The organism is uncultured Paraglaciecola sp. (assembly GCF_943787955.1).
In the GTDB taxonomy this organism is placed as follows: Bacteria; Pseudomonadota; Gammaproteobacteria; order Enterobacterales; family Alteromonadaceae; genus Paraglaciecola.
The window spans coordinates 1-91,372 of record NZ_CALSOK010000024.1 but is presented as its reverse complement, the minus strand read 5'-3'; the positions used below and the strand labels follow the sequence as shown (position 1 = coordinate 91,372).

Below are 91,372 nucleotides of genomic sequence, written 5' to 3'. Positions count from 1 at the left end.
GCAATCGCATGACCACTTCATGCAGCCATCAAAGGGTAAGGAAACGAGTTCACTCATTTCAGTTCTTTTGATAAAATCATCAAGGGGAGATTTAACTAAGGGCACTGAGTGTGTATGGCTTTATAAAATTATGCCAAACAACGACTTAAGTTCCATTCAGATAATTTTATTTATCTATCTATTTATCTATTTATCTATTTATCTATCTATGAATAATAGAATGGCTTGAATGAAGGCATTAATAAATTCTAGCCAATTTTCCAGTCAACAGTTTGTCCTGCGAAAAATGGCACTATCGCTTCGCCATTTGGCAAGGTAAGAGATTCCGGTACCGTCCAGCTTTGCCTTACCAAAGTCACCGAATTTGAGTTCCTGGGGAGACCATAAAAATCAGCTCCGTGGAAACTCGCAAATCCCTCTAACTTATCCAGTGCATTGAGCTCATCAAAGACCTGAGTATAAAGTTCTAAGGCGCTCCATGCACTATAACAACCCGCGCAACCACAAGCGTTTTCTTTGGCATGTTTGGCATGAGGTGCAGAGTCGGTACCTAAGAAAAACTTATTCGACCCACTAGCCACTACTTCGCGCAGAGCCCGCTGATGAGTGCTGCGCTTTAATACAGGTAGACAATAGTTGTGAGGTTTAACGCCACCTACTAATAAATCATTTCGATTTAACAATAAATGTTGCGGGGTAATAGTGGCAGCTACATTACTGGCACTACTGAGAACAAAGTCAGCCGCATCACTGGTAGTAATATGTTCAAACACCACTTTCAATTCAGGGAAGGCTTGCACGATTTTCGCCATATATTGATCGATAAATACCTTCTCACGATCAAAAATGTCCACATGACTTTCAGTGACTTCACCGTGCACCAATAATAATAAACCTTGTATTTGCATCTCTTCAAACACGGGGTATAACGCTTCAATACCGCTGACTGCTTGAGCGGAATTGGTAGTCGCTCCAGCAGGATATAATTTGGCAGCTATTATACCCGAATTTTTGGCATCGATGATATCTTGCTTAGACGTTTGATTCGTCAGATACAATGTCATCAAAGGTTCAAAATGACTACCTTGTGGGCGAGCAGCTAAAATACGCGCCTTATATTCATTGGCCAACTTTGCATTCACCACAGGAGGCACTAGATTTGGCATGACTATCGCTCGGGCAAAGCACCTAGCTGTAGCAGGTACTGTTTCGCTGAGCATATCGCCATCTCTAAAATGTAAATGCCAATCGTCTGGTGTGGTGATAGTAATCTGTTGCATCTTCGTCCTGCTTGTATTTTAAAAAAACGAATGAGAATAAAGTTTTTATTATGCCTTAAATCTAACAGCAAACGTCAAACAGTTAAAAAATTGTTGTTTTAAAAACAGAATACTTTGTAATAAGTTAATAATTGGCCGAATTTAGTGGCAAATTAAAGCATGATTAGTGACATAAATTATTCGTCTTTCTTGTGGTACTGTTTTATGCATACAGCAATAAGCCTGCTAAATGTTGCCCCTGATAATAAAAAAGAATTGGTTTACCAAACTTATCTTCACATCATCAGACCGTATCCAAGTTATTAAAAAGATAGACAACTTATACCGTGAAAATAACCTTCACTATTTAGACAACATAACCTTATAAAACGCCTACTAGATGTCGCTGAATATTTACATATCAGGCTTAGAAGCGTTACACGCTAATTCCTAAAACGGGTCCTTTTGTTATCGCTAGTAAACACGCACCCAGAGGTTGCCGACTTTGCCAAGCAACATGGACTCACAAAACATGCCAGCGCATTGCTTAAAGGGTTATAAGCAGTCGTAAAAGACGGAGCAACATTATAATAAGCAACTAATAGAGTGTTAATTTTTGTTGTGAATGTTCATTAGTCGATACCTATTAAGTCTTCATAAACCCAATCCATGATTGCGAAAATGTCAGCCCTGGTCCCAGCCTGTGATTGTGCATACACCTCCTCATAGATTAGTTTTCACTTCGTTATTTTTTGTAAAAGTGTTGCCCTTCAAAGTGCCAGCGTTATACCTTCTTAACAAACTCCGACTTCAATTTCATGGCGCCCATACCATCAATTTTACAATCGATATCGTGATCCCCCTCCACCAAACGAATATTCTTCACTTTAGTGCCCACTTTTACCACAGCAGAAGACCCTTTTACTTTGAGATCTTTGATGACGGTAATAGTGTCTCCATCGCTTAACACATTGCCAGTTTGAGTCTTTGATTATCTTTTCGTCTTCGTTTACTTCACCGGATTGTGGCCACTCATGGGCACATTCTGGGCACACGAACATATCTCGATCTTCATAGGTGAAGGTGGAGTCGCACTGTGGACATTGGGGTAAATTACTCATGGAAAAATCCTTACTGCAAACACTTGGGATAATAATAAAAAATAATTATCTACGCTTTATAAGGCAATTACCAGCTTCAAACGCCCCTATTTAAAGAGGCTTATAATTAGCAGAGCGAGTAATGGATTGGATAAACACCTTAAAATAATTGGGTGGATATAACTGCGAGACTAAGTTGGTTAAGTTGGTTAAGAAGTCCCAAGCTAATCATGTTGGGAGTATAAACGTCGTAATTTTTAAAGCAGATAATGGGGGCATTAAGAGAACTGTGGCATGCTGCAAATCGTGCGTGAGTGGTTAATAAAATAACAACGGTTATTGAAAATAAATAGTTTTCATATTTTACTTTTCTAGCTTAGTAATAAATGGATTTTTAATCATTATCTGACGGTAGATAGTCTAAGCGAAATGGTCATCACATCCAAAACCCTCCGCATATAGGAAAATTTTGAATAGCCACTTCAGGCATCTACATTACATTTATTGGTGGCATATAAATAAAAAGCTAAGGGATGATCTGGTAATTCAGAAGTTCTGAGACAATAATAGTATTTACTGAATAGTTAAAAGAGAATTTCATGAAAAAAGGACTAGGAATTTTTGCTCTGGTAGCGCTGCTGATTGTTGGCGGTGTTTGGTATATGTTAAGTGGTGCGGGCGATTTTATACGTTCGCAAATAGAACAACAGGGAAGTAAGTATCTTGCTACAACGGTTTCAGTCTTAAAAGTAGACTTGGCATTAACTGATGGACGAATGACCATCAGTGATCTGGATATAAAAAATCCCCAAGGATTCAGTAATCAAGACGCGTTCAGTGTTGATGCGATCACTCTGGATTTAGGCGAAGTGATCGATGAGCCTTATGTGATACAGACAATTAGCATCAATGCACCAGAGATTCTTTATGAAGTAAACAAAGATGGTATGGGCAACCTGATCGTGTTGAAAAACAATTTGGCTGCTAATCTGCCAAAAACGAAAAATGAACCTGCACCCACATCACAAGACTTAGCCAATCCTTTAGTTATTGTTGAAAATATCACAGTCAATAACGTTCGTCTTAAGTTAAATTTCGAAAAACTACCTACTGGCGAACTTAATATAGAGACGAAAGCCTATGAGATTAGCTTACCTACTTTTAATGCGGGCTCTATTGGCCAGCCAAATGGCTTGCCAGCAGATCAACTGGGAGTGGCTGTGGTTCAAGTCATGCTTGATAACGTGATTACTGCAGCTAAATCTGAAGCAAAAAAACGCTTGGAAGACGAAGCTAAGAAAAAAGTCAAAGCAGAACTCAAAAAGCAAAAGGATAAGTTGTTAGAAAAAACGAAAGATAAACTCAAAGGTTTATTCAATTGAGGTTAATACCCATCACTGAAGGTGGCTATAACTTAAAATGTAGTGACTCTATGGCAGCCACAGTGCAACGACTGGCTAATGCACTTAAGTTGCCCGAGTCTGGCGGCAAATATGAGACCACTGGATCCATGATCAGCCTCAGCACGCAAAATCACTCAGATAACAGTCTAATTCGCCAGCAAGTATTCGCTTAAACCCTAGCATTATGGCATCACCTTTCCTGGCCGCTATTAAATAATTACTTGGCTCATGGCTTGCTAGTAGCCAGCGTCTAAAAAGTTTAAGGGGATATATCGCAACTTTTAGCCAGACTTTTAATCATAGTCTGTTCTATGGCATTCGCAGCAGCTGAATTATGTTACCTACCAAGTGGGTCGTAACAGGTAAGTCGCGCTGACATATCGCCAATCACACCGCAACGCTGCGACCCATCTTGTGCAGACTCTTCGGGGTTCAGAAGAGGGGACCTAGCAATTGCCAATAACACAACCAGCGACAATCTGACTGGCTTGAAAAATGTTTACTTCTCTTTTATATACCCCACCTTCCTATAGCTCGGCTATGTAACGGCACCAGATATGATTTGAATGTATTCCACTTTCGCAGTTTCCATTGCATTAACTATGCAATCAGCGACAGGCTTTACTTGGGCTGCAATAATTTTTGACCAAGGGGGAGTGATGTATTTCACTCCTTTATTACTATTTTTATAACAGTAACCGTTATTGCACTTGTCATCACATTCTTGATGCCTTTTTAGCAAAAATCTTTAAGTAAATTGGACTATTGGTGTTTTAAGATTCGATTAAAAACACAATCCATCATGACAGTTCATCCTGTATTTAAGATAATTGATAATAAAAAGACTTAGCACCTAGATTTTACTCGGTGTTTAGATAGATGATAGGCACTAAGAAAATTACTGGCTAAGGTATGTGCTGTAATGGAAAATATTACTGTTTGGTTCTTCAAGGTAACGAGCATTCGATTCATAATTGGCATGTGCGTGGTTTATCTAGTATTTCCGCTTTATCTTCTACCTAATATTATTAACAGCGGCAGTGTTGGGCCGCTAGATTTACTCTTTTGGTATAACCAAGACACGCTTTATCAAATGTTGATGAATTATGGTGAAGCCATTCGTGCCAGATACATCATTGGTTTGTTAACTGTGGATTTAGTCTACCCCATTTTTTATGGCACATTATTAACCATGCTCCTAGCCTTGGTCATAAAAAAGTTATCTATCCCATTCCCTAAAAAAATCATCTTTACACCTTATATCGTGGTACTTTTTGACTTAATCGAAAACTCTTTTTTTGTTTACCTACTCAGTACTTATCCTGCTAGACATGTCTTAGCAGCAGATACTGCTGGTTTTGTCACAGCTACAAAGTGGAGTGGCTTTGTCATCATAATTATGATGTTAGTCTATTTAGTGACTTACGACGTACGGATTACGCAACAGAAAAACTAACAAAGACAATGCCTAAGGAACCATAATGAAACTTATTCATTTAAGATTATAGAATGACTTTCCTTGTATTGGTCTGCATCTGATTTTCCCAACAAGTAATAGGGGATCCAATCGAATACTTTTTGTTACAGAGAAATATTAACAACCCCTCCTTATTTTCAAACGCCGTTCGAGTTGATGAATTAACTTACCTCACAATCATCAGCCCAAGTAATCTGTCATAAAGCTGTCACCTGCGCTTCATATAAGTGTCACCGTTGTTTCATATCCTGATATGAAATATCACATACATTTAAGGAAGTAGAGATGAAAAAAGTTGCACAGTTATGTACTAAGACCACTTTGGCTTTAGCCATTAGTTTATCATTAACAGGTTGTTTTTTAGAAGGTGATAACGGAGAAGTAGGCGCAATCGGAATCCAAGGAGTAGCAGGTACGGATGGCGCAAGCGGCACAGAGGGTGCTAATGGGATAGATGCCAATGCATCAATTACTCTGGGTCTTGTTGGTCGTATTCAACTCAACTCAGATGATCCAGAAGGTGCCGCTGAGATTGTTCAGTTTCACAGTGCATCTAGTACCATTTATGCAATAAATAGTGCCGCGGATGAACCAACCATCGAAATAATTGATGCCTCGACCTTAACAAGTGATGTATTGGCAAATCCCCTTTCCAGTGAAAACCTAACTTCTATCACATTAGTCTTACCCACAGAGCAAAACTCAGTGCAATTAGCTGGCCCCACAAGTCTTGCAGTGTCTGGAAACTGGATGGCTGTAGCCATGCCCGCAGCCGATAAAGCAACAAATGGTATGGTATTGTTTTATAACGGGCTTGATACGTCATCCCCAACTTTTGTAAAAGCGGTAGAAGTAGGCAACTTACCCGATATGGTCACCTTCACACCGGATGCCAGCAAAGTATTGACTGCCAATGAAGGCGAACCTAGTGGTGACTACACTATTGATCCAGAGGGTTCGATATCGATCATCTCGATTGTAGATGGAACGCCCAGTGACACATCAATAAATATCAGCTTCTCTGGCTATAACGGTAAACAAGCTGATCTGGAAAAACAGGGCATGCACTTCCCTAATCCTTCTGGGCGCACTATTAATGGATCATTGATTAGCACAACAGTGGCGCAAGATTTAGAGCCAGAATACATCACCACTACTAATGAAGTTGCTTACATAACACTTCAGGAAAACAACGGTTTAGCCGTTGTTGATTTAAGTGACAACAGTGTAAAAGTGATTGGCCTTGGCTTTAAAGATTGGAGTGAGTTTCAGATAGATGGCATGGAAGATGGTACTGTGAGTTTTGGTCAATATGACAATCTGTACGGTATGTATATGCCTGATACCATTGCATCATTTCAATGGAAAGACGCCAACTTTTTAGTGACCGCAAATGAAGGTGACGCTAGGGAGTACTTCTTCGATACATTAAATACTGACGGCGTACAAGATGAAGACTTATGTAATTCTGCAGGTGGCCAAGACTTTGATGAGGATGATGGTTGTTTATCTTATACCGAAGAAACGCAAGGGCGTCGATTGGATTATTCGCCAGGCTCAAACTTAGAGACTATAGCCGGTGACGATCCAAGAGACTTTGACTTCACTGCTTTTCCACTAGGGCGCTTAACAGTGACCAATGTATTAGGTGACAGTGACAATAATGGTGAATATGAAGCACTTTATGCCTACGGTGCACGTTCATTCACTATCTGGGACACTAATGGCCTAGTTGTATTTGATTCAGGCGATGACTTTGAACGCATTACTGCTTCTATCCACGGTAACGCCTTCAATAATAACAACGATGAAAATGCGGGTGACTCGCGCTCTGCCAACAAAGGTCCTGAGCCCGAAGCATTAACCGTTGGCCAAGTTGGGGACAAAACCTATGCCTTTATTGGTATGGAGCGTTTGGGTGGCATTTTTGTTTATGATGTGACCAACCCTTACGACGCTATGTTTGTCGACTATGTGATTAATCGAGATCTTACAGAAGGCGGTGACTTAATCGGTGACAGCGTCCCTGAAGGCATGGTATTTGTTGATGCAACCAATAGCCCAACAGGTAATACTTTGATCATTATTGGTAATGAAGTTAGTGGTACAGTGTCAGTTTGGCAGATTACTGAAAAATAAAAATATTGAACTACAGAAAATAACGAGTATTTCGGGCGTAAAAAAAAGAAAAATACTGAATTTTTATCTTTTTTTGCGCCCCTAATTATTCTCTTTGAACATCATGATTTTTGCTTCGACTTCATCACTCTTAGTAGCTTTTATGCCGCATATTTGTCTTTCATCAAATAGGCAAAAGCGGTGTTGAAGGCGACTTCTTGAAACATCTTTAAGCCTGTGTCGGGCATAGGCACAACTACAGGGTTACGCTTTAATGATTCTTTGATAGCTGTCGGAGACAACGCTATCACGTCAACATCATCGAGTAGCTCTAATGCCGCTTCTAATTTAAAGCCTATAGCACCACCAGCAAACTTTCCTTTCATCGGACGTTGGCGAATGACAATTTGGTCTATTTTATAATCTTGTACTAGCTGCGCAAAGGTTTTTTGAAAATAACGTAGGTCTTTCGCTATTGCGTTTTTAGGCAATGATAGTTTGCGCGTATGGCAATCAGGAATTTGAAATACCTCTTCAGCCAAAGATAACAAACAAATATTTGCATCATTACCACTTAATTCAACACCAATTACCCGCATAACTCTTTACCTTTACTTTTGTTTTTAACTTTAATTGAAAGGATTATAACTTAATTCCTAAAAATGAGTGATACCAATACATCAATAAAACGATGTTGAGTGAAATGTTACTTTATACCAACATACCCAAGCCCTAAATTAACAATTCAAAGGTACAAAATGTTAACTCTGTATGGTTTCGACGTCAGTAACTAGTTCAATATGATTAAACCAGCTTTGGCCATTAGGGTATTGAATATAAAACAGTCACTCTTTATCCCAATCAGTCAGATGAATATCTGAGCAAAAGTTCAATGGGTAAAATACCCGCCTTAGAAACTGACAAGGTATTTTGACTGAAACCAATGTCATTCTTGAATATATTGAGGATACCTATTCAGACATACCTTTGTATCCTGGTAATACGTTTGAAAAAGCTAAGATCAGAGAATTAGTTAAAATGGCAGAGTTGTATTTGGAATTGCCCGCCAGGTGGAGCCACTCTGAAGTGTTTTTTGGACAAACGGTCAATGAACTGACTAAAAAAGAGACCAAACGTGCTTTATGTAAAGGCATAGAGGGCGTGGCCCGCTGTGCCCAATTCAGTCCTTATTTAGCAGGTGAGCAACTTACGGCTGCAGACATCGTATTTCTGTATAGTGTTGATTTGGCTTCAGTGGTGGCTGACAAGTCATTTGGTCTTGATTTACTCGGCATGGCTCCGGGTGCTAAACAACTGATGACTTTATTAAATCAGCGAGAAGACGTAATGAAAATTGCCGAAGACAGAAAAATTGGCAATATAAATTTCAAAAAATATATGGCAAGTCTCACTTAAAAATTTCAATAAGTGATCGATTAATAAAATATTGGAGTAATTTTCTTAGGTCATCTAAATATTTATAGGGAAAAAATGAGCCTAACCGCACACGCTGAATTCAGTTGCCCATATTGTATGGCCAAAAACGATCTGGAAATTGATGAAGAAAATGATTTAAATCAGCAACAAATAGCTGATTGTCAAATCTGTTGCTCACCCATTGAGGTTATTGTAACAGCAGGTTATGACGGCGGATTTAATATTGTCGCCAAAACTGACAGTGAATAAGAGGTCAATGGGTATCTGAATGATAGATGTATTTAACGCCACTCCATCGTTACTCACAAAACTCCAACAAGCAGCAAATGAGAGGTCTTTGCTGCAGTTGGTCGTCAAGCATATCCGTAGCTATGAATTTTCTACGAAAGTAGATAGCGATGAGATAGACATAGCATTTGCTGCCACTGGGGGAATAACTCGCTGGGTGAACAGCGACAACCTAAAAATCAAATGCGAGCCTATGCCAAATAGGCGAACAACCTTTGGGGATATTTTAATTGAACAACCTCAAGGTTATGTCAACCTAGCCACGCCGGCAGGTTTTATTCCATTAGTCGATGTGGTGTATTCACTGGGTCAACTTAGCGTAAAACAAATTAACTAATCTACATATCATACATTATCACCGAGCCACCAATAACAAAGGTAAATTGCCGTTTAGGTTAAGTTGATGATAACCTAAGTTTGTTTGTTTCTATAAGTCAGTATCATATTTATGTTCAGGGTATCTCGCAATAAAATCAGATGGTTTACTTTAGTTTTCATGAGTGTCCATCTCTCCAGTTTCTCACAGCAGTTATCCTTTAATAAATCCAAAAAAAATAAGGAAATGTATTTCAATTACACTTGGTCTGATCATCAAGAAAAAACCTCCGATATATCTTTCTCATTGCCATTTCGCCAATTAAACAAGCAAAATCATAAAAAATTTATACCTAACTTAGCCCAACAATATGTTTATATTGAAATGCATAAAGCCGCTAAAAAAATTGATCCCAAAGAAGCCCGAGTGAACATTCAGCGCCGAGGGCAAGATATTCATATACAAGTCACCAGTAGATCGAACGAACTCTTGGATAAGTGGCAGCGCTCAATGAACCAGGGTCAGCAAAAAGCCCTCGACCAATATCTGCAAGATAATTACTACAGTCACTTTCGTTCTTACTTGGGTCAAAAAGCAATAAAACCTGATCATCTTCGTTATATTTCGGAAAACACAGCGGCTCTGTTGCCAGTAGCACAAGCCATGTACGAGACATTACCCGCCGATAGTAAAACTCGTGCTTATATACATTTAGTGCTCAGCTGGGTACAAAGCATCCCCTACAATGAATTAAAGAATCGTTTAACGTCCAACGGTGCAGGCTATTTACCGCCACTATCTGTGATAGCCAATAACCAAGGAGACTGTGACAGCAAAACAGTATTAATGGCAAGCTTAGTGCGCTCGTTATTTCCAGATGTAAAAATGACCATGGTGTTCCTACCCCACCATGCATTATTAGGTATCGCTCTGCCCTTGAGAAAAAACGGACAAACCTTAAATATAGACGGCATGGACTACTTGCTAATGGAACCAACAGGTCCTTCAAAAATTCCTTTAGGCGAGATTTCCAATCGAAGCGCCCAATACATAGCTGGCAATATGTATAGCCTTGAGGAAGTACTTTAGTTAGCTAAAAAGGATATAGCCGATGCCAATGTCATATGCACGATAATATTTTCCAACAAGTTTTGATGCTTTTATTATATCTTCATCAGAACATATATTTTGGGTATCGAGATGTGTATTGGGTAAATCATGAGTAAACGTGTTTGAAACTTGAGACATTATTTCACCTAAAGAGTTTTCAATTAAGATGGTCAGAGCTTCTGTAAAGGGCTCTCAGGTTTGTAATTGAACATCCATCCAGTCAAGTTTCAGGCATAAAATGTGTTTCTCTATCGGTTAAATGAGGAGGTAATACCACCATTTCACCTTTTAAATAGACTTAACCATACCTTTTGTGGTCGACGAAAAGTGACCTTGATAAATTGTTTTCAATCATGAGCAGGACACTTCATCACAGAGATATTCAGAGTCACCGTCAATAGGAATACATGGCTATACAAAGGCCTTAATGGAGGATGAATGAATGAATGAATAATTTATCCATTCGATGTTGTTCACACCTTACAACCTCCAAATAATATCAAGAAACAGGTCAGACCATAGACAAATACATCAGTTTGCCTGCGGTGTCTAACCTGACCAACCTATCTACAATTGTTCTTCAGCAAATTCTGCCAACCTACTGCGCACCACACCGTCTAAATTAATGGTGGCACTGCCAGAAAAATTCTTAAATTTCTCCACTATATAGGTTAAACCTGATGTGACTGCAGACAGATAATTGCTATCTATTTGCGCCAAATTACCACCACAAATCAACTTAGTGCCTTCACCACAACGAGTAATAATGGTTTTTAGTTGAGAAGCCGTTAGATTTTGTGACTCATCTAAGATCACAATGGCATTTTGTATACTCCGACCTCGCATAAAGTTCACTGATTTAAACTGAATATTGGCTTTTTCTATAATGTAGCTCATAGAGCCTTTTACATTTTCATCATTTTTATGCAGCACTTCTAAACTGTCGGTAATAGCGGCAAGCCAAGGCGCCATTTTTTCTTCCTCCGTACCAGGTAAAAAGCCAATAGACTCAGCAATTTCAGGGGTACTTCTGGTCACGATGATTTTGTCGTACATGTTTTTCTCTACGACCATCTCAAGAGCTGCTGCCAGTGCTAATAAGGTTTTACCACTTCCAGCTGGTCCAGTTAGGATCACTAAGTCAATATGTGGATCGAGTAAGGCATGTAAGCTCATCGCTTGACCAATATTTTTTGGAGAAATCCCCCATGCTCTTCGCCCCATAAGTCGTTCGTAACCAAGGTCTAAGACGTCTAAATGATCACTACTAACAGACTCAACTAAACCTGCAAAGTGCTGGCTCTCATCCAGTAAAAATTCATTGACATAGGCTTGTGGTAACATTTTACGTTCAACAGTGTGAATAGTGTCTCGGCCTTCTGTACGGCTATTCACTGACTTAACTTCATCCCAAAAATTACCCAAGAACTGATGATACCCCTTGGACAAATATTTAATGTCGGTGACCATCTGATCGGTTCGGTAATCTTCCACATATGCCAAGCCAGCCCCTTTGGCCTTTAAGCGCATATTGATGTCTTTGGTGACCAATACCACTTGTTTAATATGTTGAGATTTTTGTAAAAACAGCGCGCTATTAATAATACGATTATCATTTTCGTTACTAGTGAAAACTTGTTGTGAAACAGGCATGCCGTGATCAACAAAAATTGATAGACTGCCAGTAGGCGCTGACTCACCAGCCCCCATTCCTTGCATTGACACACCCTGCATCAAATCTTCAGGTGAGGCGTCGTGAAGTAAGTTTTCCATGGCACGAATAGACACACGGGCGTCTCTGGCAACATCTTTCTTACTATCTTTAATGTAATCCAACTCTTCAAGTACAGTCATGGGAACAACAACGTCGTTTTCTTTGAAGGATAAGAAGGCAAGGGGTTCATGAAGGAGAATATTAGTATCTAATACGTAAATTTTTGAACTGAGTGCTTTTTTTCTGGGCATCCGTCGCTCCTGTAAAACTTAGATAAAATGCCTGCCAGTTAAATCATGTTTTTGATCTGCGTAGGTGTAACGAGTAAAACACTTGTGCTCAAAACATACTTAACAACAAGCTTACAGATGAACAATAAAACACTTTATCTGGACAATCATCTACTTTTAAACAGTACAAGATTAAATTTTTGCTACAATGCGCCCCCGTTGCACGGCAAGTATCAAAAGTAGTAATTTAATAGGTGAGGACAAAACAATGGCTAAGCAACAATTCTTTGCCTTAGGGCAACGCTGGCTCAGTGATACTGAGACTGATTTAGGTCTGGGTACCATTGTACAAATCGAGTCACGTTCGGTCACAGTATTATTTCCAGCCATAGGTGAAAGCCGTGTTTATGCTGCCCAGACGGCACCTTTAACCCGAATAGAGTTTGTGATTGGTGATAGCGTAAAAAGTCAAGAAGGTTGGGAGTTGCTAGTTGAGCAAATACAGGAAAAAGATAACCAACTTACCTATATTGGACATCGAGTTGATAACAACGATGCTGTTGTTCTAACAGAAACCTTCATCGATCATCATTTCCAACTTAATCAGCCAGAGCAGCGATTACTAAATGGCCAGTTCGACGATCCTAAGTGGTTTGATTTACGTGAACAATGTTTATTGCATCAATTTGAGCATAACATCTCGCCATTACTTGGTTTTGTTGGAGCGAGAGTCGATCTTATACCCCACCAATTACACATTGCATCTGAAGTAGGTAATCGCCATGCTCCTAGAGTATTACTGGCAGACGAAGTAGGTCTGGGCAAAACCATTGAAGCGGCATTAATTATCCACCAGCAGTTGTTAACAGCCAGAGCTCAACGGGTGTTGATTGTGGTGCCCTCTAGCTTGGTACACCAATGGTTAGTAGAAATGTTGCGCAGAGTAAACTTGGCTTTTTCAGTGTTTGATGAAGCACGCTGTGAAGCCATGTCTGAAGATGCCGGCAATCCATTTGAAGCAGAGCAACTTATCATATGTAGCCTTGACTTTTTAACCCACAATAGCCGTTACTATCAACAAGCGTTGGAAGCTGAATGGGACTTAATGGTGGTGGATGAAGCTCATCATTTAATTTGGTCACAAGGTCAGCCTTCTCAGCAATACCAAGTTATCGAAAGCCTAGCAAATATCACTAAAGGAGTATTGCTGCTCACTGCCACACCCGACCAACTTGGGCATGAAAGCCACTTTGCCAGACTCAGGCTACTCGACCCTGCGCGTTTTCATGACTATCAAAGTTTTGTGGCCGAGGAAAAACAGTATAGTCAACTGGCGACTGCCATAGGCCCACTTCTCAGTGGTGCGAAACTGAGTGAAGGTAATATTCAAGCTATTGGACAATTTGCAGCCCCTGAGATGTTAAAAGACATCAATACATCTGACTCACAAACTAAAACCAAACTGCTGCACACTTTATTAGACCAGCATGGCACAGGACGACTGTTGTTTAGAAACAGTCGGGCCGGTGTCAGCGGCTTTCCAAAAAGAAAGTTGTATGCCTACTCATTAGTGCAACCCATCGAATATTCATTGTTACAGTCAGAAGATCCAAGCAACTTACAGTTACAGCTGACCCCAGAAAGGCATCCAGACGTGGTGAATAGTTGGGTTGATTTCGACCCAAGGGTCGAATGGTTTATGACTCGGTTAAAATCACTAAAGGGTGAGAAAGGTCCTGACAATTTGTGCCAATGCCAGCACTGCACTGCAATTATCAGAAGCGTTGCGCGTTAAAGCGGGTACACGTTCCACAGTATTTCATGAAGGTATGGGCGTTGTTGAACGCGACAGAGCGGCTAATTACTTTGCCCAGTCGGAAGAGGGCGCGCAAGTGCTAATTTGTAGCGAAATAGGCAGTGAAGGGCGTAATTTCCAATTTGCACACCACTTGATTCTGTTTGATTTACCTTTAGTACCCGACCTTTTAGAGCAACGCATAGGTCGTCTTGACCGCATTGGGCAAAAGCACGATGTATGTATCCATGTGCCTTATTTTGATATGAGTGCACAGCAGGTGTTGCTCGATTGGTATCACCAAGGATTGGGTGCATTCGAACATACCTGCCCCACTGGCATGACGGTATATGAAGAAACCCAAGAGATGTTATATGCCTGTATTCAAGCACCCAGAGATATCCCTAAATTAGAACAATTAGTCAATCAAACAGCTAGCCTACACCATGAGCTCAAGTTAAAACTTGAACAGGGCAGAGATAAATTGCTAGAACTTAATTCGTCTGGCCAAGGTAGAATTGATATCTTTTTAGAGCAAATTTTACAAGCAGAACAGTCACCTAAGCTCGAACTATTTATGACTCGCCTGTTTGATGCTATTGGTTTGCTACAAGAAGACCATGACGAAAGCTGTTATGTGTTGCGCCCCACCGAAACCATGATTAGCCCTCTTCCAGGTTTGGACGAAGAGGGTATGACCATCACCTATGAGCGCACAACAGCAACGTTATTGGAGCATGTCACTTTCCTGAGTTGGGATCACCCAATGATCCAGCATGCTATGGATATGTTGACCACAGACGTGGTAGGTAAAAGCTCGATTGCGTTTTGTCGAGATAAAAGCAAGCCTGCCGGTGCGTATTGGTTAGAATGCTTATTTGTTCTCTCGGCAAAAGCGGCACATGGGCTGCAATTGTCACGATTTTTACCACCTACCCCGGTTAAAATCTGTATCGATGCCAACTCACAATCGATAGACAAACAATTTATTCAATTAGAAGCCGTGCTACCGAAAATGGGTAATCAGCTAGTTAATGCGCTAAAAACTCAGGTGCAAACGCGCTTGCACCATGCCCAGCAAGAAGGCTGAGCAACAAGCTGAGTTTGTAAAAAAGAAGCACGTAAGTCAAATGCAAGCATTGTTAGGGAGTGAACTAGCCAGATTACAAAATTTACAACAGGTAAACCCCGCCATTCGTGATGAGGAAATTGAGCATGTGGCAAATCAGATCGATAGCCTTGTAAAAACCATGGGCGAAGCGAAACTTAACCTCGAAGCAGTTAGGCTGATTGTGAATAACCCGCAATAGGAAATGGCATATGCCAATTCTTATCTACAGCCCACCCATGGCGCATTATCTGAAAATCGTTTCTCAAAATGGTGACATAAAATAATGACATATTAGTACTCAATAAACCTAACGGCTTATTGAGTGTTCCAGGCAAAGAGTAGACAGCTTGTCTACAAGCCCAAGTACAAAGAGTGTTCCCAACTGCGACAGTGATGCATCGATTAGATATGGCGACGTCTGGCTTGATGGTGATGGCCTTAAACAAACCTGCCCACAGACACATGCAAACAGTGTGAACTGCGCGAAACAGCTAAAACTTATCAAGCGGTTACTTTTGATGAGGTGCAGCAATACTCTGAAAAAAGTGATTTACCCCTTATTTGTGACAGGGCAAACTGTCCAAAACAAATGGTCGATCATGAACGAGGAAAAAAAGCGCTAACACATTGACGGGGGCTTGAACGCAACACCTTCACAACAGAGTTGTGAACTAAAACCGGTTACGTACCGTTCGCACCATCTTAGAGTGCATAATGTTGAGTATTCAGTATCCTGTTATAGGTGATAGCTTGTACACCCACGACCAAGCATTAGAGATGGCAAATAGGCTGAACTTACACGCTATGTTTCTTAACTCTCGGCCCCCTTTACAGAACACACTCTGAATTTTGTGTCTCAGACACCTTTTTAACCAGATAATAAACGTCTTTTTTATCAGTCAGAATTCCTATTACTATTTAACTTACTCATTACGTAATATGCCGAACATATTCATGTCATGAAAATCATTATTCCGGTAGCATTTTCGCGCAAAGTTCCCTCTAAACGAACCCCTACATTTTTGACTGATTTTCTGGAGGCTTAATACTAGGTAAAATGAATAACTCAACACAGTTCACATAGAAATACAAACTCTCACTAAAAATAAAATGGATAATGGCCCCCACCGATTCAGTTGTATAGCCTTTGCCCCAATAGTCTTTATGCAAAGACTACCTACAACTGCACTGCAGACAAACTCGTACCAATGTATAAAGCCACAAGTACCTAAGAACTCACCTAATGTTCTACTACGAATAGCCCAACGTATGCCAGTGTTACTGTCAAATTGAGTGTCAAAATACGCGATTAGACGGTCTGCTATCTCAATCGATTTGAAGCGAGCTACATCATAGTGCTCGATGATTTTGGGATAGGAGAATATAGCAAGCAGAGGTTCACGATCATACTTTGTGAGTTTATTAAGTCACAATCGTGGAGTTTCAATCATCGAAAATTCTATATTAGGCATGAACTCTCCAATAAAAATATGAGTTACACCAATATTAACGACATAATCGCTGGTACAAAATTAAAGAACTGCCTAATACTTTCCGATAACATATTCAAATAGGGTTTCAGAGGTATTATTGTTATTAAATTACTTTTTTTCTTTCTTCTCGCTACTATGTGTTCGCAATGCTTAGCGGTTCCTGATAATCAATTGCTAAGAAAATTAGATATTCAGCGTGAGCTCTTTGCTGATACTTATCACAGTTTTGATATTGACGGCCAGTCAATTATTTATGTGTTGCAAGAAAACACCACAGCCATTACTCGCGGTGTAGCAGTCATGATTGCTGACAGTAGCATTCACATATTAGGGCAAGAAGGCTTCTCAAATCTAGCCAATGAGATGAACAAAATTGGTTGGGTCACTATTTTGATACCCGCCCAGACATAGGTTTTATACCTATTACCATTCCAGAGGCTGTGTTAGAAGAAAATCAAGAAACAACGTCTGAAGAAGAAACCAAAATCCTCGCCGATACACAAGAAACCAGTCTCGGTGCACCACTATTAGACTTGGACATTAGCCAATCTGCGGTAACCACGATAGATAATCAGGCATTTGTCAAACACGAACAACAACTAGTTTCTCTTTTACAAGCAGTATTTGAAAAATCCCAAGAGTATCCAGGCTACTTTTTGGTCATCAGCAAAGGCACAAGTGCTGCTTGGCTGAGTAAAATTTATGCCGAAAAGACACTCGTCTCCCCTGACGCGTTCGTGATGGTTAGCCCTTATTGTCCAGACAGAAAACACAATCAGCGTCTCCCAGAATGGATAGCCATTACTCCAATGCCAGTATTGGACTTACATAGCAGTTGGGATAATGGATGGGCACGTAAGACCGTTTCTCGTCGTCAAATAGCAGCAGTCAAAGCACTGAAATTGCAATATAGACAAAGAGAATTGCTTGGGTTTACCATGCATCAGCAACATAGCGCCTATATTGGTAAAGAGATTTATGGCTGGATAAGCCACATGGGTTGGTAATCAGCCTAACGGGTAAAACCCTAAAACAGGGACAGTTCAATAATTCATATGCCAAAATGTATTCTCTGTGAAAACAAAAATTATAGCTATACTTGGGCACATGAACCACCATTACACTAAACGGTTTTTATCAGTGTCCACGGTTAGAAGTTTCGTAAAGAATAAATCCAAACAACTGGCATATTATGTCCGTTTCTTTTTGCAACACAAAATTCCTTATTCAGAACTGGATTTGTTCTTTTGGGATACCATGGAAGAATGGGTACAAGTCAAAAAAGGCAAACATTTGCCTTATGAAAAAACCGAGCAAGTGTTTTGGCATGTATTACATCAAATACATTATTGGCCTCAGCGCAAGTTGATTGAAGACCCATACTTAAGAGGCGAATTAGAAACTTGCTTAGACTGCCTTGAAAGTGAAGGAGTGTATCCATTGCCATTAGACTGCATTGGAATAAGACCCTAGGCTTCTTTAATATCCACTATTAATGCAACATCTTGAGGACATCATAAGTTTTCCTGTACAAGGTATTCACCTTTTTTCAAGACCATGTATATCAAAGCGTTTATTGGCCAACACAATCAATACTAATACAGGGATCCCCATCAATGCAGTGCTTAAGAAAAAGTGCTGGTATCCTATTGTTTCAACAATCGTGCCTGAATAGCCACCTAATATTTTGGGCAGTAAAGTCATTAATGAGCTAAAAATGGCATATTGCACGGCAGTAAATGAAATATTGGTCAGACTAGATAAAAAGGCAATAAAGGCAGCACTAGCTAAACCTGCCGATAAATTATCTGCCGAAATAACCACATACAACAAAGCCATATCATAGCCGACTTGAGTAAGTAACATAAATAATAGATTGGTTATCGCCGACAACAATGCGCCTAAAAACAAAATTTTCAATACCCCAAAGCGTACACTCAATAAGCCACCTAAAAACCCACCTATAATGGTCATTATTAAACCAAAGGTTTTCACCACACTGGCAATTTCAGGTTTGGTAAAACCTAAATCAAGATAAAACACATTGGCTATCACGCCCATCACAATATCGGAGATCCGGTACAAACCAATCAAGGCTAATAATAGCCACGCTAATGACCAACCATATCGTTGGAAAAAATCGTTCACCGGTTCTACATAAGTGATGAGGATTGCTTTTTGTTGCACTAGGCCGCTAGCAATTACTATTTTAGCAATTATACCAGCAACTATTAAGGCTAAGACTAAGCGAGCAAACTCAATCACTGCACCGGCTAAATAGCTGTTAGCAATCAGCGTACTTAATGCTGCTTTTGCCGATACTGCATCAGATGCCGTCAAATAAAAACTAGCCACAAAGCCACTAACGGCAAATATAAACAACAACAAAAAACCTAATTGGCGGTGCTTATCCTGTGCTTTAGTGAGATGGTTTGATTGCGGCTCGCTGACCACTAAGGTGGTTATCACACCGATCGACATCATCGCAGCCATCATTAGATAGGTTTTTTGCCAAGCCAGATAATCATATTCACCCATGCTCGAGCCAAAATAACTGGCTAGCACCAAGGAGCCAGCTCCGGCAATCAGCATACCGACCCGGTAGCCGGCAATGTAGCTAGATGACATTAATGCTTGTAGCTTAGTATCCGCAGACTCAATTCGATAGGCATCAATCACTATATCTTGGGTCGCCGATGAAAAGCCTAATAATATCGCTGCCCATGCAATAACAACTAAGGTTTGCGTGGCCGGGTCAACAAAGGCCATAGCGACAATAGCTAGCATAATCATCACTTGTGACAATAGCATCCAAGCTCGTCGGCGGCCCAAAAAACGAGTTAAAATTGGGATTGGCAAGCTATCTACCAAGGGTGCCCAAACAAATTTAAAAGAGTAACCTAAGGCGGCCCAGCTAAAATAAGTGACGGCTGCACGATCTATTCCCGCCTCACGTAACCACAAGCTTAAAGATGAAAATATCAGTAACAGAGGTAATCCAGCTGAAATACCAAAAAACAGCATTGTGATAACTCGAGGATCTTTAAACGACTTTAGGGTATCTAACCAAGTTGCTTGAGAAGTCTTAGGGGTATCATTCATTAACGGGTTATTCCGTAATCGTAATTAAGGTGACAGTCTTGGCATTGGCATTGGCATTGGCATTGGCATTGGCATTGGCATTGGCAATATCCCATCACTAAGGCAGTCCTTTTGATCAAGTTTATTCAGCAAGTATGACTCGATTTTTGCTTGCCTCTTTTACTGCTTCATCAGAGTAAGGAGAGGCAGAGCTATAGCGGTCACTGTCAAATCTAATAGCAACCTTTTGCTCATCTGATAAGGCGAATAAGAGTTGCGTTTGAGCAACTTCATAGCTCTCTTAAGCCTTTTAGAACCGGCGATATATAATTTCAAACTTTACTATGCTCGGGCAGACGTGGCCATTATTCACATATATGTCGAATCCGCTTCAAATTGATTAAATGGCAATTGGCGCCTTAATATTTGGGTGAGCTTCATAGCCAACAATTTCAAAATCTTCGAACTTATAATCAAATATTGAGTCTGGTTTTCTGTTGATTTTTAATTTTGGTAATGCTGTTGGCTCTCTTGATAATTGTTCTTCAACTTGCTCATTATGATTTGAGTAAATATGTGAATCACCAATTGAAACGACTATTTCATGTGCTTCTAAATCACATTGTTGTGCCAACATATGTGTTAACAATGATAATGATGCAATGTTGTATGGTAAACCCAAAAAACTGTCTGAGCTTCGAATATAAAGCTGTGCTGATAACTTACCGTTAGCTACATAAAATTGATAAAGCAGATGACATGGCGGTAACGCCATTTTTCCGTTTTCTGCATTTTCTTGTGGCGAAACACCTTCGTCAGGTAAATATTCAACATTCCAGCCATGAAATAAAATACGTCTTGAATTTGGGTTGTTTTTTAGCTGGTTAACTACGTATTCAATTTGATTAATAGAACCGCCATCTTTAGTAGGCCATTGAGTCCATTGCTTACCATAAACAGGACCAAGTGAACCATCTTCAGTTGCCCATTCATTCCAAATTTTAACACCATTTTCATTTAACCATTTAGTGTTAGTATCACCACTTAGAAACCAAATAAGTTCATTGGCAATACTTTTAAAATGGAGTTTTTTTGTTGTCAACAATGGAAAACCCTTTGTTAAATCATGTCGCATTTGACGACCAAATACTGAGGCTGTTCCTGTTCCTGTTCTGTCTCCTTTGATTGTACCGTTTTCTTTGATGTCTTTTAATAAATCTAAATATTGTTGCATTCTTACTCGTCTCTTAATACTTCAAAATTTGTGTTTTCTTAAATCCCAGCGCGAATTAAACCACCTAACCCAACTGATTCAAGATAGTGATTTATTTCTTCTCGCACATCCTGCGGATTGTTTAAGGTCAATACTTTGGCTAACAGTTGCTCTGCACTACCCCGGTGAATATTGCGTATTATCCATTTCACTTTGAGTAAGTTATGGTTGTTCATACTGAGTTTCCAATAACCCATTGCAATTAACAATACAACACCACCAGGTTCTCCAGCTAATTCACCACAGACAGTAACCGGCACTTGCAACAATTCAGAATGTTTAGCAATACTATACAAAGCGCTCAATACAGCTGGGTGATAGCTATCGTATAAATTAGCCACACGAGAGTTATTACGGTCTACCGCCAGTAAATATTGAGTTAAGTCGTTACTGCCTACCGAGAAAAAGTCAACAATTTTAGACAGCTGTGGTAATTGATAAAGAACGGCAGGAACTTCAAGCATCACCCCAATTTTAGGCATTTGTAGGTTTTCACCATGCTCTTGGGCTTCTTCTTCTATCTCATAAAAAGCCTGCCTGATAAGACGTTTAGCTTCACTTACTTCACTTACCGACGTTATCATCGGCAACATAATACTTAAGTTTTCTAAACCAATACTGGCTCGTAGCATTGCTCGAATTTGCACTAAAAAAATTTCGGGGTGATCGAGCGTCATTCGAATTCCACGCCAACCAAGAAATGGATTTTCTTCAGAAATAGGAAAGTAAGGTAAAGGTTTATCTCCCCCCACGTCTAAAGTACGCATAGTAAATGGTTTGTTAGGTTCAGCTTCAAGTAAAGTTCGATATAAACTCACCTGCTCTTGTTCAGTAGGAAAGCGTTCCCGCATCATAAAAGGAATTTCGGTACGAAACAGCCCTACACCATCAGAATATGGATTATCATTTTTTTCTGTTTCAAGTGACAAACCTGCGTTTGTAAATAATCGTATTTCGCAATTATCTGTGGTGATAGCAGGCAAAGTATATTCAGAATGAATACGTTCAGATAATAATTGTTCTTCAATAACAAGCTGGTCGAACTCGCGCCTAATAGTTATATTTGGCGAAACAATGACATCACCAGTATAGCCATCTAGTAAAATTTCTTTTTCGTTCAATAAAGCAATAGGTATATTGCTCAGCCCCATCACTGCAGGGACACCCATGGCTCTTGCCATAATCGCCGCGTGGGAGTTGTTTGAACCACGCATAGACACTATGCCCATGAGTTTTTCATTTGGAAACTCAGCCAACATTACGGCGGTGACTTCTTCGGCTATTAAAATGGAATGTTCTGGGATCACGCGTTCAACTTGCTTATCAGCAGTTATTCCCAATATATTAGCCAACACACGATTGCCCATATCCTCAACATCTACAGCACGTTCGCGCATGTAAGGGTCATTCATTGCTTGAAATTGACGATTATAATTCTCTACTACCATTTTTAAAGATGTAGGTGCGTCCCAGCCAGACTTGATTTCTTTTTCAACATCTCGGCCTAAGCTGTTTGCATCGAGTAAGTGGTAATACAGTTGGAAAATAGCGCGAACGTCATCAGGCACTTCACCTTGAATTCGCTCAGATAATACTGCCATGTCTGCCTGCGTTTGTTTCACTGCCTGACGGTAATTTTGAATTTGTACCTGCTGATTTTTACTGCGCTTTGGAATATGATTATGAATACTGACCATCATGTTCTGTAAATAACCCACACCGCGAGCTAACCCAGAAGAGCCTGGAACACCCTTTAGCGATTTTTGCCAATCTTTAGGAATGTTTTCTTGTAAAAGATTAATCGAACCTCGTGCTTTAGCATTAGCAATCTCGACAGCCAACTGCATAGCAAGCGTCACCAAAAACGCCTCTTCGTCTTCACTAAAACGTCTTTTGTGTTGCTGCTGAAGAGTTAATACACCGAGTACTTTGCGTTGATGGATTATTGGGGCACCCAAAAAAGCGTGGTAACTATCTTCTCGTACTTCTGGGTAGTGCTTAAAGCGAGGATGCCTTTGAGCATCGCTAATATTGAGTGGCTCTTCTCGTTGACCGATTAGGCCAACTAAACCTTCAGAAAAACCAACAGAAACTTGGCCTACAGCGGACTTTGCTAAACCTTCAGTGGCGACCAACATAAAATGTTGATGTTCGTAATCTGCCAAATAAATACTACATGAGTCAACTTTTAAAGCTTCTATTAATCTATTTGCCAAACAGCTTAACGCATCATCAAATACTGGAATTTGATTGACTTCTTGAACGATGCGTTTGAGCGTAGTTAGCATAAGACGTATTTATCTCTGATGTATAACGGATTCGATCATTAAGCTTTTCTGCGACGCTTTGATTTTTGATAGTTACCTTGATTCTGCCCTACAATCTCTGGCATAGCAGTAGCAGAAAACTCTTTCATCACACGGCGATACACATCCCGTTTGAAAGACACCACGTTACGCACTGGGTACCAAAAACTCACCCAACGCCAGTCGTCAAATTCAGGATGGCCTGATTGTAGTAAGTCCACATCGTCTTCTTTACAGACGAGCTGCAGTAAAAACCACTTCTGCTTCTGTCCAATACAAACAGGATTGCTTCCCTGCCTAACCAATCGCTTAGGCAGTTTGTAACGTAACCAATTCTTGGTAACAGCCAGAATTTTTACATGTTCTGGCTTTAAACCTACTTCTTCATGAAGTTCACGATACATTGTTTGTTCGGCAGTTTCACCTTCATCAATTCCGCCTTGCGGAAACTGCCAGGAATGTTGCCCATAGCGCCTAGCCCAAAAAACCTGGCCTGACTCATTGCAAATCACTATGCCAACATTGGCGCGGAATCCTTCGGCATCAATCACTTAGACCCCCGAGAACTCAATTCTTTTAATGTTATGCATTCTTCCATAAACTAGTGCGCATTCACAGTAATAAAAAAAGTATTCCAAGCTAACGTGTCAAAAATATTTAGTATTCCAAAATCAGAACCTAAATCTATCCAAGAGCTAATGCAAAGAGCTGATGTTTTAGCAGGGACTCACTCTAGGTGAAGTCGCCGAAATGGCGCGTGTGAAAGTGCCCGTAAATTTCAAACGAGAAAAGGGCTGGACGGGTCAACTCATTGAACTTTGCCTAGGCGCCAGCGCAGGATCTAAAACCCAACAAGACTTTGCCCAATTAGGTATAGAGTTAAAAACCATTCCCATAGACGAACAAGGTTCACCATTAGAAACCACCTATGTTTGTTATGCACCGCTTACTAATATAGCGGGCATAGAATGGCAAACCAGCAGCGTCAAAAATAAAATTCAGCAAGTGCTTTGGGTACCTATCGATGGTAGAAGAGAAGTCGCACCAAAAGATAGATGCATTGCGACTCCTTTTTTATGGTCGCCTGATGTATCGCAAGACGAACAATTGCGCCGCGACTGGGAAGAGTTAATGGAAATGATAGCGCTTGGTCAAATAGAAAACATTTCTGCAAGGCACGGTCAATATCTGCAACTTCGTCCCAAAGCGGCCAACGGTAATGTATTAACTGAAGCTATTGGTAAAAACGGGCAGATTGTTAACACCAGACCAAGAGGGTTTTATTTGAGAAAAGAGTTTACTGGAAAAATCCTACATGCTTTTTTTAAGGATGAAGAAGGTTAACGACAAGCCTGAGTTTTACACTCACACTTATCGCTCAATATTTAATTGTCATTAATTGTTAACTTGGGGTCCTTAACACCATCAACCTAATTTCAGTCATATCTTCCATAGCAAAGGTGATCCCTTCACGGCCTAAACCTGACTCTTTTACGCCACCGTAAGGCATGTTGTCTACTCGCCAACTTGGCACGTCGCCTATCACCACTCCCCCACATCTAATTCGTTCCATGCTTTATGAGCTTTGTAGATATCTCTAGTGAATACCCCAGCTTGTAGGCCAAATTGGCTATTATTGACTTCTTTTAGCGCTTCATCAAAATCACTAAATGAGCTAATAATTGAAACGGGTCCAAATGCTTCTTCAGTATTGATAACTGCATCATTTGGAACGTTCTCCAATAAGGTGGCTTGCAACATGTTGCCGTCGCGCTTACCGCCACATAACAGATTGGCACCCGCTGCAACAGCCTTCTTGAACCCAGTTATCCAGCCGTGAAGCTTCTGATTCTGAAATCATCGGGCCAATAAAAGTATCTTCATTCAATGGGTCGCCATGTACTAAGTTCGAGACTTTATCGGTATAACGTTGTTTGAATTCAGCGTAGATTGACTCATGCACAATAACTCTTTGTACACTGATACAACTTTGACCAGACTGGTAGTAAGCACCGAATACAATACGTTCGATCGCATCATCTAAGTCTGAATCTGCATCAACAACACAAGCTGCATTACCGCCTAATTCTAGGATCACTGGCTTCTTGCCAGCTTTGGCTTTTAGCTCCCAGCCTACTTGAGGCGAACCAGTGAAGCTTAGTAACTTAAATCTTTCATCAGTAGTGAACAAATCTGCACCGTCACGGCTACATGGCAGAATCGAAAAGGCATCCTTTTGGAAGGTCTGTCTCAGCTAAGACTTCGCCAATAATCAATGCACCTAATGGCGTTCTGCTAGCCGGCTTAAGAACAAAAGCACAACCTGTGGCGATAGCCGGTGCCACCTTATGCGCAGCCAAATTTAATGGGAAATTAAAAGGTGAAATAAACGAACATGGACCGATAGGTACCCGTTTGTACATGCCAGTATAACCTTTGGCACGCGGCGTAATCTCGAGGTTTATGACTTCACCATGCATACGCACAGATTCTTCAGCAGCAATTCTGAAGGTATCAATTAGCCGTGTGACTTCTCCACGAGAATCTTTGATGGGTTTGCCTGCTTCGATACATAAAGCATGAGCCAATTCATCAAACCTTTCTTCAAAACGTTTTACACAGTGATTAAGGATATTCTGACGCTCGTAAGGTGCCATTTTATTTAATAAAGGCTGACTTGCTGCTGCAGCTGCAATCGCTTGGTCAATAACCTTAGCATCTGCAAGGGCGGTATAAGTCGCCACTCTCATTGGTATATTTATTCGTTATCGCCAAATCTTGATTGGCAAATACGGCTTCATTAGCCAAATAGTAGGGGTAAGCTTTTGCTAACATAAAATCTCCTGGTGATATCGGGATTAAATAGCTTCACTACGCAGGCGCAGTGTTTGATTTAATGTTTTGTCATTTAATGAATAATCCACTGGCACATCAATTAAATGCACACCAGGTTCAGCTAAACACTTTTGTACCTGGGGAAGCAGCTCATCGGCCGCGGCAATACGCCAGCCTTTGCCACCATAACTTTCTACGTATTTCACAAAGTCAGGGTTGCCATAATCCAAACCGTAGTTTTCAAATTCCATATTAGCTTGTTTCCATTTGATCATACCATAAGCATCATCACGCAGAATGATCACCACTATATGTAACTTAAGACGCACAGCAGTTTCTAACTCTTGGCTGTTCATCATAAATCCACCATCACCACATACTGAGATCACGGGCCTGTCTGGATACACCATTTTAGCTGCCATAGCCGAGGGTAAACCGGCCCCCATGGTCGCTAACGCATTGTCCAGTAATAATGTATTAGGCAAAGCTGCTGGGTAATTACGTGCAAACCAAATTTTGTAGACGCCATTGTCGAGCGTGACTATGCCATCATCTGGCATGGCTATGCGAATGTCTCTAACAAAACGCTCAGGCAAGATTGGGAAACGATCATCATTTTCACTTTCAGCTTTATGTGCAAGATAAGCATTATGGGCTTTAGAAAAGAAACTAAAATCCCAGTTGGCTTTTGCAACGATCTGCTCTTTCACCTGCCAAATAGTATTGGCTATATCGCCAATTACTTCTAATTGAGGGAAATACACAGGGATCAACCGCTGCAGGCTCAAAGTTTATGTGTATAACCTGCTGACCATCATTATTCATAAAGAAAGGCGGCTTCTCTACCACATCATGACCAACATTGATGATTAAATCAGCGCGGTCGATGATACGGTGCACAAAGTCACCAGCTGACAAGGCGGTGTTGCCCATAAATAAATCGTCACTTTCATCAAGCACACCTTTGCCCATTTGGGTGGTGACATAAGGGATGCTCGTTTTGCTTACCAACTCTTTAAGCATTTTAGAGGTTAATTTTCGGTTAGCTGCGGCTCCTATAAGCAGCAAGGGGGACTTAGCCGCTTCAATCATCTCTACAGCTTTGTTAATTGCTTTATATTCGGCAATAGGACGTCGACTCGCGCTAGGTGTCAATAAATAAGCACGGGTGTCTTCAGCCGCTATATCCTCAGGCAATTCAATATGCGTAGCACCAGGGCGTTCATCATGGGCTAACCTAAATGCTTCGCGCACCGCTGAAGGGATACGGTCGCCACTGACTAGCTGGGTGGTATATTTGGTAATAGGACGCATCATGTCGACAACATCAATAACCTGAAAACGCCCTTGTTTGCTGGTTTTAACCGGTTTTTGTCCTGTTATCATTAACATCGGCATTGCACCTAACTGTGCATACGCAGCTGGCGTCACGAGATTCGTTGCGCCAGGGCCAAGTGTCGATAAACATACGCCAACTTTACCCGTTAATCGACCATAGGTGGCGGCCATAAACCCTGCCCCTTGCTCGTGACGAGTCAAAATAAGTTTGATTGGTGACTTTCGCAAAGATTCCAACAGGTCGAGGTTTTCTTCCCCTGGAATGCCAAATATATATTCCACACCCTCTGCTTCGAGGGCTTTTACAAATAAATCAGACGCTTTCATGGGCGCTCCTATAGTTTTGTAGGGTTAAAAATAAATAAGGATTTAGTCTGAATTATGTTTTTCTTCTTATATAATCTGTTTGTTACTAGTGCAGGTAAAGTATAAAAAAACGATTAGGTGAATCATTTTTTTATATACAGTCAAACTCCATCAATAATTAACCTTTGAAAATAAGCTTAAAAACGACCTTTCATTGTGTTTGCTTCTAATACAATCTAAAGGTTAGAAGACCAAGGCTGTTCTACTAAGCATTGCACAATATCTAATTGCAATTGGGTTGTCTGCGCTTTTACCAATAAGTTATAAATGGAATTCTTATCGTTTTGTTGCATAACCAAGGCCCAATCATCGACTAAAGTCTTCAGCTTCACATGGATAAGGTTTACAGGCGGACATGGAAAATGATGATTGAAAACGTCTAAATCGTCAACTAAAGCAATGAGTACCTGATTGATATTAGCAGCTAATTCCACACTGTAATGGCGTCTTATTTCAACTGAAAGCATTTGGAAATCTTGGAGTCGTAATGTCAAAAAACTGACAAGTTTTTCAGTTTCAGTTTTAGGTAGATTTTGTTGATACTGCTCACACTTTTTAACTGGCAAACCATCACATAATTTGTATCCAAGAGCAGCCTTACTATTAATACCTATGGTGGTTGGCAGTAAACTAACAATACATTTCGCTATTTTAAAAAGTGCCTCTGTAGAACCTTTTTTAAGCTCCAGTTCAATTTCGCAAATCGGTTCACTTTTGTTTCCCGACGTGACCTCACCTAGATCCCACACTAACTCGACAATGTCACCACCTGAGAATGTAAGCAAATAAATTTGGCGTTTAAAGTGAGTGGTAAAAAGCGGTTCGATTTTAGCTTGCAGTTCTTCAACATCAATAGTTTTGGGCCATGCTGACAAAGGAAATAATCTAAGTTTAGGTAAACTAATATTTTGTTCTTTTGACTCATCGAGTTGTACATTATATTCAGGGCGTTGATGTAATCCACCAATAGACTTTCCAGCAGTTTTTAAGGTTTGCTCATACTTTAGGTTGTTTCCTCGAATTCTCAAGCCGATATCGTGATGTCTTAACGTTCTATCTGGTGTATCAAAATAATGATTGGTTAATATTTGAGTTTCTTGGGTTACACTCGCATTGAGCTGTGACAGCAACTTTGTTTCAATGATCTCACCAGCTTGTTCGTTGGTGAGTAATTTAAGTTCAATTTCGTATTCCATGAAACCTTTTCGGCTGATTAAAGTGCATTTTGACATATTTACCTCACCTTAGCCTTTCAAATTCCACTATACAATCAACAACTGTCGCAAAAAGGTATCATTACTCTAAGCCGAACGGCTTAAACACAAATAGGCTCTTGCCTTTCTTATACCCAAGCAATACCATTTAAGTAAGTTTCTTTAGAGTAAATTTTTTGATTATGAGCAAGCAAATAGTTTTTCTTTTTTTATGCCTCGCTAGCAGCCTTTTATGTGTTCAGTCGCTGGCCCAAGAACCCAATGATAGTGAAGGTGAAATTCGTTATATTTCTGATGATTTATTTACTTATTTACATTCAGGTCCTGGAAGAAATTTCCGAATTTTAGGCACGGTTGTAGCTGGTACTCGCGTGACTTTACTACAAGAGGATACTGAGAAAAATTTTGTCGAAATAATTGACAATAAACAACGCACTGGCTGGGTTGACGCAGATTTTATTAATGTCAATAAAAGTGATAGAACACTGTTGCCTAATCTAAAAAAGCAAGTAGAAGAGACTAAAAATACAATCTTCCAACAGAGGGAGATTAATGATTTACTTAACCAACAAATAGCGTCTCTTACTTCGCAAAATACAAACTTAAAAAAGAAACTGAATGGTGCTGAAAAAGCACATAAAGAAGTAACTCAAACTCTTGCCGAATTCGACCAAACTGCAGAAATGAAATGGTTCACTCGCGGAGGTGTTGTTGCAATCGTTAGTTTGCTCTTGGGAATTATTCTTACATATTTGCCTAAAAAAAGGCGCAAAAACGATAATTGGATGTAGCAAAAAATCACCTGAAAACATTTCAACCAACCTGCATATTTAACCAAGAATTTGGGTAAAAAGGTGGCTAAACTTTCGTGAAAGATGTGATTATTTATTTAATGATTAGCCACATCTTTCATTTACATAATCTAATTAAGCTCAGTCATGATTGATTGGTCTTTCAACTCAGATCTTAACAAATTATTTAATTAGAAAAAGTACCTGTTCATTATTCATACAGCATCTAATTCATGAGTTAGACAGTTTTCTCCCTCCAGACAACAATATAGGTTTTGATACTACTAGCCCTACTCTCAAAACCTCTGCATAATAGGCAAATGGCAACGAATTGGAGACAAATATTATGAAATGGGTAGTGACAGTTTTGTTCACACTATTTTGTCTGCTCCAATATCGTTTATGGTTTGGTAAAAATAGCGTGCCTGACTTTATGATTATGAAAAAAGAAGTAGCGCTACAGATTACCCATAATACGAACTTAAGGCAGCGCAATGGTTTATTAAAAGCCGACATCCATGATTTGAAGATGGGTTTGGAAGCGGCTGAAGAAAGAGCAAGAAATGAACTAGGCCTAATAAAACAAGGCGAAACATTTTATCGTATTTTGCCTTCCCAAGATTAATATTAATGCCATTACGTTCTCAATATTCTGTTGTTGTACCTGCTGCCGGTATTGGTAAACGGATGAAAACAGATTGCCCTAAACAATATCTGCATATCGCCGGCAAAACGATTATTGAACATACCCTCATAAATTTACTTAAACACAAGCAAATTCAACGTGTCATTGTAGTACTGAATCCTACCGATGTATTATTTGCTCAATTACCCATTGCTAGTCATCCATGTATTGAGGTGGTTGAGGGTGGTCAAGAACGCTGTGATTCGGTGTTAGCGGGGCTGAATCATCTACCTGATGATGAAGAGTGGGTATTAGTTCATGATGCAGCACGCCCTTGTTTTACCGCATCAGATTTAACTGCTCTTTTAAAATTAGCAGAACATGGCAGCATAGGTGGTATATTGGCTACACCGGTTCGAGATACTATGAAGCGGGCTGTTAATGTAAAAGTGAACGGACAAAATATCGTTAAAAAAACAGAATCTAGAGAACATTTGTGGCACGCATTAACACCACAGTTTTTCAAACTGGTTACGTTAAAAAAAGCGCTGAATACGGCAATCCAACAAAAGACAAACATCACTGATGAAGCATCTACCATCGAACTGTTGGGCGAAAAAGTATTGTTAGTAGAGGGATGTGCCTCAAATATCAAAATCACTCAACCTGAAGATTTGTTGTTAGCTGAGTTTTACTTGACTCAAAAACAGGCTCAGTAATTAAAGGAGATTTGACTGAAGTATGAGTATTAGAATTGGCCATGGCTATGACGTACACAAATTTGGCGACACAGGCCCCATTGTCATTGCAGGCGTGAAAATTGAACACGATAAGGGATTTATTGCCCACTCTGATGGTGATGTGGTACTACATGCATTATGTGACGCATTATTAGGCGCTTTAGCCTTAGGCGATATTGGTAAACATTTTCCAGATACTGACCCAAGATTAGCAGGAGTAGACAGCCGCAAATTACTTCGCCACGTATACAAGCTCATCACAGATAAGCAATATCAACTTGGTAATTTGGATCTTACTATTGTTGCCCAGGCTCCGAAGATGGCCCCACATATTGAGTTAATGCGCGAAAATATTGCTGAAGACTTGAACGCCAATATCAGTCAAATCAACGTTAAAGCCACCACTACTGAAAGATTAGGTTTTACGGGTCGTAAAGAAGGTATTGCCGCTTACGCTGTGGTTCTGCTGACTCAACAATCAAATAATATCTAATGAAAATAGATCATTGGTCACACCAATACCCAAAGTTGAATATTTTGGGGCAATTAAAATCATCTGCTGAAGACTTCCAAGTCACTGAAATATTAGGTTATGAGCCTATTGGCGAGGGTGAACATATCTACTTGTGGGTTCGTAAAACTGGTTTAAATACTGCTTATTTAGCAGAGCAAATTGCTAAGTTTACTCGATTACCATTAAGAGCTGTGACTTATGCTGGTCGCAAAGACAAACATGCACAAACCGAACAATGGTTTAGTGTGCACCTACCTGGTAAAGGTGAGTTTGATTGGACTCAATTCAATGAGCCAGGTGCTGAAGTACTCAAATCAATACGACACAATAAAAAACTAAGAACTGGGGTGTTAAAAGGTAATCGATTTAATATCATACTTAGACAACTCAGCTCAAAATTTGGGATTGACGAACGACTGCAACAGATAATACAAAGCGGTGTACCAAACTACTATGGATCCCAGCGATTTGGAAACACTCTGTATGATCCCCGCGGCGGTAACTTAGTGTTAGCTGACAAGATGATCAACGGTGAAACTATCCGTAATAGAAACAAACGTTCAATGGCAATATCAGCTCTTCGTTCATGGTTATTTAATGAAATGTTGCACAGCAGATTGCGAAATGGTTATCTCAACAAACCGCTGCCTGGTGACGTGATGCAACTGGCAGGAAGCAATAGCTTCTTTTGTGCACAGCAAATAGACAATAGTATTATTGAACGCATACAACAACGCGACATATACTTGTCAACTCCGTTGTGGGGTAAGGGTAACCTAGCAAGCGAATCTGATGCGTTACAGTTTGAGCAAGATTTAGCACAGCAGCATCTTACAATCGCCCAAACACTTGAAAATTTAGGCCTAAATCAAGAAAGAAGGGCTATTAACTTATTTCCAAATGATCTTGAATGGTCTTGGAAAAATGATGCATTAAATTTAATTTTTTCACTTCCATCTGGCACCTTTGCTACATCAGTATTACGGGAATTGCTAGATGTTCAAAATAACAACTTAGCCAAGGCTTAAAACCCTAGAGCATAAAAATAGGCATGACATGAGATTAACATCACGTAAGGGTGAAAGCCTTGCTCAACTTTTACATAAGGAAGGGATTAGCAATACCAAGGTGCTGAACGCTATAGCCAAAACGCCTAGAGAGATTTTTTTGCCTGATGCCCTAAAACACAAAGCTTATCAAAATACAGCCTTACCTATTGGTCAGGGTCAAACCATATCCCAACCCTACATAGTAGCTCGTATGACAGAGTTATTATTAGAGTCTGACAACCAAGCCCAAACAGTGTTGGAAATAGGTACAGGGTCGGGTTACCAAACAGCAATACTGGCGCAACTCTTCGCTAATGTTTATTCAGTTGAAAGAATCAAAACGCTGCAATTTCAAGCCAAACGACGTATGAACCAACTGGACTTACATAATGTAAAAATGAAGCATGGTGATGGCTGGTTTGGCTGGAGCAGTAAAGGTCCATACGATGCCATAATAGTCACGGCCGCTGCCAGTTCAATGCCAGAGACGTTATATCAGCAGCTGAATGATGTTGGCCGTTTAATTATTCCTGTTGGAGAAGAAAATCAGCAGTTACATTGTATTATAAGACGCGAAGATGAATTTGTATCAGAAATTATCGAAGCCGTTAGGTTTGTGCCTTTAGTAGCCGGAGATATTATTTGAAAACATTAAGACCCAAGGGCGGCTATGCAGGCTTGGCACTAAGGGGAATGTTGATGGGAGCAGCGGATGCTGTTCCTGGTGTATCTGGCGGCACTATTGCATTTATGACAGGTATTTATGAAGAACTAATATTTTCCCTTAAACAATGTGGTGTCAGTGCTTTAAGAATGCTGTTTAAAGATGGTATAAAAGCCACTTGGCAACATGTCAACGGTGGATTTTTACTGGCACTGTTCAGTGGCATTATCATCAGTATTTTAACCTTATCCAGAGTGGTGTTATATCTTCTGGATAATCATCCAATCTTGTTATGGTCATTCTTTTTTGGACTGATATTAGCCGCAGTATGGTCTCTAATAAGACATATCGAAAAATGGACAGTGGGCGTGCTCGCTACTTTCTTAATTGGTGCGGTTAGTGCGTTTCTTATAACGACTATCACCCCAACAACCATAGAAACATCTCCTTTAATTATATTTTTATCTGGCATGATTGCTATCTGTGCCATGATTTTGCCAGGTATCTCTGGAAGTTTTATATTGCTGTTATTGGGTATGTATGCGCCTATGTTAATGGCGGTTAAAGAATTACAATTGGTAACATTGTGTATCTTTGCCAGTGGCTGTGCAACAGGTCTATTGAGTTTCTCGCACGTACTAAGCTGGATGTTTAAGTATTACAAAACAATGACTTTGGCCTTACTAGGTGGGTTTATGCTTGGCTCTTTAAACAAAGTTTGGCCTTGGAAACAAACTATTGAGTCGGTGATTGATCGTCATGGTAAAGAGATACCTCTAGATCAAAACAATATATTGCCACACACGTTTGAAACATTTTACACACAACCCGCCTATATGTGGTATGCCATTATATTAATGCTATTTGGTATGGGAATGGTTGTTGTGCTGGAAAAAATAAGCCAGAGACCAGCTGATAATTAATGATTATCTCGAATCAAAAAATGGCAATATTTAAATATTTGGGGCTTATATTTTACTGTTTTATGGGTGTTGGTTGTTCAAACCGTAATGATCCCGCACCCGTTTCTGAGCTTTATCAAGGTAAAACATTTCGAGATTTTGAGCAGCAGGGCTACTCAGCACAAACATATCAGGTCAAAGCTGGTGACACCTTATATTCTATCGCTTGGTATTCAGGTAAGGATTATAGAGACTTAGCAAGAATAAATAATATTTCAACACCCTACCAGATACAACCTGGGCAACTTTTAACGCTAGTGGAATTATCGAAGTCAATCCGACCAAAGTCAAATAAGAGCAAGACTCTGACCTCAAAAATAATTATAAATCAATCTATTGACCCTTCTAAAAAGCAGGCGTATGGTAAAAGTGTACAAAATACAAACAAAGATCCAATTGGATCTGCTACCGGTCAATTTCCTGATCGAGTCAAGAGTTGGCATTGGCCTACAGTTGAAAATGTTTCACGCGGTTTTTCGGCCAAAGAACAAGGTAACAAGGGCTTAGATTTTTCAGGGAAACTTGGGCTACCAATTTTGGCGGCTGCCGATGGAAAAATAGTATACACGGGTGATGCATTACGTGGGTTTGGAAAATTAGTCATTATCAAGCATACCGATGCTTATTTAACGGCCTATGCACATAATGATAATATGTCAGTGAAAGAACAGCAGTGGGTAACGGCAGGCCAGAAAATTGCCACTATGGGTAGTAGTGGAACCGACAAGGTTAAGCTTCATTTTGAAGTAAGGTACAAAGGAAAATCCGTTAATCCTTTGCGCTACCTACCCATAAGAAAATAATAATAAACAATAAATAATAAAAATTTACAGGAGAAGTTGAAGAAACACTACCGTTAAGGAGTTATGATTATGAGTCAAGAAAATACAGTTGTAGTGGAAGTTAATGCTTTTAGCGATATTGAAGATGCTGTAGAGCGAGAACTTGCCAAAGCCGAAAAAAAAACTGAAGAACAGCTGGAAGATATTCTAGCCAATAAACAAGATAAACCCAAAAACCTTGATGCAACACAATTGTATTTAGGCGAAATTGGGTTCTCCCCCTTATTATCTGCAGAAGAAGAAGTTTATTTTTCACGTCGCGCCCTAAAAGGTGATGAAGCATCAAGAAAACGAATGATCGTGAGTAATCTGCGTTTAGTAGTCAAAATAGCCAGACGTTACAATAATCGCGGTTTAGCATTACTTGACTTGATTGAAGAAGGGAATTTAGGCCTTATTCGAGCCGTAGAGAAATTTGATCCTGAGCGAGGCTTCAGATTCTCCACTTATGCCACTTGGTGGATTAGACAAACCATTGAGCGGGCGATCATGAACCAAACCCGAACAATACGATTACCCATTCACATAGTAAAAGAATTAAATGTCTACCTGCGTGCAGCTAGAGAGCTTTCCCAAAAGCTCGATCATGAACCTACTGCAGAAGAAATTGCTGAGTCGCTAGACAAGCCTGTTCAGGACGTCACCAAGATGTTGCGTTTGAACGAAAAAATCACCTCTGTTGATACTCCTATTGGTGGTGAAAACGACAAGGTTTTGCTGGATGTAATTGCAGATGACAAAGGCCATGGCCCTGAGGAAGATATACAAGACTCAGACATTAAACTGAATATTGTAAAGTGGCTAGAAGACCTAAGCCCTAAACAGCGAGAAGTGTTAGCAAGGCGCTTTGGGTTGTTAGGTTACGAACCATCAACCCTTGAAGATGTAGGGGTAGAAATTGGCCTAACCCGAGAAAGGGTCCGTCAGATTCAGGTTGAAGCCTTGCGGCGTTTAAGAGATATGCTGGGTCACAAAGGTTTAGACTTAGAAGCTTTATTTAATAAGCTTAATTAAATAAGACTATATGCAGGCACCAAATTCAAAAAGCCCCATTTGAGGCTTTTTGAATGATAAAGTGATTTTTTAAATATTTATAATACAGCAATAGCCGCTGCATAATCTGGCTTGCTGGTGGTCATAGCTAACTGTTCAGTCTGGATATTGGGCTAATTCAATGGCTACAGATGATCACGAATTAGTGCATAGAACGGTATTAGTTCAGGGCACACTAACTGCAACAATTACTTTATTGTTTACCTTCATTTTAGAAAATCAGCGTCTAAATTTGGTGAAAGTTGCTTATCTTTGATGTTTATAGCGCCCATTATCTCCACTTTGTATTCTAGAGCTTCACAAAATGTTGCTATTTTTATGACCTTTAAAAATGTGCTGGATAATTCGGCAAAATATCTAAGTAACAATCTTATCCCAGGCAGTTTATTTGCGCCCCTGTTGCCCATTGCAATCCAGTCAAGCATAGTGATCAGTGTTAACTGGCTTAACCAAACACCTCACTTATGGTTAACCGTTGCACCTAGCATTTTAATTACTGCTATTTATGGTTACGTGTATACCTTCACCTTAATGTCAAAACCTAAGCAGCCTGTTTTACAAGAGTAATAAAACGGTAGGCATAAGGATTTAGTGGCTCTGCCCGATGAGCTTCATTATCTGATTCTTGCCAATCATATTTGGCAGCATAATCAGGAAAAAATGTATCACCATCGACGTTCAAATCAATGTGAGTTAAGTAAAGTCGATGACAAAATGCCAAGAAGTGCTTATAAATGGTACCCCCGCCTATTATCATCACTTCTGGGTTCTCTATTTTCTGTTTACTACAATAGTCTGATGCAATATCTATCGCCTGTTCACAGCCGTGGACGACAGTTGCATCTGCTAGCTTAAAATTAATATCAGAACTGACCACTATGTTTAGCCTCCCAGGTAAAGCTTTACCAATAGAAGCATAGGTTTTGCGACCCATAATAATAGGTTTGCCGAGGGTGATTTTTTTAAAGTGTTTTAGGTCTGCAGGTAAGTGCCAAGGCATAGCATTATCCGCACCAATGACTCGGTCATTGGCCATCGCAGCAATCATTGATATCTTCATTTTTTGAATATTTATTTTGATAATTAAGAGTTTTATATTACACAACTTAACTTACAGTTGACATGATCAACCTAGGATAATATTGATAATATTGATAATATATAAAATGCAGACATTTGTGCAATGTAAAGTATTAAACATAACGTTCGCTGTATAAGTTATGAAATTTGCTAACCTGAATAGACTATCAAAATACGTTTAATAGCTTAGGACTTATCTTGCCATTACTGAATTTATTTTGTGGGGATATAATCAATCACCTAAAATTTATCTTGCACAGCCTTATTAAGGTTCGCTTTGTTAAAGCATCACGTGTCGTAGTTTATACTTTAAAGCAAGTTATTTAGTTTCAAAGCTTTAACTACACCACCCCCTGAATATGATAGACAATACCCTTTGCAATATAAATGATAATAAGTCTGTGTGGACCATGTGCTAAGTAGACAATGAAACAGAGCCCCTGAAGCGAAAATTGCAGGTACCCTACGGGTCTACTTTTTGTCGTTGCAGTCGTCAAATTATCGGGTGTTGCAGAAGATTATTTATCGCAGATGGATAAGCTGATTTTAATGAGAAAGGATAGCAGCGGTCAGATCATATAGGTGTTAAGTCTACTGCTCACAATCTGACTTCGAAACTCTATTTCACTTATTGGCAATAATGTGTCCGTTATTGGTTGTGACAAAATACAAAAGAAAAATTTCTTACATATTAGTGAGAAAGCAGCGCACTAAATGCCTACAATTTTTTTGAAGAAGTAAAGTCTCAAGAATAATTTGCCGACTTTTTTTATAGAACATCATTATTTCAATCTTACAGACGAAGCGACAAGTTGGTTTCGTAATCTATACAAGTCAGCTGACAACAAGCCAGAAAACTCAATAATCATGGCTATGAATTTGTGCAGGACAAGCGTATTTATAAGGCAAAATTATCACCTAATGCTCAAAACTTACTATCAAGAACGTTGAGTTTGATTTCTTCATCACTGTAGCAGATGAAACACCGCGACAGGCTCGATGTGCGTCATACGTATTTAAGGAATGACGCGTTCATTGATTATCTTTTGGTATAAACCACTTCTACGCCAGAGTCATCATCATCATCATCGAAGTCGTCATCATCATAAGCACCTTCGATGGTATCTTTGTGATAAGTATCCCATTTGAAACCTGATTCTTCATCTTTAATTTCAGGTTCAACTTCTGATGGCAGTGCCTCAATGAAGTCCATAGATTTCATACACAATGAATGGGTACCAATTTTCTGGAATGCTGAAATTTGGAAATACTCACCTTGCCATTCAAGTGCATCTGCAATCTGCTTACACAACTCATCAGCTTCATCTTCGAGCATCAAATCGATTTTATTAAATACTAACCAACGTGGTTTAACAGCCAATTTCGGGCTGTACTTTTCAAGTTCTGCGACAATGGCTTTAGCATTTTCTACAGGATTTGAACCATCTGCTGGCATTAAGTCCACCAAATGTAATAACACACGACAGCGCTCTAAATGTTTTAGAAATTGAATACCAAGACCTGCACCTTCAGCTGCACCCTCAATCAATCCAGGAATATCAGCGATAACAAAACTTCGCATTGAATCTAAACGCACCACACCTAGATTTGGCACCAACGTAGTAAAAGGATAATCTGCTACCTTAGGTTTAGCTGCCGAAACACTGCGGATAAAAGTAGACTTACCCGCGTTAGGCATACCAAGTAAACCAACATCAGCAAGCAACATAAGTTCTAATCTTAAATTTCTGACCTCACCCGGTGTACCGTCAGATTTTTGTCGTGGCGCGCGATTAGTACTGGTTTTAAAGCGAGCATTACCTAAGCCATGAAAGCCACCTTGAGCCACTTTCATGCGCTGTGTATGCTTTGTTAAATCTCCTAATACTTCACCCGTATCACTGTCAGTTGCACGAGTTCCAACGGGTACTTTGACTTCTAGATCAACACCGCCTCTGCCAGTACAGTTTGCACTTTGGCCTTTTTTACCATGCTCAGCACGATGGAATCGTTCAAAACGGTAATCTATCAAAGTATTTAAGTTTTCATCTGCAACTAAATAGACGCTACCGCCATCACCGCCATCACCGCCGTCAGGACCACCATCAGGGACATATTTTTCGCGGCGAAAACCTACTACGCCATTACCGCCATTACCTGCATCAACACGGATATCAGCTTCATCTACAAATTTCATTACTTAACGACACCTTGAATGTTACTCAATTGAGTCCAGTATAGTCTGTTGAACCTTAAAATGGATTCACTTTTTACCAGTTCAACAAAAAGCCCCGCATAAAGCGGGGCTTTTTAAAAATCTATGTGCTATTGCTAATTAAGCAACGATGCTCACAAATTTACGATTTTTTGGACCTTTTACTTCAAACTGAACTTTACCATCTGATAAAGCGAATAAAGTATGATCTTTACCGATCCCCATGTTGTTACCAGCGTGGAACTTAGTACCACGTTGACGAACAATAATGTTGCCGGCTAAAACTGACTCACCACCGTAACGCTTAACACCTAGGCGTTTGCTTTCCGAATCACGGCCGTTGTTAGTACTACCACCAGCTTTTTTATGTGCCATTTGTATATACTCCTATTAAGCGCTGATACCAGTGATTTTCACTTCCGTGAACCACTGACGATGACCCATTTGGGTACGTGAATGTTTACGACGACGGAACTTTACGATTTTAACTTTATCGCCACGCCCATGCGTTACAACTTCTGCTGTAACTTTGCTACCACTTACAAAAGGAGTACCAATTTTAATATCGTCACCATTACTTACCATTAAAATGTCATCAAATTCGATTGACTCACCTGGAGCCACTTCGATTTTTTCTAGGCGAAGGGTCTGACCTTCAGCCACACGGTGTTGTTTGCCACCACTTTGGAAAACCGCGTACATAATTAAACTCCGCACTGTGTCTCTTGACACTTATATTCAAAAACAGGCGGCGAAGTGTACGTGAACAGATAACACCTATCAAGCACATTTCTGAATTAATTTGGTTAAATATCAAACGCATTAAACTCGTTAAAAGTTTTTCACACAATTAGACTAAAGTGCTACTAGATACCCCGAAAAATTACTGTAAAATCCATCATCTAATCTGCAGCTAACAACTGAACTTCATTCTAAAATGGGTACAAACGCCAGTATGAAATTAGAAACAATTAATCAACTCGCTCATAAAGATATGCTGGCGGTAAATGCGCTCATTCAAAAGCAAGTCGATTCAGAAGTATCGTTGATTAACCAATTAGGCTTTTATATTGTCAATAGTGGTGGCAAACGTCTAAGACCACTTTTGACTATACTCGCCGCAAGAGCCTTGGACATTCAAACGGAGCAGCATCATACCTTGGCCGCTATTATCGAGTTTATTCACACTGCCACACTGCTTCACGATGACGTAGTCGACGAATCAACCATGCGCAGGGGAAAAGAAACGGCAAACGCCGTGTTTGGAAATCAAGCCAGCGTATTAGTGGGTGACTTTCTTTATACCCGCTCATTTCAAATGATGGTAAGTTTAAAACAAATGCGGGTGATGGAGATTTTATCTGATGCGACCAATGTTATTGCAGAAGGTGAAGTGCTGCAATTAATGAACTGTAACGATCCCGACATCAGCGAAAAAAACTATATGCAGGTTATTTATAGTAAGACAGCTCGTTTATTTGAAGCTGCGACATTACTAGCAGCCGTCCTTACTGACCAAGATAGTAAAATTGAAAAGGCGATGCAGGACTACGGTAAATATCTTGGTACGGCTTTTCAGTTGGTAGATGACATACTGGATTATGCTGCAGACAGTGAAGATTTAGGAAAAAATGTAGGCGATGATTTAGCAGAAGGAAAACCCACTTTACCATTGCTTTATGCCATGTGGCATGGCAATAAAAGCCAAAGCATCATGATTAAAGAGGCCATAGAGACCGGCGATGGCATGGATAAGTTTTCGCTAATAATACAAGCGATGCAGCAAACCGGCGCATTAGAGCACACTAAGCAACTAGCCTTAGATGCTGTCGACAAATCCATAGCAGCGCTTACGCCTTTACCTGAATCCCCTTACAAACAAGCCCTAATAGCATTGGCCCATATTTCGGTGGAGAGAGCAGCATAATTGACTAAAATATGAAATCTGCAGACCATCAATACAAAGTATTTGAAACCCTTAATGAGCTTATTAAATTTATCTACAAATAAACGACCCTGCTTTGCGGGCGCAGTCCTTGCTATTTCTTGCTGTATTGAACAGTCTTGCAACATAACCTTCAATATCAACGGTACCGCTCGATTTTTTGCCACAACTGAACAAACACTTCTTGTACTGTATCCTCAGCCATATCTTTTCACCTGCCATTCGATAACATAACCCATACACTTGCCCAATCTATACTTGATACAACAGGCTGTATGCTTGTTTATCTTGGCTTTACACAGCTTTTTTTAAGTTCCACTCACTTTTTGTGGCAAGCTTATGTTAAGCATGAACAACGTTTCCTAGGATAGTCAATCTAACGTCTTAATCTTATTGTGTTAAAAGGTTAGTCGCAGATAAGATCTTTAAAGCTTAAAACACTAAAAATAATTAAAATGAGCGAAAATAATATTGGAAATCATTGGTTTATATTCAGGAAAATTATCTGTCATTGGTGAAAAACTCAGCCAAACCGGTATCTACAAACAATCAGTAGAGCAAGTTTCAGTGAATGAAATGGGCATAGTAGGCGATGTTCAGGCTGATAAACGTTTCCATGGGGGCTCTGAAAAAGCATTACATCAGTATGCATTAAGCAGCTACGAAAAAATCATCAAGCGTTACCCTCTTTTACATAAAACAGCGAAACCAGGAACGATAGGCGAAAATATATCTGCTACAGATATGAACGAGCACAATGTATGTATTGGTGATATCTACCAAGTAGGTAACGCCATAATACAAGTTAGCTCCCCGCGTATCCCTTGTTGGAAAATTGATGCTAAGTTTAAACAACCTAATGTAAACCAGTTCATTAGTCTGCATAGGCTTAACGGTTGGTATTACCGTGTATTACAGCCAGGAAATATTTCACTAACAGATGTATTCTTTTTACAACAAAGACCTAATACAAAAATCACTGTTGATAATATGCTTAGGGTTATTGATGGTGAAACTGAACCGCGGCTGGTAGAGCTTGCGACTAATGCCACTGGCCTTGATCCTGAATGGAAAAAACAACTACAAAATAAATATCCTTTAGTGTAGATAGTGAGTCAATATCGAGCAAAGCTTATGAGGCAAAACAACAATTTGCGCTTATTCTGCTGTCGTCTAAAAAAACGATGTAGGTCTTATGTTTAATGATAAAACCTTTGGTGAAAGACTTGAGGCGTCAGGGCCATTTGACTCTATGTGAACCCAAAAGGCGCAGCTCAACCATTTAGAGCAAGTGGATGATGGGCTATTTAGTTTGATAAAAGAAGCCTATGAACAAGCGACATATCAATTTTCAGGACAAACAACAGGCATAAAAAAACACCGCTAACTTAGCAGTGTTTTTAGATACTCAAATCAATTAGCGATTAGGCTTCTTGAATTATTACCAATTTGATAGTGGCAGTAACGTCTGAGTGAATTTGCAAATCGATTTCAAATTCGCCAGTTTCACGTAAAGTACCAACAGGTAATTTAACTTCAGATTTAGTCACTTCAACACCAGCAGCAGTAATTGCAGCGGCTATGTCGCGTGTACCGACTGAACCAAACAATTTACCCTCATCACCAGCAGGAGAAGCAATAGTCACTTCACCTAACGCAACGATTTTATCTGCACGGGACTGCGCTGCAGCATGTTGTTCAGCAATTTTTGCTTCCAATTCAGTACGGCGAGCTTCAAATTTTTCAACATTAGCTTTAGTAGCCGGAACTGCTTTACCTTGCGGAAACAAGAAGTTGCGCCCATAACCTGATTTTACAGTGACTTTGTCACCCAAGCCGCCTAGGTTAGCGATCTTGTCTAATAGTATTATTTCCATCTTTGCTACCTATGATTACTTGTGAGAATCAGTATATGGAAGCAACGCTAAGAAGCGCGCACGCTTAATTGCAGTTGACAACTGACGCTGATATTTCGCGCTAGTTCCAGTGATACGGCTAGGTACAATTTTACCACTTTCTGTGATGTAGTTTTTCAACATAGCGATATCTTTGAAATCTATCGCAGGAGCATCAGCAGCAGAAAAACGACAGAACTTACGACGTCTAAAAAAACGAGCCATTATTTATCCCCTTCTTCTACAGGAGCTTCAGCAGCAGTTTCTTCAACAGCAGCAGCAGCGGGCTTTTCAAAAGGTTTTTCATCACGCTTTTCACGACGTTCTTCTTTAGCCATAGGGGACTGTTCAGTAACAGCATCTTTGGTACGCATAACCAGGTTACGCAGAACAACATCATTAAAACGGAAAGCAGTTTCTAGCTCTTCAACAGCTTCAGCAGTTGCTTCGGCGTTTACTAAGACATAATGTGCTTTATGAAGTTTATCAATTGGGTAAGCCAATTGACGACGGCCCCAATCTTCTAGGCGGTGGATAATGCCACCTTCTTGGGTAAGAATTCCAGTATAACGCTCGATCATACCTGGAACTTGTTCACTCTGGTCAGGGTGAACCATAAATACGATTTCATAATGACGCATGTATGTTGCTCCTCACGGTTGTAGCCTCGATAGCACAGTCAAGCTATATAGAGACAAGGAACTAAAAGTAGTGACTGTTTTAAGCGGCGTGAAGTGTATATAAACTGGACGTTAACCACAAGGTTTATTTGGCTCTGCAGCCGTAAATAGAATGTTTTCGGGGATTTAGTGTGAACAGGGTGATTTCCGTGAAACTTATGTCGCTAAGAGATTATTGACTTGAATCTCTGCGAGTCGACATTTGGCAAGTACCAGCCTCTCAGAAAACCAGTCACCGCCGGCCCGTGCATATAACTTTATAATGGTAAAGCCAAAAGCAACTTATGCAATATACTAAATATTGAACTCTTGGCCGTTAAGACTATTTAAATTTCAGATGTTGAGTATATCAAAAACGCATTTTTCTACTTAATATCTGAATGTTAAAATAGGACGCCATTCCGGGGAATGGTTAAGTTAAGGTGATTTAATTTCATTCACAAGTACTTCTATTTGTAGCGAAGTTGTAACTATTAAAAGTGTTTGGCAACTTTTAATAGTTACAGGTTAAATACAAATAAAACATTTATTATTATCTGCCAGATACCTTCTCCTCACTCTCCCATAATCGCCAGACCATCCCAAGGCCATAGGAGTATGTGCTTTTGTCTATAAAAAGTGGGCTATCTTCATTTGCTGAACCTGAATGAAGTGATGCACGGGCAAAGGTAAAAATTCGAATGTCTTCGGTGGCATTAAATGACAGACCAACAGATAAGTCTGTGCCCAAATAACCACTACCAGCATCGTAGGCTGAACGCTGTTCGGTAACAAATGCGCTATCAACTTGATAAAAATAATCGTGCAATTTTTCACTTGCCCAAGTGGGTGACAAGCTAACAGATAAGGCGGTCTTTTCACTTAGCCATCCTCGCTGGCGATAACTTAGTACCGGTTGAAACACATAACCTCGTTTATGGATGCTCGAAAAATCAGTTGAAAATACAGCGCGAGCTTGCAAGTTTAAGAGCAGTTCTGCTTTGCCATGCTGTTCAAATTCAAATTTTGATAACTTTAATTTAAGCTGCGGTCCCAGCTCAAAAATAAAGTCTAAATCAGGCATGCCTACCCTCGCCTCGTTACCCTCTGAATTAGCGTTAAAAGAACCTGCCAACGATAAGTCGAGTTCATACCAACTTTTATCTATTGCCACTGCCCGGGCAATTGAACCATCACCTATACGTATGGTTTCACCGCGGTAAATAAAATAGGGAGCTGCAATAACATTACTCTGACTTTGTCCTGCGCCAGGGTATTCAGGCGAACTAAAAACCGCAGCCAATACACCCGCTTCCCACACAGGTCGCATATCATCTTCTAGGGCAACCTCCTGCTGAGCTATGACTTGGATGCTCGCTAAAACGAACAACAATAATACCAAATATTTTACACAGTAAAATTGACCATTTTTTGCAACCAAAATTAATCCTCCAATAAGTAATGACTATAGATAATCGACTGTTTACTCTGTGATGCCAGCAAAAGTTCCAGTACTAATAGTAATACAGAAAGCTATTCACTTAACCTATGTCAAACGAATGCAGTGAAATAACGTATTTATTTTAATTTTTTTATTAAAAAAGCCTTGAGATCATTCCTGCTAACCCCATCTCTGGACGCAGAACGTTGTTCTATTAATAAGAATTCTAAGCAGATGATGCGTCTTCTGCTTAATCACCGCCTTTATGTAAAGGCACATAACATTATTAACATTGGAATTTTCAGGAGATTTGAAAATGGCAATTCGTCCTTTAAACGATCGCGTTATCGTTAAGCGTCACGAACAAGAAAGTAAATCTGCAGGTGGCATTGTGTTAACAGGCTCTGCAGCAGAAAAATCGACTCGCGGCGAAGTTATCGCTGTAGGTAATGGCCGTGTATTAGACAACGGTGATGTGAAAGCAGTTGACGTTAAAATCGGTGACATCGTAATTTTTAACGATGGCTATGGGGTTAAAACTGAAAAGTTAGACGGCGAAGAAGTGCTTATCCTTAGTGAAAGCGACATCTTAGCAGTAGTCGAATAAACCCAATCCAATAACAGAATTTTAGAGGAATAATTATCATGGCAGCTAAAGAAGTTCGTTTTTCTGATGACGCTCGCGCGAAAATGTTGGCAGGCGTAAACGTCCTAGCTAACGCAGTAAAAGTTACCTTAGGGCCTAAAGGTCGTCACGTAGTATTAGACAAATCTTTTGGTGCACCTACCATCACTAAAGATGGTGTATCTGTTGCCAAAGAAATCGAATTAGAAGATAAATTCGAAAACATGGGCGCGCAGATGGTTAAAGAAGTCGCTTCTAAAGCCAATGACGAAGCCGGTGACGGAACGACTACTGCAACAGTATTAGCTCAAGCTATTGTAACTGAAGGTTTGAAATCAGTTGCCGCAGGCATGAACCCAATGGATCTTAAGCGCGGTATCGACAAAGCAGTGATTGCTGCAGTTGAAGCGTTAAAAGGCCTTTCGTTCCTTGTGCAGACAGCAAAGCGATTGCTCAAGTAGGCACTATCTCTGCTAACTCTGACGCTGAAGTTGGCGACCTCATCGCTGAAGCAATGGACAAAGTAGGCAAAGAAGGCGTGATTACAGTTGAAGAAGGTCAAGCCTTCAAAACGAATTAGACGTAGTTGAAGGTATGCAGTTCGACCGTGGTTATCTGTCTCCTTACTTCATGAACAATCAAGAAAACGGTACTGTTGAATTAGAGAGCCCTTATATTCTTTTGGTTGATAAAAAAATCTCTAACATCCGTGAATTACTTCCGACTCTTGAAGCGGTAGCAAAAGCCTCTAAGCCTTTGTTAATCATTGCTGAAGATGTTGAAGGTGAAGCACTAGCCACACTTGTTGTAAACAACATGCGCGGTATCGTTAAAGTCGCAGCCGTTAAAGCGCCTGGTTTTGGTGACCGTCGTAAAGCGATGCTTCAAGACATCGCTACGCTTACCGGTGGTACTGTGATTTCTGAAGAAATCGGTCTAGACCTTGAAAAAGTGACACTAGAAGATTTAGGTACAGCCAAACGTGTCGTTATCAACAAAGACAATACTACTGTGGTTGACGGCGCAGGCGAAGAAGACATGATCAAAGGTCGTGTTGCTCAAATTCGCGGACAAATCGAAGATTCATCTTCTGACTACGACAAAGAAAAACTACAAGAGCGTCTAGCTAAATTAGCTGGCGGTGTTGCCGTTATCAAAGTTGGCGCAGCCACTGAAGTTGAAATGAAAGAGAAAAAAGCCCGCGTTGAAGATGCACTTCACGCAACTCGCGCTGCAGTTGAAGAAGGTGTAGTAGCCGGTGGTGGTGTTGCACTAGTTCGCGCGGCGTCTAAAGTTGCAGAACTAACGGGCGACAACGAAGACCAAACACACGGTATTAAATTGTTACTTACGTGCAATGGAAGCGCCTATGCGTCAAATCGCAGCTAACGCCGGTGCTGAAGCATCAGTAGTGACTAACGAAGTGAAAAATGGCGCTGATAACTACGGTTATAATGCTGGTAATGACACTTACGGCGATATGATTGAAATGGGTATTCTTGACCCAACTAAAGTCACTCGTTCAGCCCTTCAGTTTGCAGCATCAATCGCGAGCTTGATGATCACGACTGAATGTATGATCACTGACGCACCTGTTGACGCAGCTCCTGCAATGCCTGATATGGGCGGCATGGGTGGCGGTATGGGCGGAATGGGCGGCATGATGTAATAGATTTTAAATCTATTAGTCTAGCTCTAACCATTTAATAAAAAAGCCTGAATAGTGATATTCAGGCTTTTTTATTGGCTGCTTATCAATATTTAATAATACCTTTCTTATGTTTTAATTGTGGGCAAGTAAAAGCTACCTTCCTGCCAAGCTTAATGCCTTCTTTGAGCGAGCAGCCGACATTGCCCTTCCTTATACTCAAGGGATTACGGCAACAGCCGCCTTACACCGTTCCAATTTGTGTGAGAAGTTTGTGCTTTTGAGTATATAGCTATGGCTTGAAAAAAACTGGTTATAACGCTCTTGCTTGCAACCATTGCGGACAGTCGAGCTAACAACGCAGCGCAACCTTAGCGGACAGTTGAGTACTCATAAGGTCAGGAGATGCGTCATAGCTGACCTAAGCGAAGCCGGTTTTTAACCTCGTTACTTTTGGCTAATTCATTCAATTTTAGTATTTCGGCTCGGTACGTAACCTGATGTGATGGTCTGGTTGATGAGCCATACCTTCCAGCACAGCTATCATTACGCCTATCTTCGTTGTACTTGCTCTCAATAGCGGACTATTGCTTCACAAGCTCACCTCGACAAACGCAAGAATAACAGCACTGGATGGTTTTATTGGCTTAGTAAAATAATTGTAACCATCGAGCTTAGAAGCTATAAGTTGCCGATACACGGAAACTTCGAGGCGTACCTGGCTGTACCCAAACAGATGCATAGGAGTTAGTGTAATACTCTTCGTCAAATAGATTGTTCACTTCAGCGCGCACAGTGAGTGAGTCGCTTAGTTCATAGCTGGACGCAAGTCGTACCGTCGTATACTCAGGCAGTTTGAAACTTGGGTCACCAAACTCACCACTTCTTTCACCCACATAAACTAACCCAGCTATTAAATCTAGCGCTCTACCGGCAAACTCAGCTTGCTGCACAATTTGCAGACTCAATTGATTTTCAGCAATATTCAGCAGATCTGAGCCGGCAGGAATAAAGTTATAAGAAATAAAATCGGTATAGTCATTTTTGGTTTCAGCATCAACATAAGAATATGAAACCCATATGCTTAATGTATCCGTAATATCACCTGTTAAATCGAGCTCGACGCCTTTACTCGCTGCTTCACCTATGGCTGTTGCGTTAAAGTCGGCATCAAAAGTCGCGATGTTAGATTGTTTAACATTAAAGACGGCGAATGTGCCCGACAGGGCTCCGTCATTTAGAGCAAACTTTACACCTACCTCTGCTGATTCTGATTGATTAGGATCCAAGCCGTTCTCATCCGTTGCGCCAGAAAGAGGGCGAAAGTTTTCGCCGTAGGTGGCATAAAAAGACAAAGCGTCTGAAGCTTTATATACGACACCTAATTGCGGGCTGAGTTTTGATTCAGAATACTCAGAGACGCTATCCGAGCGACGATTAATCAGCTTTTGCTGATAGTCATCAAAGCGCGCACCTAAACGAATATCCAGTTTGTCGGTTAAGCTAATTTGATCTTGAATGTACACGCCCACACTCTCTTGTGTTTCAACACGATCAATATTACCGGCCAACGCCAGAGAAGATTCAGGATAAAGTCCGTAGGTCGGATTAAAAATGTTAATGCTTTGGTCAGTTGATCTGTCTCTAAGGGCAAACTGATCATTTTCAAATTTATCTGCATCAATCCCTACAATAATACTGTGCTTCAATGCACCGGTATCAAAACTACCGCTTAATTCTGCTCGAAATACTTGATAGACCGCATTGTAGTCACGATAACGGCTAAAACGCCCAAAATTGCCGTCTTCGTCAGGTGCTGAAAAGCCATTTTCCGACGCAAGTCCCTCAAGAGAGGTATCACGATAGTTAAAACCAACAAGTGCACTCCAGTCGGCATTTAAATCTTGTTGAAATTCGATTTGGTGGCCAAGTACATCGGTTTCTATCTGCCCATACCCTGGCTCACCGAGAAAACGACTTTCTGGTATGACACCCAGCTCCCCATCAATCGCTATCACACCACGATCAAATGGAATTTCCTGATGACTGTATTCGAGTTCGTAAGTAAGCTGACTGTCATCACTAATTCTCCACAAAACAGATGGACTTAGCCCTTGCTTGGTTGTTTCAACTGTGTCGCGAAAACTTTCTGCATCCTCATAAAAACCAACCAATCTGATAGCAACGTCATCTGAAATAGCCGTATTGACATCTACATCGGCACGCGCGGTACTGAAACTGCCGACTGATACGCTGAGCTCGGCTTTTTCATCAAAGTTAGCGCGTTTAGTGACTAGGTTGATCGTACCACCTGGCTCACCACGTCCAAACAACGCAGCACGTGGGCCTTTTAATACCTCAACAGACTCAATGCCCGATAAGTCACGGGCTCCACCAAAACCTCGGCCTGCATTAAAGCCATTAACCAAATAATTACTAGGCAAGTTTTCATCGCCCACAAAACCACGCACGGCAAAACTATTCCAAAGCCCACCAAAATTGTTTTGTCTGGACACCGAGCTTGATAAATCTAAAGCTTGAACGAGATCAAAAGCCCCAGCATTTGCCAACACTTCAGAGCTGATAAGTAATTCGGCCTGAGGCGTTTCCAAAGGACTAAATTCACCACGATATGCTTGGCGAGTGCCAATAACAGTAACAGTTTCAACGGCGCTTGTATCTGCCCCAGTATCTGCATTACCGTCTTGAAGCGTGTTATTTGCCTGTGCTGCAGAGGCAGCAAATATCCCTGCTACACAAATCGCTATGTAGGCTTGTTTAAATCCATTCTTACTGTTCATTCTGCACCTTTTTATAATTGTGTGTTGAATCTTTAAATTGAGGCAATGATGTTAAATGCGTTTTATCAAACTTTTCTTGAGCAAATAGCCATGGGTAATAAGCCATGCGTAATGCTTTGTGGAAGTCTCTAATATCCTGTTCGTACTCAAATGCAGCAAGCGCGTCAGTATTGGCTAAGCGGTTGAGTTTTCGTTGCAACAGTAGAGGAGGCGAGAGCAAAGTAGCGTAACCCGCTAGCTTGTATTTATTAGCAGCCGCGGCACGGTAATCATTTGAAAACTCACCTGCGGCTTGGTCGCCCACTTGCTGGAAAGCGTAATACCAGCCCCAGTCGAAGCCTTCGCCTTGGTGCGAATAGTCTGAATATTGAGGATGAGTAGTAACGAAAGCCTCCATTGTGGTTGACACCGGTAAATCCCAAGCATCATTTACGGTTTCGCGCTGAGTCAGCAAAATGTCGCCCCCTTTCGCTGAATGTACGCTGTTATTAATCAACAAGTCGCTCAATATTGGCAATACAAAGGCTAGTAATACCCAACAAGCAATTAGCATAGAGGCAATTCTTGGCGCACTGGCCAGATTTTTACCTAGCCAGACGCTAAGCACCGTCCAAAACGCCAAGTAAACAACACACCAAAGAGATATCAATAGAACCGCTTGAAATCCAGTTGAACTTATCATCGCGCCAATATAAAAGGGCAACATTAAGCACAATACTACAGCCCCAAAACGCACAAGACCGCGGCTTCCCCACAGCGCATATTTGGATTTAGCGGTGCTTACTAGTAAATCATGCCTGCCGCTGCTTCGCTCACTGGCTATTAAGTCGTGAAACAGCAGAATAATAAATAATGGAGCCAATGCACTAATGACAAATACAAAGTCGATTTTACCCGCTTGTGCTAATTCAGCGTTTTGCGAATCACTTTCATAAATTTGCCCTTCTAAAGCAAGCATTCTTACCCTGTGCTTCCAAGGGTAGACGTCACGCTCGCCAAGCGCGGCAAAAGCTAAACTGGAAGGTTCTGAATAGGTCAGATGAAAACTATAATAAGCCAGCGAGCCAGGGTCGTTGTATTTGGCTTGCGCTTCAAGTCGATCCCTTACATCAGCCAATTTCAAACGCTCTATGGTTTGCTGTTGCTGCGCCACTTCTGCTAAGCCCGTAAAGACAGCAAAACCAGATACTAAAAAACTACATAGCAGCAGTATTAATACATAACGCTGACGCAGCATAAAGCGCCATTCTCTGCCTATCTGCTTGAATAGATACGTCATACTGCACGCCTCCCAAAGAATCTAATTAGCGCACCAGCAATGGCAATCCACATGAATAATTGCGCGAATGCGGGCAAGCTTCTTTGCAAACGAGCACTAGCACTTTCCAACTGAAATTCAAAGTCTTGGATCATTTGCCAATTCTCTGCACTTACACGTGCTTTTTGCCCGGCTTCAGCGTTGGCATTTCGATTCATGTCGTCGGCATAGTTCAATTTGTTGACATGCACTTGATTCAAAGATTGTACAAAGCTAAATCGCAAGTCTTCCGCCTCTCGCATAAAACGATGATGGGTTTCAATACTTGTACCAGCACTTATCATTGACAAAGAACGTATGGCGACCATCGGCGATAACCAACCAAAGCTTCTTGCTAATTGAGTTTGGGCAAGCTCTTCTTGCATGCTATTTTCTGCAAATCGGTTAAGCACTTCGGTCAACTGGGCTTCTGAAGCGCGCGCCACAGCCCCTCTGAAGTTAATAGGCAGCTCTTCAACGGTTTGAACACTGTATTGCCTTAGTAATGAGGCTTTGAGCTGACTAAAGGCTGGATCATTAGCATTGTGACCATCACCTAATTTGCGTAACTCGGCAATAACTGCAAAATCTGTTTCTAATTTTCCTGGACTCACAATACTGGCAGAAGCGGTTGAACTGGCAATGCGAGGCATGACAATACAAAACAATATCCACACAAATAATAATGCCGTAAAGCTTTCACTATTTTTCGAAACCGCCGTGGAAACTAACAACACCACCAAGCTCCACACTAGCAAGTACAATATATATGCTGATAAGAAGCTGAGCACCACAACAATACTCTCGCCTTGCATTATCGCTATGCCGCTGGATGCAATAAGGGGTAACATAATGAGCCCTACGACACAAAGCAGCGCTAAGCCTTTGCCTATGATAAGCGTGAAAATAGAGGTTCCTTGCGACACAATGAAAGAAAGCGTTTGCGATTCTCGTTCTCGACTCACAGAACTATACGCAATCAAAATAAGTAACAACGGCGCCAGCACTTGTAATATAAATGCGGGAGATAAACTGCCTAAAGAAGTTAAGGCTGTACCCTGCTTTTGATCTGCAAACATTGCGCTATTTTGACGATGGCCTTCCAAAAAAATAGAATTACCTGTAAATGCATCAACGCCCGGATCGATAGTGCTCAAAGGCGAAGGTACTCTAAACGCATAGTGCCCGTAATGCACCATTCTATGCGGATGTCGGTCGGGTTGATCAACAAACGTTTGTTCAGCGGTATCTTGTAAAGATGATCGGGTGTGACTCAGCTCCATCATGGTAACTGCAGTCACAATGACTGATGACAAGGTCAGTAACAAACCAATCACAAGTACTGATATTGCAAGCTTAGAGCGCAGCCAATAACGCCACTCGTCTTTCGCCACCACCAACGCTTTAGCGAAGCTATGTGAACTCATACCGCCTTCCTTTGAGCGAAAGCAGCATGCACGTGCTCTGTGTCTATGCGGCCATTTTCAGGGGCATCATATTCACCTACTAGTTCACCATTACGCAGTAAGCCAATACGATCAGCCACTTGGCATGCGCCATACACATCATGGGTTACCATCAGAATACTGGCACCGCTGCTAGCTAATTCACGGACTAATTGATTAAATTCATCTATCGCCACGGGGTCTAAACCTGAGGTAGGTTCATCAAGAAGAAAAATAGGGGCTTCACGCAACAAGGCTAGCGCTATTGCAGTTTTCTGGCGCATGCCTTTTGAATATGTTTGCAGTTGACGATGCCACGCGCTCTCCTGCAAAGACACACGCTGAAATGCTTGATTTAGTTCATCTTCAGACTTTTTAATATCCGCTAAAGAGAGGAAATACTGCACATTTTCGTAAGCACTTAAATGCGGATAAAGTGTGGCAGATTCAGGCAAATAAGCGGTTTTTCTTCTAATAAAGTCTAGCGCTGAATATACTTCTTGCCCAGCTACAAAGACTTTACCGCTGGAAGGCTGATTAAAACCCAAAAGGGTTTTAAGGGTAGTTGACTTACCAGCACCATTGCCGCCTAGCAAGGCATATATTTCACCTTCGGCTACTTGGAAACTTAAGTTTCTTAAAATTGGCGCGTTTTTTATATCGACATGCAGTGAATTCGCCTCTATGGCGAATTGCGTTTTTTTAATTTTCACTAATAGCTACTTTATAAAAATATAACACTTATAATAATATGTTATATCATAACATAAGTGAATTGCAATTATAAAAATTGGAAAGCAAGCGAAATGAGCTTTTGTTAGCTGGGAAGGTCTTACATAAATCGCGTTCGTGATTGAAACACAAAGAATTAAGCGGGCAGGATCAGCGGCGATAACGAAGGCGTAGGTGCTTCAGCCATGACTTCCCAAGTACCAATATTCTATGAGTTAATGCTGGTTACTTAAATCATCAAAGGTGTCTGCGCTTATATGCAGGCGATCTAATAAGATGCGTATGCGATTAAAAACTTAGGTGAATTGTCACTGAATTGATTATTTTTTAGCTAAGTCGTTTTGACCGTGTGTACTCGTATTTCAAAATCCTTATCATTTATAACAACAAGCGAAAGCTTATGTTAGTTAACAGGCAATTTTTGTCTTTAACCAAAATTACTCAACGGCTCCTATGGGAGATCACGTTCCAGTCACGTTTTATTCAATTGTATAAATGTAATTCGCTTATGACGGAAATAATAAGTATAAACTGATACGTCGCCAGACTGTAATGTCAGGAGATGCGTCAGACTGTGTAAAAACTCCTATTACAACCGCCAAATCTTACCCTCTGTGATACTCAACCTTCCAAATGACTTAGTCACTGATTATTAGCGTTAGCACGGAATTTTGGATTTGGAGTGTTAAGGCGGGTTGTTGATGATAAAAGTGACGTTTGAAGGCAGTTTTATCTCATGAAATCAGGCTAAATCTCCCCTTATTGCCTGATGGCCTCCATCAAACCAGTTGTCCCCATTATTGTCATCATTCTCTTCAGGTTATAAGCCAGCACATGCAGGTTCATCTCGATACTGACATTCTTTCTACGCTTCATTAAAAAGTGTGTCGCGCCCATCCACATTTTGATAGTACCAAACGGATGCTCCACAGTTTGTTTTCTCACAACCGATATCTCTGGATTATCGTCGAGCCGCTGCTGCATCGCGTCTATCTCATCTTCGTGAACCCAACGTCTCATTTTCCTTGGCTCTTTTAATGACTTCGTGCATTTATCTCTAATACTACAATCACGGCAAGCGTAAAAATTAACGTATACCTTTTGCTCAAGGCCTCTTTCGGTCACGTCACGTTGGTACGGTAATTCCTCGCCCGCTGGGCAAATATAAAGGTCTTGGTCTTTATCGTATTTAAATAATGATTTGTTGAATATGCCTTTTTTTTCTGAGCCTGATGTATCAGTCTGTGGCACGTTTGCCGTCATGCCTAAGTCTTGTGTCGCTTTAATATCTATGCGACTAAAGTAGCCCTTGTCGGCGATGATAGTGATGTCTTTCTTACCCAACGTTTTTTGAACTTGCGCTGCTACTGAGGTGAGCTGGCCCCTGTCGGTTGTCATGGTGACATCGTGTTCAATAATCAAGTGATGCTTAGTATCCACAGCGCTTTGCACGTTGTAGCACACCTGTCTTTCCATATGTTGCGTCTTCATCAAACGTGCATCAGGGTCGGTTTGTGATACTTGCTTGTCTGGGTGTTCATTCACTTGTATTTCGAGTGCTTTAAGCTCAATTAATCGCTGCTCAAGCCATGCTAATTTTGAAGTAGATATTGTGGTGTCAATATTCTTTTCATCCCCGTCTTTGGTGTCCATTTGACTTAAGTATTGTTGAATACTCTTTTCTGTTCGCTCGATATGAGCCTGAACTTTGGCGGGTGTATAATTCTTGGATTTGTTGTTGACGGCTTTAAACTTACTACCATCAATGGCGAACGCTGAATCCTCAAACATGTTGAGCTGACGACATAACTCAACAAACTTGCGGCAGACATTTTTGATCCCCTTGCCATTATCTTTTCTAAAGTTGGCGATAGTTTTAAAGTCAGGCCTTAAACGCTCAAGCAACCACATTAATTCAACGTTGCGGTGACTTTCCTTTTCCAACCTGCGAGATGACTGAATGCGATTTAAGTAACCATAGATGTAGAGTTTTAACATTGTGGAAGGATGGTAGCCTGGCCGGCCAGTAAGCTTTGGGTTAACGGTCTCAAAACCTAAGTCTAATAAATCAAGGTGGTCAACAAATATATCGATAACTCGAACTGGATTATCTTCGGTAACAAAGTCATCTATTGCTTCTGGGAAGAGTGTCGATTGGTGTCTTGGTTGACCTTTAATATGGTGAGACATGTCAGATATACTCTGGTTTGGCTTACCATTTTATTATACTAAATTCGGTCTTAAAGTTGGACCGGTGGCTAAGACTGATTGATCATAAACATCACATACTTAGACCAAAAGGTGATCAATAGTTTTTACACAGTCTGTCGCCTAACTGCCCAAAGCGCCAGTTTAAGGATTGATGTTCCTATGTCCGCTTTTGGCTGTCAGTTGCCGTAAAGCTCAACTAATACCCTAATACCCTAATACCGCTATGAGTGGCTATGCAGATAATGAGTATTAACAATTTTAGACTTTGTGTTGGATTAGAGGTGAACCACGAAGTTTGATTTTAACAAAAATAAATATTTCTTTTTTTCAACAGCTTAACTAAGTCCCTTGAACAGTCGGGGTATAATATGGGGTATCCCAATTTGTGTTCTTTATTTTTTGATTAAATATCAGTTGTTTGAGTTATGAGTGGGCGGCATGATGTAATCATGCCCGATTACATATTCCGTTTAGCGTCATAAGCTAATAAAAAGCCTTGGGTTAATATACCAATGTCCACCCCATTCAAACCTCCCGAACATGATCTTCTCCCACCCCTCAAAGTGCTGATAAGCCGCAATAAAAAAGCCAAATGCTGCGGTGGTGCTGGCAAAGTATAAATTTATCCAGTTACGCGGGTTGGGTAACAGTAAGCTCAAACCTAATAGCCCGATGATTGTGCGTTGTGCTTGGCAGTATGGGCAAACATAGACCAAGTCTAGTTAGCTCTGGGTCCACGCAATGATGCAAATAGCTATCGCAACTAGGCCTAAAGACCTCCTATTGCAATATAGTCAATTCAATAAAGTCTTATCCATATTATTGTGTTTCCTCTGGGATATCTATTCGTCGTGTTTTCACATTGGATCTAATGTCAACAGGACTCTTTTTTGGATTAATGAATTGGGTGGAGAACGATGTATTGCTCCTCTGCCTTCGTTTTTTGGCCAAGCATCCCCTTTCAGCAACAGCACATCACCTTGTTTAGCACTCAATATTGAACATTTATCTTCCATTTGGCTAAGTGCTTTTGTTTGGTTTAATGATTCAAGACCACCCTTAGCAATATGTGGCAACCATTGGGTACCTTTACCCATATAAGTGCAAATAAGTCGGCCGCTAATTTTATCAGTATGAAATTTGGGGCACATTGCATGGTCGAGCGTTATTAATCTTAAGCCCACAGACTTACAATCAAATATGCAACACATCATATCTGACAATAACTGCACGTCTTCTAGAAAGTCATGTTTGTATGGTGAGTCTGGTAATAGGCTGTTAAATTCAGAAAATACCTCTTCTGGAGAGATTTCCCTTACCACTTTAATTTGATGTTCGGCAAGTGATGTAGAGTACTCATTTACAGACTGAGAAAGCTTTCGTTGCCACCCGCATACATTAATATGCTCGGCAAAGAAATGTGTAAAAACATCATGGTGATCTGACATGTAAGTGCTTGAATTTAGTTCGGGTTGAACAGCAATCATCCTTCGATTTCCCATATTGGAAATGGGTCTGGCAAACGTCGCCAAGCTTTTTGGCCTTGCAACATTTCTTCTTGCGACAATAAACATTCATCAAGCGCTGTTTGGATCTGCGATTGGTTTAAACCTTGACCAATAAAAACCAGTTCTTGGCGCATATCACCGAAAGGTTCCTCCCACAGTGAATCAATGGCTTCAAGGGAGGCTGTATCGTCTGGCCAATCGGGTTTGGGTATTGCCTTCCAAAAAAGTCCTGCAGCACCATATCTAGCGATGCCGCCGGCTTGACTCCATTGTCCTGCTAGCATAGGTCTGGTGGCGAGCCAAAAGAATCCCTTGGAGCGAATGAGCTTACCCGTTGGCCACTCTTGATGTAGGAACTCGAAAAATTTATTAGGATGAAAAGGACGCCTCGCTCGGTATACAAAGCTACTGATACCAAACTGTTCGGTTTCTGGTATGTGTTCGCCGCGTAACTCTTTTAACCAACCAGGTGATTGCTGTGCCTTCTCATAATTAAATAACTGTGTGTTTAACACTTCGTCTATGGCAATTTTGCCATTTGAAATAGGAATAATCTTCGCATCAGGGTTGAGTGAGAATAATGTTGCCTTGACTTCATGTAGTTGCTGCTCAGAAATCAGATCAGTTTTGCTGATCAAAATGACGTTACAAAATTCAATTTGGTCAATGAGCAGATCGGCGACACTTCGCTCATCATCCTCACCTAAGGATTCTTGCGTGTCACAAAGATCTTTGGCTTCTTGAAAGTCACTTAAAAAATTTGCGCCGTCTACCACAGTAACCAGTGTGTCGAGCCTAGCTACCTTTGCCAAGTTGTTGCCGTCTTCATCTTCAAAGGTGAATGTTTCAGCCACTGGCAAGGGTTCAGAGATCCCAGTAGATTCTATCAACAAATAATCAAATCGGTTTTGTGCGGCGAGAGCATTGATTTCTAATAATAAGTCTTCTCTGAGCGTGCAGCAGATACAGCCATTACTCATTTCAATAAGCTTTTCATCTGTGCGATTGAGACTGACTTCGTTGCTGATGTGAGCAGCGTCTACATTGACCTCGCTCATATCATTTACAATCACCGCAACGCGGATATCTTGCCTATTATTGAGTATGGCGTTAAGCACCGTAGTTTTACCTGCGCCTAAATACCCGGATAGCAAGGTCACGGGTAAGCGACTGTCATCTGTAGAAGTGTGAATAGCTTCGTTCATATATATTCTCGTTGGTAATATTCGTTACAAAATAGGGTGACAGCACATGTACCTAATGAGCCGCTTTATGCCTTACTAAGGTTTGACTAAGAAAATGCGCGCCGATAAGACAAATCGAACCCAGCACTGTTAGCGAAACTTCATTTGCGCCATGATTAAATTGTGCAGAAATGATTGTGACAAAACCGCTACCAGTCAGTATCAGTAGCCACTGATTTCGCGTTACCAGCCAGCGCCCGGGTATGCTACTTAGCGCAATGACAAACACTGGAAACAACAGGAGCCTATGCACCCATTCCGCTTCTAAGTGACCTAAAAGAATATTGGTCCCCATTACCAAAATGAGTACTGGGGTGAGTAATCAAAGACACAGGCACAAGAAGGCGAAAAAATGCCGAATTTGTCTTTCATAAATAACGAGTATTCTTAGGTTAATTAAATTATTGTTATAATATAACATCTCATTAAAACGCGGTGCAATACAAAATTATTCAAAACAGTCCTTGTGCGTTTAGAGAAGGTCCAAAGTAAAGATAAAAAGGTATGCTATGAATATGAAAGTAATTATGCGATTTACTGGTGCTTTGATTACGACGGTGTTTGTGGACCAACCGGTATCTAAGAAGCAGAGACAAAAATGGACTGTAATTTTGTTGTATAAATAATATTCACAAAATCGAATCATAAATTAGTGGGGGGTATAAGTTGGGGTACCTTTATTCGCACTCGTTAAAACGAGCAATAAGAACATATAGATAAGCGGTCTATGGGAGGCATAATGTAATAGGATTTACATTTTATTCTAAGAAAGCTCGAACCACTTAAACGAGAACCCGGATAGTAATATTCAGGCTTTTTTATCTATTATTTTGAATAAAACATTTAATTTTATTTCGTACTTCTATGGCGTTTTGATGCACCTAGTGCCTTAGCTGGATTTCAATACGACTTGGCGTTTCAGCAGTTTGGGAGATTATGCACCTCGAACCACATGCCTCGTTTATCTTTTTGGTATTGTTTCGAGCACCGTAAATCCAATAGATTAAAAAGCCATTTTACTTTCTTAAAAGTTGTTGTTTCAGTAATAACTCTGATCTCACTGCCATCATCACCACATTCTAGTGCTAGTTGATTGCCAGGAAACTCTTGATAAGCAGAAGCAATCATTTTATATGTTTTAGGTAAATGGTGTTGTGGTTGAATTAACCGGACACTTCAATAAAGGATTATAATCCTGTTAATTGAGGTGAATATGACTAAACGAACAAATAAACATTATCCCGCAGAATTTAAACAAGAAGCGGTCGCTCTGGTAATAGAGCAAGACTATCCAATCGTACAAGCTGCTGCATCTTTAGGTGTGACAGACAAACTACTTTACAACTGGGTAGCTAAGCATAAGAAACAGGCACTAGGTGATGCATTATCTGGTGATGAACGGGCAGAGTTAATTCAGCTCAGGAAAGATAGTAAACGTCTACAAATGGAGCGTGAAATCCTAAAAAAGGCCAGTGCCTTCTTCGCGAAAGAAATGAAGTAAGATATTCTTTTATAAGTGAGCTTGATGCGAAGTATCCGGTGTCAGTTGCTTGTAAAGTGATGGAAGTGAGTTCGTCAGCATACTACGCATGGCTAAAAAAACCTGGTGAACTCATTAGCGCTCAAACGCTAAGACTGTATCGACGAGCCAAAGCATTATTCAAGGCAAGTCGAAACAGTTTAGGCAGCAGAGAGCTTGCTAAAGCACTACGCAAAGAAGGCTTTGAAATAACGCGGTATCGCGCCATTAAGTTAATGGAACGGCTTAAATTAGTTGTGACTCAGCGAATAGCTTATAAAGTGACAACCAAGCGCAAACACAGTGATGCTGTGGCTGACAACTTGCTAAATATGAATTTCAATCCTGTTGGACCCAATCAAATTTGGGCGGGTGATGTGTCCTATTTAAAGACTGGTGAGGGCTGGTTATATCTAGCAATTGTCATGGATTTGTACTCACGCCGTATTGTGGGCTGGCATATATCAAAACGCATGACGCGTGATTTGGTCGAGCAAGCGCTGATAAAGGCTCATAACTTACGCAAACCACCAAAAGGTTTGGTGGTTCACAGTGACAGAGGCTCTCAGTACACGAGTAAAGGCTTTAGAAATCTACTGTCGCGATTAGGTTGTCGAGCTAGTATGGGGGATGTTGGAGCTTGCTGGGATAATGCTGTTGTGGAGCGCTTCTTTGGAAGTTTAAAGCATGATTGGTTGTTTAAAGTACCGCAGCCCACTCGAACACATATGCGAGAAGATGTTGCTAGGTACATGAAATATTATAATGTTGAGCGACTACATTCAGCTAATTTGGATCAATCGCCAATTGAATTTGAAAACTCCTTTAGAAAAGTGTCCGGTTGGACTTGACCAGAACAACCGTTATTATACTTCGTGCAGGTTAGTTTTTATGTCCCCTTCCAGAATTTTTAATATCCCTAAAATCATTCACCGCACATGGAAAGATAAGGATATACCTGACAGTATCTTTAAGAAAGAATGGGTTGATTCCTGGGAGAAGTATAATCCGTCATGGGAATTCAGGTTTTATACTGACAATGATATCAATCAATTTATGGAGGAATTTTACCCGGAACATCTGGAGATGGTTAACAGCTATGACCAACATATAAAAAAGATTGACGCCTTCAGATATTTTCTTCTTTATCGATATGGCGGTATGTATGTTGATCTGGATTTTGAGTGCTTCCAGCCACTTGACAGCCTTTTTATAGAAGGTGCCAATATATATCTGCAACAAAATAACGCTACAATTCCAAGAGTCACGAATGCAGTAATGATATCTTCACCGGGTCATATCTTCTGGGAACATGCGATAAACAGATTAAAGGATGAACGTAACTTGGTAGCTGGGCCACCTGTACATACCGGACCACGCTTTGTTACCCGGGTACTAGGAGAAATAAGATTCGACGATGTCAGGATTCTTCCATTTGGTGCTTACTTCTTTCCCAGGGGGCATGAAGAGAAAGGCATCGATATCGGCGATGATTACAAAACAAGAAAAAATGTGTACGGAGAACATAAATTTACAAAAACGTGGTAATTGTTACCAGTTGTTATCCTCCTCATAGCCAAGTTTTACCAATGCATCACCAAACATATCTTTGAACAGCGCCTTATGGTGAGGTGAAAAATATTCCTTCCATTTTGATGTCTGTCTTGAATAGATATGGCTGCTTTCCCGTGTCTCATCGTCGCTTATGTTGCTTATATTCTGTTTTGCTATCAGGTTTAGTAGTTCGTGCGATATATGGGCAAGGAATCCATAATGCGAGAATATCTGCTCGAAGGATCCCATGTAATTCTTCATTACTTATGATGATGAACGGCTTTTATTCAAACAGACTTATCTGAGGCGGTGCTCGACTTTGTGGGGGCAATAATTCAACGACTTCGTCATTTTTTGTATTCAGATGACTGAGTATATTTTGGATCACCAATGGATCTTCGATGCTCGCTATAACCTTAACTGCACCACCGCATTGCTGCCGGGTACCGTTAAGTTAGGCCTGGAACCAACATTAATCGACACCTTGTCGTATTCGATATCCGGGTGGTTATTCAGGTGAATAAGCTTATGTTGTAAATCGAGCCCTGTGACACGGCCATGAATAAAGCGAATATTACCGGCTTGCGCCAGCTTGTTTAGGTCGATATGCGTTTGTGCTTTTGTGTAATGGCCACTGATGAAACCCGGCAACATGCCGGAATAGGGTGTGAGACGGGTATCGGAAATTAGCGTCAGCCGTACATTGGCAATTGGCTTCATGGCTAACATTCGCAACACCAATGCATGAGTATGGCCGCCGCCGATAAATACCAGGTCTCTTTCGTTCAAGAAGAATGCCTCATCAGAGTGTGATAACAAATTTTGTAGCCGAGCCAAATTGAGCCAATCGGAATGATCATACTTTTAAATAAAATACCGACAATCAATGTCACCACCGACGTCGCGATTTGACTGCTAATGCCTTCACTGTCGACTACCGGAGCATCGTCACCAAATATGAACTTACCGATGTCGATTTCTGTAATCGACGTTTTTATGTTTTCAATGACTTGCGTGCTGGCCTCCAACACGGTGAGCGCTTCAGCACCGGTGGCATTGAAATAGAGCCAGTCAAATAGCCAAACCAGGCTGACCTCTATATTCAGTAAAAAGCGTAGCACTAAAATAACCAAACCTACGTTAATAATTGAACGGTTGTAGACATTAGGCCGCCAGAGCAAAAATAAAACAATCGCAGCATAGATGCTGAAGATGATTTTGAGCGCGCTGGAGGTGGTTAAGAGTAAAATAACTTGTTGAATGCCCAAAGCGGTTAATGAGATTAATAGTAGGCCAGAGAAGCGCTCAATTAAGTCGTTTATCGGATCGAATATCTCACCCAGATTTACACTGGCAACGCCGACACTGAGTTCAGCGGATTGAACCACTGAAATAACGCCATTGAGTGTGCGCACAACGGTAAATACAATCGCGTTACTACTAATAGTGTCTGTTAAGTATTGCTGCGCAAAAACATCAAAAGTGGGCAGCCAATTAAACGCAACCGCAGAACAGATCAATGCGGTTAACGCGATTTGGCTTGGTCGACTTAAGTTGATTTGTTGTGTGAAAGCCATTCCAGAATCTCCTGGTGATTACCCTCAAATACCTTATGTTTGGGAGTATAGGTAAAATAAAACGTCATTTTTCCTAAAAAAAATACATGATGCCTCACGTTTTCCATATTGACATCTATTTTATATTCTTAAGGGAGTGAAAGTCGGTTATTTTTCGTCGATTAATCAACTGTTTCTACGTAATTCAGAATTCAAGACAAGCGCATCCCGCTGTTGTGCAAACCAGTTTTTCTTATGATGGAACGGCTTTTATTCAAACAGACTTATCTGAGGCGGTGCTCGACTTTGTGGGGGCAATAATTCAACGGCCTGCAGAGCTTCGGGCAATGTGACTACCTCAGGAGAAATCCCGCGACCATTGGGGGTAAAGCCATGGACGATGGGTTCGTTCCCGGTCATCACTCCTATCCTGGTTGGCGAGCATGTACTGTCTACATAGTGCCGGGTAAACAGTACGCCCTGCGTCGCCAGGGCGTCCAGGTTCGGTGTTCGAACACTGGTATTGCCGTTTGCGCCAAGATCATTAAAGCCCATGTCATCGATTAAAATCAGGACGATATTGGGTTTGGCGTCACGATGTGGCTCAGGGCTCGGTGCCGGTGCGCAGGCGTGCAACAACGGACCGACAACAAGGCACAGCCAAAGCCTATAGCTAGGAAGACCTAACAAAACACTCTTGTACTCAAGATTTCCCCTGACCACCCTGCTTTCCCTCTGTCTCTTTCGGCTTAAACCGTTTTACCTGACGCTTCGCCTCCAGAAAATGGCTGGCATGGGTGTAAAACTTTCGAAGATCATTCTGGTCCTCTTCATCTTTTGAAAACATAATGTCCAGCAGCTGATTTGGTTCTCTATCACCACCCGGCTTTCTAATAGCTCCGAGACCAAAGCCATGGTAGAACTTGAACACCTCGTCGTGCTGGCCCTCCAGTTCCTCAAAGTATTTCCACACGCCAAAATCTTTTATCTTCGCCATCACATCATGAAACAGGATAATACCGCCGGGCTTCACCTTTGGATACCAATTGGTGAAGTCTTCTTTAACTGCGTCATAGGTATGCAGGCCATCAATATGCAAAAGATCGATGCTGTCATCATCAAAATGCTGTAATGCTTCGTTAAAAAACATCTTCAGCAAATAGGTAAAGCCCCGATAGTGCTCCCGCGCATGGTTCTGAACATCTTTATAAATGGAGTCATCGTAGGCGTCCGTGTGCTTGTCGCCCTCCCAACAATCGACCGCATAGGCCACACCATCAATATTGTTTTCCAACATCGACTGACAAAATGCAAAGAAAGACAAGCCATTATAGGCACCCAGCTCCACCACTAGCTTTGGCCGGATGGTCTCCACTAAATCATAGGCAAATGGCAGGTGATCTACCCAGGTGCTAAAAACCATTCTCTTTGGCTCAAACCCTCTTAAGGAAGGGGGTAAATAAATTTGTCCGGTCATGAGGATTTCCTGATAGTTCTAATTTTAAAATGTTTGGGCGAAACTCGAATTTCAATCATCTTGCCACAGAGCCTCGCCCCGAGAATCCAGGCGTTTGTAACGTCTCGTTGATCGCTCTGACGAAAACTGCAGATACGGTTGTGCCCAGGGTGTTACCGCCCCGAGCAGAATAGGCTCTCTTCGCAGACTATGAAAATCTCCCTGCCAGATATCCTGCAACTGAACACTGTGGGATGCGTGTTCTTGCTCCAGCCCTTGATACTCAGAGGTGGTAACGCCACCGTGATACTGATGGAACGAACCCTCGCCGGGCAGCACTATAAGCGTACTACCTTCCAGCAGACCCAAACTTCTAAACATATGAAGATTGATGGCACCGCCCCCGCGCAGTGTAAAGCGCTCATCAGCATACGCTATCTTCTTAAAGCTCTCTGCCGGGGCGAACATACAGTTACATTCCATAATAGGCTGTAGATAACCATGGGGGTTCGCACCACTAATATCCGCAATGGAAAATAGTTCATAGCCATTTTCCTTCCAGTTTGTCGACTTGAGAAGTTCCTTTTCAGCCTGCTCATCGTAGCCACTACTCACATTGAGGTGCTGGCCTTGCTCCCCCAGATGATAGCCTGGAACAATGGTGAAAAAATGAGACGAAATGCGCTGACTCATCAATACATACTGGATGACTCGCGGGGTCAACATGCGAGCGCCGTCTATCATCAAGCCTATTGATGCACCCCGGCACTTCTCAAATGCAAAATTTATGGCCGGCACCGGTGTGTGCGCGCTCTCCTCCCGGCGGAAGAAATGAAAATTGTTGCCCAATTCTGGCAAAATTGACTCATCGAAATTGTCGCTGGATGAGTTTTCAACAACAACAACTTCGTAGTCCTGTTCGGAGACTCCCATCTGATAGGCGCTGGAAAGGGTATACAACGTTTGAGCGAGTTGTTCCGGCATCTTGAAGCCAATAACGATAACCGACAGCAAAGGCTGAGCGGAGGGCCCCATCAGTTAAATTCCTGCAGCGGTTTCTCCCCTCGTGAACTCAGCCATTTTCCTGAAGAGAAATGCAAAAACTTTTGCGATTGCTCTGGTAGCTGGCCCAAATATATTGGATGTGACAGAGGGCTTGAATATTCCTCCCCGCGCAGCTCCCGATACTGCTCTTTACTGGCTTCAATATAGGCCGTTCGTACTGAGCTCTCTTCGCCGCCTGTGGTCACGCCACCATGAAACTGGTGAAATGTTCCCTCACCAGGAATGATGACATGCTGCACTCCGGGGTATTCGCAGGCCCGTTTATAAAAATCCAAATTTACTAGCCCGCCGCCACGCAAATCAAATTGCGCGTCATAGCCCCCCAGCTCAGGCCACAGCCCTCTGGGCACGCTGATACAATTACTCTCACTGTTGGGCAAGAAGAAGCCTGACGCCGATGAACCACTAAAACAAGCGATATCAAACAGGCGATAGCCATCGGCCGGCCAGGCAATTTCGCGCATTAAATTCAGCTCAGTTTCTAGACCGTAGCCCGAATTGACACTCTCCTGCTGTAACTGTTCACCCAAGTGATATCCGGGAATAGACACTACGCTCTGCTCTGCCAGCCTATGCCCTAACAATAGGTTTTTTATCACGCCTGGCGTGAGCATGCGGGCACCATCGATCATCAGGCAGATATAGTCACCCGTAGCGATGGACGCCCCATAATTGATTGCATGCACTGGCGTTGGCTGTGTCTCCAGCCGTTTGTGGTAGTGAACATTGCGCGGGAGGGACTCTATGAACTGATCATTGATTAAGTTTGAAGACTCATTTTCAACAACGATGACCTCAAAGTCATCAATAGAAACATCTTGTTGATAGCCCGTGCTGAGTGAAATCAGAGTATTTTTCGCCTGGGTGGGCATATCGTAGACCACCATAACGATACTGAGAACAGGCCGTATTACAGAGTCTTCTGTTTTTGAAAAAACACGTTTTACCCGATCTAACATCTACGCTACCACTTTATAAACAACGCTTGAGTAGGCGTTTATACAGGTGTTTAACTTTCCAGGGCAGAGCCTTTCCCAGTTGCTGCTCGCTGCTATTTGACGTCCTGAGTTGCTCATCATAGAACCGCTTCTCCGCGGGCCCGCTGTTCAGCCCAAACCCACTGACAAGTTGATCAAGTTTATGGTGGAAGACACTCTCATCTTCGTCAAAACAGAGAATGGGAAATACCTTCTTACTATATTCCGACAGTAGAACGCGATTATAGGCGTACCACAAGGATAATGATCTCTCAGAGGGCATATCACTTCTATTTTGCAGGGATAGGGCCACGGCATTGGGGTGGCGCACGACCCCTATGAACTCAATTTTGGGGAAAACCTGCTTCCATCCATCCACAACGAGCAGTGTTCTGGGGTCTTTAAACCCCAGAGGTTCTTCCCCAATGTTCTGCTGGAGCAGCGCCTGCGCCCTGCTCAGCTGCTCTGGCAGCCAAATTGATTTTTTTGGCGGTTTGTCCCAGGCCCCGCCATTGGCCGCAAGCACTGCGTCATTCAAATTGACAAAATCCTGATTTTCCCTGTTGCCCTTTATATTGTGTGGATTCCAGGTATGGCAGTCGCCAAGAAATAGCCCCGCCTGCTGCAGCGAGCCTGTTACGCAGCTTGTACCGCTTCGGTGCATACCCAAGATACATATTAATCGGCCTGTACTATCCATAAACTCAAAATTCTTCTTGGAAACTCACTAAGGAGGAAGGCCCCTCAATCACAGGGCGATTCAGTATAAAGCCATCGCAGCAGATTGCCTAGAATACCCCCCAACTAGCGGACGGCTATTATTAGATCAATACGCACTCCAACTCTCGCTTTTCTTAACGCCAAGGTGCAACCCAAAAAAGTAAGAGGATGCCCGGCAAAGCCCACGCAGCAGGTGTGCATCTGAATCTATTTCGACCAGAACCCAATGGTTGAACCGTTATTTTGCCACTTCTGAGAGTATAGGTTAAATAAAACATCATTTTTCATAAAATGAAAATACATGATACCTCATATTTTCCATATTGACATCTATTTTATATTCTTAAGGGAGTGAAAGTCGGCTATTTTTCGTCAATTAATCAACCCTTTCTACTTAATTCAGAATTCAAGACAAGCGCCTCCCGCTGTTGTGCAAACCAGATTTTGAATATTGCTTTTATTTCTTTTATTCAAACAGGCTTATCTGAGGCGGTGCTCGACTTTGTGGGGGCAATAGCTCGACGACAACGTCATTTTTTGTATTCAGGTGACTAAGTATCTTTTGGATCACCAATGGATGTGCATTAGGCACATCCCTGTGCCTAACCCTTGCGGGCAGCATGCGCTGTGCAAATCGGCTTTCCTGCCGATTTGTCAATGCTCGCTATAACCTTAACCGCACCACCGCATTGCTCACACGTTTCAATGCCGATGTTAAAAACCCGTTTAAGTCTTTGCGCCCAGGTCATCGACTGGTGCTTTTGTGCCCGTGTTTTTTCCTGCCCTGTCGGTAATGCTTTTTTTGCCTTATTTCGTAAGGCGGGTGTTATTGTCACGCGGTGCCGACTGTTTGGTGGTGGGCCACCCCGCGAGGGCCGCCCCGCACAAACACACCATGAAAACGCGTCAGGTTAACTCTGGGTTTGGGCACCAGTGCCGCTAAACGGGCAATAAAATCCAGCGGTTCAAAGATGACATGACTGCGCCGGTCACCGGTGGTGCCGTCATGGTAGGGTGTTTTTAGTTGGTAACGAACCTTACCGTAAGTCGTCATTGCCAACCTTTTTTCTGATACCGCAGAGCGGGACTCTCTTCACAATAAGCAACGGCACAACCTTTCGAGTTTACCCCTATCCTGTGCGTTGCTCATGACACCTGCATGGAGACTGAAGCCTGCCACATTTGCGGCACAGCCTGACGCAAGCCCCTGCTCTGCCATAGGTGCAATGGTTTGCAAGGTAAAGACCTTTCGTCCTTGCTGTTTGCCTGTAGCGATGCGATAAGTAATGGAATACCCTTGGATTAATACTTACCAAGACACCCAAGATAATTTGACTAACTTTCATACAGCACTATACTTTATCCGTGCTGTATGATTTTTAACCAAAAGGGTGATTTATGCCTCAACCTCGTCAAAGCCAAGTCAGTTTAATTGATACGCCTTATTACCATTGTGTTTCCCGCTGTGTACGTCGTTCATTTTTGTGTGGTGTGGATACATATTCCGGTCAAAGTTACGAGCATCGCCGAGCTTGGGTCGAAGACCGGTTGTTAATGTTGTCGTCGGTGTTTGCTATTGATATTTGTGCCTATGCGGTGATGAGCAATCATACCCATGTAGTGGTGTGTGTGGATAAAGACAAGGCGGAGCACTGGCTTATTGATGAGGTGTTAAGACGTTATCATAAGCTGCATAAAGGCACCTTGTTGACACAAAAATACCTGCGAGGTGAAGAGCTTAGCCCCGGTGAGCGGATTACGTTTGAAGAAACGGTTGAGGTATATCGAGCAAGGCTGTACGAGATCAGTTGGTTCATGCGCAACCTGAATGAATACATAGCCCGTGAAGCCAATAAAGAGGACGGCTGTACGGGCAGATTCTGGGAAGGTCGGTTTAAATCACAAGCCCTATTAGATGAAAGTGCGGTATTGGCGTGTATGGCCTATGTTGATTTGAACCCTATTCGCGCGAAAATGGAAAGCACGCCAGAAACCTCAAAACACACCAGCATCAAAAAACGTACACAGGCAGTTAAAAGCAAAAAACGTCAACCCAGACAACTCATGCCCTTTGTGGGAAACCCCAGACAAAACATGCTCAAGGGTATCGCTTTTTGCCTTAAAGATTACTGTGAACTGGTAGAGAGCACAGGAAGGTGTATTCGAGAAGACAAAGCAGGATATATCACTCCTGAGCACAGCCCAATTTTAACCCGCTTAGGTTTAAGTGATGAACAATGGCTTACCCTGACCACTGAATTTGAAAAACACTTTTGCTACGCCGCAGGAGCAGAACTAATGATGAAGGAATTCAAACGCCATACCAAACATCAGCGATTGCGGGGTATGGGCAGGGCAAACGTCTTATTCAAACGCGCTTAAGACAAGCAACACAATCCAAAAGTAAGTACCCAAATCCTTCACCATCCAATGATGGTGCCCAGTCACATCTGCGAACTCAGTGAACTGCGGGGTCAGGTTCGAGGTGTGAGCACCAACGGTGCGAAAAGTTACTATAAGCCAATTCCCCACAATACGCCTTTATAATAAATTAGTCTCCCTCCAGCCTCAACGGATTGTGACGCTATTTCTGCCAATAATAGTGTAACACTCAGACCAGCCGTGGTGAGTTAACCTAAGCTAAAATGTCTGCTTCAGAAGACTCAGCATGTCATCTACCGACAGTTTAGTGACAGCTTCATTACCCGATAGAAGCTTGTCTGCTAAGTCGCGTTTATGCTGGTGCAGCGCGACGATTTTTTCTTCTATTGTATTTTGGGCAATTAGCCTATAAATGGTCACTGGCCGCGTTTGGCCTATGCGGTGGGCGCGGTCAGAGGCTTGCTCTTCTACGGCTGGATTCCACCAAGGATCCATGTGTATGACGTAGTCTGCTGCAGTTAAATTTAAACCTGAACCACCCGCTTTTAAACTGATTAAAAATATATCGCCTTCACCACTTTGAAAGGCGTTAACGCCTTTTTGTCGTTGTTTTTGCGGCGTTGAGCCATCTAAATATTGATAACTCATCCCTTTGGCTTCGATGTGTTGTTTGATTAATTGTAAGTGCCCAACAAACTGGCTAAAAATGAGCGCTTTGTGATTGTTGAGTTTCAGCTCTTCTAGTAATTCATCAAGGGCGGCTAGTTTGGCGCTGGGTATGTTGGTCTCTGCCATGACTAATTTAGGGTGACAGCAGGCTTGACGTAATTTCACTAGCTCGGCAAGCATTTTAATTCGCTGTTCGCCTGCATTGGTTTGTTGGTCGTTTTGGCTAATATTGTCTATTGCATTGAGTCGCAGCGCTTCGTAAAAGTCACGCTCTTGGGGACTCATTTCTACCCGAACATTAATCTCAGTGCGGGATGGTAATTCAGTTAATACTTGGTTTTTCATGCGCCGTAAGATAAACGGTTGGATAAGCGCTTTAAGTGCTTGGCTGGCTTTGCGCGCGGCGAGTGGGTCTTCGTTTGCGTTTTCGATTGGCACTGAAAAACGCTCGCCAAAGCGTTTTATATTTCCCAGCAAACCAGGGTTAATAAAGCGGAATAAACTCCATAGTTCGGTTAAGTTGTTTTCAATGGGTGTGCCAGTGGTGATCATTTTAAAGTCGCTTTTTAATGCGATGGCGGCTTTTGTACGTTTGGTTAATGGGTTTTTTAATGCTTGGGCTTCGTCGGCTACTATACTGCGCCAGTGAACGCCTTTCAGTATTTCATGTTCCCTTTGAAGCAGACCGTAGCTTATGATCACGCAGTCAAACGGACTTAACTCGTTTAACAATTTTTGACGCTGGACGGTATTAGCTGAGTCAGAAAATATTTTGATATTCAAGGTGGGCGCGAATTTTAACGCTTCTTGTTGCCAGTTAAAACAAACAGATGTGGGTGCTATGATTAAACTCGGACCTTGGTTAGCCCGCGACAGTAAAACAGCGAGCGCTTGTAACGTTTTACCCAAGCCCATATCGTCTGCTAAACAAGCGCCTGCGCCCCAATGTGCAAGACGCGATGCCCAGTCAAATCCTACTAATTGATAGTCACGTAATTGCGCTTGAAACGTCGAGGGGATTTGCGGTTCAAGCGTATTCGCTTCGTGCATTTTGAGGGTTTGTTGATCCCAGGCATGAATTGTTTTCATGCGCATCCCGGTCGTGGCTTCCTCCATTTGCAAGCTAGCTAATGGATGAAATTTACCATCGTCGGTGACTTGATTAATTAATTCGAGTTTGTGGCGTAAATCATCAGACAAGGCGAGTATTTGATCTTGGCCAAGCTCTATAAAGCGACCATGACTGGTTTTGACCAATTCCAGCAGTTTTCGTAGATCAAGTACTTGCTCATTGTCTATTTGTAAGTCGCCAGTAATATCAAACCACTCGTTTTTATGACTAAATGTAATGTGTAAGTGTGCGCTGTCTAATTTTTTGGTTAAGCTAACTTTTTTGCCTTTCGGCCAGCGAAGCACTAAATCAAATGGTGCTTGGGCAATGGCCACTTCTAACTGTTCTAGGGCGGCTAGCGCCGTTTGTAAGTCGTCTAATAGTAAGATGTTATCTGGCATATTTAAAAAAGCGGGACAGGCTTGGTCTAGTTGGTCCAATAATGTTTCTTCGCGTACTAGGTCACGTTGGGTTGCCATACGCTTACCGTTTAAGTCAGTGGTCAAACTGGCATTACCAACCGCAGGTTTGAATGCTGGCCCTTTTTCACCAAATGGCATCACCACACAGGTAAATGTTAGCCCGTTTTTGATTGGATGAATATTCACCACTAAATTGGGATCGCATTCATGGGTTTCTAACCCAGTATCAAGCTCTGTAATATCAGATTGAATATCTAAAAATGGCGCAATGGCCGCAATGCCTGCTAGTGCTTTTTGCTTGGCACTGATTGGAATTAGCAAACCTGCCTCACCAATGATGTCGGCCACTTTAAGATGTTCAGGCGAAAACACCGTGAGATGATATTGTGTATCGGTAATAGATTTCAAATCGTAAGCAGGCTGCCCCCCATCACTGCTAATATCATCGGGTAAATCCGCGATACTTAAACAAAGTTGCTCGCCATGCTGACTAACCAATAATTCAGGCTCGCGCTTGATGATTTCAATCACTTGGCTTAAATCATCTGATTGGTATAAGTTGTCTATTCCCACTGCTGCTTCAAGTGCCGACAATCCTTGTAGCGTGTATTCAAGCTTTGAGTAATATCCCCAACTTTGATAAGCATCAATCGTACGACAAATTTTCTTATCGCTTTCGCTTAAGTAGTCAAATAAAGCAGTTTCTTCTTTCAAACGCTTTAACGAAACGACTCGACCTTTGCTCCAACCTGATTGATTAAACTTTTGCTCACGAGCCGTTAATGTATGAACGTAACTCTTTTCAAATTCCCAAATCAAACGTACTGGCTTGATTGTCTTTTGTGCATCCGGTGCCGCATTTTTTTCAGCATTTGGGTTCAATGCAATTAATTTATCTAGGGCTAAGTCCCACTCTGATTTAATTCTATCAGGTTACTGATATTGATTAATATCGATTCGGATGCTAGGTCTGACTGTTTCTTTAAATCGGGTTTTTCATCCATAAAACTCGTGGCCATTTGACAACATATTTGCGCAAATAAGGGGTAAGCCAGTTGTTCAAAATGTGCTTGGTATCTCAATGCTAATTTAGCCCATCCTGGGCCTTTGCTTTGGTTACACCAAACCTGCGCCAATAAATAATTAAAATAGCAGAGCTGATGAGAGAAAAAATCAATCTCATCATCAACGCTGTTAAATTCAATATTTATATTATATTTTTCGCCTGACAATAAGCTCTGAATCGGTTTAACGACACCTTGCCCTATATAGAAAAAATCATTATCAGATTTACGGTCGCTGTCTTCAAATTCGACTTGTTGCAGGGCATTTGGAAAATAACTTACATCCTGTTGGTTGCCATGAACCATCAATGCCAATTTATAGAAATACCCCAACACGTCATTTAAATATTGTTTTTTGCGTTTTGTCAGTTTGTTTTTAGCGAGCATAGCTTGCTCAAAATAATCGATAGCTTGCTGGTTTTCACCGGTTAAAAAGCAATATGTAGCTTGTAACTGCAAACCGTAACTGCTGATATCTTGGATAACTTGTATGCGCTCAAAATCGTTAAATCGCATTTGATACAAATACTGCTCTGCCAATAAATGATGACATTCTATATTGTATAAAGGACTTATTCTGTCAGGATTTGCAGCGCAAACTTGCTCCAATAATTGAATCGGGTAAGCACAACTTTGCCCTTCTATTTGAAACGTTCTAATCAAGGTTGTAAACGCCTGGTATTGCAGCACCTTAGGTAATGCTAAAAACGAACTTAACTCAAACGGTAAAAATAGAAGTTCAACTAAAATTCGATTTTGCTTATGATTAATAACCTGTGGGTTTTTATTGAGCGCTAAGGCAGCTTCAAGCGGTTCTATTTGATTCAAATAATAGAGGTCTCGGATAACTCTGCTCCTATCGACCTCTTTGTTCTGCGAGCTGTAGCTGTCTACCACTGGCACAACCTGTTCAGCGGCGGTGATGATTTCAAGTAAGGTTGAATGTGATTGGCCATGAGTTTTAAGCGCAAATAGTGCATGAAATTGATCTATCTCAGCGGTTAAACGGTTGGCAAGTAATCTGTTGAGTTGCAGTCCCTCTCGGTTAGGTATTAATAACGACAGTTGAGTCAATTGCTCTTTTTGCTGCACCGTTAAACGATATTCTTTTTTTGGTTGTGGCAAAAAACCTCTACTGTCTAATATATCTATTACATGCGCTAACTTGTTAATGCCAATAGGTTTGTACACCACAGCCAAAATCATCAACGTGGTTTGTTCCACTGCATTTAGCTCTAAGAAAGCTTGATATAAAGATTCTATTTGTAGATGAATTGATGGCTGGATTAAAGCAGCAAGCTTCATAGTAGTGTGGTTCTTAATGAATATTTGTTTTTCAATGACGTGAAATTAACAAAAATTGCCTTCGTAAACAATGGATCTCACAGATGCAAAATAAGATTTAAATAAACGTATGAATTTCACACAAAAGGTTTGATGTTAATAGAAGCTCTATGCTCTAAAATCAATTACTGGGATTAATGATTAAACTTCTTTGAAGCCATAGCCACATTATGAGTTGCTTGTTTAGCGCGAGCACTTAGTGCTGTCACTGATATAAAACCATGCATACAATCAGCATAGTGTTCGTGATGTGTTGCTATACCGGCCGCTTTTAGCCGTTCGGCATACGCTATACCATCATCTCTTAATGGATCGAATCCTAGGGTTAAGATATAGCTGTCTGGAGACTCGCTAATGTCGTTTGTTAAAAGCGGACTGACTAATGGAAGCGCGGCTTCGTCTAAAGAATTTAAATAATGTTGTCTAAAATAATCCATCAGATCCCGTGTGAGCAGTAACTGTTTATTGAAACGTCGGTAAGACTCGGTCAGGCCTTGCAAGTCCAACATGGGATACAATAAAAACTGAAATTGCGGTGTTACTTTGCTCTGCACCGGCAGCTGTGTTTGTAATGTATTGAGTCCAATTAAACAAGCGAGATACGCGCCGGCACTGTCGCCACCGACACCGATGTATTTTGGATGGATATTCAGTGCTTTGTGATTGTCATGGATATAGTTCCAAGCATCAATAGCATCGTAAATTGGCGTAGGAAATTTATATTCAGGGGACAGTCGATAATCTACAGAAATAATATTCATGTTGCCGTGTTTGGCTAGATACCGGCAAAATCGATCATGTGTATGAATACTGCCAATGACACAGCCACCACCATGAAAATAAACTAACGTTTTAAGAGGTGTTTTTTCTATTGGATTTGTTGGATAGTACGTACGAATTTTTATCGTTGTAGTGTCACTGTTATGGGTACTAACAGGAATATTCACATCAACAACCTGATGTATCTTAATTTTCTTAAGTCCTAAGATACGATCCATCATCGAAAATATAGGTCTGAATAATTTAGGTGGCAGCTTGTGAAGTGTTGGCATGAATGACAATAGCTTCGCAATCATTAATTGTTTGGCTTCTAACTGCTCACTCTGCAATTTTTTATTTTCTTGGTATGTTTCGTCTTCTTCGTTTTTTTCATTTTCTTTATTGAAATCATTCATTCTACATGACCTTTTATACGATGCTTTCGGCGGGAAAGAAATTCTTTATCGACTCAAAAATTTCATAACTAAGCGATTGATATACGCGGGAGAAACGGTACTCAGAAAATGCAGTAAACCATAAGATACGCTGACTGTTCTATGAGTATTAGGCTGCCTGACTTGTTTATCAATCACAGCCACTACGTCTTCAGCGGTTAGATGAATACCTAATCGTTGCATTACTTTTGCAGTCTTTTTCTGTGAATTGAGCATATTAGTAGCAACAAATGGCGGCATGACATCACATACGCGGATGCCATATTTTTGCCACTCTAGTTCCAGCGCCTCCGTTAGCGCTTTGACTGCAAATTTACTAGCCGAATAGCTGGCTAATTCTGGCACACCATAATCGCTGCTAGCTGATGACATATTCACAATGGTGCTTTTATTATTATTTTTGCCGTTATTTTTTAAATACGGCCATGCTGCTTGGCATAAATTTATAACCCCCATGACGTTGACACTAATAACTCGCTGGTGCTGGTTGTTATTTATATCTTCAAATGCGCCAACCTCTAGAACTCCAGCATTATTCAATAATACCGATAAGCTATTATCATTCCCATTACAAAACTCAGACATGACTTGCTGAGCTTGTGAAAAATCACTCACATCCAATGGGTATAAAGAAATCCGAGCCTTATCCCATTGTTCAGTTACTTCTTCTAAGAGGGCAAAATTTAAGTCGGCCATAGCAACCACATAACCCATTTTATGAAAATGCCGAGCCGCTGCTAAACCGATACCAGAAGCTGCACCTGTAATAAATATGCTGTTTGTATTCATTGGGTAGCGCTCAGGTTAGTTATCAAAATGACCTTATTTCAATATGTTCCATCTGCGGTTCGTGCATTTCATCAACCCATCGTTTCCATGTATATGGCCATAAAATGGGGTCGCCGTCGGCATCTAAATACCAGCTTTGACATCCACCCACCCAACTTGTGCCTTTCAAACCTTCTTTTATATAGGCAGTGAATTCGTCAATGGCCTCTTGCTTAGCTTCAAATTCATCAAATTCATGGTGACGCCATTTATCAATCATTTTTATAAGGTAATCAGCTTGCACTTCGCTCATGGCGATAACAGAAAAGTTACCAATAGGCGTATTTGGTCCCAACATTAAAAAGAAGTTAGGGTAACCGTTTAGCATCATTGAACGATAGGCTTTGATTTTATGCTCCCAAGCTTTATCAATATGCAAATTATTGCGCCCGATTAAGTTCATGGGACGCATAAAATTAAAGGCACTGAACCCAGTCGATAAGACCAGAACGTCTAATTCATGATGTTTACCGTCTTTGGTGATGATGCCAGTTTCGGTGACACGCTCAATACCGTCAGTGACTAATTCCGCGTTAGGCTTTTGAATAGCTCTATAAAAGGTGGTATTGATGATGACCCGCTTACAACCTACCTGATAGTTTGGTTGTAATTTTTCACGCAATCTCTTGTCTTTTATACTGAATCTTAAGTTGGCTTTGCATAAAAAATTTAATACATGTTTTTGTATAAAGTGACCGGTTACTGCTTTGGTAAAAAAGTGCTCTAAAAAAGCTTTTCCCAGATTACGATGCATTTTTGTGAGCAAAGGAAAACGGGTCATCAATTTTCTCATGGTTTTTGAGAACGTAAAATCGGGTAAATGCATTAACCATTGTGGAGTGCGTTGAAAAACAGACACCTTAGCCCCTGTATTAATCAGTTCGGGAATAGTTTGTGCGGCAGTGGAGCCAGTACCAATAACACCAACACGGGTTGAGTCAGATATTTTTACGTCGTGATCCCACTGTGCTGTATGAAACTTAGCGCCTTTGAAGTTATCAATCCCTGGAATATCTGGAAACTTAGGGTGATGCAGTATACCCGTCGCACACACAATAAAATCTGCTACATAAGTTTGCTCTTTACTGGTCTTAACTGTCCATTTACCGCTGTCATAGTGCGCATCGGTGACCTCTTCATTAAAGCGAATGTCGCGCTTCACGTCATATTTATCGGCGACGTTTTCAAAATAATCTTTAATTTCTGGTCCGCGGGCAAAAAAAACGGCTCCAGTTTGGATTAGGCTCAAATGAATAGGTATACATGTGAGCGGGCACATCGCAAGCGCTCCCAGGATAGGTATTTTCTCGCCACGTGCCGCCCACTGACTCTTTTTTTTCTAAAACAACAATGTCAGTAATACCCGCTATACGCAGTTTAATGACCATTAGCATACCCGTCATGCCTGCACCAATGATGACAACTGACGGGTTACGTTTTACTTGGCTCATGAGGTACCTTAAATATTATTATCGCGGTTCGATATGGCTACTTTGAATGTGATTATGCTGTGTTTCACAACTCAAAAATAATTAACGTAATAATTAACATAATAATTAACATATTCATTACATATCTAGAATAGAAAATTATTCATCATTGATCTATGGTCTAAATGGACTTATATTTGTTATTTTAAGACACATCCATCACACATTATGCCAATTCGTAACATTACTAGTGTACAAATCATTATTGCCTATGGCGGTGAGCTGGGTATTGATGTGGACCTTTTACTGCAAGGCTCGGGGCTGGTGAGCTCTCAACTAACCGCTCACGACGAGCAGATTGAAGACAAACAAGAGTTGCATGTACTTAAAAATTTAATGATGAATTCCACCAGCCCATTTAAGGTAGGAATGGAATTGGGCAGCCGTTATCACCTCACCAGTTATGGCATCATGGGTTATGCCTTGTTAGCGAGCAGCACCCCTAGAAAAGCGATTGAATTAGGTTTACGTTTTTTAGATTTAACCTATGTCTATTCAAAAATTGAGTTAATAGAGATTGGTCAGGATTTATCTCTTAGATTTTCATGTGATATTGCTGGTGAATTAGGAATACTTACTTTAGCTAGGGACATGATGGGCGCTGCTATGATCCAAAGAGAAGTGTTTGAAAGTGGCTATTTACCTATAAACTTACAATTCACTTCATCTCAACCACCGGACTTATCGCTAGATGCTCTGCAGAAATTATTGGGGGCTGAAATTCAATTTGGAGCAAATTATAATGGCATTACTTGGGTAGCCAAGCAGATGGATCTCCCCTTGATAAAAGCGAATGCTGCAACCGCTAAAATATGTGAACAACAATGCAGTCAGTTACTGCAGCAAAAACAAAATTGGAAACCCATAGAGAAGCAGGTTAAAGACACTTTACTGCACCTCGGCTTAACCTCGTCTATGCAACATATAGCAGATTATTTATCCCGAACGACTCGCACATTACATCGCCAACTAAAACAAGAGCAAACCAGTTGGCGACAAGTACGTGATGAGGTGCGCATAGGCATAGCAGAAGAGCTATTATCAAACCCAATGAAATTGGATGAAATTGCCGAGCGACTTGGCTTTAGTGATGGGGCTAATTTTAGCCACAGCTTTAAGCGCTGCAGAAATATAACGCCAAGCCAGCACCGAAAGCAGTCAAAGAATAATTAAAAAGCACACAGCACTTGGGACCTTATTTTAAAATATAGAAGTGCCTTTATTATCAACTTCATTCTAACAAATGCGAAAAATCAGTAAGGAAAGAAGTGAATTCATAGCTATTACCCATTCCATCCTCGCAACCTAGTTTTAGAAATATTGAAGGACGCATAACTAGTCACTGATTACATGGCCTTATTCTATTATTTATCTAATCCAAACGGGTTATCTATATTATTGCTCGGCTCGGTAAACCAGCGTGGTCCAGAGTCTGTCATATAAAAATGGTCCTCTAAACGAATGCCAAACTCATCAGGTACCACCAACATGGGTTCGTTACTAAAACACATACCTGTGGCAAGGGGGGTTTTATTACCACCAACTAGATATGGCCATTCATGAATGTCTAAACCAATACCATGGCCAGTGCGATGCGGACAACCTGGTGTTTGATATTCTGGTCCTAGACCTTGTGATGCTAAGTAACCACGAGCCGCATCATCCACAACTTCACAAGGCACGCCAATTTTCGCAGCATTAAAGGCAGCAAGTTGTGCATGTTTTTCAATATCCCAAAATTCCCTCTGCCTAGTTGTTGGCTCACCAAACACATAACTACGGGTAATATCCGATAAATAATCGTGTACTTTACAGCCCGTATCTATTAATACCATATCACCTTTTTTTAGTACTTGAGCATCTTTCACACCATGGGGGAAAGAGGTGGCGACCCCAAATAACACAATACAAAAATAGTTACCTGGCGCACCCACTTTTTGGTGCGCACGTTTAATAAATGCTTCTACTTCTGTGGTGCTTATGCCAGCATAAAGCATACTGGCCGTAGCTTGATGTACAGCCAGGGTCATGTTCATTGCAGCTTGCATTAATGCTATTTCGTTTTCTGATTTGTGCATTCTACAATGGGCTGTAACGGCTTGTGCGTTGATCAGGTTTAAGCCCGTTTGGGCTTTATTGATACCGTCGAATATAAAGAACTGCGCGCTTTCATCGATACCAATAGTGGCGGTATCAGCTATTTTTAATTGTTTTAATACCTCTACAAATAAGCTGTACGGGTTTTGGTGTTCTTGCCATCCGTGTATTGGCCCGTCTATAACCTTAAAGCCATTTAGGCTGCCTATTTCAAAATAGGGCGCTATGTATTGCACAATACCAAAGGCAGGTAATATAGCGCCAACCAGGCGCTCACTTGCATACCATTTCATGCCTGTGAAGTATGTAAGATTAGTACCAGCATTTAGATACACAACATCAATATTGTTGGCTTGCATATACTCTTGGGCATTAGCAATGCGCGTGAAGTATTCTTCAGGCTGAATAGGAACAAGCGTTTTGGTCATATCGCTTAATGAGGCTAAAGCTTGCTCTGGTGTTTGGGTGCCTATACCAATGGTCATCATTTTATCCTTTTAGATACTCACAAATTACGTAATCGAGTATCGTTTTTCGTGCTGATTAAGCAACATAATATCACCCCTTTGTGCAAGTTAGGCTGTAAAGAGCGTAATAACGTTTTCTGTAACCTTCAATTAGTAATGACGGTATTATTTTTATGTGTTGAGCCCACCTCAAATATTAATCGACAACTGTGGAGCATCATTATGCCTAAGCACTTTTACAAAAATATCAAACTTTATGTTGACCAAGAAATTACGTTTGCGAAGAAAGCGAGAAAAGTGAGAAAACAGGGCAACGTGAGTGTTGAGTTTTAACATTTAGAAAATACCCATGTTCTTGGACAGGCATCCACTTTTTTACACACCAAAGTGCATTTTTTGATGTTGTTCTGGGCTGTTAGGCAGGTCAATATTAAAAAAGGTTTAGATCAAGTAATGCGTATAGTTGGCGCAGCAACAAAAACCACCATTAGTTTTATCCCTTCTGGTAATAGTGAGGGAACTAACATTAGCCCTTTTAAGGTATTAGCTGTGACACCTAAACTCGCAACCATTCTTGCTAAGGCTAACGGGCAAACACCTACTGACTAGCTCAGAGCTAACCACAATCCTACACCTATCAACAAGGTGCCAGAAATACCGTTCATCCAACGTATATTATTGCCTTTATTAAGTAGGGTTTTTAATCCCTTGCCCCCTGTGGCATAAATCAACATACAGATAAACTCGCTAAACATAATAATACCCACCAGCGCCAAAAGCTGAAACGTAATAGGTTGAGTTGCATCGATAAAAGGTGGCAAAATTGACAGCATAAACGCCCACCCTTTTGGGTTAGCGATGGCGGTGACAAATCCTTGTGATATTAGGGCATAACGATTAAGTGCTAAGTCCATCTCTGAACTAAGGGACAGATGCGTTCCCGACCGGTACATTTTGCACCCTAAATACATTAGATACAGTCCGCCTATCCACTTAAACCATGTGAACACTGTCGGGTAATTCAGCATAATTGTAGCTGCGCCCATCACTGCCGAAACAGCAACTAAGGCTACACCGAATACTTCGCCTAGCATCATCCACAACGTTCGGCGCAAGCCAATTTTTAGTCCTAATGTCATGGCCAGCGTCATACACATACCGGGTGTAATGGAGATAAAAAACATAGTGGGGATAAATACGGCTAGAGTAGCGAAGGTAGGCATAAATGCTTATTAAGTTTAAATCTAGCGGCATCTTACGGAACAACAGATATTTTTGGAACTGAATAAAATATTGGTTTTATATCGTTTTAACGGCAACTAACTCTGTTGGTGTTCGCTCCACTTGATAACGTGGGGATCAAATCCCTTATCCAAAGTAGGTTTAACGATATTAAAATAAGGAGATATATCAAAATCTCTAGGTACAAATAAAGTGTGATGGCGAATTTGTAAGACTTCGTTGTAATGCGCTTTATTATAAGAATGTTTGGTCTTATCAAAAAAGATATCTGGCAATATAGGATAACGAATTGACTGGAATGTCTGGGCAATGAACGAGCTGCAAATAGCTCGGGTTGGATCACCGCTCCCAAGGATAATCATTTTTCTGCGCCAACGAATCGGCACTGGTGGCGTTTGAACCAGATAACGCATTAAATCAAACACATTCTTCATATCGTACTGATATCCAACTTGAGCCAAAGCGAACCCAATAGCATTATCTATTTCTTCATCATTCAACCCTACTGGACGACAGATTCTAGTATCTAAGTGTTCATAATGACTCAGAGATACTGTCCTTATACCATCGAGAACATCGGCTTCGACTAAGGTGACATTGTCACAATTAGGGACTGTACTCTTGCTATCATCGGCGATGCATAAAGCAGCATGAGACCATGTGGATTGAGTAAGGAATTTAATTGCTGTGCTGATCCTACTTGAGCCATCAACTAACAATACATCGCCCACCCTTATTGTGGAGGCCAACAATTCTGGTTTGCAGGTTGATGGTTGAATAAACCCGCTCGGTTTATCCAAATACGCAGCTAACCCACGGCCAATTTTATTCAATAAACTCATTCAACATTCAGTCCTGTGCAAGTATTTCTAATAATTCAATTTCAAGTAACTAATTAGAAGTTTCCGAGCTGAAATTGCTGATACAACGTTTGCCGTCGACTTCCATGGTTTACAGACTGGTATCTCTACACAGATCTTTTGATATCGTGAATTGAGTTAATACTATATTACCATCTTGATAAAACCGCTCCTAGTTAGTACTAAAACTTTGCCCGTAAGTCTGTTGTATGCCCTGTTCCTTTGTAACATCTCATAGCGGAAAAGACGACAAAGATGGATGCTAAGATTACCTTTTAGCTCGCTCATTTTTGTTAAAAATGTATACAGCACGCTTTTTTTTATTCACCATAAGCAACATCGCAAATGGCCTAGCCATTATTAGGAGATTATTATGCCAACACTCCACGGGGTGTCTGCTTCACCTTATGTTAGAAAAGTACAAGCTGTGTTGAATACCAAAAGTATCCATTACACCATTAATCCGATCATACCATTTGGCGAAAAAAGTGAACTGTTATCACTTAATCCTTTAGGTAAAATTCCTGTATATCAGAATGATGAAGTGACATTGGGCGACTCGTCTGTTATTTGTGCTTACCTGGAAAAGAATCACCCAGATACGCCACTTTATCCAACAGATGCAACTGAGTATGCCAATGCGCTTTGGTTAGAGAAATATGCTGACACTCATTTAACACCTTCCCTAGGCACAATTTTTTTTCAACGAGTGCTTAATCCTAAAATGTTTGGAACCCCAACTGATGAAGAAGCGGTGGCGAAAGTGGTCAACGGCGATGCGCCAATCATCTTCGATTATCTAGAAACACAGCTTGGTAACAATGCTTATTTTGTTGCTAATACCTTAAGCATCGCAGATTTTGCTATTGCGTCACCTTTTGTTAATGCTGCTGCAGGTGGCTTGAAAGTGGATGGTGCTCGCTGGCCGAATCTTGCAGCGTTCGTATCTCAAATGTTCGCTAACCCTACTTTTAATGAAAAAATCTTACTTTAATTTTTATAATCATTTAAATGCGAAGGTAAAAGATAAACCGACTCGCGTAGCTACACCCATACTAGATCGGTTTTGCTTCCCAAAAGATAAGCAACGAAAACGAATAGGTTAATAATTTAGATGCAGCTGCCATGCTTTAAATCCATTAAATGATGCGATTTTCTGTGAAATACAGCAATTATCTTCAAACTCCTTCAATAAACCGCATTCCTCCGCAGTTCCATTCACCCCCACACTCCATACAGCTCCATTCAAATATCTGCAATTAACTGCATTTAGCTTCATTACGATACATTTCAATGCACTTAGCTGCAATATTCTAAACATTAGCATTCATGCTGCTTGTTCAAATTCCAATGGACCTTAATCTCTAACAGCTGATGTTGTTTGGTAAGGAGGACAGAATAGCTTCTTAAACTGCCCTTAAGCTTTTTTAAGCTGACCATCGCAATCCAAAAACGCACAACACTTTATTTAAGTGTGTTGGCTTACATAACGATGCAATTGCTGCAAATAGTCGTTTTATCTAACCAAGCGACTTAAAATGCATTACCATTTAATCAATTGATTTTAATGATATTAAGGACTATTTCTATTATCTGGTTTTGATTAAACTAAACAACTTTTTACAAAACATTCAGTTTCTCATTTAAATGCGAAGATAAAAGATAAACCGACTCGCGTAGCTACACCCATACTAAATCGGTTTTGTTTCCCAAAAGGTAAGCGACGAAAACGAATAGATCAATAATCTAGATGCATCTGCCATGCTTTAAATCCATAAAATGATGCGATATTCTTTGAAATACAGCAATTATCTTCAAAATCCTTCAATAAACCGTATTCTTCCGCAGTTCCATTCAACCTCCCACACTCCATACAGTTCTATTCAAATTTATGCAATTAACTTCATTTAACTGCATTTAGCTGCATTTAACTGCATTTAACTGCATTTAACTGCATTACGATATATTTCGATGTGTTTAGGTGCAACACTCTAAACATTAGTATTCATGCTGCTTGTTCAAATTCAAATGAACCGTAGTTTGTAACAGCTGATGTTGTTTGGTCAGGAGGGCGGAATAGTCACTAGAACTGCCATAGGCTTTTTTAAGCCCACCATCGCAATTCAAAAACACACAACACTTTCTTTAAATGTGTTGGCTTACATAACGATGTAATTGCTGCAAATAGTCATTTTGAGTCGCATTATCCAACCAAGCGACCTTAAATGCATTGCCGACCAGAGTCACTATCTGGTTTTGATTAAACTTCCCTTCTTTTTGCAACTCAATCAGGTTCTCATTTAAATAAGCCCTAAAATAGGCAGGATCGTCTGAATTGATGGTGACTAACATGTCTTTTTTAAGCATTTTATGAATTTCATCTGAGGTAAGTGATTGCACCACAAATTGATTGGACACTGGGCACACAGTCAGTCCTAACTTTTTGTGCTTGATAAGCTCACACAATACTTCACACTCTAGTGAGTTGATCCCATGATCGATACGATCAACCTGAATATCGCTAACACATTGTTTAATATGCATCAGACTATTTTGCTGATTAACATCACAGTGCATTGTGAGCTTTAACCCCATTGCTTTTGCTTCTGAAAATACCTCAGCAAACTTTACTGGAGGGTTGTTCCTCTCATCAGAATCAAGCCCCACCCCGACCAACCAATTGCGATAAGGCTTGGCTAACACTAAATGTTGCATGGCAGACTCCGCACTCATCTCTCGCAAAAAACACATAATAAGCTGGCTTTTAATACCCATTTTTTTTTCTGCATTTACTTGAGCTTGATGGATACCGGTTATCACGGTATCAAAGCTGATCCCTCTGGAGGTATGTGCTTGTGGGTCAAAGAATAGCTCTGCATATAAGGTTTCTTGGCTTCTGGCTTTGGTCAAGTATGCGAAGGTCAATTGGTAGAAATCATCCTCTTCCACCAGCACATTCATGCCTGCATAATAAATATTTAAGAATGATGGCAAGTCATGAAAGTCATAGGCAGCCACTAAGGCCTCTGGTGTTTTGTAGGCCAACTCAGCCCCATTTTTTTTGGCAAGTTGAAAGCTTAGTTCTGGTTCGAGTGTCCCTTCAAGGTGAACATGTAGTTCTGCCTTAGGCATTTTCTCAATAAAATGTTGCATATCATATTTACTCACTATTGATTACGTATGAATAAACTAAGCAACTTTGGTACCCATTAGCTTAGCCCCTATTTTACTTATGCTAACAAGCAAAATATGTGTGATGTTACGAGTCAAAATCACGATTAGAGGTAAAAATGCACTTTTAAGGGGCAATATATTTGAAGTGAAGTGAACGATTCAATACCCTAGTACTTACAACCGCTGATTAATTCCTTTCGAAACTAAGAAAAGGTCCATTAAAAGAAATGCTTGTTGGATAGAAAGTGGAATGTAAGTTAACTCGAAAACATAAGAAACATGGTTTTTACTCACTTTGCGATGTTTCTTATAAGTATTTAAATTAAATACTCACTCGCTTATAAGGACGATATTCTGGCATCCAGAAATTGCGCTCAATACGCTCTTCTAATATTTCATCTGATACTTCTAAAGCCAGATTTTGCTGCATGGCTATTTTTGCTACATCAAAGGCAATTTTTCTACTCAATTGAGCTATTTCGCACAATGCGGGGAGTAACTCACCTTGCCCCGTTGCAGCAAGAGGGGAAGCTTCGGCCAGAGCGGCGCTGGCTGCCATTAACATCTCGTCGCTGATTAAACTGGCTTTTGCTACAATGACGCCTAAACCAATACCAGGAAAGATATAACTATTATTACACTGAGCAATGGGATAAATTTTATTTTTATATTTAACCGGTTTAAAAGGGCTGCCCGTTGCAACAATAACCTTACCATCCGTCCATTCTATAACCTGATGTGGTGTTGCCTCAACTTGCCGAGAAGGGTTACTTAAAGGAAAAATAATCGGCAATTCACAATGTTTTTTCATACTACGGATAACTTGTTCCGTAAACAGCCCCGCCTGACCCGACACACCGATTAAAATATCCGGCTGTGCACAATTAACCACATCCAGCAATGACGCAAATTCACCACTAAATGACCATTCTTTAATGGCATCTTGAGACTGAACAAGACGTTGTTGGAAATCTCGCAATTCTTGCATACCTTCGGTCAGCAAACCAAATCGATCTACCATAAATACCTGGCCCCGGGCTTGTGTATCTGAAATACCTTCTTTGCACATTTGTTGAATAATTTGCTCTGCAATACCACACCCTGCGGATCCTGCACCAACAAAAGCCACTTTTTGTTCAGACAAATTGGTATTTTTACTTTTACAAGCGGCCAATATAGTACCCACTGCGACTGCAGCGGTGCCTTGAATGTCATCATTGAAGCAGCAAATTTTGTCTCGATAACGTTCTAGTAAAGGCATCGCATTAGGCTGAGCAAAATCCTCAAATTGCAGCATAGCTTCAGGCCATCGTCGATTAATAGCTTTGATGAACATAGCTACAAACGCATCATACTCTGCTTGACCGATGCGTTTGTGTCGCGCCCCCATGTACATAGGGTCGGCTAACAATTTTTCGTTGTTAGTCCCTACATCTAGCATAACGGGTAAGGTATAAGCAGGACTAATACCGCCACAGGCAGTGTACAAAGATAACTTACCAATCGGAATACCCATTCCGCCAATCCCTTGGTCGCCCAAACCTAAAATACGTTCGCCATCGGTCACAACAATAACTTTCACCTTACGCTTAGTGGCATTGCGTAAAATATCATCCATTTGATGACGTTCAGAATAGGAGATAAACAATCCACGAGAACTGCGGTAAATGTCTGAAAACTGCTCACAGGCATCACCCACTGTAGGGGTATAAATAATGGGCATCATCTCATCGATATGCTCTTTAATTAATCGGTAATATAAAGTTTCGTTATTATCTTGAATAGCTCGCAAATAGATATGTTTGTTCATTGGCTCATCAAAACTAGAGTACTGCATATAAGCTCTTTCTACTTGTTCTTTGATGGTCTCATAACGGGGCGGGATAAGACCGGTTAAATTGAACGTAATACGTTCATCAGAACTAAATGCGCTACCTTTATTCAGTAAAGGTGTTTCTAGTAATGAGGGGCCAGAATGAGGAATGTACAGCGCACTTTTTGTAGCTGAATTTGCCATTAACGTATTGTCCTGTTTGTTCGTATTATTATTTCAATTATCACTAACAACGGAGGCCAGTGATGGGGTAGTGTTATTTTAAAATATATCTTCAATCTGGTTTTTACTTTGCTCACCTCGCTCAGCAGGTTCAATAATTTGTTCATCTGCAACAAAAGTTTGAGGCTCGGTACCTTGAGTAAAGTATTCAAACATAGATGTTGTATCGGTTCTATTAGTAAGTTTACCGGTGCCCTTATCTATACGCACTGTGAGCAGATCTGTAGGCATAGGTAACAAATGCTCCGGTTTACCCTCTAATGCATGTTGCATAAACCTAATCCAAGCGGGTTGTGCAGCATGCGCCCCTGATTCACTTCCCACTAAGGCATTACCCATATAATTATATGTTTTTGGGTTTTTATTGATCAAATTCTGATTGGGCATACTGCGACCCAAGCGACGATTGTTATCATCAAACCCTACCCATGCAGTGGCGACTAAGTCTGGTGTAAACCCACTAAACCATGTATCACGCACATCGTTGGTAGTCCCGGTTTTACCCGCGATGTCACTCCGACGGTTCATCAGCACTGCCGCACGCCATCCTGTGCCACGATTATCCCAATTACCATTAATTTGCACAGCAGAACGCATCATTTCTGCGACTAAAAATGCATTTTCTGCACTGATCACTCTTGGAGCGGAGAGAACATTTTTGACTGGCTCATCAACTTGTTGTGTTACACCAAACTCTGCGGCTAGAAGTGCTTCAATATCTTCGGCCTCAGCATTGGTTTGGTTTGTTTGAGTTTCTGCAACACAAGGATCACAAGCGGTTTTTGGGTTCGCTTCCCACAATATGTCACCTATCTCGTTTTCTATGCGTTGAATAAAATAAGGTTGAATTAAAAATCCGCCATTGGCAATGACCGCCATTGCAGTTGCCACTTCCAGTGGTGTGTGGGAGCCAGAACCTAATGATAATGTTTCATCTACAGGAATATCATCTTTATTAAAACCAAAACGGGTGAGGTATTCTGCTACATTTTCCAGTCCTACAGCTCTTAACAAACGCACCGATACCACATTTTTTGATTTGGTTAACGCCACACGCATACGGATCGGGCCATCGTACTCGGCGGGTGAATTTTCTGGACGCCAGGCATTCCCTGAACCAGATTGCCATTGTGTGATGGGTGCGTCGTTTATCACACTTGCCAAAGTGTAACCATTTTCTAGCGAAGCTGAATAAATAAAAGGTTTGATGTTTGAGCCCACTTGTCTTTTGGCTTGAGTCGCGCGGTTAAATTGACTTTGATAAAAACTATACCCACCAACTACAGCTTGTGCGGCACCATCTTTAGGATCAAGAGCAACAAAAGCACCACTCGCCTGAGGGTATTGAGTAAGTTGCCAATGCAAATCATCTTCTCTTTGACGGATTAAAATCAATGCCCCAGCTTGCAATATATCGCTGGCGATTTTAGGCTCTGGCCCTTGTTTGGCATCATTGATAAAAGGTCTCGCCCAATCTAAGCCATCCCAATCAATAATGCTGTATTTTCCTTGCTGATTGAAAATAATGATGTCGTTTTCATTCACTTTAACAACGATAGCGGGATGCATTGATTCGAAGGTTTGTAGTTCTTGCAGATAACTTAACATTTGTTCTTCAGGCCAAGGTTCTGAGTTGTTTAATTCAGATATTGTTTGTTCTGAAAGCAGCTCATCTTTATCTTTGACTAAATCTACTGACCAAAGTTGTTTGACTACCCCATGGTATCCATGACGTTCATCGTAATCATGTAAATTTCTGCGCACAGCTTGTTGTGCAGTAGCTTGCAAATCAGAGGAAACAGTAGAATAAATTTGATAGCCACCAGTTTCAGCCTCATCTTTACCGTACAACGCAATCATTTCATTATAAATAATATCTGCTAAGTAAGGCGCATCTAAATCTATTTCGGCGCCATACTTTTGTGCGGTGACAGGCGCATTAACAGCTTGCTCAAATTGATCTTGATTGATGTATTTTTCATCCAACATACGAAGCAAAACAATACGTCTTCTCACCACGGAGCGCTCTGGGCGACTAATAGGATTGAGTACCGATGGTGCTTGAGGTAACCCTGCAATAGTGGCAATTTGGGCTAATGTCAGTTCATTGAGTGACTTGCCATAATAGACTTGCGCTGCCGCACCAAAACCGAAAGCTCGGTGGCCTAATTCTACCTTATTTAAATACAACTCTAAAATTTCTTGTTTGCTTAATAGTTGTTCCATATGCCACGCTAAAATGATTTCACGTATTTTACGGATGTATTTTTTTTCGCGGGTCAAGAAAAAGTCTCGGGCCATTTGCATAGTTAGGGTACTTCCACCCTGCCCTTTTTCACCGGTGATAACTAAATTAACTAATGCACGCAACATGCCGATAGGATCTATGCCAGGGTGTTCATAAAACCTGCTATCTTCGGTGGCGATAACTGCTTGTTTTAACTGTTCCGGAATTTGCTCAAGGGTAAGTGGGATGCGGCGTTTCACCCCATATTGGGAGATAAGTTTGCCATCTTTGGTAAAAATGCGCATCGGCGTTTGTAATCGAACGTCTTTGAGAACGTCGACGCTAGGCAAGTCAGATTTGATATAGATATAGGTACCTATCAATATAGTAATACCAACTACAAATGTGACAGAAATAGCTATTAATGAGGATTTAAGTAGTTTCACGGATAAATAATACCAAGGCAAAGTCTAATAAATGTTCTACATTTTATACCTATGTACAGTTATTAGAACCATAAATAACAAAAAATTACGCAATAATGATGCAGTAAATTATTCCTATGTAAATGGATGTCTAAAATTGAAAAAATTATTTGGCGCTAAAGTACAAAAAATGATTGGCCTAG

At 41.0% G+C, this 91,372-nt stretch carries 71 protein-coding genes and 11 pseudogenes; 35 read left to right on the top strand and 47 right to left on the bottom strand.

Features of this window, described 5'->3' with window-relative positions; all coding sequences use genetic code 11:
- Positions 1-248: 248 nt before the first annotated feature.
- Together pyrC and Q0Y52_RS18990 are read right to left on the bottom strand one after the other, a co-directional pair.
- Entirely contained in the window at positions 249-1,280 is a 1,032-nt protein-coding gene (gene pyrC / locus Q0Y52_RS18995; protein WP_297824096.1) for a dihydroorotase, read from the bottom strand.
- 763 nt (positions 1,281-2,043) lie between these two features.
- Positions 2,044-2,380: pseudogene (locus Q0Y52_RS18990) on the bottom strand (zinc ribbon domain-containing protein YjdM).
- Positions 2,381-2,958: 578 nt separating this feature from the next.
- Between Q0Y52_RS18990 and Q0Y52_RS18985 the strand changes: the two are divergent.
- From Q0Y52_RS18985 to Q0Y52_RS18970, 4 genes are all read left to right on the top strand, one after another.
- Positions 2,959-3,741, top strand: a complete 783-nt coding sequence (locus Q0Y52_RS18985) for a hypothetical protein (RefSeq protein ID WP_297824094.1) — start codon at positions 2,959-2,961, stop codon at positions 3,739-3,741.
- Positions 3,738-3,935 carry a hypothetical protein gene (locus Q0Y52_RS18980; RefSeq protein ID WP_297824093.1) on the top strand — a complete coding sequence of 66 codons (198 nt, stop codon included), beginning with the start codon at positions 3,738-3,740 and terminating at the stop codon, positions 3,933-3,935. The genes Q0Y52_RS18985 and Q0Y52_RS18980 overlap by 4 nt, the downstream gene beginning before the upstream one ends.
- Before the next feature lie 749 nt (positions 3,936-4,684).
- A complete protein-coding gene (locus Q0Y52_RS18975; RefSeq protein WP_297824092.1) occupies positions 4,685-5,218 on the top strand; it encodes a hypothetical protein in 534 nt (177 codons plus the stop codon).
- A 306-nt stretch (positions 5,219-5,524) separates the two neighbouring features.
- On the top strand, positions 5,525-7,378 hold the full coding sequence (locus tag Q0Y52_RS18970; protein WP_297824090.1) for a choice-of-anchor I family protein: 1,854 nt from the start codon (positions 5,525-5,527) through the stop codon (positions 7,376-7,378).
- Between the two features lie 140 nt (positions 7,379-7,518).
- Here the strand turns inward: Q0Y52_RS18970 and Q0Y52_RS18965 are convergent, their stop codons facing one another.
- Positions 7,519-7,956 (bottom strand): DUF3010 family protein, encoded by a 438-nt coding sequence (locus tag Q0Y52_RS18965; RefSeq protein ID WP_297824089.1) that lies wholly within the window; start codon positions 7,954-7,956, stop codon positions 7,519-7,521.
- Positions 7,957-8,287: 331 nt separating this feature from the next.
- On the opposite strand from Q0Y52_RS18965, the gene Q0Y52_RS18960 reads away from it, so the two are divergent.
- The 4 genes from Q0Y52_RS18960 (at position 8,288) to Q0Y52_RS18945 (ending at position 10,487) form a co-directional block, all read left to right on the top strand.
- A complete protein-coding gene (locus Q0Y52_RS18960; protein WP_297824088.1) occupies positions 8,288-8,773 on the top strand; it encodes a glutathione S-transferase in 486 nt (161 codons plus the stop codon).
- Positions 8,774-8,848: 75 nt separating this feature from the next.
- Positions 8,849-9,043 (top strand): CPXCG motif-containing cysteine-rich protein, encoded by a 195-nt coding sequence (locus Q0Y52_RS18955; RefSeq protein WP_297824087.1) that lies wholly within the window; start codon positions 8,849-8,851, stop codon positions 9,041-9,043.
- Positions 9,044-9,062: 19 nt separating this feature from the next.
- The gene (locus Q0Y52_RS18950; protein WP_297824086.1) at positions 9,063-9,419 is read left to right on the top strand and encodes a hypothetical protein; all 357 of its coding nucleotides are present in this window, start codon (positions 9,063-9,065) and stop codon (positions 9,417-9,419) included.
- Between the two features lie 225 nt (positions 9,420-9,644).
- Complete coding sequence (locus tag Q0Y52_RS18945; protein WP_297824085.1) at positions 9,645-10,487, top strand: hypothetical protein; 843 nt, start codon at positions 9,645-9,647, stop codon at positions 10,485-10,487.
- A 588-nt stretch (positions 10,488-11,075) separates the two neighbouring features.
- Here Q0Y52_RS18945 and Q0Y52_RS18940 read toward each other — a convergent pair.
- The gene (locus Q0Y52_RS18940; protein WP_297824084.1) at positions 11,076-12,473 is read right to left on the bottom strand and encodes a PhoH family protein; all 1,398 of its coding nucleotides are present in this window, start codon (positions 12,471-12,473) and stop codon (positions 11,076-11,078) included.
- Positions 12,474-12,720: 247 nt separating this feature from the next.
- Between Q0Y52_RS18940 and rapA the strand changes: the two are divergent.
- The 5 genes and pseudogenes from rapA to Q0Y52_RS18915 all read left to right on the top strand — a co-directional run bounded on the left by rapA (position 12,721) and on the right by Q0Y52_RS18915 (position 18,324).
- Positions 12,721-15,557, top strand: a pseudogene (rapA, locus tag Q0Y52_RS18935) (RNA polymerase-associated protein RapA).
- A 10-nt stretch (positions 15,558-15,567) separates the two neighbouring features.
- Positions 15,568-16,230: pseudogene (locus Q0Y52_RS18930) on the top strand (pseudouridine synthase).
- A 792-nt stretch (positions 16,231-17,022) separates the two neighbouring features.
- Positions 17,023-17,262, top strand: coding sequence for a hypothetical protein (locus Q0Y52_RS18925; protein WP_297824083.1), 240 nt, complete (start codon positions 17,023-17,025; stop codon positions 17,260-17,262).
- Entirely contained in the window at positions 17,229-17,858 is a 630-nt protein-coding gene (locus Q0Y52_RS18920) for a DUF3530 family protein (RefSeq protein WP_297824082.1), read from the top strand. The genes Q0Y52_RS18925 and Q0Y52_RS18920 overlap by 34 nt, the downstream gene beginning before the upstream one ends.
- A gap of 67 nt (positions 17,859-17,925) precedes the next feature.
- Complete coding sequence (locus Q0Y52_RS18915; RefSeq protein WP_297824081.1) at positions 17,926-18,324, top strand: hypothetical protein; 399 nt, start codon at positions 17,926-17,928, stop codon at positions 18,322-18,324.
- 66 nt (positions 18,325-18,390) lie between these two features.
- Here the strand turns inward: Q0Y52_RS18915 and Q0Y52_RS18910 are convergent, their stop codons facing one another.
- The 4 genes from Q0Y52_RS18910 to rppH all read right to left on the bottom strand — a co-directional run bounded on the left by Q0Y52_RS18910 (position 18,391) and on the right by rppH (position 24,062).
- The gene (locus Q0Y52_RS18910) at positions 18,391-19,953 is read right to left on the bottom strand and encodes an MFS transporter (RefSeq protein WP_297824080.1); all 1,563 of its coding nucleotides are present in this window, start codon (positions 19,951-19,953) and stop codon (positions 18,391-18,393) included.
- 379 nt (positions 19,954-20,332) lie between these two features.
- Positions 20,333-21,166, bottom strand: a complete 834-nt coding sequence (locus Q0Y52_RS18905; protein WP_297824079.1) for a thymidylate synthase — start codon at positions 21,164-21,166, stop codon at positions 20,333-20,335.
- 38 nt (positions 21,167-21,204) lie between these two features.
- Positions 21,205-23,493 (bottom strand): phosphoenolpyruvate--protein phosphotransferase, encoded by a 2,289-nt coding sequence (gene ptsP / locus Q0Y52_RS18900; RefSeq protein WP_297824078.1) that lies wholly within the window; start codon positions 23,491-23,493, stop codon positions 21,205-21,207.
- Positions 23,494-23,531: 38 nt separating this feature from the next.
- Complete coding sequence (gene rppH, locus Q0Y52_RS18895; protein ID WP_297824077.1) at positions 23,532-24,062, bottom strand: RNA pyrophosphohydrolase; 531 nt, start codon at positions 24,060-24,062, stop codon at positions 23,532-23,534.
- A 147-nt stretch (positions 24,063-24,209) separates the two neighbouring features.
- Between rppH and mutH the strand changes: the two are divergent.
- Positions 24,210-24,855: pseudogene (gene mutH, locus Q0Y52_RS18890) on the top strand (DNA mismatch repair endonuclease MutH).
- 58 nt (positions 24,856-24,913) lie between these two features.
- Here the strand turns inward: mutH and Q0Y52_RS18885 are convergent.
- From Q0Y52_RS18885 to Q0Y52_RS18875, 3 genes and pseudogenes are all read right to left on the bottom strand, one after another.
- Positions 24,914-26,346 (bottom strand): annotated as a pseudogene (locus Q0Y52_RS18885) (aldehyde dehydrogenase family protein).
- 23 nt (positions 26,347-26,369) lie between these two features.
- Positions 26,370-28,011: pseudogene (locus tag Q0Y52_RS18880) on the bottom strand (acetolactate synthase large subunit).
- Between the two features lie 215 nt (positions 28,012-28,226).
- Positions 28,227-29,282, bottom strand: coding sequence for an inorganic triphosphatase (locus Q0Y52_RS18875; protein ID WP_297824076.1), 1,056 nt, complete (start codon positions 29,280-29,282; stop codon positions 28,227-28,229).
- A gap of 164 nt (positions 29,283-29,446) precedes the next feature.
- Here Q0Y52_RS18875 and Q0Y52_RS18870 point away from each other — a divergent pair, with 164 nt between their 5' ends.
- The 10 genes from Q0Y52_RS18870 (at position 29,447) to Q0Y52_RS18825 (ending at position 37,071) form a co-directional block, all read left to right on the top strand.
- Positions 29,447-30,055, top strand: coding sequence for a TIGR04211 family SH3 domain-containing protein (locus tag Q0Y52_RS18870; protein ID WP_297824075.1), 609 nt, complete (start codon positions 29,447-29,449; stop codon positions 30,053-30,055).
- Between the two features lie 346 nt (positions 30,056-30,401).
- The gene (gene ftsB, locus Q0Y52_RS18865; RefSeq protein WP_297824074.1) at positions 30,402-30,680 is read left to right on the top strand and encodes a cell division protein FtsB; all 279 of its coding nucleotides are present in this window, start codon (positions 30,402-30,404) and stop codon (positions 30,678-30,680) included.
- Positions 30,681-30,685: 5 nt separating this feature from the next.
- The gene (ispD, locus tag Q0Y52_RS18860) at positions 30,686-31,399 is read left to right on the top strand and encodes a 2-C-methyl-D-erythritol 4-phosphate cytidylyltransferase (protein ID WP_297824073.1); all 714 of its coding nucleotides are present in this window, start codon (positions 30,686-30,688) and stop codon (positions 31,397-31,399) included.
- 22 nt (positions 31,400-31,421) lie between these two features.
- Positions 31,422-31,913, top strand: coding sequence for a 2-C-methyl-D-erythritol 2,4-cyclodiphosphate synthase (ispF, locus tag Q0Y52_RS18855; RefSeq protein ID WP_297824072.1), 492 nt, complete (start codon positions 31,422-31,424; stop codon positions 31,911-31,913).
- Entirely contained in the window at positions 31,913-32,962 is a 1,050-nt protein-coding gene (truD, locus tag Q0Y52_RS18850; RefSeq protein WP_297824071.1) for a tRNA pseudouridine(13) synthase TruD, read from the top strand. The genes ispF and truD overlap by 1 nt, the downstream gene beginning before the upstream one ends.
- 28 nt (positions 32,963-32,990) lie before the next feature.
- On the top strand, positions 32,991-33,629 hold the full coding sequence (locus Q0Y52_RS18845; RefSeq protein WP_297824070.1) for a protein-L-isoaspartate(D-aspartate) O-methyltransferase: 639 nt from the start codon (positions 32,991-32,993) through the stop codon (positions 33,627-33,629).
- Complete coding sequence (locus Q0Y52_RS18840) at positions 33,626-34,570, top strand: DUF368 domain-containing protein (protein WP_366939317.1); 945 nt, start codon at positions 33,626-33,628, stop codon at positions 34,568-34,570. The genes Q0Y52_RS18845 and Q0Y52_RS18840 overlap by 4 nt, the downstream gene beginning before the upstream one ends.
- A 20-nt stretch (positions 34,571-34,590) precedes the next feature.
- On the top strand, positions 34,591-35,412 hold the full coding sequence (locus Q0Y52_RS18835) for a peptidoglycan DD-metalloendopeptidase family protein (protein ID WP_297824068.1): 822 nt from the start codon (positions 34,591-34,593) through the stop codon (positions 35,410-35,412).
- 69 nt (positions 35,413-35,481) lie between these two features.
- Positions 35,482-36,465, top strand: coding sequence for an RNA polymerase sigma factor RpoS (rpoS, locus tag Q0Y52_RS18830; RefSeq protein WP_297824067.1), 984 nt, complete (start codon positions 35,482-35,484; stop codon positions 36,463-36,465).
- 294 nt (positions 36,466-36,759) lie between these two features.
- Complete coding sequence (locus tag Q0Y52_RS18825) at positions 36,760-37,071, top strand: hypothetical protein (protein ID WP_297824066.1); 312 nt, start codon at positions 36,760-36,762, stop codon at positions 37,069-37,071.
- On the opposite strand, the gene folA is transcribed toward Q0Y52_RS18825, so the two are convergent.
- The 4 genes from folA to rplU all read right to left on the bottom strand — a co-directional run bounded on the left by folA (position 37,046) and on the right by rplU (position 40,501).
- Positions 37,046-37,552, bottom strand: a complete 507-nt coding sequence (gene folA / locus Q0Y52_RS18820; protein ID WP_297824097.1) for a type 3 dihydrofolate reductase — start codon at positions 37,550-37,552, stop codon at positions 37,046-37,048. The genes Q0Y52_RS18825 and folA overlap by 26 nt on opposite strands.
- Positions 37,553-38,623: 1,071 nt before the next feature.
- Complete coding sequence (gene cgtA, locus Q0Y52_RS18815) at positions 38,624-39,781, bottom strand: Obg family GTPase CgtA (protein ID WP_297824065.1); 1,158 nt, start codon at positions 39,779-39,781, stop codon at positions 38,624-38,626.
- A gap of 138 nt (positions 39,782-39,919) precedes the next feature.
- The gene (rpmA, locus tag Q0Y52_RS18810) at positions 39,920-40,174 is read right to left on the bottom strand and encodes a 50S ribosomal protein L27 (protein ID WP_007622901.1); all 255 of its coding nucleotides are present in this window, start codon (positions 40,172-40,174) and stop codon (positions 39,920-39,922) included.
- A 15-nt stretch (positions 40,175-40,189) separates the two neighbouring features.
- On the bottom strand, positions 40,190-40,501 hold the full coding sequence (gene rplU, locus Q0Y52_RS18805) for a 50S ribosomal protein L21 (RefSeq protein ID WP_215927157.1): 312 nt from the start codon (positions 40,499-40,501) through the stop codon (positions 40,190-40,192).
- Between the two features lie 253 nt (positions 40,502-40,754).
- Between rplU and ispB the strand changes: the two genes are divergently transcribed.
- Positions 40,755-41,726, top strand: a complete 972-nt coding sequence (gene ispB, locus Q0Y52_RS18800) for an octaprenyl diphosphate synthase (RefSeq protein WP_297824063.1) — start codon at positions 40,755-40,757, stop codon at positions 41,724-41,726.
- Positions 41,727-41,883: 157 nt separating this feature from the next.
- Here ispB and Q0Y52_RS19675 read toward each other — a convergent pair whose 3' ends face one another.
- A complete protein-coding gene (locus tag Q0Y52_RS19675; RefSeq protein ID WP_366939318.1) occupies positions 41,884-41,949 on the bottom strand; it encodes a sigma factor in 66 nt (21 codons plus the stop codon).
- Positions 41,950-42,215: 266 nt separating this feature from the next.
- Here Q0Y52_RS19675 and Q0Y52_RS18795 point away from each other — a divergent pair, with 266 nt between their 5' ends.
- Positions 42,216-42,851 carry an MOSC domain-containing protein gene (locus tag Q0Y52_RS18795; protein WP_297824061.1) on the top strand — a complete coding sequence of 212 codons (636 nt, stop codon included), beginning with the start codon at positions 42,216-42,218 and terminating at the stop codon, positions 42,849-42,851.
- Positions 42,852-43,168: 317 nt separating this feature from the next.
- On the opposite strand, the gene rplI is transcribed toward Q0Y52_RS18795, so the two are convergent.
- The 4 genes from rplI to Q0Y52_RS18775 form a co-directional block, all read right to left on the bottom strand.
- Positions 43,169-43,621: a 50S ribosomal protein L9 gene (rplI, locus tag Q0Y52_RS18790; protein WP_297824060.1), complete on the bottom strand. Its 453-nt coding sequence runs from the start codon at positions 43,619-43,621 to the stop codon at positions 43,169-43,171.
- A gap of 15 nt (positions 43,622-43,636) precedes the next feature.
- Positions 43,637-43,864, bottom strand: coding sequence for a 30S ribosomal protein S18 (gene rpsR / locus Q0Y52_RS18785; protein ID WP_007622887.1), 228 nt, complete (start codon positions 43,862-43,864; stop codon positions 43,637-43,639).
- A complete protein-coding gene (gene rpsF / locus Q0Y52_RS18780) occupies positions 43,864-44,280 on the bottom strand; it encodes a 30S ribosomal protein S6 (RefSeq protein WP_297824059.1) in 417 nt (138 codons plus the stop codon). The genes rpsR and rpsF overlap by 1 nt, the downstream gene beginning before the upstream one ends.
- A gap of 571 nt (positions 44,281-44,851) precedes the next feature.
- On the bottom strand, positions 44,852-45,739 hold the full coding sequence (locus Q0Y52_RS18775; protein ID WP_297824058.1) for a MipA/OmpV family protein: 888 nt from the start codon (positions 45,737-45,739) through the stop codon (positions 44,852-44,854).
- A 316-nt stretch (positions 45,740-46,055) separates the two neighbouring features.
- On the opposite strand from Q0Y52_RS18775, the gene Q0Y52_RS18770 reads away from it, so the two are divergent.
- Both Q0Y52_RS18770 and groL read left to right on the top strand, forming a co-directional pair.
- On the top strand, positions 46,056-46,346 hold the full coding sequence (locus Q0Y52_RS18770; RefSeq protein WP_007622844.1) for a co-chaperone GroES: 291 nt from the start codon (positions 46,056-46,058) through the stop codon (positions 46,344-46,346).
- Between the two features lie 38 nt (positions 46,347-46,384).
- A pseudogene (gene groL, locus Q0Y52_RS18765) lies at positions 46,385-48,033 on the top strand (chaperonin GroEL).
- Between the two features lie 653 nt (positions 48,034-48,686).
- On the opposite strand, the gene Q0Y52_RS18760 reads toward groL, so the two are convergent.
- From Q0Y52_RS18760 to Q0Y52_RS18725, 8 genes and pseudogenes are all read right to left on the bottom strand, one after another.
- Positions 48,687-50,813: a TonB-dependent siderophore receptor gene (locus Q0Y52_RS18760; protein WP_297824057.1), complete on the bottom strand. Its 2,127-nt coding sequence runs from the start codon at positions 50,811-50,813 to the stop codon at positions 48,687-48,689.
- Positions 50,803-52,092, bottom strand: a complete 1,290-nt coding sequence (locus tag Q0Y52_RS18755; protein WP_297824056.1) for a DUF3526 domain-containing protein — start codon at positions 52,090-52,092, stop codon at positions 50,803-50,805. Before Q0Y52_RS18755 ends, Q0Y52_RS18760 begins: the two co-directional genes overlap by 11 nt.
- Positions 52,089-53,537 carry a DUF3526 domain-containing protein gene (locus Q0Y52_RS18750; RefSeq protein ID WP_297824055.1) on the bottom strand — a complete coding sequence of 483 codons (1,449 nt, stop codon included), beginning with the start codon at positions 53,535-53,537 and terminating at the stop codon, positions 52,089-52,091. The genes Q0Y52_RS18755 and Q0Y52_RS18750 overlap by 4 nt, the downstream gene beginning before the upstream one ends.
- A complete protein-coding gene (locus Q0Y52_RS18745; RefSeq protein ID WP_297824054.1) occupies positions 53,534-54,268 on the bottom strand; it encodes an ABC transporter ATP-binding protein in 735 nt (244 codons plus the stop codon). The genes Q0Y52_RS18750 and Q0Y52_RS18745 overlap by 4 nt, the downstream gene beginning before the upstream one ends.
- Positions 54,269-55,046: 778 nt before the next feature.
- Positions 55,047-56,477: an IS1182 family transposase gene (locus tag Q0Y52_RS18740; protein WP_297824053.1), complete on the bottom strand. Its 1,431-nt coding sequence runs from the start codon at positions 56,475-56,477 to the stop codon at positions 55,047-55,049.
- A gap of 878 nt (positions 56,478-57,355) precedes the next feature.
- On the bottom strand, positions 57,356-57,946 hold the full coding sequence (locus tag Q0Y52_RS18735) for a DUF1826 domain-containing protein (protein WP_297824052.1): 591 nt from the start codon (positions 57,944-57,946) through the stop codon (positions 57,356-57,358).
- Positions 57,947-57,981: 35 nt separating this feature from the next.
- Positions 57,982-59,211: a zinc metallochaperone GTPase ZigA gene (gene zigA, locus Q0Y52_RS18730; RefSeq protein ID WP_297824051.1), complete on the bottom strand. Its 1,230-nt coding sequence runs from the start codon at positions 59,209-59,211 to the stop codon at positions 57,982-57,984.
- A gap of 52 nt (positions 59,212-59,263) precedes the next feature.
- Positions 59,264-59,560, bottom strand: a pseudogene (locus Q0Y52_RS18725) (MerC domain-containing protein); the annotation flags it as partial.
- A gap of 903 nt (positions 59,561-60,463) precedes the next feature.
- Here Q0Y52_RS18725 and Q0Y52_RS18720 point away from each other — a divergent pair.
- Both Q0Y52_RS18720 and Q0Y52_RS18715 read left to right on the top strand, forming a co-directional pair.
- A protein-coding gene (locus Q0Y52_RS18720) for an IS3 family transposase (RefSeq protein WP_297821270.1) occupies positions 60,464-61,620 on the top strand; the annotation gives its coding sequence in 2 pieces (ribosomal slippage) (positions 60,464-60,710 and positions 60,710-61,620; 1,158 coding nt in all).
- A gap of 40 nt (positions 61,621-61,660) precedes the next feature.
- Complete coding sequence (locus Q0Y52_RS18715; RefSeq protein ID WP_297824050.1) at positions 61,661-62,317, top strand: glycosyltransferase; 657 nt, start codon at positions 61,661-61,663, stop codon at positions 62,315-62,317.
- A gap of 414 nt (positions 62,318-62,731) precedes the next feature.
- Here the strand turns inward: Q0Y52_RS18715 and Q0Y52_RS18710 are convergent, their stop codons facing one another.
- The 7 genes from Q0Y52_RS18710 to Q0Y52_RS18680 form a co-directional block, all read right to left on the bottom strand.
- A complete protein-coding gene (locus Q0Y52_RS18710) occupies positions 62,732-63,112 on the bottom strand; it encodes an FAD-dependent oxidoreductase (RefSeq protein WP_297824049.1) in 381 nt (126 codons plus the stop codon).
- A complete protein-coding gene (locus Q0Y52_RS18705; protein ID WP_297824048.1) occupies positions 63,109-63,900 on the bottom strand; it encodes a hypothetical protein in 792 nt (263 codons plus the stop codon). The genes Q0Y52_RS18710 and Q0Y52_RS18705 overlap by 4 nt, the downstream gene beginning before the upstream one ends.
- Before the next feature lie 249 nt (positions 63,901-64,149).
- Positions 64,150-64,602, bottom strand: coding sequence for a sulfatase-like hydrolase/transferase (locus Q0Y52_RS18700; protein WP_297824047.1), 453 nt, complete (start codon positions 64,600-64,602; stop codon positions 64,150-64,152).
- Positions 64,583-65,356 (bottom strand): class I SAM-dependent methyltransferase, encoded by a 774-nt coding sequence (locus Q0Y52_RS18695; RefSeq protein ID WP_297824046.1) that lies wholly within the window; start codon positions 65,354-65,356, stop codon positions 64,583-64,585. Before Q0Y52_RS18695 ends, Q0Y52_RS18700 begins: the two co-directional genes overlap by 20 nt.
- Before the next feature lie 51 nt (positions 65,357-65,407).
- Positions 65,408-66,370: a glycosyltransferase gene (locus Q0Y52_RS18690; protein WP_297824045.1), complete on the bottom strand. Its 963-nt coding sequence runs from the start codon at positions 66,368-66,370 to the stop codon at positions 65,408-65,410.
- Entirely contained in the window at positions 66,370-67,359 is a 990-nt protein-coding gene (locus Q0Y52_RS18685; RefSeq protein ID WP_297824044.1) for a glycosyltransferase, read from the bottom strand. Before Q0Y52_RS18685 ends, Q0Y52_RS18690 begins: the two co-directional genes overlap by 1 nt.
- 13 nt (positions 67,360-67,372) lie before the next feature.
- Positions 67,373-68,077: a sulfotransferase gene (locus Q0Y52_RS18680; RefSeq protein ID WP_297824043.1), complete on the bottom strand. Its 705-nt coding sequence runs from the start codon at positions 68,075-68,077 to the stop codon at positions 67,373-67,375.
- A gap of 371 nt (positions 68,078-68,448) precedes the next feature.
- Between Q0Y52_RS18680 and Q0Y52_RS18675 the strand changes: the two genes are divergently transcribed.
- Positions 68,449-68,652 carry a hypothetical protein gene (locus Q0Y52_RS18675; protein WP_297824042.1) on the top strand — a complete coding sequence of 68 codons (204 nt, stop codon included), beginning with the start codon at positions 68,449-68,451 and terminating at the stop codon, positions 68,650-68,652.
- A gap of 98 nt (positions 68,653-68,750) precedes the next feature.
- On the opposite strand, the pseudogene Q0Y52_RS18670 reads toward Q0Y52_RS18675, so the two are convergent.
- A pseudogene (locus tag Q0Y52_RS18670) lies at positions 68,751-69,400 on the bottom strand (transposase); the annotation flags it as partial.
- A gap of 95 nt (positions 69,401-69,495) precedes the next feature.
- Here Q0Y52_RS18670 and Q0Y52_RS18665 point away from each other — a divergent pair.
- Positions 69,496-70,479, top strand: a complete 984-nt coding sequence (locus Q0Y52_RS18665; protein WP_297824041.1) for a transposase — start codon at positions 69,496-69,498, stop codon at positions 70,477-70,479.
- A gap of 258 nt (positions 70,480-70,737) precedes the next feature.
- On the opposite strand, the pseudogene Q0Y52_RS18660 reads toward Q0Y52_RS18665, so the two are convergent.
- The 5 genes and pseudogenes from Q0Y52_RS18660 to Q0Y52_RS18640 form a co-directional block, all read right to left on the bottom strand.
- Positions 70,738-75,050 (bottom strand): annotated as a pseudogene (locus tag Q0Y52_RS18660) (DEAD/DEAH box helicase).
- Positions 75,051-75,223: 173 nt separating this feature from the next.
- A complete protein-coding gene (locus Q0Y52_RS18655) occupies positions 75,224-76,264 on the bottom strand; it encodes an alpha/beta hydrolase (protein WP_297824040.1) in 1,041 nt (346 codons plus the stop codon).
- A gap of 45 nt (positions 76,265-76,309) precedes the next feature.
- Positions 76,310-77,092, bottom strand: a complete 783-nt coding sequence (locus Q0Y52_RS18650) for an SDR family oxidoreductase (protein ID WP_297824039.1) — start codon at positions 77,090-77,092, stop codon at positions 76,310-76,312.
- 22 nt (positions 77,093-77,114) lie between these two features.
- Positions 77,115-78,380, bottom strand: a complete 1,266-nt coding sequence (locus Q0Y52_RS18645) for an NAD(P)/FAD-dependent oxidoreductase (protein ID WP_297824037.1) — start codon at positions 78,378-78,380, stop codon at positions 77,115-77,117.
- Entirely contained in the window at positions 78,328-78,582 is a 255-nt protein-coding gene (locus Q0Y52_RS18640; RefSeq protein ID WP_297824036.1) for an NAD(P)-binding protein, read from the bottom strand. The genes Q0Y52_RS18645 and Q0Y52_RS18640 overlap by 53 nt, the downstream gene beginning before the upstream one ends.
- Before the next feature lie 207 nt (positions 78,583-78,789).
- Here Q0Y52_RS18640 and Q0Y52_RS18635 point away from each other — a divergent pair, with 207 nt between their 5' ends.
- Positions 78,790-79,794 (top strand): AraC family transcriptional regulator, encoded by a 1,005-nt coding sequence (locus Q0Y52_RS18635; RefSeq protein ID WP_297824035.1) that lies wholly within the window; start codon positions 78,790-78,792, stop codon positions 79,792-79,794.
- A 191-nt stretch (positions 79,795-79,985) separates the two neighbouring features.
- Here Q0Y52_RS18635 and Q0Y52_RS18630 read toward each other — a convergent pair whose 3' ends face one another.
- Positions 79,986-81,206, bottom strand: coding sequence for a Xaa-Pro peptidase family protein (locus Q0Y52_RS18630; RefSeq protein ID WP_297824034.1), 1,221 nt, complete (start codon positions 81,204-81,206; stop codon positions 79,986-79,988).
- A 324-nt stretch (positions 81,207-81,530) separates the two neighbouring features.
- Between Q0Y52_RS18630 and Q0Y52_RS18625 the strand changes: the two are divergent.
- A pseudogene (locus Q0Y52_RS18625) lies at positions 81,531-81,794 on the top strand (DUF3703 domain-containing protein); the annotation flags it as partial.
- Here Q0Y52_RS18625 and Q0Y52_RS18620 read toward each other — a convergent pair.
- The gene (locus Q0Y52_RS18620; protein WP_297824033.1) at positions 81,791-82,408 is read right to left on the bottom strand and encodes a LysE family translocator; all 618 of its coding nucleotides are present in this window, start codon (positions 82,406-82,408) and stop codon (positions 81,791-81,793) included. The pseudogene Q0Y52_RS18625 and the gene Q0Y52_RS18620 sit on opposite strands and share 4 nt — an antisense overlap.
- 96 nt (positions 82,409-82,504) lie before the next feature.
- Positions 82,505-83,269 (bottom strand): YiiX/YebB-like N1pC/P60 family cysteine hydrolase, encoded by a 765-nt coding sequence (locus tag Q0Y52_RS18615; protein WP_297824032.1) that lies wholly within the window; start codon positions 83,267-83,269, stop codon positions 82,505-82,507.
- A 391-nt stretch (positions 83,270-83,660) separates the two neighbouring features.
- On the opposite strand from Q0Y52_RS18615, the gene Q0Y52_RS18610 reads away from it, so the two are divergent.
- A complete protein-coding gene (locus Q0Y52_RS18610) occupies positions 83,661-84,281 on the top strand; it encodes a glutathione S-transferase family protein (protein ID WP_297824031.1) in 621 nt (206 codons plus the stop codon).
- 1,151 nt (positions 84,282-85,432) lie between these two features.
- Here Q0Y52_RS18610 and add read toward each other — a convergent pair.
- The 3 genes from add to Q0Y52_RS18595 all read right to left on the bottom strand — a co-directional run bounded on the left by add (position 85,433) and on the right by Q0Y52_RS18595 (position 91,190).
- Positions 85,433-86,440 (bottom strand): adenosine deaminase, encoded by a 1,008-nt coding sequence (gene add, locus Q0Y52_RS18605; protein WP_297824030.1) that lies wholly within the window; start codon positions 86,438-86,440, stop codon positions 85,433-85,435.
- 343 nt (positions 86,441-86,783) lie between these two features.
- Positions 86,784-88,478: an NAD-dependent malic enzyme gene (locus tag Q0Y52_RS18600; RefSeq protein WP_297824029.1), complete on the bottom strand. Its 1,695-nt coding sequence runs from the start codon at positions 88,476-88,478 to the stop codon at positions 86,784-86,786.
- Positions 88,479-88,556: 78 nt separating this feature from the next.
- Positions 88,557-91,190: a penicillin-binding protein 1A gene (locus Q0Y52_RS18595; RefSeq protein WP_297824028.1), complete on the bottom strand. Its 2,634-nt coding sequence runs from the start codon at positions 91,188-91,190 to the stop codon at positions 88,557-88,559.
- Positions 91,191-91,372: the final 182 nt, after the last annotated feature.

What these genes read in the sequence shown, in the direction of transcription:
- pyrC (WP_297824096.1), bottom strand. Translation starts at nt 1,280, where the DNA reads ATGCAACAGATTACTATCACCACACCAGACGATTGGCATTTACATTTT.
- Q0Y52_RS18985 (WP_297824094.1), top strand. Translation starts at nt 2,959, where the DNA reads ATGAAAAAAGGACTAGGAATTTTTGCTCTGGTAGCGCTGCTGATTGTT.
- Q0Y52_RS18975 (WP_297824092.1), top strand. Translation starts at nt 4,685, where the DNA reads ATGGAAAATATTACTGTTTGGTTCTTCAAGGTAACGAGCATTCGATTC.
- Q0Y52_RS18970 (WP_297824090.1), top strand. Translation starts at nt 5,525, where the DNA reads ATGAAAAAAGTTGCACAGTTATGTACTAAGACCACTTTGGCTTTAGCC.
- Q0Y52_RS18965 (WP_297824089.1), bottom strand. Translation starts at nt 7,956, where the DNA reads ATGCGGGTAATTGGTGTTGAATTAAGTGGTAATGATGCAAATATTTGT.
- Q0Y52_RS18955 (WP_297824087.1), top strand. Translation starts at nt 8,849, where the DNA reads ATGAGCCTAACCGCACACGCTGAATTCAGTTGCCCATATTGTATGGCC.
- Q0Y52_RS18950 (WP_297824086.1), top strand. Translation starts at nt 9,063, where the DNA reads ATGATAGATGTATTTAACGCCACTCCATCGTTACTCACAAAACTCCAA.
- Q0Y52_RS18945 (WP_297824085.1), top strand. Translation starts at nt 9,645, where the DNA reads ATGTATTTCAATTACACTTGGTCTGATCATCAAGAAAAAACCTCCGAT.
- Q0Y52_RS18940 (WP_297824084.1), bottom strand. Translation starts at nt 12,473, where the DNA reads ATGCCCAGAAAAAAAGCACTCAGTTCAAAAATTTACGTATTAGATACT.
- Q0Y52_RS18910 (WP_297824080.1), bottom strand. Translation starts at nt 19,953, where the DNA reads ATGAATGATACCCCTAAGACTTCTCAAGCAACTTGGTTAGATACCCTA.
- Q0Y52_RS18905 (WP_297824079.1), bottom strand. Translation starts at nt 21,166, where the DNA reads ATGCAACAATATTTAGATTTATTAAAAGACATCAAAGAAAACGGTACA.
- ptsP (WP_297824078.1), bottom strand. Translation starts at nt 23,493, where the DNA reads ATGCTAACTACGCTCAAACGCATCGTTCAAGAAGTCAATCAAATTCCA.
- Q0Y52_RS18875 (WP_297824076.1), bottom strand. Translation starts at nt 29,282, where the DNA reads ATGTCAAAATGCACTTTAATCAGCCGAAAAGGTTTCATGGAATACGAA.
- Q0Y52_RS18870 (WP_297824075.1), top strand. Translation starts at nt 29,447, where the DNA reads ATGAGCAAGCAAATAGTTTTTCTTTTTTTATGCCTCGCTAGCAGCCTT.
- ftsB (WP_297824074.1), top strand. Translation starts at nt 30,402, where the DNA reads ATGAAATGGGTAGTGACAGTTTTGTTCACACTATTTTGTCTGCTCCAA.
- ispD (WP_297824073.1), top strand. Translation starts at nt 30,686, where the DNA reads ATGCCATTACGTTCTCAATATTCTGTTGTTGTACCTGCTGCCGGTATT.
- ispF (WP_297824072.1), top strand. Translation starts at nt 31,422, where the DNA reads ATGAGTATTAGAATTGGCCATGGCTATGACGTACACAAATTTGGCGAC.
- truD (WP_297824071.1), top strand. Translation starts at nt 31,913, where the DNA reads ATGAAAATAGATCATTGGTCACACCAATACCCAAAGTTGAATATTTTG.
- Q0Y52_RS18845 (WP_297824070.1), top strand. Translation starts at nt 32,991, where the DNA reads ATGAGATTAACATCACGTAAGGGTGAAAGCCTTGCTCAACTTTTACAT.
- Q0Y52_RS18835 (WP_297824068.1), top strand. Translation starts at nt 34,591, where the DNA reads ATGGCAATATTTAAATATTTGGGGCTTATATTTTACTGTTTTATGGGT.
- rpoS (WP_297824067.1), top strand. Translation starts at nt 35,482, where the DNA reads ATGAGTCAAGAAAATACAGTTGTAGTGGAAGTTAATGCTTTTAGCGAT.
- Q0Y52_RS18825 (WP_297824066.1), top strand. Translation starts at nt 36,760, where the DNA reads ATGTTTATAGCGCCCATTATCTCCACTTTGTATTCTAGAGCTTCACAA.
- folA (WP_297824097.1), bottom strand. Translation starts at nt 37,552, where the DNA reads ATGATTGCTGCGATGGCCAATGACCGAGTCATTGGTGCGGATAATGCT.
- cgtA (WP_297824065.1), bottom strand. Translation starts at nt 39,781, where the DNA reads ATGAAATTTGTAGATGAAGCTGATATCCGTGTTGATGCAGGTAATGGC.
- rpmA (WP_007622901.1), bottom strand. Translation starts at nt 40,174, where the DNA reads ATGGCACATAAAAAAGCTGGTGGTAGTACTAACAACGGCCGTGATTCG.
- rplU (WP_215927157.1), bottom strand. Translation starts at nt 40,501, where the DNA reads ATGTACGCGGTTTTCCAAAGTGGTGGCAAACAACACCGTGTGGCTGAA.
- ispB (WP_297824063.1), top strand. Translation starts at nt 40,755, where the DNA reads ATGAAATTAGAAACAATTAATCAACTCGCTCATAAAGATATGCTGGCG.
- rplI (WP_297824060.1), bottom strand. Translation starts at nt 43,621, where the DNA reads ATGGAAATAATACTATTAGACAAGATCGCTAACCTAGGCGGCTTGGGT.
- rpsR (WP_007622887.1), bottom strand. Translation starts at nt 43,864, where the DNA reads ATGGCTCGTTTTTTTAGACGTCGTAAGTTCTGTCGTTTTTCTGCTGCT.
- rpsF (WP_297824059.1), bottom strand. Translation starts at nt 44,280, where the DNA reads ATGCGTCATTATGAAATCGTATTTATGGTTCACCCTGACCAGAGTGAA.
- Q0Y52_RS18770 (WP_007622844.1), top strand. Translation starts at nt 46,056, where the DNA reads ATGGCAATTCGTCCTTTAAACGATCGCGTTATCGTTAAGCGTCACGAA.
- Q0Y52_RS18760 (WP_297824057.1), bottom strand. Translation starts at nt 50,813, where the DNA reads ATGAACAGTAAGAATGGATTTAAACAAGCCTACATAGCGATTTGTGTA.
- Q0Y52_RS18755 (WP_297824056.1), bottom strand. Translation starts at nt 52,092, where the DNA reads ATGACGTATCTATTCAAGCAGATAGGCAGAGAATGGCGCTTTATGCTG.
- Q0Y52_RS18750 (WP_297824055.1), bottom strand. Translation starts at nt 53,537, where the DNA reads ATGAGTTCACATAGCTTCGCTAAAGCGTTGGTGGTGGCGAAAGACGAG.
- Q0Y52_RS18740 (WP_297824053.1), bottom strand. Translation starts at nt 56,477, where the DNA reads ATGTCTCACCATATTAAAGGTCAACCAAGACACCAATCGACACTCTTC.
- Q0Y52_RS18735 (WP_297824052.1), bottom strand. Translation starts at nt 57,946, where the DNA reads ATGTCAGATCACCATGATGTTTTTACACATTTCTTTGCCGAGCATATT.
- zigA (WP_297824051.1), bottom strand. Translation starts at nt 59,211, where the DNA reads ATGAACGAAGCTATTCACACTTCTACAGATGACAGTCGCTTACCCGTG.
- Q0Y52_RS18715 (WP_297824050.1), top strand. Translation starts at nt 61,661, where the DNA reads ATGTCCCCTTCCAGAATTTTTAATATCCCTAAAATCATTCACCGCACA.
- Q0Y52_RS18705 (WP_297824048.1), bottom strand. Translation starts at nt 63,900, where the DNA reads ATGGCTTTCACACAACAAATCAACTTAAGTCGACCAAGCCAAATCGCG.
- Q0Y52_RS18695 (WP_297824046.1), bottom strand. Translation starts at nt 65,356, where the DNA reads ATGACCGGACAAATTTATTTACCCCCTTCCTTAAGAGGGTTTGAGCCA.
- Q0Y52_RS18690 (WP_297824045.1), bottom strand. Translation starts at nt 66,370, where the DNA reads ATGGGGCCCTCCGCTCAGCCTTTGCTGTCGGTTATCGTTATTGGCTTC.
- Q0Y52_RS18685 (WP_297824044.1), bottom strand. Translation starts at nt 67,359, where the DNA reads ATGTTAGATCGGGTAAAACGTGTTTTTTCAAAAACAGAAGACTCTGTA.
- Q0Y52_RS18680 (WP_297824043.1), bottom strand. Translation starts at nt 68,077, where the DNA reads ATGGATAGTACAGGCCGATTAATATGTATCTTGGGTATGCACCGAAGC.
- Q0Y52_RS18665 (WP_297824041.1), top strand. Translation starts at nt 69,496, where the DNA reads ATGCCTCAACCTCGTCAAAGCCAAGTCAGTTTAATTGATACGCCTTAT.
- Q0Y52_RS18655 (WP_297824040.1), bottom strand. Translation starts at nt 76,264, where the DNA reads ATGAATGATTTCAATAAAGAAAATGAAAAAAACGAAGAAGACGAAACA.
- Q0Y52_RS18650 (WP_297824039.1), bottom strand. Translation starts at nt 77,092, where the DNA reads ATGAATACAAACAGCATATTTATTACAGGTGCAGCTTCTGGTATCGGT.
- Q0Y52_RS18640 (WP_297824036.1), bottom strand. Translation starts at nt 78,582, where the DNA reads ATGAGCCAAGTAAAACGTAACCCGTCAGTTGTCATCATTGGTGCAGGC.
- Q0Y52_RS18635 (WP_297824035.1), top strand. Translation starts at nt 78,790, where the DNA reads ATGCCAATTCGTAACATTACTAGTGTACAAATCATTATTGCCTATGGC.
- Q0Y52_RS18630 (WP_297824034.1), bottom strand. Translation starts at nt 81,206, where the DNA reads ATGATGACCATTGGTATAGGCACCCAAACACCAGAGCAAGCTTTAGCC.
- Q0Y52_RS18620 (WP_297824033.1), bottom strand. Translation starts at nt 82,408, where the DNA reads ATGCCTACCTTCGCTACTCTAGCCGTATTTATCCCCACTATGTTTTTT.
- Q0Y52_RS18615 (WP_297824032.1), bottom strand. Translation starts at nt 83,269, where the DNA reads ATGAGTTTATTGAATAAAATTGGCCGTGGGTTAGCTGCGTATTTGGAT.
- Q0Y52_RS18610 (WP_297824031.1), top strand. Translation starts at nt 83,661, where the DNA reads ATGCCAACACTCCACGGGGTGTCTGCTTCACCTTATGTTAGAAAAGTA.
- add (WP_297824030.1), bottom strand. Translation starts at nt 86,440, where the DNA reads ATGCAACATTTTATTGAGAAAATGCCTAAGGCAGAACTACATGTTCAC.
- Q0Y52_RS18600 (WP_297824029.1), bottom strand. Translation starts at nt 88,478, where the DNA reads ATGGCAAATTCAGCTACAAAAAGTGCGCTGTACATTCCTCATTCTGGC.